This window comes from Streptococcus suis, assembly GCF_016775005.1.
GTDB classification, from domain to species: domain Bacteria; phylum Bacillota; class Bacilli; order Lactobacillales; family Streptococcaceae; genus Streptococcus; species Streptococcus suivaginalis.
The window spans coordinates 172049-287391 of record NZ_JAEUXI010000003.1 but is presented as its reverse complement, the minus strand read 5'-3'; the positions used below and the strand labels follow the sequence as shown (position 1 = coordinate 287391).

Genomic DNA, 115343 nt, shown 5'->3' with positions numbered 1-115343 from the left:
CCCCTTCACTCGCTCATGGTAGATTTCAGTCGCTTCAAAGGGTTTCAGTTCGATAACTTCCAACTCGACCACATAGCCTGGAGCCAATTCCTTGCGGAAAACAGTCCCGACTTGAAGCGATGGTGCCATCACATTACCACCTACTGCTTGGTTGCGCACTCGCCCAGTATTGAAAATCGTTGTTGGATCCGAGAAGTCAATCCAGGTAATCTGGTCAAGCAGTTTGTCCTTGTTTCGGTTGAGGAAGTTTTTGTAATGCTCTGTCCCTGTATAGACCGTCACATCTTCACCCTGAGTGGTGTTTGTCGTCGCACGGAAACCTGTACCTTCTTGAGGAGCAGTCTGTTCCTCCTCCTTCACCACCAAGAAACGGTAAACTGCTGTAGTCTCCTCAGTTAAAGTCTGAACCTGGTGGTTGGCTTGACCATCCACCAGTCTATAACCTGCAGGTGGTTGAGCGGTCATAGAAAAATCAACTTCCGCACGCTCCTGTGTCGTCTCCACATAGAGGGCATGCGGTGTTCTTGACACTCGTTTACCAGTATCAGCATTGACATACTCAATACTGTAAACAAGGTGAGCCTTCCGTTTTTCAGGTTCTGGCTCTGCTTCAGGCACTTCTTCTGCAGCGACCTCTATAGACTCGTCTGCCTTAGCCTCTGTTTCTTCAGCAGGAACAAGCGCTACAGTTTCTTCTATCTTTCCATCACTTGTTGCAGGAGACTCCGTTTCCGTTGCAGCTCGAGACAGATCTAGACTTGGTAGTACAAGGGTCTCTTCTGATTCTGTACTTTCTGTACTTGCTTCAGAAGTGATATCGATAGGCGTAAGACTCTCTACAGCCTCCGGGGTTGGGCTGACAGTCTCAGTTGGAAGAGCTGATGCCACTTTTTCTGCCTCTAAAGGCACCGCAGTCTCGATGACTTCAGCAGTCCCAGCACTTTCAACTTCTACCGTCACAGCTCCTTCTTGAGGCTGAACCTCATCTGCCTTGGCCAAGGAACCTGTTGCCAAACTCGCCAAGGTAACACCTAGCAAGACACTAGCTGCACCAAAATGGTATTTGCGAATCGAAAAACGCTGTCGTCTACTGAACCAATCAAAACGTTTTTTTGAATGTTTCGTCGAACTAGACATTTCCATTCTCCTCTCTTATATATTAATATATTAGGCTCTACACCAGTTTCCATTAAATCATAAAAAATACACAAATTCAAGTGGTTTGTCCAGTTATTAATATGTAAAAAATAGATGAAAAACATACATTCCTTACAAATAGACTTATATTTATTAATGCATCTTTAAAGTTAGAAAGATATAAGAAAAATCTGGCAATATATACTTATATTTATAAGAAGAAATGAATAAAATTACAGAAAACGTTTTCTTAAAAATCTTGTCAAAAAAGACAAAAAAAATAAGGCTAGATAGCCTTATTTTGTCATATCAATTGTCTCAATACACCAGCCCACCAGTTCATCCAGGCGTTCCATCTGCTCGGTCATGTGCAAATAGCCCAAAACCGCCTCAAAACCTGTGGACATCCGATAGGTGACTACGTCCGCATTCTTAGCCTTGGTGTGACTGTTGGTGTTGCGACCCCGTTTATAGATTTCTTCCTCTTTTTCTGTCAATAGCTGAGCTTCTAAGAGGGCAGAAATCAGGCTTGCCTGAGCCTTGGCCGAGACGTATTTGTTAGCCTCACCGTGCAATTGATTGGGCTTGGTCAGCCCCTTGAAAATCAAGTGCCTTCTGATATACATGGAATAGACAGCATCCCCTTCAAAAGCCAGGGCAATTCCATTGATGAGATTGACATCTACTGCCTTAGTCACGTGTCCACCTCACACCATCCTTGGTATCCAAGAGCTTGATGCCCTGGGCTGCCAATTCATCACGAATGCGGTCTGCCGTCGCAAAGTCTCGATTGGCACGCGCCGCTTGACGTTCTGCTATTAAGGCTTCAATCTCGCTGTCCAAGACTTCTTCTTCAAAGACGATGCCAAAGACGGCGAGCATTCTGCCAAAAGCTTCTTTTACAGTTTCATCGTAGTTGCCTGAGTTGATCCATTTGGCAAAGTCAAAGATAGCCGTAATCCCATTTGCCGCATTGAAATCATCATCCATTGCCGCTTCAAAGGCCGCCAAGTGTAATTCAAGACCTGACTTATCCACAGAGTTTTGCACAGGTTGTGTATAAGTATTTTTTAGATATTTAAGATTGATTTCCGCATCTGAAATAGCCTTCTCAGTGTAGTTGAGTGGACGGCGGTAGTGCTGGGTAGATAGGAAGAATCGCAAGACCTGACCGTCAATTTGTTCCAACATATCATGGGCTGTCAGGAAATTACCCAAGGACTTGGACATCTTCTCATCATTGATATTGAGCATGGCATTGTGCATCCAGTAGTTGGCAAAGGTTTGACCTGTTTTGCACTCAGACTGGGCGATTTCATTGGTATGGTGGGGGAACTCCAAGTCCGCACCACCACCGTGAATATCAATGGTATCTCCCAAAATCTCTGTCGCCATAACCGAACACTCGATATGCCAACCTGGACGACCTGCTCCCCAAGGACTTTCCCAAGACACTTCACCTGGCTTGGCAGTTTTCCACAGGGCAAAGTCGAAGGGGTGTTCTTTGAGTTGACCTTCTCCCTCCACCCGACCAGATGCACCAGCCTCTAAGTCTGACAGGGTTTTATTGGCCAAGCGAGCATAATTCTCAGCCTTTTCCACTCGGAAATAAACATCGCCAGCCGCTTCATAGGCGTACCCCTTGTCAATCAAGACCTGCACAAAATCAATGATTTCATCCATGTAGTCAATAACCCGAGGATTTTTGGTAGCTGGTTTGACACCTAACTTTGCCACATCTTCCTTGAAAGCTGTGATAAACTTATCAGACAGTTCTTTGGTTGTCATGCCAGCTTCATTAGCAGCTTTGATAATCTTGTCATCCACATCCGTAAAATTGGAGATATAGGTCACATCAAAACCACGGTATTCAAAATAGCGGCGGATGGTATCAAAAGCCACGACGCTACGGGCATTTCCGATATGGATATAGTTGTAAACCGTCGGACCGCAAACATACATCTTGACCTTGCCCTCTTCCAAGGGCACAAAGTCACGCAAACTGCGGGTCATGGTATCGTAAATTTTTATCATGCTTTCTCCTACTTTTTCTTCCGCTGGATCCAAAGCAAGACCAGTCGGATCACCCAAAAGATTGCCAAGGCAGCCCAGATATGACCGAGCCCATAGGACCCCTGGCTATAATTTAAAACAGCCAACACAATGGCCAAAACCAAATTGACTGGATAGAGCCAGTCGCTTCCTTTAAATGCTTTCATTTGTTACTCCTTTTGCACCCTTGGTTCAATCCTACAAATGCGACGAATGGTGGCTGGCTTCTCTCAGCTCTGCCAGTTTGGTGGTGTAGTGTTCACGGCCATCTTCCATGTCATGAATGACCTTCTCATCTTTTTGACCGTGTACACGGACAATTTTAGCTGGCATACCGACCACTGTCACATCTGCTGGAACATCGGCTAGGACAACGGCAGCTGCACCCACTTTAGCATTTTCCCCAATCTCAATGGGGCCAATCACTTGAGCATGGGCAGAGACAAGGGCACCTTTTCGAACGGTTGGATGACGTTTGCCCGTATCCTTTCCTGTTCCACCAAGCGTTACGCCGTGGTAAAGCATGACACCTGATTCGATAATAGCGGTTTCTCCGATAACCAAACCAGCTCCGTGGTCAATGAAGACCCCCGAAGCAATCTCGGCGCCTGGATGAATCTCAATATTGGTCCAAAAGCGCCAAAATTGGCTGTGCATCCGAGCCAGGAGTTTAAAGCCTTTTTTCCACATCCAATGGGATAGACGGTGGGCAGCCAATGCCTTGACACCTGGGTAGGTCAAAAGAACTTCCAAGGTCGTCCGTGCTGCCGGATCTTTTTCTTTTACAATCTCAATGGTGTCCTTCCACCAACCCATAGTCACTCCTTCTAGCGAGAAGACAAGCCCGCTACCGAACTTGTCTACTCAGCTTATTTCTTTTCAACCTTGTGGAATTTGAATTCACCAAAGTTGTTATCTTTTTTCTCTTTGTTGTCTTTGTGACGGCGTGGTCTGTCAGAACGCTCACGTTTTTCTGGCTCCACATAACCTTCTGGTTTTGGAAGAAGAGCCTTCATAGAAGCATCGACACGGCCCTTGTCGTCAATCTTGATAACCTTGACATCGACAATGTCGCCGATTTCAACTAGGTCTTCTGGTTTATTGACACGGGTCCAAGCCATTTCAGAAACGTGGACCAGGGCGTCTGTCTTGTCAAAGAGGTTGACAAAGGCACCGAATTTCTCCAAACGAACCACTTTTGCTTGGAAGACTTCGTCCACTTTTGCTTCACGAACAAGACCTGCAATGATTTCCTTGGTCCGTTCAATCGCATCGCGATCTGGTGAGAAGATCGCCACAAGACCGTCTTCGTCAATATCGATTTTCACGCCAGTTTCTGCAATAATCTTATCGATGGTTTCGCCACCCTTACCGATGACAATCTTGATCTTATCTACATCAATCTTGATAGTGTCAATCTTCGGTGCAGTTGGTGCCAAGTCAGGACGAACTTCTGGGATTGTCGCTTCGATGACATCAAGGATTTCAAAACGTGCCTTTTTAGCTTGTGCCAAGGCTTCTTCCAAGATTTGCGGTGTGATACCGTCGATCTTGATGTCCATTTGAAGAGCTGTGATACCGTCACGGGTACCCGCAACCTTGAAGTCCATGTCGCCAAAGTGGTCCTCAAGACCTTGAATATCGGTCAAGACGGTGTAGTTGGTGCCGTCTGAAATCAGACCCATGGCAATACCTGCAACTGGAGCCTTGATTGGCACACCACCTGCCATAAGGGCAAGGGTACCAGCTGTGATAGAAGCCTGCGATGAAGAACCGTTTGATTCCAAGACTTCTGCTACCAAGCGGATAGCGTAAGGGAAGTCCTCCAAGCTAGGCAAGACTTGCTCGAGAGCACGCTCACCAAGGGCACCGTGACCAATCTCACGACGGCCTGGTGCACCGTAGCGACCAGTTGAGCCCACTGAATATTGTGGGAAATTGTAGTGGTGCAAGAAGCGTTTCTTGTACTCGTCGTCCAATCCGTCGATGATTTGGGTTTCACCCATTGGAGCCAAGGTCAAGACAGAAAGAGCTTGCGTTTGACCACGAGTAAAGAGGCCTGAGCCATGAACGTTTGGCAAGAAGTCCACTTCTGCATCCAGCGGACGAATCTCATCGACACGGCGACCGTCTGGGCGGACCTTGTCTTCTGTAATCAAACGACGAACTTCTGCGTGCTCCATGAGTTCCAAGATTTCATGGACATCACGCATGATGCGGTCGAATTCTTCGTGCTCAGCGTATTTTTCTTCGTAGGCTGCGATGACCGTTTCACGCACTGCATTGGTCGCATCTTCACGGGCCAATTTTTCTTCTACCTGCACCGCTTTTTTCAAATCGTCATTGTAAGCTGCGACAATCTCAGCCTGCAATTCTGGGTCCACTTGAAGAAGTTCCACATCTGCCTTTTCCTTGCCAACTGCTGCCACGATTTGATTTTGGAAATCAAGGAGTTCTTGAATAGCCGCATGACCTTTCAAGAGGGCTTCCAACATGATGTCTTCTGACAATTCTTTGGCACCAGACTCTACCATGTTAATGGCATCCTTGTTACCAGCTACTGTCAAGTCAAGGAGAGACTCTTCCATTTGAGCCTTGTCAGGGTTGATGATGAGTTCACCATTGACATAGCCGACCTGGACACCTGCGATTGGACCGTTGAATGGGATGTCTGAGATTGCCAATGCCAATGAAGAACCAAACATGGCTGCCATTGGAGCAGAGGCATCCGGATCGTAAGAAAGCACTGTGTTGATGACTTGAACTTCGTTACGGAATCCTTCCGCAAACATTGGACGGATTGGGCGGTCAATCAAACGAGCTGTCAAGGTTGCATCGGTTGACGGACGGCCTTCACGCTTCATCCAGCCACCTGGGAACTTCCCTGCGGCGTACATTTTCTCTTCATAGTTGACTTGGAGCGGGAAGAAATCACCCGTCGCCATTTTCTTGGACATAACTGCCGCTGTAAGGACTGTGGAGTCGCCATAGCGAACAACAACCGCACCATTGGCTTGTTTGGCAACCTGACCAGTTTCAACGACCAATTTCTTGCCAGCAAAAACCGTTTCAAATACTTGTTTTGACATGAATGTTCTCCTAATTGTTAATTTACGTGTTTTCTACAAAGTTCAACCCAATAGAATTACTGGATTCAGCTTTGCACAAAACCACGTATCCAGATTATTTTACCATAATTTTACCTTTTTTTCCCATAGAAATCCCTCTTCTAACGAAAAAATAAAGAAGACCAGACTAGGGTCTGATCTTCTTTTTCATTGGGAAGAGATTTGGGGCTGTCCCCTTATTCTTCTCTGCGTTTTGCACGCGCAACCAAGCCAAGTGTCGCAAGTACACTGAGCCCTGTAAGGAGATAGGACTGGTCTTGACTGCCTGTTTCTGGCAACTGAGCTTTGGAAACAGCTGCTTTGGTTTCTTGAACGGTAGCTGATTGGCTAGCAGCTTGTGGGGCTAGCGGTTTTCTACCAACTTCTAGGATTTCATCCTGTGCTTCTTCCAGCACCATGGTATGGACAATGCGTTGGGAAAGAACAACTCCATTCTCAGTGACTACCTGAACAAAGACACGCTCTTTACCTACTTTACCTACCTGTACCAGGCGAGTCACTCCGACTTGCAAGTCAGGATTGTCAAGCCCTTGACGACCATAGCCCCGTTCTCTTTCGAGAATATCCAGGCGTGGTTTTTCATGAGTCAGAGACAGGAGGCCACTTTCTGGCTTCACAGTCCATACCCACTCATCTGAACCTGACTGACTCGTCTCACCACCTGGCGTTGGCTGGTCTGGCTGGCTGGTCTCGCCGCCTGTCGATGGTTGGTCTGGCTGGCTGGTCTCGCCGCCTGTTGATGGTTGGTCTGGCTGGCTGGTCTCGCCACCTGTTGTTGGTTGATCTGGCTGGCTGGTCTCACCGCCTGTTGTTGGTTGATCTTCAATTGGAGTTTCTTGATCAATTTCCGCATGATAAGTAGATAACTCATAGAGCTCTGGACGTCCACCAGTCCATGACAGGTCAAGATCCAGCAAGTGAGCTACATCTTGTCCCAGGACAAAAGTTTGAAGACTATTGGTTACTGACCCCAACTCAACCCATTCAGGGCCAGCATCTTGGCCTTGGCGAATCACACGAGCTCGTAGCTGAACACTAGCCCCTGTTGGAAGACTAGAAATCAGTTTCACATGGTTGACCTCTGTTTTTTCAGACAGATGGTAAACAAGATGTCCCTGATCCTTAGCCGGTTTGTAGGAACTGAGTACCTTGCGGTCCACTAAGTTGGTGTAGAGGTTCTTGGCAGCTTCACCACCGTCTCCTGTTACAGTTGGATCATTGATGGTTTTGACAAATTCACCATCATTGATGACCATTTCTGTGAAGCCTACGAAGCGGTAATCGTAGTTGGCGGTGAAATAAATGCGGAGATACTTGGCATTGACAGGTGTTTCCAGGCTACCTTCGATATAACGGTTGCCTGGCAGATTCGAATCATGTGTCCAACCGTCTCCCAGAGAATCATCCCTCGAAGCATTGGCCTGACCATCTCCGACTGTCACAATATCTACCCAATCCTGGCCGTTTTGGCTGACCTGAATCTTGCCATCACGGAGGTAGTTCTTGGTGCCATCTTGGATATAGGCACGAATCTTACGGATTGGTCGCTGCACACCCAGTTCTAGGACAATTTCGCCCCCCTGGCGTGGAACATCTGCAAATTCGACAAAGTTATTGTAGACTCCATCAAAGAGTTGATCTAGGTTCTTGATCCGACGAACATCATTGTTGCCATAGACTTGGTTAATGCCTAAGGTCGTTGATTTCAACTTATCTGGATGGATTTCCTTAGTTTCAACCAACAATTCTGAACTACCAAGGCCCTGACTAGTCTGTCCCTTGTTGATGAGTCGGATATAGCGAGCCAAAGGTTGCTCGGACAACTGGTCAAGCTGGTACCATTCAACTGCGTTTGGTGAATAAACCAAATCCAATTGACTACCTGTTGCTTGCAAGGATTCCAATTCGTGGAGGCGGTCTAACTTGATGCCCACAAAGTCGCCTGGCGCTAGCTGAGTAGTTGCAGGCAATGGTAGACGGTAGGAACCAAGTGTCTCAAAGACTGGACTATTTTCCAGACTGGCGATACTTGTTTCAACCATGTCTCTGCGGCCCTCATTGGTCTCTACTGAGAAGTCCTTGATACGCCACCATTTTGGCAGGTTTTCCGTGTTGCGTACACGGATGTATTGGGCTTCAAATTCTTGACTGACTTCTTTCAGCTGCTCGCCAGAAAGGGATGTAAGATTGGTCCAGTCGGTTCCGTTGACAGAGTATTCCAAGACACCTTTGTTAAGTTTGTCCCCTGTTCCCTGCGCCAAACGAACCTTGCTGATTGGTTTCACTTGGCCTAGGTCAAGCTGTACCCAAGCCTCGGCAGGTGTGGTATCCCGTTGAGGGCCAGCTGTGTTGGCATTAGCAAACATTGCTTCTGTCGCATCATTGCCATCTTTGATTTGGGCTTCACTGGTTTGTCCCTTGTAAACCAAATTATTACTGTGGGTAATGGCCACACTTGTCTGGCGACTGGCTTCTAATGGCTTGTTGACAGCAATATCACGAATACCAAACCAAGTATTGGCCTTATCGCTTGTCGCAATCATCCGCACTGCTTTTGCCTTCAGACCCAAGTTAGAGAAGGTTAAGAGGGCTTCACTACCTGTGTAAGTATGACCTGGGATTGGTAGCCATTCTCCGTCTTCTGTCTGGTATTGGATTGCAGCAGCTGAGAAGGTGTCACGCAGGTTGCTGACAGCTCCCATGGCAAAGGTCAAGCTGTCCAAATCGATGGTCTTGTTGAATTCCAAACCAACATAGTCACCTGTCGAAATGGTATTTGGATTCTTGAAGAGGAGTTGAGTCGATAGGTCACCGTCTAGGATATTGGCTACACTTCCTTCTGCTCCTGAGCGATTGGTGATCAATCGGCTATTGATGCGGTCTGGATAGAGCTCTGACTCGACTTGACCTGCAAGGAATTCCAAGAGGTGCAAGATAAATGGTCGGATATGCTGCACGCCCAGCTCTGCTTTTTCATAATGGTTCACATACCAGAAGGTATAGCCTTTTGATTGTTCATAGAGTTTCAATCCTTGGTGGTAATTGTTCCACAATTGATCCGCCTGGTCACTTCCGATAAACTCGGTAGCTGTCAAAAGGGATTCTAGGGCATCCATCTGGTCAATGGTATTATCTAGCCAGTAATGAATCTGATTGCGCATCAGCTCATTGCCAGACTCCTTATAGAGTTGGGCTGCGGCCTTCAACTTAGCAAATTCCGCCCGTAATTGGCGACGGTCTTCTGTCAGATCCTCTCCCGCTTCCAACTTGGTACGGAAGGCAGTCAGTTTCGGTGCCAATTCAAGGGATTCTTCCAATTTCACCACACGGCCATCCATATTTTGGTTGATCATGTGCTTGCCCAGTTCTCTAAAGGCAAGGGAGGTCTCCGAATCGGTAAAGCGGCCTGTTTCAACAAAGTTGAAGGCAATGTCATTGACACGTTTGGCAGCTTCTTCTGACTCCCAGATATTCCATGTGTATTCAGCAGCAGAGAAGAGGGCGATCTTAGATGGCTCTGATTGCTGCATTGGGTTGAGCATGATACCACCAATTAGGCTGGCATCAACATTTGGCTGCAGGAATTTCTCGCCGCCACCAAGAATCAAGTGCTCTTTGGAGTTATCTGTACATGGCCAGTTGATCCAGAGTTGAACAGGACGATAGGTCTTGCCTCCCTGACTCAAATTGGTGCTCAAGGTTGTCAGGAACTGGTTGGACACTTGTCCCCAGATACGGCCACCTGTCACTGTCAGGCTAGCACTTTCAGGAAGATTTTCATTGAGCGAACGCAATTCTGCTTCATCCCCGTCTCCCCAGTATTCATGCGGTACAAAGATCATCTCCTTGCGCAAACCAGAATACTGAGCCTGCTGGCTTTCCAGCCATTGGGTCAGATCCGCCATGAGACGGTTGTAGCTTGCAAATCCGCCTGCTGGATGACGGGCATCGTCTGCCAGGATACCGAATTCTCTCACACCAACGTCCATCAATTGGGTAAATTTCCGCTTGATAACCTCCAGATCTTCTCGATAATGGTTCTCATCTCCAAAACGTACACTATTGTGCATGAATGGATGGAGGGTCCAGACATAGCGGGTCTTATTTTGGTTCCCCACACGTGCCATCTGACGAATTTCTTCTAGCTTGTCTTCTGGATAGAGTTCACGCCAGCGGCTGTTGTGGTATTCATCATCTTTTGGTGCAAAGAAATACTGGGTCAGCTTGAGGTCACCACCGTAGCGCATCAATTCCATGCGGTCAGCTGTACTCCAAGGGTTGCCATAGTAACCTTCGATGAAGCCACGGTTTTTAATGTCTGCGAAGTCTTCTACATCTACTTCACGCAGAACTGGAGCTGGACTGTCATTGAGCATGTGCTTCAAGGTTGTCAAACCAAAGAAGACTGCATCTGTGTCCTTACCAATGACTGAAATAGCATTGTCTTTGACCACCAAACGATAGGCATCAATCTTATCAAAGAGCTGGGCAGTACGTCCTGCATTAGCCTGATGACTTTGGGCCAAACCAGCCTGACCATGAATGCCAATATAGATATTGGTTGCACCTTCCACCGCACTTGTGCTGGTTGCATACGAAATCTGGTGGGCCTGCAAGGTATCTTTGAGACGATTACGAGTATAAATATCCACTCCTTGCCCAATGACCAGGTTGACACGGCCGTTTAGGGCTACCAGTCCGTCACCATAGGTCACCGTTTGAGGGGTAGGAAAGACTTGATAGTTCTTATTGAGATAGTCCTCGCTCGCCAAGGCCGCCGCAATCACTTCTGCACTAGCTGGGCGAGTTGCATCGAACCGATCCGCAGTCTCAACCGTTCCATCAGAGACTGTTTCTGCCTGACCTGCTCGAATGGTAAAGTTAAGGGAGACAATTCCTGTATAGCGGCCCAAACCGGTCACTCTGACACTTGCCTGACTGCTGGTGCCTACTTGTCCGATATTGTCACGATAGTCGAGACGGTAGTCTTGATTTTCAACCAGGGTAACCCCGTTGACTCTAACTGTAGGCTTCGGTGTCAGGGCTTGACCTGTATAGGCATATTCTTGACTTGCTAGGCGGACATGGTCACTTGTCAGAGCAACTGCTTCTACTTGACCCAGGTATTCGCTGACACGAATCTCGCTGACAGACATAAAGCGATTTGGACGACCACCATCTCCTAAGGTGTTGACAGCCTGTAACTTGATATAACGAGCGCTAGTTGGATCAAAACTTACTTCCTGCCAATCACGGTTATTCTCATCAAAGCTACCTGTTTTCACCGATGTCCATGTGCGGTTATCTGTGCTCACTAAAATGTCATAGCTAGTGACCTTACCGTTTGGATTTCCATCCTGACGATGGCGGTAAGCCAAACCATTTAGCTGGCGAACTCTGCCTGTATCAACTGTTAACCAGAGGTTACTGATATCTGTTCCTGACCAGGCAGAGTGCCAGTGGCTGTTCAAGTTAAAGTCTTTGGCATTATCCACCGCTTCGCTAACTCTATTTTCCACAGAACCCGCAGTAAGGGTCATCTCCGACCGCTCAATGTAGTTGCGACCTTCTGTTGTCGGACTATCCGGTACAAAGGTCAAAGTATAGGTTTCTGACTGGCTACCATCTTCAGATGATGTAACGATTTTCACCGTATTGTCAGCTGTTCGCAGAACGGTCACTCCGACATTATTGGTACTGTTACGAGCTGTGATATCCCCACGACCTGATACTGTCATATTGTTGGTGATAGAGGTACCGCAGAGGACTTGGTTGCCGATTTGAATCTCATTGATGCTGGCATCACTCGACTTGACAAATGCCTCAAGGGCCGTCTTCAATTCCAGCTCAACAATACCGACAGACGTTTTGCGACCAGATAGAACCTCGTCAGAATTTTCAACTGTCACCTTAAAGATTTCAGCTGAAACTGGCCGATCCAAGCGATAGGTTACCTTGGTCAAGCCGTTGACTGGTTTTGTCTCTGTCACGCGATGAGCGGCAACTGTCGCTTCTGCGCTAGAGCTTGTCTGATAAGAGAAGGTCACTGACTTAGGCTGACGAAGAGACCAGTTGTCTCGGTGGTAGTAGATGGACACTTCTGCGATGTTTTGCGCAGTATCATATACAAAGCTAAGCGTCGCTGTTTTGCGGTCTGCTTGGGCGGCATCGTAATTGGACCAGATGGTTTCGTTTGCTCCACCATCGTTGTTGGCAGAAGCCTGCAAACCACCGTCAACAATAGCCATCAGGGTATCCGACTGAAGATTTTGCGGGATATCCTGCTCGATACGGGTTGCTTTTGGTGCAACGTTGCCCCCGATAGTGACCGCACGGTTGCCCACACGCACCTTAGCAATTACTGGAAGTTGATCGCCCAAAACATTTGCAACTCCACGCACCTCGATGACCCCTTCTGTTCGCAACTGGTCGTCACTTGGTTGGGTCCAAGTCACTGGGAATTGCGATGAGAGCAAGGTACCATCTGCCAAAAAGGCTTCGACCGTCTGTGGTAAAACCAGTGGTGATCCGATTTCAACCGCGGTGGCTACATTTTTAATTGCCGCAACCTGATCGATAACAGAAATCAGCAAGGATACATCCAAATCCAGGTCTGCAACACGAGCACGAGCTGTCACCGTGTCTTCTGTTGCCAATTTCTCTCGAATAGCAGCCTTATCAAAGCTGACAGCCTTCTCGGCCTCGCTACCATCTTGGAAGCGAACTGTCACGCTGGTTGGCAGATTCACTTCTGCCCCACGTTTAATATAAATATTTTTAGATAATTTGTATTCCTTAGCCTTGTTTGCTGCTTGGTCTGCCTGACCTGTCACTGCAAATTCAACCGTTGAAGCAGTCAACCCATCTGCACTCGCGGTTACAGAAACCGTACCGCTCGCACCCGTCATCTGGACAATAGCCAAGACCTTACCGGCAAATGCCTTGCGGTTATCTGCCTGATAACTTTGATGGTCCATAGCATTTCCGTTATCCATGGCTACCAACTTAGCTGGTCCGCTGACAGAAATGGATACAGGGTTGGCAGCATTGACAACGAGATTGTTATTGGCATCAACAACATCAATCTCGATATAAGCTAGAGAATGGTCTGTCACAGCTTGATCCACCTTAGCAACCTTGGCAAGGAGCTTGCTGGCTGCACCAAAGGTTGAATGCTGACTGCTACCGACAGTCCGTTCAATCACATTTCCCTGAGCATCATAGGCAATGGCCTTGATGGTGCCTGGCTGGTAGTCAACCTGCCAGGTCAGATAGAGATTCTTATGAGGGGTGCTACTCTTGTCTGCACCGTTGTAAATTTTGTACTTGTAACCAGCATCTGTCGTAACTTCTGTGAATTCCTTGGTTCCTAAATCACGCTGCGTTCCATCTGGGGCAATGTGAACCAACTGCACCTTGGCTGCATTGGAATAGACGACGACTTCAACACGGTTGTTGCTATCTTTTTGTAAGACTGCGTCATTCCAAGCAGGAAGGACATGGAGCGTCGTGTCGTCTTGTTTCCATTGGCTCCGGTAGAAATAATAGGAATCTTTAGGGAAGCCCGCCGTATCAACAATGCCAAAATAAGAACTCTTTGGCGCTGGCCAACCATGTTGGGTACCTGGACCAACTCCATTCCACGGAGTTGGTTCTCCAAGGTAGTCAAAACCAGTCCATACAAACTCACCGGCTACAAAATCCCGTGTGATGACATCATACCAGGCCTGACTAGCTGTGTGCCCCCAGTTAACATGGCTCTGGTCATAGGCTGTCCGCTGCTTGTCTGAACGACTGGCATTTCCTTTGATATTGTAGACCCCACGGCTATTGACAGATGAAGCCGTTTCTGAACCATAGATAATCCAGTTAGGATGGTTGGCTTTGCTTTCGTCGTACTTGCTACCATCGGCATAGTTGTAACCGACAATACCACGCACCGTTGCATTGTTTAGGGCATCACCCATACCAACCGCGATCCGATCCCCATGTTTGAGTTTGTTATCACCGATAGTAGCCGGACGGGTTGGGTCAACTTCATTGATCCAGCCAATCAGACGATTGATGACCGATACATAATTGCTAGCACTACCGCTAATCCCTTCAAGCACTTCGTTTCCTGTTGACCACATGATAATGGACGGATCGTTGATACCGCTCTTGACCATCTGTTTCACATGGAATTCCGACCATTGCTGGTCCTGGGCACGGGCACCGACTAGGTTTTCTGCTGTTGTGCCAATTGTACGATTGAAGAATCGAGAATAGTCATTAACGTTGGAGTTTTTCGGCCGTTCCCAAGTATCAAATGCCTCATCAATCAAGAGCATGCCCATTCGATTGGCAATGTCTTTCATGGCACGAGCGGCTGGGTTATGGGTCACCCGAACCGCATTGACACCCATCCCTTTGAGAATTTCAAACTGGCGTTCAATGGCATCATAATAGGCACGAGCTCCTAAACCGCCCTGGTCATGGTGCATGGAAACCCCTTGTAACTTGAGCTTCTCACCATTTAACTTAAAGCCAGAAACATTGTCGAATTCAATATAACGGAAACCTGTCTCCTGATCCCGACTCTGTACTACTGTTGCACCATCAAGAATTTCCGTCCGTACGATATAAAGATGAGGGTTGCTGACAGACCAAAGTTTGAGGTTATTAATATCAAACTCCGTGCGAATCTTGCTACTGGTTTGGCTAGAAATAGTCGTCAAACTGCTAGTTTTCTCAGCTACCTTTGTTCCGACCTTGCCATCTGCCAACCGCTCAAAGAGGCTGGTTCTCACTGTAACAGCCGCAGACTGACTACCAGCATTTTCTAATGCGGTCACAACTTCTACCCGACTAGCTGTACCTTGACCAGTCTTCGACTCCTTGAGGTTGGGACTGGTCACAACCACTCCGTACTCCGCCAAATGAACCTTAGGTGTCATATTGAGATGGACAGAACGGTAGATCCCGCTTCCTGAATACCAACGTGAACTTGGAACAGGGTTAACAACCTTGACAGCAATGATATTTTCTTCATTTGCCCGAACATGGCCTGTCAAATCAAAGGTAAATGGACTGTATCCATTTGGATGCACACCCAAGGAAGTCCCGTTAATGAAGACCTCGGTCTCCATGTAGGCACCATCAAACTGCAATTCAACACGACCTGCCGCAACCTCTTCTGATACGGTAAATGCCTTGCGGTACCAGCCAGTTCCTCCTGGCTTGTAGCCACTCTCAGCCTCACCCGATTGGGTATAGTCCTGAATCAAACTAAAGTCGTGTGGCAAATCCAAAACCTGCCAGCTTGAATCATCAAACTGCTTGGCAGATGCACCAGCAGTCTCCCCCAAGCTAAATTTCCAGGCTTGGTCGAAATTGACCTGTTGGTCCACCTGGTTATAATGGTGGATGGTCGTCCAGCTAGCTGGCGCCACAACCTGATCTTGGGATTGAGCTGTTGCTTCTCGAGTCTCACCACCCTCACTCTCATTCGCTTGAGGAAGGTCCGCTGCAGGTGCCAACATCGGCTCTGCAGCCACTGCTTCAAGCTCTGTCACAGACTCTGAGCCATCATCTTGCCCCACCTCTCCCCCTTCGGAAAGAACTGCAGGTGTTTCTTCCACAGCTTCTTCCTCTGGAATGACCGGCAATTCTTCTGTCTCATCGGTCACCAATTCTAAGGATGGATCACTCGCCTCTACTGTATTGGCCTGAACCATCTGACTGCCGAACAACATACAACCCACAACAACAGAAGCTGTACCAACACTTAGCCTCCGAATTGAGTAGCTGTATCGCTTGTCAAACAAGTCTTTTGAACTACGTTTCATCTAGTCCTCCTTTACTATTTTTCGCTTATGTAAGCGCTTGTAAACTTGTATCAAGCATATTATACCTCTTTTTTTCTTGTATTTCAATATATTAATATTTTCAAAACCAAACATAATAGAAAACAAAAAAAAGAACCTGAAAACAGGTTCTTTCTGAATTGTTAACACGAACTTCGTTCGCTTCATTTCCAACCTCCAACAGTCTATCCCCAGACTGTGCTGAAACGAACTTCGTTCGCTTCATTTCCAACCTCCAACAGTCTATCCCCAGACTGTTGGAGCGAGCTAAAATCCTAGTGCAAAATATAGATTGTCTTGCGACAAGTCGCTGTGACAATCTCCTTTTCGCTTTTGAGTTTCATGGCTCAAACCTTTCACAGTCCACTGGACTGTGAAACTCATACGGATTTTTTGCGTTCTCGTATCTTGAGCAGTCGAACACAGCCTAAAAACTCGGAAAAGAACAGGAAAACAAAAAAAGCCTGAAAACAGGCTCTTTCTGAATTGTTGACACGAACTATGTTCGCTTCATCTCCAACCTCCAACAGTCTATTCCTAGACTGTTGGAGCGAGCTAAAATCCTAGCGAAGAAGAAAAACTGCCAATGTCCGAAGACATGGCAGTTTCCTATTTTTCAGCCGTTTGTGACAGCTTTTGTATCCTATCTTAACGACGGAGTCCGAGTGAGTGAATCAATTCACGGTAACGGTTTACGTCTGTGCGGCGTAGGTATGCCAACAAGTTACGACGGCGACCGATTTTTTTCATCAAACCACGGTAAGTTGCGTGGTCTTTTTTGTGTTGTTTGATGTGGTCGTTAAGGTGGTTGATTTCCCAAGTAAGTACTGCTACTTGTACTTCAACTGAACCTGTGTCACCTTCATGACGAGCATATTGTGCCATGATTTCATTTTTTTTCTCTTTTGAGATTGCCATAATCGTTCTCCTTTATTTTTGAGCCAAATCCGAGTGACAGGTTGGCGACCTGCAACCAAGAAAAGGCTAGATTTGTCCTTTTGGACCTCATTTATTCTATCAAGGAATATCTCTTTTGTCAACTAATTTGAGAAATAGCTGAGCTGCTCTGCAATTTTCAAAAAAAGCCAGCCGGAGCTGACTTTCTGCTTGTATATCACATGTATTCAGTCTTTTCTGCTTTTGGCAAGATAAGATTGAGGATAATACCTACAATGGCTGAGAGGGCTGTACCTGAAAGGGTAATGGCACCGATGTTGAGAACTGCACCACCAAGACCCAATACCAGCATTGAGCTTGCAATAATCAGGTTGCGGACTTGACCGAAATCAACACGGCTTTCAATCAAAACTTTCAAACCGTTTGAGGCGATAACACCGTAAAGTAAGATAGACATACCACCAAGAACGGCACTTGGAATAGTTGAGATAAGAGCTGTAAATTTACCCAAGAATGAGAAAGCAATGGCAATCAGGGCTGCGTTGCGGATAACGGATACTGACGCGATGCGAGTCATACCGATAACTCCTGTATTTTCACCGTAGGTCGTATTGGCAGGTCCACCGATAAAGGCAGATACAGCAGTCGCCACACCATCACCAATCAAGGTACGGCTGAGGCCTGGATCTTTCAAGAACTGGCGGCCACAGATTTGGCTGAGAACGGTGTGGTCACCGATATGCTCAGCTACTGTTACAACAGCAATTGGTAAGATAGCAATCATTTCTGGACCGAAGTAGAAATTGTACGACTTGAAGGCACCTGTTTCAAATGGTAGGTAGAAACCTGGCAATTCAAACCAAGCCGCTTCCAAAACGGGTGTGAAGTCAACCAAACCAAGACAGAGGGCAATTACGTAACCACCGACAATGGCAATCAAGAAGGGAACAATCTTGGCGAAGCCTTTCCCTTTGGTATTGACAAAAGCCGCAATCAAGAAGGTTGCAATCGCCACGACGACGTTTTTCCAGTCGCCGTCTGCGACGAAGCCTGCTGAAGTCACGGCAGAGTTGGCAAGACCCAGACCGATGACGATAATCATTGGACCGATGACAATCGGTGGCAAGAGGCTGTCAATCCACTTAGTACCGATAACTTTGACAAGTGCAGCGATCAACACGTAAATCAAGCCGACGAAGAGAATACCAGTCTGAGCTGCCGACACATCACCACCCATTTCCTTGATAGCAAGGGCCATAGCTGAGATATAGGCAAAGGAAGAACCTAGGTAAACCGGCACCTTAAACTGTGTCGCTACTTGGTAAATCAAGGTCCCGACACCTGATGCGAAGAGGGCAACCGATACGGGCATACCGAGAATCAGCGGCACTAAAATCGTCGCACCGAACATGGCGAACACGTGCTGGAAACTCAGCAAAATCCCTTGAAGCGGTGCTGGTTTCTCATGGACATCAAACAAAAGATTGGCTTTTGTACTCATAAATCTCCCATTCTGGGTACACAAAAAGACCCAGACTTTCTAAATATACATAGTCATAGGCCCTTAATAATTTTTCCTGTTGTCTTTCTCACCTCACGGGATGAGTTTAAAAACCTACGCTTTTGGTATTGTAACATAAGCCCTTACTTTTAGCAAGGAATTTTAAAAAAATTATTTTTTAGGAAAATGGCAGAGCGGGGATAAGAACTCCATTGCTTATTCGAGTTCATCTGCCAGCTCTTTTTCCACCTGCTTCTGACGGTACTTATTCGCCCAAGATAGTATGTTCAGCAATAGCAAACAAAGACAGGTAACAGAGACGAGGAATATCAAAATCACCACCCAAAAATGCCAATCCCAGATGCCACTATAATGCTGTCCATAGGTCTGGTAGTTGGTCCAAGCCATTACAATCGTTGTCCCAGCAATCACCCCTCCTAAGTAAAGGTAAGCCTGCCAAGTAGCTCCTCTTTCCATATCAAGCCCTTTCTTCCAATAGCCATAAAAGAGATAGACTGAAACAACCAACATGGCAATCAGTTCAAAAACATAGGTATCAAACGGCCATTTTAATACCAGACTTTTGATGAGAAATGAGAGAGGCAAAAGAATATTCATTGTCCTGCCCACCCAGGCAAAGACTTGGTTTTCTTCCTGTTGAACACGTTCATCAGTCACAATTTTTTTCATCAGTTGGTTCCTCCCAAAATAATTGATCTAAACTTTTTCCTAAGCAGTGGCAAATCGATAGACAAAGACTTAGACTAGGATTGTATTTCCCTGCCTCAATCAGACCGATGGTCTGGCGGGTCACTCCAATAGCCTCTGCCAGATCCCCTTGGGTCATATCTTTTTCCACACGCGCTAACTTTAACCGAATATTTTTCATGCCATAGCCATCCTCCTGTACATTTTTATAACTTTATTATACACTATATTTTTATTTTTGCAATATATATCTTACATTTTGTTTGATTTTTTTAACAAAAAAGAAGACAAAACTGCCTCCTTAAAATATCTATGCACCTCTCCGCTTATTCCACACTCTTAATCCGTTTCTTAATCTTCTGACCAAACTCCATCATCCTGCGCTTTTCTTCTGGCCAGATTTTAGTCACGCGATCCACGGCTATGATAAAGATGACAATGACTGCATAATCTTTGGCACTATCAATCACACCTAGGTTTTCCAAAATCGTCAAGAGCAGGTAAAAGCTAAACAAGATGGTCCGTTTGGGCAGAGCCATCAGGAATTCAATGCCAGCCTTATAGCCCAGATATATCTGCCGATTAAGCCCCTTGGTACGTTCTAACTGACGATTGAGAAAGGCACGAATGCGACTATAAAACCAGTCAGAAGTAAAAAATAGAGACTGTATAGCTATGGCAATTAGGGATAAATTATTGGCATGCTTCTCCGTCATACCAGACACTCTGGCAATGATGTAGGTCCAATCCCCATTATCAATCCATATCCAAATCGAAAGATAAACAACTGCACCTGCCACCACAATCAAGGGCAGGGCACGAAAAATTTTTTCAATATTTCTCATAATTCCACACCAAAGACTTCTAATTGCTTTAACTCGGCAGCTGTTAATCTACGATATTTTCCAATCGCTAGTTCGGAATCCAACCATAAAGGCCCCATTGATAATCGTTGCAAGTCTGTCACCGTCTTTTCACAGGCCTGCACCATGCGTTTGACTTGGTGAAATTTCCCTTCTCGGATGGTGATATCAACGAGCGAGGTCTGCTTAGCTTCATCTGTAGAGAGGATGGTCAACTGGGCTGGCTGACAGGTAAAGTCTTTCAGCTCCATTCCTGCCGCAAATCGTTCGGCATCCTCTTGGGTCATAATTCCGTCAACCTGTGCACGGTAGAGTTTATCAACATGTTTTTTCGGAGAAAGCATGGCATGAGCCAGCTGACCGTTGTTGGTCAAGAGGAGCAAGCCATGGGTATCGATGTCCAAGCGCCCAACTGGAAAAACTTCCTTCTGGCGAGCTGTATCATCTAGCAGGTCCAAGACAGTCCGATGGCGGTCATCCTCGGTTGCTGAAATAACTCCTTTGGGTTTGTTCAATACATAATAAACAAAGGTTTCATGGCTTAAGACCTGACCTGCTACTGCAATTTGGTCCGTCTTTTCGTCAACCTGTTGCTTTGGGGAGGTTTCTACTTGTCCGTTGACTGTGACTTGCTTGTTTTTCAGGACTTTCTTGACTTCTGTCCGACTGCCAACACCACAATCCACTAAAAATTTATCTAATCGCATACGAGTTTCTTTTCCATTTTGATATAGTCTGCTTGCTGTTCTCTTTCTGTAAATCCAAGAGTATGAAAGAGGGTTTGAGCTGCTTGATGAAAGGTGGCAACTGTCAGTGTAATACTAGCTGGCTGAACATGTTCCACTACATAGTCTTCAATCGTCTGGTAGAAAGCTCTGCCATTTCCCTGACCTGTCAAAGACGGTTTCATGCCCAAACGAATGTCAACTGTCTCGCCATCTTGATCAATACAGAAATAGCCCATGAGGGCGGCATTGCGAATGACTGCAAAAAAGCGGTCCCCACGCGCCTCTGGTGAAATCATCTCAGCATAAGTCTCGGGGTCTGCACTAATCGTATAGGCATCCAAAGGTGGTTGATAGCGCCATTGGTTAGCAATTTCCAATGCCAGATCCTGAGGCAGGGGCATGATGTAAAAATAATCCATTCTTCGGAAATTTTTTGCCAAATTTTTAATCCGACGGTTTTGGGTGGCGTAATGATCTGTCTGATAGACATAATCCGCATAGCCCAACTGATAGGAGGGAATCATATCCTTAAAAATCAACTGAACATCCTCGGGAAAACGAAGTATTAATTCATTTAAGCGGTTGTTTTCTAACATAGGAATATTATACCAAAAGAGGCTGGGCTCAAGCCCAGCGACTACTACTCAGAGTTCGTGTCAACATCTCAGCGCAGTGGTTGATTGGCAGATTTGTTCGTGTATTACACTCCAAATCTGACCATTACGACTGTTGCGAACAAAGTTCGCTTCATCTCCAACCTCAAACTGTCTCCCAGACAGTTTTGTAGCGAACTCTGTTCGCTCTATCTCCAGCCCCCAAAGGTTCCCCGAACCTTTGGAGCTGTGCGGGGGTGGGAGTTCAAAAGGTCTGGGAGACCTTTTGAAGTGGGAGATAAAAGCTGACGATAGCCAGCTCACATAACTCACAGTCTGGGGATAGACTGTTTCAGCTCAACAACTTAAAACAAAAAATTGTTGACGAACTCTTTTTTAGACCAGTCGAGTTCTTTCTCACTCCCACTTCTTCAGTTGTTTATAAATCAAGCCAGCGCTTATCAAGGCACAGCCGATGGCGTAGATACCAAAGGCTCCTGTTGGGGTTGGGTTGAGTTTTTCCAGATAGGTCGGCAAGATGGCAGATGTGGCACCGCCGATATTGCAGCCCATAAGGACGATTGTCATGACCGCATTGAGCAAGGCCTTAGGTGCTCGGTCTGTTACCTGACTAAAGACAATGGTTAGAATGATGCTGTAGAAAAATCCTGACACCATACCACCGAGGCCCAGTACCCAGAGATTATCCGCAAAGGTAATGCCGACAACCGCGAGTCCAAAGACCACGTAGGAAACCGCTAAAAGCCAGCCCTTCAAACGACCAACCAAGCTACTAAAGAGGGTTCCCGCCACAATCCCCATGACCTGCATAAGACTGAGAATGAGACTGGCTTGCTGAGCAGTACCAATGCCCTTGGCTAAAACAATCTGAGGAATGCGAATGGTCAGAAAGGTATTGACATTGATCACAAAGAAGGCTAAGAATGCCAGATAAATTCCCATCATCCACATGGTCTTGTCCAACTTGACCTTGGGTGCGTTCTCCTCAACCTTCACCTCCATGCGAGCCAGCAATTCCTCCTTGGGAACAAAGAGAAGGAAGAGGGCCAAGATGACCAAGGCAAAAAGGTAGACCAAGAAGGCAGGTTGCCAACCAAACTGGGTCAACCAACCGACAAGGAGGGTAAGCCCTGCGCTTCCCAAAACCTCTGCTGAACCACGCAAGCCCATCATCTGCACCCGCTCCTGACCGGTGAAAAAATTACCGATGATGTTAATAGCACGCGCATTGATCAAGCCAATCCCCAAACCAAGCAAGATTCGAGCCAATAAAATCAGAGGATAAGCAGTTAGAAACACGGGCAAAGCTCCGCCGATGGCCATAAGCAAAAGCCCTGCAATGATAATGTTTCGTTCAGACAAGAAACGGACAACTAGACCATTTGCCAATAGAGTAACCATAATAGCAAAGGAGGTCACCGTAATCAAATTTTCCACCTGGGCCGCTGCAATTCCCTGCTGGGCAAAATGCTCAATCATCTGCGGAATAGCTGGCGAGACAGCAAATGTCGAAACCAGCATGGTGGATAAGGCCAGCAAACTGGCTTTCTCTAAAATTCTTTTCATTTTTCTCCCTTTCAACGTTCGTCTTTTACTAGTATAGCAGATTTGAGACAGAATAGATAGGTGACTGAGACTTTTATTCTCTCCCATTTCATGCTATACTTATCTTAACTATATCCAAAGGAGAGAATCATGTCTGTTATTGAACGATTGACAAAACCTGCCCATTTGATTGACATGGATGACATCATCCGTGAAGGGCATCCAACCCTACGCCAAGTCGCTGAAGAAGTTGTATTTCCCCTATCTGACCAGGAAATTATTTTAGGTGAAAAAATGATGCAATTCCTCAAACATTCTCAGGATCCTGTCATGGCTGAAAAAATGAAACTCCGTGGCGGAGTTGGTCTAGCAGCACCTCAGATTGACGTTTCCAAACGCATCATTGCTGTCTTAGTCCCAAATCCAGAAGATGAGGAAGGCAATCCACCTGCCCAAGCCTACTCTCTACAAGAGGTCATGTACAACCCTAAAATCGTGGCACACTCTGTCCAAGAAGCGGCTATGGAAGGGGGCGAAGGCTGCCTATCTGTTGACCGCGAAGTCCAAGGCTACGTAGTCCGCCACGCGCGCGTGACTGTTGATTACATGGATAAAAACGGAGAAAAGCACCGCATTAAACTCAAAGGATTTAATGCCATCGTGGTCCAACACGAAATCGACCACCTCAACGGTGTCATGTTCTACGACCGCATTGACCCAGAACACCCATTTGCTGTTAAAGAAGGCATGCTGGTGATTGAATAAACATAAGAAACTGACTGAATTTATTTTCAGCCAGTTTTTCTTTTTTTATGAAAATAGCAGAGCGAACTGCCTAAAAATTTCCTGCCCATCCAAAATCAGGTCTTGAAAGAGTAGGTAGTCCAGCAGAGCCAGCAAACCAGCTAGCAGGATGAAGACGACCAAGCGATTTGAAAACCGAACTTGTAAGAGATGATTGAGACTGACTAGCACAATTTCCAATACCAGCAAGCCAAGCACCGTCCACAAGAGATAAGGACCATTGGGTAGGAACCAAGCCCAGAGTTCCTGTCCCCTCAAGAGTTCAAGAAAAATCCCCCTCTCCGAATGCGAAAGCAAGACAAGGCCATCTTCCAGATAACCAATTCCTCCGATCAGGCTATTGACCAGGAAAAGACTAACTAGAAAGAGCACTGTAAATCCTAGCGCCTGGCCCAGTCCCAGCAACCACTTGGTGACTAGGACCTTGCGCAAATCCACAGGCTGGGTCTGATAGAGACGCCAGTTTTTCCCTGCAACCTCCACCGCCTTCCCCCTACTGCCAAGCCAAACCGCCAGCAAAAGCACCAACAAATAGGCCGGACCATCAAAGAGAGAGCGCAGACTGCCGATACCTGACAGATCTCTGGAGCGGTCCCAAGAAGGATCGTCTACTGGAAGCAAGGCATCATTGGTATCAAAACGATTTTCCAAGCTAGGCAAAACGACATCCTTGCCCCGCTTGGTCGCAGGTACCCCAGCCTCCATCAGCTGCTGCCAGTAATACTGACTGACCTGATTGCGAGTCTGGTAACGGCGAAGATTATCCACCGTCTGGCTGGCTCCAATATCACCATGGGCAAAAGCCTTCTCCTCTCTAGCCCATAGATAGACCTGCTCTGCCTCTAGCAAAGCAAGGTGACTGGCCGGCAGAGCCTGAGGTTTTTCCTGATATACCTGCCATTGCTTGACATAGAGGTCCTTATAGACACGATATTCTTGTAAGAGACCAAGCCTCAGCTCCAACTCCTCCTGATAGCTCGCGTCCCCTTTGACCAACTGCCTCAGACGGTTGATTTCCGACTGCAAACTCTCCACATAGGCACCATCCTGCTCATAGGACTGGGCAACCAACTCCATCGAAACCCTCTCCTCCTGGGCAACCTCTTGCTTTTCTAGTCCCGTCAGTAGGGAAAATAGCAGAGCTAGGAGCAAGTTTCCTAAGACGAGCCCTTTCCAAGAATTGAGCCGACTAAGGATGAGAATATCAAAAGACCAAACCTTGTCTAAAGGACCTGTGTCTAACTCCTTCTGATGCCCCACGGTCAGGACCAGCCTTTTCCTCTCTGTCAGCAGATAATAAGCCACAAAAAGTCCAATGGTCAGCAGGAGCAAGACATCCACCTCTACCAAGACCTGTGAAAATGCAGCTGTGTCTAAAAAACCAGGAAAGGCAAGCAAGGGCAGAATTTGACCTGACCAACCAGCTACTGCACCTGCCTGATAGGAAAGCCCCAGGGCTAACAGTAACCCAGTCACCACAAAAGTCAGCCGACTGGCTAACAAGTGGTCCAAAAACCCAAAAAGTAGGCGAACAGCTAGAAGCAAGACCAGCCAAAAACCAAGCAAGATAAGTCCGTAAAGCCAAGAACCTATCAACTGACTCTGACCCAAAATCTCAACAGGAGCTTGAAAACTAGATACAGCCAACTGACCTGTCAGCCCATCATAGACCAGGATAAAGAGTAAACCTATCCCCACAGCCAGCAAAAGCGAAAGCAAGGAAGCAACCAAACGCCTGACCCCCTGCAAACTCAGACTATCCCATTGCCGCAACTGCCAAACTTGATGAGCAAGTGTCTTTTCCGACAGCTGATTGGCAAGCAGAAAACCAAGCACCAAAAATACAGGAAGAAAACCAAACAAACTTTCTAAGTAGGCTTGAACAATACGGCCTGTTGACCAGGCTTGATTTTCAGGACCATCTACTAATTGATGTTCAAGCAACCAGTCATTCCATCTGGCCAAACGCTCGACTTCCGTTTGTGTTAAGGAATTCCGAGTTTGAAAAAGCTGCCGATTGCGACTGATAAAATAGTCCAAATCCTGATACATGAGTTTGCGGTAGTTGGGGATAGCTTCAAACTTCCCCTCATCTAAGGCCTGACCGACACTTTCTATATCGGATTTCAAGCCCACCATCCGCGGTGCTTCTTCTGACCCCTCCTCAATTTTTATATCTGCCAAGACACTAGCCAATTCGCTCAGTTCTTCTTTATAGGTTTCCACATAGACCGCTTGGCGGGCTTGCCTTTGTGAAATGGGAAGGTAGGCCAGACCTATAAAACCTAGTAAGAGCAGGCAATAGAGAGGCGACCTGAGAATTTTCTTGATTTCAAAGTTCAGCCTCATGTCCCCTCACCACCTTCCTCTACATAGAGATCTCGATAGAGGGATTCCATATAGTCGCTAGCTTTTGTAAGGCCAGCCACCTGCTGGATTGGAATACAATCCAAACAGTCTAGTAAATCTCGCTCGGGCAAGAAGATTTCCACCAGACCCTGCTCTGCCTTTTTCCACAAGAGTTGCGGATAATCCCGTAAAAATTCCTGAACCTGCTTGGAGTTTTCCACAGCAAGATGGTAATCATAATCCGCCGTCAACTCCACTTCTGTGGCAATCAACTTGCTGGCCTTGAGGAAATAAACCTGATTGGTCAGCTTCTCAATCTCCGACAAATGGTGGGAAGACAGCAAAATGGCAACACCTTCTGCCTGTAAATTCAGAAGAAATTCCCGTTGCTGGATGATATTGGTCGGGTCCAAGCCGATATGGGGTTCATCCAGCAACAAGAGCTTGGGCTTGGGAAGGACAGCCATGGCAAAGAGCAGCTTCTGCTTCATACCCATGGAATAACCAGCCACTCGCTTTTTGACATAGTAGCCCATCCCCAATTCTTCCACCAACGCATCCACTTCCTTTTTCCCCAACTTGTGGGTGGCAGCCACATAGGTCAGATGGTCATAACCCGTCAACTGTGGATAAAGAGCTTGAGCATCCAACATGACAGACATATCCTGAAAAATCGCTCGGTCACTATTGGGCCGACCATTGATGGTTACCGACCCACGGTCAGCGGTATCTGTATTGCTGATGATATTCAACAGAGTGGATTTCCCCACACCATTGGGACCTACTAGGGCCACCAAGTCCCCCGCTTGCAACTCAAAGGACACATAGGACAAGACCTGGTGGGCACCGTATCGCTTACAGACATCGACTACTTTTAGCATAGAAACTCCTTTCTTTGGGCAAATAGCAGAGCAGAGAAGATTATATCAACTAAGTATATTATGGCATTTTTTAATATGTATATCAAGAACTTATACAAAAAGAAAATAGCAAAAAACGATCCTTTGGATCGTTTCCACATCATTCTTTTTAAAAGCCAAGCACAAATGCACAGCAAGCTAGCTACTACGAAAGAATGTATAGACAAAAAATGCCAAACTAAGGCCCCAAAGACAGTAACTTAGCCATTTAAAAGCCCCTCTTTTCTCCAAGCTATACCGCCACATACAAAGCCATCCCAAGAAAAAGCTCCCCAAACTAACAATTGCCATATCCTGCTCCGTATTTCTGTATATTGTTATATTGATTATACCATATTTTCCCCTAGAGAAAAGAAAAACTTGTCCACATGGGGACAAGTTTTAGGAATTTCTTCGACCAAAGAGAGCCACCAACAATACCGCTCCAAAGACTGACGGTACCAGGGCCATACCAGCAAATTGTGGACCCCAATCACCAAAGAGTAACTGTCCAATCCACGAACCAGCAAGCCCAAGGATAATATTCCCCAGACAACCACGACGGTCATCTGACGAAGTAAGAGCACCTGCAATCAAGCCAATAATGGCTCCTGCGATAATACTTGATAACATAGTTTTTCCTTTCTATTGACAAAAAGACTGGTTGCCCAGTCTTATGCATATCATTAGATAGCCCACTCACCGTCGCGGAAGATTGGTACACGGGTTCCATCTTCACGGATACCGTCAATATTCATCTTATTAGAGCCAATCATGAAGTCCACATGGACATCTGAACGGTTAAGACCAGCTTCTTTCAGCTCTTCCTGGCTCATTTCTGTACCACCTTCGATAGAGAAGGCATAGGCTTGACCAATCGCCAAGTGGTTTGAGGCATTTTCATCAAAGAGAGTGTTGAAGAAAGTCACACCTGATTGAGAAATCGGGCTCTTGTCTGGCACAAGGGCAACTTCACCGAGACCGCGTGCACCGGCATTGTCAAAGACCAATTTCTTCATGACTTCATCGCCTTTTTCAGCCGTTACATCCACGATTTCACCATCTTTGAAGGTTACTTTAATGCCTTCGATGATGTTACCATTGTAGCTGAGTGGTTTTGTAGACGTTACATAGCCGTCTGCTACACGGTAGTCAGGTGCTGTGAAGACCTCTTCTGTTGGCATGTTGGCAATAAAGTGCTCACCTTGGGCATTGACCGAACCAGCCGCTTCCCACAAGTGATTCTTCGGCATACCAAGAACGAGGTCAGTTCCTGGTGCTGTGTAGTGCAATTTGACAAACTGCTCGTCGTTAAGGACCTTAGCCTTAGCCACCAAGCGTGCTTCGTGCTCTTCCCAAGCCTTGATTGGATCTTCTTCGTAGATACGGCAAGTCTTGAAGATTTGATCCCAAAGGAGGTCCACTGCCTCTTCGTCAGACGCTGCATTTGGAAAGACTTTTTTAGCCCATTCCAAACCAGAGGCCGCACCAAGTGTCCAACTAACCTTGTTAGCTTGTGTTGCTTGACGCATTGGCTGCAAAGCTTGACTGAGTGCACGAGCGTTGCGAGACAATTTCTCTGGATCAACACCGTCGTAAGCTCCTGGATCTTCAGACAAGACAACCAAACGGCTTGCCTTGCGCTCTAGGAGGTAGTTCATTTCAGTAACACGTTGTGGATGAACTTGTTCCAAGAGCTCCACATCTACATTGACCAAACGTTCACGCGCAATCACATCGTCCAACCAGTTGACCAAGACTTCAGCCGCACCGTGCGCATAAGCTTCCTTCACAATCAAACGAGCCAATTCAGCCTGTTCCACACCGATAGTCAATTGAACCGTGTGACCCGGCTGCACATTGATACCTGTTGAAACCAAAAGTTTAGCATATTTAGCGAGATTTTCTTTAAAATTTGGTAATACCATTTTTTTCTCCTTTGTACTTTGAAATACCCTATTATTGTATCATATTTTGAAGCTGGGCTGACAAAAAAACTTCCCACAGAGCAGGAAGTTTCAGATTCTATCCGACAGTCTTACACTCACCAAGATAAACTGGCAAGGGATATTTTCAACTGCCGACGCAATAAAGCAAACTGTAAGTTTTATGTATTCAATGAAAATTGAAAATAGCCTAGGAAGCGAAGTCGAAGGTAGAACTGAAGTTCACCAAGACAAGCTGACAACGGATATTTTCAATTTTCGAAGAATACTAGTTACCAAAAACCTTTACACGGTCAAAATCCGCCATGTATTCTTTATCTGCTGCTGGAGCTGCAATGCTACCGAATGGCGCTTGGGCACGGAGTTTCCAGTTAGCTGGGATATCGTATTTTTCAGCAACTTGTGCATCAACCAGTGGGTTGTAGTGTTGTACGTTCATGCCGATATTTTTCTCAGCGAAAGCCAACCACACCGCGTACAAGTTGATACCGTGAGCTTGTTCAGACCAGATTGGGAAGTTTTCAGCGTAAAGTGGGAAGCTTTCTTGCAAGCCTTTCACCACATCTTGGTCTTCGAAGAACAAGATAGTACCAGCACCAGCCGCAAAGCCTGCCAAACGACCTTTTGTGCCTTCAAAAGCTTCTGCTGGCGTTACTTTTTCTAATTCGCTGTAGGCAATTTCATTCCAAAAAGCGTCTGATTCAGCACCGAAAAGCACAACGGCACGGCTTGATTGTGAGTTGAAAGCTGATGGAGATTCTTTCATAGCTTTTTCTACAAGCGCTACTACTTCTTCGTTTGATACTGGCAGGTCTTTACCGAGTGCATAGATAGAACGACGAGTTTCTTGAAGTTTTGCAAAGTTTGACATATGTTTTCCTCTTTTCTTAATTATTACTACCTAGTAGTATTTATCACTATGTAGAGATTATATACCTGTACAGGAAAATAGTCAAGAGTCTTGACTTATTTTTTATAAAAAAATCACTGCTTCCAAAAGAAACAGTGATCAGATCTAAAATAATTCATCAAAGAGACTCAGCTGGTTATCCTCTGGCATTTTACCAAGGATGCCCATTTCATCCATTTTTTCGACCAGTGTACCTGACAATCCACCACGCTTACGGAGTTCTGTCTTGGAGAGGAATTCTCCCTCAGCACGCGCCGCCACAACTTGCTTGGCTACGTTTTCTCCTAGACCATCCATAGCGACGAATGGTGGGATAAGTGTGTCTTCTTCAATCAAGAAGTCAGTCGCATGAGACTTGTAAAGATCCAATTTACCGAACTTGAAGCCACGTTCCAGCATCTCGTTGACCAATTCAAGCGTGGTGTAGAGGTCCTGTTCGACGTTTGAGGCTTCATTGTTCTTCTTCTTGAGAGCAATTTCTTCCATCTTGGCCTTGACTTTATCTAAACCACCTGACATGGTCGCCAAATCAAAGGCCTTGGCACGAATAGAGAAATAAGCACAGTAGTAGTAAAGTGGGTGATGAACCTTGAAATAAGCAACCCGCAGGGCCATCATAACATAGGCAGCCGCGTGGGCTTTAGGGAACATGTACTTGATTTTTCCACAGGACTCGATATACCAATCTGGCACATTGTTATCCTTCATAGTTTGGATGTAGTTATTGCGTTCATCCTCTGAAATCTTGAGCCACATGCCCTTCCGCACCCGCTCCATGATATTAAAGGCCATCTTAGGCGGTAAACCTGCGTGCATGAGATAAACCATGATGTCATCCCGACAACCGATAACTGTGGATAGGTCGGCAATTCCTGCCTTAATCAAGTCCTGGGCATTGCCCAACCATACGTCTGTACCATGGGATAGACCAGACAGCTGCAAGAGTTCTGCAAAGGTGGTCGGTTTGGTTTCCTCCACCATCCCCCGTACAAAGTTGGTTCCGAATTCAGGAATACCCAACATACCTGTCGGCGTCCCAATCTGCTCTGGGGTAACTCCCAGAATTTCCGTACCAGAAAAGAGGGCCATCACTCCCTTGTCATCAGCAGGAATGGTCTGCGGATCAATGCCTGACAAATCCTGCAACTTGCGAACCATGGTCGGATCATCGTGACCCAGGACATCGAGTTTCAGGACGTTCTCATCAATATCGTGGAAGTTAAAGTGGGTGGTCTGCCAGTTGGCTGTCACATCATCGGCAGGATACTGAACAGGCGTAAAGTCATAGACATCCATGTAGTCAGGGAATACGATAATTCCCCCTGGGTGCTGACCAGTCGTCCGTTTGACACCAGCAGCACCAGCAGCCAAGCGTTCTACTTCCACATCACGGTAGAATTTGCCATAATCCCGCTCATAGCCTCGGACAAAACCATAGGCAGTCTTAGCAGCTACCGTACCAACCGTTCCTGCACGGAAGGCATTTTCTTCACCAAAAATATCCCGAACATCCAAATGGGCAGAGGGTTGGTCATCTCCTGAGAAGTTCAAATCAATATCGGGAACCTTATCTCCATCGAAACCAAGGAAGGTCTCGAAAGGAATGTCCTGGCCATCTTTTTTATACTTGGTCCCACACTTTTCACAATCCTTATCTGGCAGGTCAAAACCTGAACCATAGGAACCGTCTGTGATAAATTCACTGTGTTGACAATTTGGACAGACATAGTGAGGAGGCATAGGGTTTACTTCGGTAATCCCAATCATTGTCGCAACAAAACTGGATCCGACAGACCCCCGTGAACCAACTAGGTAGCCCCGCTCATTTGACCGTTGCACCAACATCTGTGAAGCCAGGTAAATCACGGCAAATCCATTACCCAAAATGGACGTCAATTCCTTCTCAATCCGCAGATCGATAATATCCGGTAGAGGATTGCCATAAATCTCAAAGGCTTTTTGATAGGTCAATTCTGCGACCGTTTCCTCAGCCTTTTCGATATAAGGCGTGTAGAGGTCGGTCTTAACCACCTGAACATCTTCAAAACGGTCGAGCATGGCATTTGGATTGGTAATGACAATCTCACGAGCCAGACTTTCTCCCAAAAAGGCAAACTCATCTAGCATCTCACTAGTCGTTCTAAAGTGGGCTTTTGGCAAGGGAGCTGGCTGGGCATTTTCGCCACTTCCAATAGTCCAGTTGATGGTCGCTCCCTGTCCCAAGGCCCGCACAATAATTTCACGGTAGATTTCTTCTTCTGGGTCAATGTAGTGGACATTTCCTGTCGCTAGAACAGGCAGACCTGCTTTGCGACCTACTTCAATCAACTGCTTTATGGTTTCTTCAATTTCTGCCATGTTTTTGAACTGCTCACGCGCAATCATTGGTGCATAAAGAGCAGGTGGCATGACCTCGATAAAGTCATAGTAGGCAGCAACCTTTACTGCATCATCCATCCCTTTTGACAAGAGGGTATCAAAGACTTCCCCCTCCTGACAGGCCGTTCCTAGCAAAAGACCTTCTCGGTGTTCATTTAAGAGTGTTCTCGGAATACGTGGCACCCCTTCAAAATACTTGGTATTGGAAAGAGAAACCAGTTTAAAGATATTTTTCAAGCCGACCTGATTGGTGACATAAAGTGTTGCATGCTTTACCCTAGCTTTTTTATAGGAATCTTCCGCAATCAGGCGGCTGTTCAATTCCTGGAGATGGGTCAAACCGTGTTTTTCCTTGGCTTCTTTTAGAAAGATGAAGAGCAGGCGTCCTGTCGCCTCCGCATCATAGTTGGCCATGTGGTGGTGCTCAAGAGCAACCCCAAAGCGCTTGGTCAACGGCCCCAAACCATGTCGCTTGTATTCAGGATAGAGGTTTCGGGCAAATTCCAAGGTATCGATAACTGGCTGGCTAATGGTCGCAAGACCTGCTCGCTCATAGTTGACATCCATGAAACCAACGTCAAAGCTGGCATTGTGGGCAACCAAAATCGCATCTTGGCAAAAATCCTGAAATTCACGCAGAACTTGTTCCAAAGGCTTGGAACCACGCACATGTTCATCTGTAATCCCTGTCAAATCCGTCGTAAATTGGCTTAACGGATGACCTGGGTCAATAAATTCATCAAATTCTGCGATGATATTGCCCTTGTGCATCTTCGATGCCGCAATCTGAATCAAGGAGTTATTGACCGCAGAAAGACCGGTTGTTTCCACGTCAAAGACCACATAGGTCGCATCAGACAGATCCATTTCTTGCTCGTTATAAACAATTGGAACCGAATCCTCTACGATGTTGGCTTCCATACCAAAAAGAGCCTTGATCCCCGCTTTGCGGGCTGCATGGTAACCATGAGGAAAGGATTGAACATTGCCATGGTCAGTAATGGCCACCGCCTTGTGTCCCCAAGCCGCAGCACGTGCCACCAAATCCTCGACCGCAGGAAGAGCATCCATAGTGGACATGTTGGTATGGGCGTGAAACTCGACACGCTTCTCCCCTTCGGGCATCAGATCCTTTCGAATCTCTCGCTTGACCTCTTGAACCTCTTGGACATTCATGGTCAAATCGCGCGTGAAGTTATTCATCTCTACATTTCCACGCACCCGCAACCAGGCTCCTTTTTTGACCATGCTGAACTTTTGCGCTTCCTCCTCATTCTTAGCCCATTTTTGCAGGGTGAAAGAAGACGAATAGTCCGTCATCTTGAAATTAATGATGATCCGCCCAGTCCGCGTCGTCTTCTGCTCAGACTCAAAAACTAGTCCCTCAAAGACGATACGGTTTTCTTCCGTATCCACATCAATCATCTGAGTCACTTCGGCCTTGTCTAGGCTGACCTTGGCAGGACGATTTTTCTTAAACTCTGGGACAAATGGCTGAGCTGCCTCTGGAGGAGGGGCCATTTGTGCCAGTTGCTCCATAGCCGCCAGGTTGTCTTGATTGGCCTGCTGATAGATTTCCTCATTTTGCGCATGAAAATCTGCCACCATACTTGCAGTCATATCCTGACAAACTCGAATATCTACCTTGAGATTAGAAAAGCCAAAACGTGCATATTGCTCCACCAAATTTGGCAGGTGGTTCTTCCGAAAATGAGGAGTGTCTATGGTTTCTGGACCCTTAATCCATAGTACGCCCTCCTGGTATTCCACTTCCAAATCCTGGAAGAGCGAGCGAAAACCTGCACTCTGACACAGCTCTTCCTTAAAAGCCAACTTATAATAGGCTTCAACAAGATCGGCAGGATACTCTGTCGTATCCGTCACAATTGCAAAGCGAGCCCGATTCCCTGTCTTTTCAAACTCTGTCAGCAAACGCGCCTGAAATAGCTGGTAATCAACCGCAGACAGCGGAGCCTGAAAGCGAAAGAGGAAGTCCCAAACCTTGCTGAGTTTGTGGACACGGACAGACTCAATTTTAGCTACCGAAAAAACCGCTGACTGTTTGAGTTCAGCAGGCAAACCAATTTGCTCCATTAAGAGTTGAAATGTATCTGACATAGTTTTTCCTTTGAAGTATAGTACACCTATTTTACCATATTCTGTCTCTTTATTCGAGAACAAAAAGACCCGCAAGGCGGGTCTCACTTTTTATACTTGTAGTAAAATCTGCAAGGTTTCAAGGAGTTGGTCCACATGAACTTCAACAGTATCACCTGTTCCCTTGATTTTCACTTCGACAATGCCATCAGCTGCTTTCTTACCAACAGTCACTCGTACCGGCAAGCCAATCAAGTCACTGTCAGAGAACTTAACGCCGACACGCTCGTTACGGTCGTCAGTTAATACTTCATAGCCTGCACCAACCAAACTTGCTTCGATAGACTGAGTCAATTCCATTGCCGCTTCATCTTTGACATTGACTGGAATCAAATGCACATCAAATGGTGCCAATTCTTTAGGGAAGTTGATTCCCCAAGCGTACCGGTATTCGCCTTTTGGTGTCTTGTTAACAAAGAGGCGAGCGTGTTGCTCAAGAACGGCTGACAAGAGGCGACTAACACCGATTCCGTAGCATCCCATGATAATCGGCATAGAACGACCATTCTCATCTAAGATGTTGGCATTCATGCTGTCTGAATAGCGTGTACCGAGTTTGAAGATGTGACCAATCTCGATACCACGGGCAAAGTTGAGAACCCCGTGTCCATCTGGAGAAGGTTCACCTTCCTTGACTTCACGAATGTCCACATACTCAGTCACTTGGAAATCACGTCCCGCATTGGCACCTGTGTAGTGGAAACCGTCTTCGTTGGCACCGACTACAGCATTTTTCACATCTTGCACCTTGCGGTCTGCAATAATCTTGATGTTTTCTGGCAAGCCGACTGGTCCAAGGGAACCAAAACCTGCACCGAAGATGTTTTCAGCATCCGCTGGGCTAGCAGCATCAAAGAAATCTGCGCCAAGGTGGTTTTTCAATTTGACATCGTTCACTTGGTCATTGCCAACAAGGAGGGCAACAACTGGCTCACCGTCTGCCATAAAGAGCATAGTTTTGATAGTTTGCTCTTCAGCGACATTCAAGAAGGCAGCAACTTCGTCGATGGTTTTGGCATCTGGCGTCGCTACTTTAACCAAGTCTTCTTCGACGACAACTGCTGTACTTGGTTTGTACTCGCTAGTTGCCATTTCTAGGTTGGCAGCGTAGCCTGATTCACTAGAGTAGGCGATGGTATCTTCACCAGACACAGACCAAGCCAAGAGTTCCGCCTTGATTGCTTCAAGAACATCCTCTGGGATTTCTTCAAAAGAAGCAACTGACTTGTCCAAGACAACCCAACGGTCCAGGTCAGTACGGTCTGGTGTAATAGCCATAAACTCCTGGCTATCCTTACCACCCATGGCACCACCGTCACCGATGATAGCTTTGAACTCCAAGCCTGCACGAGTGAAAATAGCCTCATAGGCACGCTTGTAATCATCGTAGGTCTGGTCCAAGCTCTCGTAGCTAGCATGGAAGCTATAGCCATCTTTCATGATGAACTCACGACCACGGAGAAGACCATTACGAGGGCGTTTTTCATCACGGTATTTCGGCTGGATTTGGTAGATGTTGAGCGGCAACTGTTTGTAAGACTGGACCGCATCACGCGCCAAAAGGGTTACTGTTTCTTCGTGGGTTGGACCCAAGATAAAGTCAGAACCTTCGCGGTTTTTGAGCTTGTAGAGGTCGTCTCCATATGTTTCGTAACGACCTGACTCACGCCAAATGTCCGCTGACAAGAGAGCTGGTGCCAAAAATTCAATAGCATCAATCTTATCAAACTCCTCACGCATGATATTTTTTGCTTTTTCAATCACACGGTTAGCCAATGGCAAGTAGCTGTAGATACCAGCAGAAATCTGACGGACATAACCCGCACGCAACATCAAAGCGTGGCTAATTACCGACGCATCCGAAGGCATCTCCCGTAAAGTAGGGATAATCATTTTAGACTGTTTCATGTTGATGATACAGAGAGCGACCAAAAAGCGACCGAATTTTAGGAAACGTCCTGAAATCCTGATTTCAGAAGTCGTTTATCTAAATTCCGAGCTTTTCGCTCGAGTTCAAATCTGAAAACTCTCTGTTCCTTTCTTTTTCGTATTTTTCAGAACATCCTGCGTTTAGCACGCATTCAATTCCTTTCGTAGTTTAACTGGATTAGGAATCACAGAAGTCACTTATCAAAACCCTCGCTGACGCTCGAGTTCAAATCTGAAAACTCTCTGTTTCTTTCCATCTTTTTTATCAGGAAAACACAGGTTGGGCCTGTGTTTACACTTTCATTCGTCTCTAGAAGAAGACGCGCATAATATCATTCCATGTCACGACTAGCATGAGAACGACCATGATGGCAACTCCTGCTAGAGTGATGTAAGATTCCGTCTCTTGTTTGAGCGGTTTTTTGCGAATGGCTTCTAGGATATTCATTACAATTTTACCGCCATCTAGGGCTGGAATAGGAATCAAGTTAAAGATTCCGAGGTTAATGGACAGGGCAGCCATCAATTGCAGGACGTTTGCCCACCCGCTTTCGGCAGCCTGGGCACTAACGCTGTAAATCGCAACTGGTCCACCCAACTGTTTAACATCAAAATTAGCAATCAGGTTCTTCAGGGCTGTCACAATCAGAAGTGCAGTTGCTCCCGCCTCTTGGAAACCTCCGATAATCTTATCAAAAAATCCTGTTTTCAAGGCTGGAGAAACCCCAATACGGTAACTACCATCAACCTCTTGGGCAAGGACCGTCACTATTTTTGTCTGACCATCCTGCTCTACTTCTAACTCCAAACTTGGTGCGGTCGTGGCATCCGAAACAGCTGCATCAATCTGCTCCACAATCGCATAGTAATCAGTAGTCAACTGTCCATTGATCGATACAATTCGATCCCCTGTCTCAATTCCAGCTGCCTGGACAGCCCCACCATCAACAACCGTAATGGCATTACTGGTCGTATCGGCAACCCCACCTTGCATAAACATCAAGAGGATAAAAGTCAAGATACCCAAGATAAAGTTGTTAAGAGGACCTGCAAAGTTGGTCAAGAGGCGCCCCCAAACACTGGCATTTTGATACTGGACATCTAACGGAGCAATCCGCAACTCTGTCCCATCTTCTTCCACAATCGTAGCATCATGCTCGACAGAGTAGGTCTCTTCCTCCCCTGCCACCAAGCCAGTAATAGTCAACTTCTCTTCAAAATCAAAGTGGGTCACATTGATCGGCAAGGCTTGCGGATCAATCGGCTTATCTGACAGATTGATTCGGGTTACGATTCCTGAAGTGTTGCGGCTCAGACTAGCAGGACTACCTGTCTTAATTTCAGTCTTATCTTCGCCCCAACCCGCCATTCGAACATAGCCTCCCAAGGGCAAAATCCGAATCGTATAGAGGGTTCCATCTTGTCCACGATGCGAAAAGATTTTGGGTCCCATTCCGATTGCAAATTCACGAACCAGGATACCTGCCTTTTTGGCAAAGTAAAAATGACCCCATTCGTGGATGACCACAATCACCCCAAAAATAAATAGAAACGCTAGAATTCCCTTCATAAACTCTCCTTAGAACAAACCGAAGAGGTGCATGATTGGGAAGACAAAGATCATCCCATCAAAACGGTCCAAAATACCACCGTGTCCTGGAATGAGTTTCCCAGAATCTTTGACTCCAAAACGACGCTTGATAGCTGATTCGACCAAATCTCCAAATTGGGAGAAAACAGAGAAAATCGCAACCAAAAGCAACATGGTCGGAATTGGGAAGATGCCACGGATGGTCTTGTCAAAAATCAAAAATATTCCCGCCACAAGAACAGCTGATAAGATTCCTCCTACAAAACCTTCAACAGTTTTATTCGGAGACACTCTTGGCACTAATCGTCGGCGACCAAACTGACGACCAATCATATAAGCACCAATATCTGTTGCCCAGACAATCAGCAAGGCATAAAAAACCTTGTTGAGTCCATCCATTCGCGCCAAAATCAGATTATGGAAACCAATACCAACATAGAAACTGGAAGCAATAGGAAAGACAACTTCCGAGTAGTTGTAGGAACCAAAGTTGATAACGATGGAGCCTAGTAAAAGGAAGACAACCAAGGCAAAGGCAGTATAATTACCATCTGTCGGCAAAAAGGACAGGTAATTTTCCAAGGGCAAGGTCAGGACCAAGGTCGCTAGCATAGCCAAGACACCTTCAAGTGAATTAGGAGCTAAACCATGCATCTTGATCAACTCAGCCACTGCAATCATTGCCAAGAGAGCAACAAAAAGCTGAAAGGCAACTCCACCCACCCATAAAAAGGGAACAAAGACCGCAAAGGCCGCCGCTCCAAAAATGACACGTTTTTGCAAATCGTTCTTCATCATATATCCTCGCTACACACCACCAAAACGGCGATGGCGTCTATTGTATTCTTTTATCGCCTCTGTCAAGGCTTCTTGGTCAAAATCTGGCCAAGCGACATCTGTAAAGTAGAGCTCGCTATAAGCAGTCTGCCAAGGTAAAAAATTACTGAGTCGAATTTCTCCACTCGTGCGGATGACCAAATCAGGATCCCGCAAATTCGGATTCAAGAAATGCGTGTAGAGATAATCCGAAATCAAGTTTTCATCAATATCCCCAGGATTCAATTTGGCATCCAGGACATCCTGGGAGATGGCTTTAACCGCATCGGTCAATTCAGCACGTCCACCATAGTTCAAGGCAAAGTTCAAAATCAACCCTGTATTGCGTTTGGTCGTCTCTTCAGCCTTGTAAAGAGCATCCAAGGTTGCCTGTGGCAGGCGACTGTGGTCTCCGATCATCTGAATTTTCACATTGTTGGCGTGCAGCTCTGGGACATATTTGTCATAGAACTCTACCGGCAGGTTCATGATGAAGGAGACTTCTTTTTCTGGTCGAGACCAATTCTCTGTCGAGAAAGCATAGACTGTCAGCACTTTGACGCCTAAATCAGAAGCTGCCTTGGTCACCTTTTGAAGGGCATCCATTCCCGCCTTGTGGCCCATGACCCTCGGCTGCATCCTTTTTTTCGCCCACCGTCCATTTCCATCCATAATGATGGCAATATGTTTGGGGACTTCGATGGCTGTTTCAATGGTTATTTTTTTCTTAAAACCGAAGTTAAACATATCCTTGTTCCTTTGTATATTAAATCAGTCTATTATACCATATTTTCAGGCAAATGAAAAAGAGGGACCTTTAGGATTCCCTCTTTCTAGCTATTTTTTGCAGGAGCAGCTTATTCAGCCTCAGTTGCTGCCGCTTCTGTGCTTGCAACTTCTTCTACTGCTGGGCTCAAATCTTCTGCTGTCACGTTCGCTGCCTCTGCTACGCGTTGGCGGATAGCACCACGTTCAAAGGTCAAATAAACCCCATCTACATCCAAGACAACTTTTTTCTCATCAATTTCATCGACAATACCAAATAGACCACCAATTGTGACGATTTCATCACCTTTTTTGATTTGGTTGAGCGCATCTTGGCGTTGTTTTTGTTGCTTGCGCTGGCTGTACATCATAAAGGCCAACATGGCAACCATAGCTAGTGGTAAAATTAATCCTTCCATTGGAACACCTCGTTCATTTTTTTACTTTGCTGACTATTATAACAAATCTGAAAAAAAGAACAAGCAGAAAACTGCTTGCCTTTTCTGTTTTATTTTGCGCTCCATACACTCTCAAGGATGTTGGTCTGTTCACGACCAGGTCCTACTGAGAAGGTTGAGATACGAACGCCGACCAATTCGCTGATACGACGAACATAGTTACGAGCCGCTTCTGGCAATTCATCCAAGCTACGTACACCTGTGATGTCTTCAGACCAACCTGGCATTTCTTCATAGATTGGTTTGCAACGTTTGAGTTGCTCCAAGCTTGCTGGGTAGTGGTCAATACGCTCACCATCCAAGTCATAAGCCACGCAGATTTTCAATGTTTCAAGACCTGACAAGACGTCAATCGAGTTGAGGGACAAGTTGGTAATACCTGACACACGGCGGCTATGGCGCATGACCACTGAGTCAAACCAACCAACGCGACGTGGACGGCCAGTTGTCGTACCGTACTCCTTACCGATTTCTCGGATACGGTCTCCGATTTCATCGTGCAATTCCGTTGGGAATGGTCCGTCACCAACACGGCTAGTGTAGGCTTTACATACGCCGACAACCTTGTCAATCTTGCTTGGGCCGACACCGCTACCGATGGTCACACCACCCGCAACTGGGTTTGAAGAAGTAACGAACGGGTAAGTACCTTGGTCAATATCCAACATAACCCCTTGGGCACCTTCAAACAAGACACGTTTACCTTGATCGAGGGCATCGTTCAAGATAACAGAGGTATCTGTTACATATTTCTTGATTTCTTGACCGTAAGCGTAGTATTCTTCAAAGATTTCGTCAAACTCAATCGGAGTTGACTCATACATTTTCTCAAACAAACGGTTTTTCTCAGCCAAGTTTGTTCTCAAACGCTCCGCAAAAATCTCCTTGTCCAAAAGGTCTGCAATACGGATACCAACACGAGCTGCCTTATCCATGTAAGCAGGACCGATACCCTTGTTAGTTGTGCCAATCTTGTTCTCACCTTTAGATTCTTCTTGCAACTGGTCCAATTTGATGTGGTAAGGCAAGATGACGTGTGCACGGTCTGAAATCCGCAAATTATCTGTTGTCACACCTGAATCATGGAGATAGTTGATTTCCTTGACCAAAGATTTTGGATTGACAACCACACCATTACCGATGACAGAAATCTTTTCTGGGAAGAAGATTCCTGACGGAATCAAGTGCAACTTGTATTTTGTTCCATCAATGACAATCGTGTGACCTGCATTGTCACCACCTTGGTAACGAGCAATCACTTCTGCATTAGCTGACAAGAAATCGGTAATCTTGCCCTTACCTTCGTCACCCCACTGGGTTCCTACAACAACTACTGATGTCATAAACTTCTCTACTTTTCTGGACTGTCCTCAGCCCAGCCTTTCTTCAACTCCTGGCAGGAATCTCACCTGCAAGTTTGTCTTACACTCTATTTTACAAAAAAACGAACATTTTTTCAAGAATTCTTCCATATTTCAAATAAAGCGAACATTTACATAAATTAGATACATACAAAAACCATTATCCGACCTTTCTCTCAGTTTGTCCCAGTATATTCTAGGATTCGATCGATATTTCCGAAGAGAAGATGATGATTTTTCTTCATTCCAAAGGAAAAACGTAGCAGAAATTTGTATTTGTTCCCCAAACTAGATAAAATTGGAAGTAGATTTTTAGAGAAACAAAAAAGGATTGCTTATGTTACAAAATTTATCCCCAAACAGCCCCATCCTCCAAGCCACCTTTGGTTTGGAACGGGAATCCTTACGCATCAATGCTGACAACCACGTAGCTCAAACACCCCACCCTGAGAGCTTGGGCTCACGCAGTTTTCATCCTTATATCCAGACGGATTACAGCGAGCCACAGCTGGAGTTGATTACACCAGTGGCTCATTCGACCAAGGAAGCCCGCCGTTTCCTCGGAGCTATTACCGATGTAGCTGTGCGGTCCATGGACAAGAGCGAGTACCTTTGGCCCCTGTCTATGCCACCTGTCATCTCAGAAGATGAGATTCAGATTGCCCAGCTGGAGAGCGACTACGAGTACCAATACCGTGTCGGCTTGGCAGACCGCTACGGCAAGCTACTCCAATCCATGTCTGGCATTCACTATAACTTTGAGCTAGGTAAAGACCTGACCCAACAACTCTTTGCAGTCAGTGGGTATGACGACCTTACCAGCTTTAAAAATACCCTCTATCTCAAACTGGCTCAGAATTTCTTACGCTACCGTTGGCTCTTGACCTACCTCTACGGAGCTAGCAGTCTGGCTGAGAAGGGATTTTTAGCAGATGAGATTGGCTGCGTGCGGTCCATTCGCAATTCCAACTACGGCTATGTCAACGCACCCGATGTCCACATCTCCTTCTCTTCCCTGGACCAATACGTGACCGACATCGAGCAGGCCGTGGCTAGCGGTCAACTGTCCGCTGAAAAGGAATTTTACTCCGCTGTCCGCCTCCGTGGAGCTAAGACCAGTCGAGAATTCTTAACCAAAGGCATTACCTATCTGGAATTCCGCAACTTCGACCTCAACCCCTTTAAGCCACTGGCTATTAGCCAAGAAACGCTGGACACCACCCACCTCTTTGCACTAGCTCTGCTCTGGCTCGATGACATAGAGCAGGTCGACAAGGAACTGGCTCAGGCGGCAGACCTCAACAACCGCATCGCCCTCAGCCACCCACACACTCCCCTACCAGCAGAGGCAGACGCCAGCCCTATCCTGACCGCCATGACAGAGATCGTCGCCCACTTTGGACTGGACGACTACTACAGCCAGCTCATCGCTCAAGTGGAGGCAGCCATTCAAGACCCATGTTTGACCCTCTCTGGAAAAATAGCAGAGCAGGTTGAAGACGGGTCGCTGGAACACTTTGGCCAGCAACAAGGACATGCCTTCCATGACTATGCTTGGACAGCCCCTTACGCCCTCAAGGGCTATGAAAACATGGAACTCTCCACCCAGATGATTCTCTTCGACGCCATTCAGCTGGGCTTGAATGTGGAGATTTTGGATGAAGAAGACCAATTTCTCAAACTCTGGCATGGTGACCATATCGAGTACATCAAAAATGGTAATATGACCTCCAAGGACAACTACGTCATCCCTCTCGCCATGGCCAACAAGGTCGTGACCAAGAAGATTTTGGACCAGGCTGGTTTTTCAGTGCCTGCGGGAGCGGAATTTGCTAACAAGGAAGATGCCCTGCGGTATTACGGGCAGGTAGCCAGCTCTGCTATTGTTGTCAAACCAAAATCCACCAACTTCGGCCTCGGCATCTCTATCTTCCAGGAGCCAGCCAGCCTTGCGGACTATGAAAAAGCCCTGGACATCGCCTTTTCGGAAGACAGCCATGTGCTCGTGGAGGAGTTCGTGGCGGGAACCGAGTACCGCTTCTTCATCTTGGACGGCAAGTGCGAGGCTGTCCTGCTCCGCGTCGCAGCCAATGTCGTAGGGGACGGCAGCTCAACCATCCGTGAATTAGTGGACCAAAAAAACCAAGACCCACTGCGAGGGCGTGACCACCGTTCGCCGCTGGAAATCATTAACTTGGGCGACATCGAACTGCTTATGTTGGAGCAACAGGGCTACACGCCTGATACAGTTTTGCCAGAGGGCGTTCAAGCCTTTCTGCGTGGCAATTCTAATATCTCAACAGGTGGCGACTCCATCGATATGACCGACCAGATGGACGAGTCCTACAAGCAACTGGCCGCCGATATGGCGACTGCTATGGGAGCTTGGGCCTGTGGTGTGGACTTGATTATCCCCGACCGCACCAAGCCAGCCAGCAAAGAAGATCCTAACTGTACCTGCATCGAACTCAACTTCAACCCTGCCATGTATCTGCACACCTATACTTACGCAGGACCTGGGCAGAGCATTACACCGAAAATCTTGCGGAAATTGTTTCCAGAACTATAGCTTTCAACCAAGAACCTTAACGGTTTCTTGGTTTTTTCTTTTCGAGGGTAGGCAGAAAGCTTCGTTTTTTGAATAAAAATGTGAAAACGGATTCTTTTTTCGTCCATCCGATTCATTTTTTGTTACAATATATGTATATAGCAACAAAAGCGTTTTAAGCAAGTTCAATGAAAAGGAGTTTAGTATGAAATTGCGAAGCTATTCCCTTCTTACAGGTTTGGGCTCTGCCGCAGTCACCGCCGGTCTCTTAATCAGCCTGTCTGTTGCTCCCTTGTCCATCCACGCTACGGAAGTAGCCATCGAGAACTATCCGACCCTAGCTGTGACCAATGCTGAGGTGACCATTCAAGGCTACCTTGTCGCACCACTTAACAGTAGCGGGACAGCCTTCGAAGCTACGAACAAAACCAACATCGGACTAGGAGCTAGCCCAACGACCGCTGCCGCCGATACCATTCCTGTACAATTACGGGAACCTTTGCGCAGTCAATTCAACCTGGTTGACCATCCTGAGTTGATTGGTAAGTTGGTTCGCATCACCGGAACAAGCGAGCGCTACATGGGCAGGCCCGGTATCAAGTCAACGACCAGTATCCAAGTATTGGACGAGGCAAGCCCATCAGTTGAAACCCCAGCTGAACCGACTGGTTCAACCGAAACTCCCCCAGCTACAGAAAACGCCCAGCTGACCACTACACCCATTTCGACCGTTCGAGCAGGTAACTTAGGCACCAGCTATACCATTTCTGGAAAAATTATCAGCGCGGTAAATGCTTGGGGTGGCCATGGTTTTTACCTTCAGGGATCCGATGGAGCCGGAATTTACATCTATCCAGGAGCAGCCTTAAGCTACCAGACAGGCGATACCGTTCAACTGACAGGAACCCTTGGAGAATACAAGAGCGAACGTCAATTAACTGCAGTCAGCCAGCACCAGCCTGTGACCGAATCAATTGAGACTCCTGTCCTTGAGACCACCATCGCCCAATTGCCCAACCAACAACAGGCAACCATGGTTAGCCTAAAAGGGGTAACCGTTGGACAAATCCAAAGCGACAACTATCAAAATTCGACCTTCTCTGTAACAGATGCCGATGGACAGACCATTGAAGTCCGTCTCGATAGCCGATCCGGCATCAAGACCGCTGATCTGCTTACCCACATCAACCAGGGAGACAAGATCAACCTCACTGCTGTTTTATCTACTTTTAATGGTAAATTGCAATTAAAACCATTTGCCCTGTCGCATTTTGAAGTGGTTGAAAAAGCCAGCACACAACCAAGCCAAACCGAAGAAGTGACGGTCGGGCAAATCCAAGGAGCTAGCCACAGATCTCCTCTGGTTGATAAAAATGTGAGCCTAAAAAATGCCGTAGTGACCTATGTCGTCTCCAACACTACCTTCTATGTCCAAGACCATACACCAGACAGCGATCCAAAAACATCAGACGGCATCCTCATCTACACGGATTCCCTCAAAACAAACGTAAAAGTCGGTGACCAGGTGAGTCTTTCTGGACGAGTTGAAGAATACCTGGGCAGAGGATATGCGGAACGCGAGGACACCGATTTAACCATCACACAAATTCGAGCTACTGAAGTAACTGTGGATGGGACTGCACCTATACCAGCACCTATCGTCCTTGGTCTTGATCGCATCATCCCAGCCGATATTATCGATAACGACGGATTTGCACAATTTGATCCAGAACAAGATGCACTCGATTTCTGGGAATCACTTGAAGGCATGGTTGTCGCCGTTGATGATGCAAAAATCCTCGGCCCACTTAAAAACAAGGAAATCTACGTTACACCAGCTGCTGGCCAGCTGACTCTAAATAAGGTTGGCGGTGTTAACCTTCGACCTGACGGAAATAACACCAACATTATTCCCCTCCTTTTGAAAAACGGTAAACAAATTGTCAAATCAGGGGACTATTTTACCGGTCGTATTGCTGGACCAGTTACCTACTCTTACACCAATTATAAGGTCTATGTAGATGACAGTACCTTACCACCCCTTCATGAGGGAACGACACAACCTGAAACAACTACCATTCTTCCTAGCGAGGACAAGCTGACCATCGCTTCTTATAACATTGAAAACTTCTCTGCTAACAGTAAGTCAACATCAGACGCTAAAGTCCAACGAATTGCTAAATCCTTTGTTGCAGACCTGCATTCTCCAGATATCATCGGATTGATTGAAGTGCAGGACAACAACGGTGCTACAAACGATGGCACAACGGATGCCAGCCAGAGTGCCGCACGCTTGATTGCCGCTATTCAGGCAGCTGGAGGCCCAGCCTATACCTATGTGGATATTGCTCCTGAAAACAACAAAGACGGCGGACAAGAGGGAGGCAATATTCGTGTCGGCTTCCTTTATAACGCCAACCGCGTCAGCCTTTCCGATAAACCAATTGGTACTGCAACACAGGCAGTAGTTTGGGAAAACGGCGAACTCAACCTCAGTCTTGGCCGCATCGACCCAACCAACAGCGCTTGGGCTGCTGTCCGCAAAACACTTGCAGCTGAATTTGTCTTCAAAGGCGAGAAAGTCGTTGTCCTTGCCAACCATCTCAATTCAAAACGCGGCGACAACGGCCTCTACGGAAAAATTCAACCGGTTAGCCTCCAGTCAGAGGCAAAACGCCATGCCCTAGCTCAGATTCTTTCTGACTTTACCAAGACAGGTCTAGCTCAAAATCCGAGTGCCAATGTTGTTATGTTAGGCGACTTCAACGATTTTGAATTTACCCAAACAGTTGGCATATTAGAAGCAGGAGGAATGGCAAACCTGGTCAGCCTTCATGATGCAGCAGACCGCTTCTCCTATTTCTACAACGGCAATAATCAATCACTAGATAACATTTTGGTCTCTACCAATCTCCTTGATCGCTATGCCTTTGACATGGTCCATGTCAATTCAGCCTTTATGGAGGAACATGGCAGAGCTTCTGACCATGATCCACTCTTGGTACAGCTAGATTTGGCAAAATCTGTAACGACTACACCAACCGAACCAAATACAGACCAACCTACCGACACAGCACCTACAAACACTGGTGAAACAAACAAGGGTCAAAACGGAAAAAATCAGACTGAAACCGAAAAAGAAACCAAGGGATCAGCTACTGTTTCTTCAGAAACCAACCCAGCACCAATAAAAACGAGCCGGAAAAAAATCCTACCTCGTACAGGACAGGAAGGGAGCTTTGTTTTGATTTCGCTAGGACTTCTTACCTTGGCACTCAACCTATTCAAAAAACGCAACCGCTCCTAATAGAGTTTAAGCCTGAAAGCCTGACTTTCAGGCTTATTTTCTTCCCCCTCCCTCTCTACTTGTGCTATAATAATCCTTATGGATAAAATTATTAAAACACTATCAAAAAGCGGGCATTTCCGTGCCTTTGTGCTAGATAGCACAGAAACCGTGAAAACAGCCCAAGAAAAACACGACACTATGGCGTCGTCCACCGTTGCTCTAGGCCGCACCCTCATCGCCAATCAGATCTTGGCTGCCAATGAAAAAGGCGATACAAAAATCACCCTTAAAATCTTGGCTAGCGGTGCTGTTGGGGCTATCATCTCCGTTGCCAATACCAAAGGTCAGGTCAAGGGCTACATTCAAAATCCAGACTTAGATTACAAACGGACAGCGACTGGCGAAGTCATCGTTGGGCCTCTTGTGGGCAATGGGCAATTCCTAGTCATCACAGACTACGGAACCGGTCATCCTTACAACTCCATGACGCCATTGATTTCTGGCGAAATCGGTGAAGACTTTGCTTATTTCTTAACAGACAGCCAGCAGACACCTTCTGCAGTGGGACTGAACGTGTTATTAGACGAAAAAGATAAGGTCAAGGTGGCTGGCGGATTCTTGTTGCAAGTTTTACCAGGTGCGACTGAGGCTGAAATTGCCCGTTTCGAGAAACGCATCCAAGAAATGCCTGCCATTTCGAGCTTGCTGGCTTCTGAAAACCACATAGAGGCTCTGCTATCCGCCATTTATGGCGACGACGACTTCAAACGCCTGTCAGAAGAGGAAATCGGCTTTGTCTGCGACTGCTCTAAGGACCGCTTCCTCGATGCTCTAGCCAGCTTGCCAAAAACAGACCTGCAAGAGATGAAAGACGAGGACAAGGGCGTGGACATCACCTGTCAATTCTGCCAGACCCATTACCACTTTGACGAAAACGATTTGGAGGAACTCATCAATGGCTAATCTCAACACCCCTTTCATGATTGGTGATGTGGAAATCCCCAATCGCTGCGTACTGGCCCCAATGGCTGGCGTGACCAACTCGGCCTTCCGCACCATTGCCAAGGAAATGGGCGCAGGCCTGGTCGTTATGGAAATGATTTCTGAAAAAGGCCTTCTCTACAACAACGAGAAGACCCTCCATATGCTCCATATTGACGACAACGAATACCCCATGTCTATCCAGCTTTTCGGTGGCGATGCAGAAGGACTGAAACGAGCTGCCGACTTCATCCAGAAGAACACCAAGGCCAACATCGTGGACATCAACATGGGTTGCCCTGTCAACAAGGTCATCAAGAATGAGGCCGGTGCCAAGTGGCTCAAGGACCCCGACAAGATTTACCACATCATCAAGGAAGTGACCTCGGTACTCGATATTCCCTTGACCGTTAAGATGCGGACCGGTTGGAACAATACCGACCTAGCGGTCGAAAATGCCCTGGCCGCAGAAAGTGGCGGAGTGGCTGCCCTGGCCATGCACGGACGGACCCGTGAGCAGATGTACACAGGAACGGTTGACCTGGAAACCTTGACCAAGGTAGCTGGCAGCCTGACCAAGATTCCCTTCATCGCAAACGGCGACATCCGTAATGTAGAAGATGCCCGTCAACGAATCGAGGAAGTCGGTGCCGATGCCGTCATGGTCGGACGGACTGCCATGGGCAATCCTTACATCTTCAACCAAATCAACCACTATCTTGAAACAGGAGAAGTCCTGCCCGACCTCTCCTTCGATGATAAACTCAATGTCGCCTTCGACCACCTGACCCGATTGACCAATCTCAAAGGTGAGTCCGTTGCCGTCCGCGAATTCCGTGGCCTTGCTCCCCACTATCTCCGTGGCTCAGCAGGTGCTGCCAAGATCCGTGGCGCCGTTGCCAAGGCAGAAACCATTGAGCAGGTCCAAGAACTCTTTGACCAAGCCAGAGAAGCCTATCAAGAACGGATTGCTAAATAATATTAAAAACTCCAGTATCAGCTGGAGTTTTCTTTGTTTTATGAACTTTCTTTCAAACGGTAGGTCTTTCTAGGCTTCCGCTTAGGCAGGCGCTCTTCCCCCACTTCTTCCACAAAATCTCCATATTTGGCAAGGAAATTGTTGTGGAGTATTTTTTTGTCAGGAGAAATCAGATTGACCAAGTCCGTCGCAGCATAGATGGTAAAAGGTTGCTGCAGGAGATTGAGAAAAGTAGGATTCCACTTCATTCGCCCCTGAATCCGCTGGATAGAGGTCATAACAATCTCATAATGGTCAAAGGCAAAATCCTCTGCCATCAAAACCTGGCCCTCATAGAAGCACTGCGCTGTCTTAAAATCTACATCAATCACAATCGGCTCCCGTCCATCTGGACCTGGCTTGACCAAGTCCAAGGCCTGACTAGGCAGGTAAACCAAGTGTGCAATGGTCATCATCCAGCCCCGCGGATCCCGTTCTGGATTGGAAACCGTCAAGAGCTGCTCGATGTGATTCCGCGGCAAATCCAGTCCTGCTTCTTTTTTTATCTCACGCTGGCAGGTCTGGTAGGCATCCTCGCCTCTGGCAATAAAACCACCTACCAAGGAGAGTTTGTGTTGACAAGGATGGGCAGCCCGCCGAATCAAGAGGAGCTTGATTCGACCCTGGACAAAACTATAAACCACCATATCAGCCGTTACACTAGGCTTTTCAAAACGCGGCAAATCCTGTTGTTGGTACCAGTCCAAAAATTCTTCTTCTGTCCCATATTTTTCATAATATTCCTTGTCTGATAGACCTTCTGGCCTAACCATCCTACGCCACCTGCCCCTCTTTTATAGACTTAGACCACTGGTACCAACCGACCGCACTGTTCAGGGCATAAACCCAGTACATGGCTTGCATGTGAAGAGAAGTCCCCCACCAGAGATAGATAGAAAATAGATTAGTCGCAATCCAGAAAATCCACTGTTCACGGTAAAGATAGGTCATCAAAAATTGACCCGTCCAGTTGGTCCCATCTGTGATAGAGTCACGGAATGGACGAGCCGAACCAACCGATTGATAAATCAAGCCAAAACTTGCCCAAACCAGTAAAGTGAAGCCCAGCCATTTGATCCAGCCCTTCAAGTCCAACTTACGGGCCTCAAACTCCGTCTTCTCCTCTTCCGCCACTCCATTAACACGGGCAGTCAACCAAAAATAAAGACCAACTGGCTGCATGACAATGAAAAAGATGGCTGTCATTACTTCTCCATAAAACATATTTTGATAGGAGAGGGCAAAGTAAATCACACTATTCAGAAAACCAAAAAAGTAGTTACTTGCACGACCTTCTGCCACCATAATCACGCAGACAATGCCCGTCCAGGAGGTAAAAAGCCCAACCCAGTCATGATTGGCAGCACCATTGGTAAACTCTAAGACAAAAGGCACACTCGACAGGACCAGTAAGTAAGACCATTGAAAGAGCGTCCGCCCTAAAAACAGGTCTGCAACAACCGCCTGCAAGACCCCAAGTAGCCCCATTTTCCTTGCCCTGCTTGCAATCGCAGCCATATTTTCTGGAACCTGTGTCATAGCTGTCTTCATCCCTTCGATACGCTGAAGCAATTGATTCATATCTTCCTCCTAATATTCCTGATAAATACCATCGATCAACTGAATGGCCTTGGCATAGTTTTCTGCATAATCCCCACCGATATAAGCCAACTGGGTTTGCGGATGGTTTTTGGCAACCAAATCCTTCAAATGCTCGGTGAAGGCATTGCGAATGTCAGCGTCAGCCATGGTCATATCCCGAAAACCATCATCAACATAAGAACCCGTCGGCAAGACAAAGATAATCAAATCCCATTTTTCATTCTTCACCGTATCCGCACAAAGCGAGTGGAAGGAACTAGAAGTTTCACCGATGTAGTAGTCGTAGTAGGCTTCTGTGACAGTCGCGTTGGTATCTGCAATCACCAATCCCCTGTTGGTCTCCGAATCAATCAAATCAGAGGTTTGCCGGTATTGGCCTGTCAGGAGATAGTTGTAGTCCTTTCCTGTCAACTCATCGTCACGGACATTGTAGCGTTGCTGGTAGTAGCGGGCATATTCCAACGAAACGGGACAGGAATAATAGCGGCCTAGATCTCGCACTAGCGTGGTTTTTCCATTTGAAGCTGAGCCGACCACCAAGACATTCTTAGAAAAGTGACGTCGGAAGGGCTTGGCGATGGAATTCCAATACTTGGCAGGATTTTCCCGAATCAGTGTCGCAGAAATCCCAAAATTTCTCTCCGTAAAGGAAGCTAGATAGCCCCGTGACCGCAATTCCTCTGCATACTCTTTTTCTGAAACATAGAAGACCAAATCCTCATCTTCCCGAGGAGAAACCAAGGCCTCCAAGGCTTCTAACCAAGGGGTCCAACCCTCTGGATAAGGCGGCATGCCAGTCTCATCCAACTTAAAAACAGAAACTAAGGCTTCGTCGTTAAAGGTTTCACGGATATAGCGGAAGCGCTTCTGCAAGCCCAAACCAATCTGATGTCCACGGTCCTGATCATAGCCCGAAACGATGACCACCGCTCGGTCATTTTCTCGTTTGGCACGCTGAATCAAGTCAATGTGCCCCTTGTGCATTGGCGCAAAAGTCCCAAAGATAACTGCAACTGTTTTTTTCATAGATAACCTTTTTATATTTTTTTATATTTTCTATCATACCCCTTTTTCCATAACCAGTCAAGACCTATTTATTATTTTTTATAAAAAGGTGTAGTAAAAAGAAACAGGTTTCCCTGTTTCTCTCGAGTCTATTCGTTCACACTCTCAAACTTGAGCTGGTTGGCCTTGACACCCACTTTCAGGGTCATACCTGCACCAACATCTTCGCGCAAGAGCATTTCCGCCATCGGATCTTCCAATTTTGTTTGGAGCAAACGACGGAGTGGACGGGCACCCATTTCTGGATCATAGCCTTCCTTGGCCAGCAATTTAAGAGCTGATGGTTGGAGTTTCAGAAGGATTCCCTTGCTCGCGGCAACCGCAATCAATGGCTTCACCATCACTTTGACAACATCCAACATATCCGACTCTGTCAAACTGTGGAAGACTACTTTTTCATCAATACGGTTGATAAATTCAGGGCGATAAGCCTTTTTCAACTCTTCGAAGATCCGTTTTTCCACTTCCTTGTGGTCCTTGGACAAATCAACTGCTCCAAACCCAACGGTCTTATCATCACGAAGAGCGGTTGCTCCTAAGTTAGAAGTCATAATAATCACCGTGTTGGAGAAATCAACCTTGCGACCCTTGCTATCGGTCAAGACACCATCATCCAAGACCTGCAAAAGCACGTTAAAAATATCTGGATGGGCTTTTTCTACCTCATCAAAGAGCAGAACAGAATAGGGTTTATTACGAACTTTCTCTGTCAGCTCGCCACCTTCTTCATAGCCAACATAACCAGGAGGCGCTCCATTTAGGCGACTAGCCGCAAATTTCTCCATGTACTCACTCATGTCAAAACGAATAAGAGCCGATTCATCATCAAAGAGAACTTCTGCCAAAGCCTTGGCCAACTCTGTCTTACCGACACCAGTTGGACCCAAGAACATGAAGGAGCCAATCGGTCTGCGTCCTGTCCGAATACCTGACTGATTACGGCGAATGGCACGACTGATGGCAGAAATCGCCTCATCCTGTCCAATCACACGCTTGTGCAACTCCTCTTCCAGATGGAGGTATTTCTTGGCGTCCGAACGACTCAATTTAGACACAGGGATCCCTGATAGGACACTCAGAGTAGATAAAATATCTTCTTCCGTCACTTCTAGCTGATACTGGTTGCCCTCCTCCTGAGCAACCTGCGCCTTGACCATCAGTTGGCTGACCTTCTTATATTTTCCAGCCATCAGCGCCTGATCCAGGGCGGTCAGATCACCTTCTGGCGCTTGACCCTTGGCACGATTTTGCACCTTGGCAGAGGCTTCATCTAACAAGTCAATGGCCGAATCTGGCAGGTTTTTACTGGTCAAATACCGCTTGGCATACCGCACCGCTGTTGCCAAAGCCTGATCTGAAATCGAGACCTTGTGATGAGCTTCATAGGAGGATTTCAACCCCTCTAAAATCTTGATACTGTCTTCCACACTCGGCTCTTCAATCAAAACCTTTGCAAAACGACGCACCAAGGCCGCATCTTTTTCAATATGCTTTTGGTACTCATCCTGAGTCGTTGCCCCTACTGTCCGCAAAGTCCCACGAGACAGGGCAGGCTTAAGGATATTGGCCGCATCCAAAGTCGAATCAATCCCTGAACCAGACCCCATAATCGTGTGCAGCTCGTCGATAAACAAAATCACCTGACCATCTTCTTCGATATCATTGATGATATTGTTCATCCGCTCCTCAAAATCCCCACGAAAACGGGTTCCAGCAATCACATTCATCAAATCCAGCTCAAGAACCCGCATATTGACAAGGCTGGCTGGCACTTGACCATCGGCAATTCGCTGGGCCAAGCCCAAAGCTAGCGCAGTTTTTCCGACACCCGCATCCCCAACCAAGACTGGATTGTTCTTGGTTTTTCGTGAGAGAATCTGGACCATACGAGCAATTTCGTCATCTCGACCAATCACAGGTTCCAATTGACCAGAACGAGCCAAGAGCGTCAAATCCCGGGTATAATCTTCCAGTCCACCACTTTGTGGCTGAGGCATGCCCATCATGTTTCCAACATTGGCTTGCTTGGGTTTTCCGCCCTTCAAGATACTCCGGATGGCTTTGAGATGGTCCTTGGTAAAACCTGCCTTACCTTCCAAATTTTTCCGTAAATCAATAAAGCGGGTCTTATCACCACTATCTTCAAAATGAAAACCAACCCTGTCCAAGATTTGCGATGCAATCGAGCGCTTGTCCAAGAGAATGGCCATAAACAGATGCTCTGTCCCTAGTTCCTTTGCCTTGACAATCTCTGCAATTTTTTCCGCTAGAATATTGACCTCGACCATGCGGCTGGAAGACGGCAGAAAATCAAACCTCTCCAACTCTTCTTGATAGACTTTTTCTGTCACCACAAAAGTGGCTTGCTCATAATCAGAGATAGAAGCAGGATATTCTGCCAAAACAGAGCCTGCAATCGTATCTGGATTGATCACAAAAGCCAGCAATAAGTGCCAAGTCTCCAAATACTCGCTCCGGTAACGTTGGGCAATCAACTGAGCATCTTCAAATACTCCTTGTAAACCTTTTGAAATCTTTTTTCCCATTTAATCCTCTTTCCTATCTAAGCGGCGCAATACCTGACGCATCATCCGCGCCCGAATACCGTCTGCATCTCGCCCCAAAACATCATCTGACCCAGTAGCCAAAAAGAGGTTGCCCTCTCGCTCTGTCATCAAACCCTCATCAAACAGCAACTGCAATATATCGGAATAGACCGTCGCAGACAACTGCTCCCCCATATTGTTTAACAAATCATGGACCAGTTCGTGCTTATCCGAAAAGGTAATCCGACCAATGCGAATATAGCCACCGCCACCACGCTTGCTTTCCACAATATAACCACGGCTGGCTGTAAAACGGGTTTTTATCACGTAGTTAATCTGACTTGGCACCACTTCAAACCGACTGGCCAATTCACTCCGGCGCAACTCTGCCACATTGACCTGTTCCAAGATGGCTTTGATATGCTCTTCGATATAATCCGATGTATTTTTCATCGCCATAGTATCGCCTCTTTCTTTGACTATCTTTGACCATTATTATACCCTAAAATAACAAATTTTGAAAGCAAAAGCCCAGCCTCATCCGTAGCAGAATTTTGAAATCTGCTTTGTTTTTTTCTATAATAAAAGAAAAAAATAGAAAGGACTAGGGCTTCCGTATTTGGTTGATCTGAATACGGGCTACGGACTGGGCCAAAAAGATAAACGAGAACTAGTCGTCGTTCTGTTTCCTATTTTGTCTGTGTCCGCTGGACGCCCTTTATATCTTATACCATGAACTTTCAAGACTATATTCAAGACTTTACAAGTGTGACCGTGGAGCAGGCACAGAGTCTCCTAACTGCTCAAGAGGGGGCTGTTCTCTTCATCGGACGAGCAACCTGCCCTTACTGCAACCGCTTTGCGCCAAAACTCCATAAGGTCGCCCAAGACAAGCAAGTGACCGTCCACTTCCTCGACTCCAGCCAAGTCAACCCTCAACTCCAAGCACTTCGCGACCACTACCAAGTTCCTAACGTCCCAGGCCTCTTGGTCGCTAAACCAACTGGGGTTCAAGTCCGCTGCGACTCCAGCATGACCGAAGAAGAAATTGTGGCTTTTATTCAAGACTAATGCATAACAGACAAAAAGCACCGGCCTTGTGGCCGGTGCTTTTTAAGGAGATTATGAAAAATATTTAGGATTGATATTAGTATAACTGAATCAAGCACATCCCACATCCGCCCTAAGACCGATTTTACAAAAAGAACTCCCTTTCGGAAGTTCTGCTATATATGATTATTTACCAAGAGCTGCTGCCATAGTCGCTGCAACTTCTGCTTCAAAGTCGTTTGAAGCTTTCTCGATACCTTCACCCACTTCGAAACGAGCAAATTCTACAACTGAAGCGTTCACTGAGTTCAAGTAAGCTTCAACTGTTTTGCTGTCGTCCATGATGTAAACTTGTGCAAGAAGTGTGTAAGCTTGGTCAACTTGAGTGTTGTCAAGCATGAAGCGGTCCATTTTACCTGGGATGATTTTGTCCCAGATTTTTTCTGGTTTGCCTTCAGCTGCCAATTCAGCTTTGATAGCTTCTTCAGCTGCTGCAATCACTTCGTCAGTCAATTGAGCTTTTGAACCATATTGCAAGAGTGGCAATGCTGGTTTGTCAACCATTGCACGGCTTTCGTTGTCTTGTTCGATTTTGTGGTTGATTTGTGCCAACTCATCTTTAACGAATTGCTCATCCAATTCAGTGTAAGAAAGAACAGTTGGTTTCATCGCAGCGATGTGCATTGAGATTTGTTTTGCAAGAGTCTCATCTCCACCGTCGATAACTGAGATAACACCGATACGGCCGCCATTGTGTTGGTATGCACCGAATGCTTGAGCATCTGTTTTTTCAACCAAAGCAAAGCGACGGAATGAGATTTTCTCACCGATTGTTGCAGTTGCGTTTACGTATGCTTCTTCAAGCGTTTCACCTGAAGGCATAACCAATTTAAGAGCTGCTTCGTTGTCAGCTGGTTTACCTTCTGCAATTACTTTAGCAGTAGTGTTTACCAATTCAACGAATTGAGCGTTTTTCGCAACGAAGTCTGTTTCAGCGTTCACTTCAACAACTGCTGCTACGTTACCATCAACGTAAACACCAGTCAAACCTTCAGCTGCTACACGATCAGCTTTCTTAGCTGCCTTAGCCATACCTTTTTCGCGAAGCAATTCGATCGCTTTTTCGATATCGCCTTCTACTTCAACCAATGCTTTTTTCGCGTCCATAACGCCAGCACCTGATTTTTCACGCAATTCTTTAACGAGAGCTGCTGTAATTTCTGCCATGTCTATTCTCCTTGTTTGTATTTATAAAATAGAGGAGCGGGCTCAGCCCTGCCCCTCTAGGATTGTTTTTTTGATGTTTGGAATTGTACACGAGCTAAAATCCTATAGATTTTAAATCGCCTTCGTTACTTAATTGTACTCGGACTAAAAAGCTAGGATTTAGACAAATCTCCTTGCAGTTCTCAAACTGCTACGTCCATTTTCTAAAATCTAACGCTTTTCTTAACGTCCTCGTTACTTAGATTATTTACCTTCTACAACTTCAACCAATTCTTCGATTGATTCTGTAGATGCTGGCTCAGCTGCCAATTCAGCTTCAACTGCTGCTACGCTGTCTTCACCTTGGTTACCTTCGATGATAGCATCAGCCATTTTAGCTGTGATCAATTTAACAGCGCGGATAGCGTCATCGTTAGCTGGGATGATAACATCGATATCATCTGGATCTGTGTTTGTGTCAACCATCGCTACAACTGGGATTCCCAATTTTTTAGCTTCTTTAACAGCGATTTGCTCTTTGTGTGGGTCAACGACGAACATTACGTCTGGAATGCGTGGCATGTCAGCGATACCGCCCAAGAATTTTTCAAGACGAGCACGTTGTTTGTTCAACAATGCTACTTCTTTCTTAGGAAGCACTTCGAAAGTTCCATCTTCTTCCATGCGGTTGATTTCTTTCAAACGAGCGATACGTTTTTGGATTGTACCCCAGTTTGTAAGAGTTCCACCCAACCAACGGTGGTTGATGAAGTATTGACCAGCGCGGATAGCTTCGTCTTTAACAGCTTCAGCAGCTTGTTTTTTAGTACCTACGAACAAGATAACTGCGTCGTTTGCTGCAGCGTCACGGATGAATTCGTAAGCTTGGTCAGCCAATTTTACAGTTTGTTGCAAGTCGATAACGTGGATACCGTTACGCTCTGTGAAGATGTACTTAGCCATCTTAGGGTTCCAGCGACGAGTTTGGTGACCGAAGTGTACACCAGCCTCAAGAAGTTGTTTCATTGAAATTACTGCCATGAGTATTTCTCCTTTTTGTTTTTTCTCCTCTCCCGAACTTCGACTTGCAGCCCAACCTTTCGGCAACAAGACCACAATTGGTCCGAGATGAGTATTTGTTGCCATAGCAACTCTATTATGATACCAAAAAAAAAGATTTTTGACAAGGAATTCCCCCTTGACTTTCAGCTTTTTTTTCGGTAGAATATTCTTTGTTATGGCGGTATAGCCAAGTGGTAAGGCACGGCTCTGCAAAAGCTTGATCGTCGGTTCAAATCCGTCTACCGCCTCTAAAAACCTGATTTTCAGGATTTAGCCAAATGAAAAGCCCGAGAAATCGGGCTTTTTTTGCTAGTCTAATCGATTCAAGTGCAAAAAACTCCCCAAAGTTCAAAGCTTTGGGGAGTCTTTTCGGTTACAATTCCGCAATTTGGCTCAAGTTGACTTCTGCAACTGTGTCGTTACCAAACATAGAAATGATCATCTTCACTTTGTTGTTATCAATCTCAGTGATTTTACCTGTGTAGTCTGTGAAGGCACCGTCAATGATGCGAACAGTGTCACCAACTTTGACATCAATATCAAACTCTTGAACAGTTTGACCCATTGATACCAAGATTTGACGGATTTCTTCTTCCAAGAGTGGCGTTGGTTTGGAACGGTTACCGTGCGATCCAACGAAACCTGTTACGTTAGGTGTGTTACGGACCACGAACCAAGCTTCGTCCGTCATGACCATCTCAACCAATACATAACCTGGGAAGCGGTTTTCTTCCACTTCTTTTTTCTCGCCGTTTTTCTCCACTTGAACCGTCTGAGTTGGGATTTCCACGCGCAAAATGTTTTCCAACATGTTATAGGTGTGGGCACGTTGGAGAAGGTTTTCCTTCACCTTGTTTTCATAACCTGAGTAGGTTTGGAGTACAAACCAGCCTTTGTCAAAACTATCGTACATAGCTTATTTCCTTTCATAAAAAAAAGCCCGAAGGCTTTCGCTTTTCCTTATTATATCACTAGCTTTTTGAAAAATGCAAGTGGTTTATGAGAAAAGATCAATCAATGACAACAAGCCTCTTGATAAGAGGAGGTCAAAGAGATACACAAGCGCCACAAAAAAGGCTGTGTATTGAAGTACAGATGAGAAATCCAACCAGCTCTGCTTACCGCTTGGCCAAGTGGTTTCTTTTAAAATTCGAAAGGTATCTGCAAAAAATTTCACAACAAACTCCTATCTTGTTTCCTTATGTGGCTGGTATTGCCCACAATGCTTACAATATTTATTTACTTCCAACCGTACTGGTCTTGGATTGCTCGATAATTGAATTGAATAGTTACGAGACCCACAAACTGTACAGGCTAAACTTGCTTTTTTAAGTGCCATAAGCCCTCCATCCAAACTATTGTAACACGTTTAAAAGGTTTTGACAACTACTGGAACCATCCGAGCACCGTATCAATCAAGGTCTTTGCCCGTTCTGGTAGCTTGGCATCCACAATATTCTGCTTGGCTTGTTCCAATAAGTTTTGTGTCTGCTGACTGACCTCAGCAATTTGATCCTGCAAGGCAGTATCTTCTGTCGTCTGACTCACATCTTCAGCGACGGAGACAATGCCATTTTGTACATAGGCATTCTCAACACTAAACTGCGTGCCAGCCGTATTGGGTAGGATCGCTCCTGCAACGGTACGAAAGACCTGAGGGGCCATCCAGGAGTTGCTATCATCAATATAGTGGCTTTCGTCTGTAACCTCAAAGCCAACCCATTGACTAATCACCAAATCTGGCGTGTATCCAATCACCCACTGGTCATTGATTAATCCTCCATCAAAACCAGTCTCTGTTGTTCCAGTTTTTCCGGCGATATTATATCCGTAAACATCCGCATTAACTCCTGTACCATTGGTAAAGGTACCGAGCATCATGGAGGTCATCTTATCGGCAACAGATTTGTCAATCACTCGGGTCGAGGATTCCTTATGTTGGCCCAAGACCTTTCCATTGGCCGACTCAATGCGGGTAATCAGATGGGCATCCTTCATCACACCCCCATTTGCAAAGGTCGCATAGGCTTGCGCCATTTCCAGCGGATTGGTGGACACACCGCTACCGATAGACATGCCGAGAACTTTTTCCACAGAATCCATCTCAAGCCCAAACTTCTTACCATATTCAAATGCCTTGTTCAATCCTAAAGTGTTGACAATCGCAGCGACCGGTAGGTTGTAAGAAAGCGCTAAAGCTTGATACATAGGAACGGTTTCCGAAGTTGTACGATCATAGTTATGGAGTGTATAACCACCATAGGTCTCCGTGTGGTTGTCAATCTCACGATCAATCGCCCACCCCGCTGCAACAGCTGGCGAATAGGCGACCAGTGGCTTAATGGTCGAACCTGGGCTTCGAGTGGACTGGGTCGCAAAGTTAAAACTGCGGAAGGATTGACCTTCGGAAGAATTAACGCGGCCAACCAAGGCACGAACCCCACCCGTTGTAGGATCCAAAGCAACACTTGCCGATTGGGCAGAGCTACCATCGACAGCTGCCGTTGGAAAGAGGCTTTCATCATCATAGATGACCTGCATGCTGGCCTGGGAAGCTTGGTCCATCTCAGTATAGATACGATAACCATTATTGATGATATCTGACTCCGTCAGACCATAGCGTTCAATCGCTTCAGCAATGACAGCATCAAAGTAAGAAGGATAATTATAATTGCTCTGCTTGCCTGCGTAGGTGTCATTGAGCTGACTGGCTAAATCAACCTGAAAACCAGCATCTGCCGTTGCCTGATCAATCGCCCCTGCATCTACCATAGCCTGCAAGATCGTATTACGACGATTGGTCGCATTTTCAAGTGAATAATAAGGGTTGTAAATTTCCGGTCCCTTCAACATCCCTGCCAATAGGGCAGCTTGTTCTAAGGTCAGCTGGCTGGCAGAAATACCAAAATACTTTTGACTGGCGTCTTCTACACCCCAGACCCCATTCCCAAAATAGGCATTGTTGAGGTACATGGTGAGAATTTCTTCCTTGCTGTATTTTTTATTGATTTCCAGGGCTAGGAAGTATTCTCTAGCCTTACGGCTAATTGACTGTTCTTGGGTCAAGAAGGCATTTTTGGCCAACTGCTGGGTAATGGTGGAACCACCGCCAGACCGCCCCAGCGTCAGAACCGCCAAGATAGTCCGCATGTAATTGATTCCTGAGTTTTCGTAAAAAGTCCGGTCCTCTGTGGCTATAACCGCCTCTTCCATGACATCGGAAATGGCGTCCAATTCAACATAAGTCCCTTTTTGTCCCGACAAGGTTCCGGCTTCCACACCGTCCTTGTCATAAATGACCGTCGTAGCTTTCAGGGCAGCCTGCAGGTCCCCAACATTTGCCGTCTTAGCCAAATAAAACAAGTAACTACCAACCGTCAATATCCCCATTCCGACAATAATGAGAAGGATCTTAGTTAGCTGGTAGCGACGCCAGAACTTGCGGATAGGTTCTGGTATGCGCGAAGGCTTCTTTGGTTTGGGATCCTGACCACCACGGCTCTTGCGTCGGCTCAATCCCTCTTGTTCTAGACTGTCTTGTCCAGACTGGTCTGGTTTATCCATTTTTTCTTTTTCATCTAATCCCTTTAACTGGATGGTTTCTTGTAAATCCTGGTCCATCATCTCTTCCTTTCTATGTGAATTTTGTACCATTATACACCATTTCGTAAAAACTAGCAGAAAAAAGCCTGCGATAACTTGTGACAACAGACAGGGAATTTTTTCCAAAAATATGATAAAATAGGGTCATTCTGAACAAAGAAGAGGATTCCCATGACACAAGTATATGACATTACCATCATCGGTGGCGGACCAGTCGGTCTCTTCGCCGCCTTCTACGCCCATCTCCGTCAAGCCAAGGTCAAAATCATTGACTCCCTGCCCCAACTGGGTGGCCAACCTGCCATTCTCTATCCTGAGAAGGCTATTTTAGACATTCCGGCCTTTCCAAGCCTGACAGGACAAGAGTTGACCGACAACCTCCTCGCCCAGCTGGCTCCATTTGACACCACCATCTGCCTCAATGAAACCCTGACTGCTATTGAACCTGGAGAAACCATTACCCTAAGGACCAACAAGGGCAGCCACCAGACCAAGACCTTGATAATCGCTATGGGTGGCGGTGCCTTCAAGCCACGTCCGCTGGAGATTGACGGTGCTGACAGCTTTGACAACGTCCACTACCACGTATCCAATATCCATCAGTATGCCGACAAGGACATCGTCGTCTTGGGTGGCGGTGACTCTGCGGTCGATTGGTCCCTGGCCTTTGAAAAAATCGCCAAGACCACTCACATCGTCCACCGTCGTGACAACTTCCGAGCCCTTGAGCACAGCGTGGAAGAGCTCAAGCAGTCCAGCGTCAACATCCACACACCTTTTGTTCCTAAAGGGCTTTCTGGGGAAAATAGCAGAGCTGCTGAGATTCATTTTGACAAGGTGAAGAGCGAGGAAAAGCTCAGCCTGTCTTTCGACCACCTCTTTGTCAACTACGGTTTCAAATCATCTGTCGGTACGCTGAAAGAATGGGGCTTGGAACTTAATCGACATCGCATCGTGGTCAATAGCAAGCAAGAAACCTCTGTCCCTGGCATCTATGCTATCGGTGACTGTTGCTTCTACGAGGGTAAGGTTGACCTGATTGCGACTGGACTAGGCGAAGCCCCAACCGCCGTCAACAATGCCATGAACTACCTCAATCCAAATGAAAAAGTGCAACCCAAGCACTCGACCAGCCTATAAGATGAAAATTGATATTCGTATTCCCCAAGCCTTTCCACAACTGACTGTCAAGGAAGTCTTGGAAGATTATTTTCTCATTCCCAGAAAAATCCGCCACTTCCTCCGTACCAAGAAACATGTCCGTGTCAACGGAGAGCTGATAAACTGGCAGAGTCCGATTGCCGCAGGCGACCTGCTAGAATTGACCTTTGACCAGGAAGATTATCCTGAAAAAAGCATCCCTCTGGGGCAGGCGGACTCGGTGGAGGAACTCTATCAAGATGAGCATTTGATTATCGTCAACAAGCCCGAAGGCATGAAAACCCACGGCAATGAGCCTACGGAAATCGCCCTGCTCAACCATGTATCTGCCTATGTTGGTCAGACCTGCTATGTGGTCCACAGGCTGGATATGGAAACCAGCGGAGCCATTCTCTTTGCTAAAAATCCCTTTATCCTGCCCATTCTCAATCGGCTTTTGGAAGACAAGGTCATCTACCGTGACTACCTGGCCCTCTGCCAAGGGCAGCTAAGAAAGACAGACTGGACTATCACTGATAAAATCGGACGGGACCGACACGACCGCAGAAAGCGGGTGGTCGACAACCGCAAAGGGCAGACTGCTCTTACCCAGATCCATCTCTTGAAGACCCTTGGCAAAAATAGTCTGGTTTCCTGTCGCCTTCAGACAGGGCGGACCCATCAGATTCGGGTCCACCTAGCCCACCATGGCCATGCCCTAATCGGTGACCCACTTTACAGTCGAGTCGCAGCACCTCGCCTCATGCTCCACGCCCAAAAACTCAGCTTAACCCACCCGCTGACACTTGAAGAAATCAGCGTGGAAGCACAATCGGAGAGTTTTGAGAAGGTTTTGAAACACATGAAATAAATAGCGGTACCCTTAGAGTTCTATATCCCTATTTCACTGGACTAATCCAGTGATTTTTTTATGTTTCCACTAACCAAAAAATCCAGACAAGTTGACCCTGTCTGGACTTAAAACACTATTCTGGCACAACAACCTTCAAACGAATATCTGTCGGCTGTAGTACTTTTTGAACTTGCACAAGGAAAGCAAGACCATTGTCTGATGGGGCATACTGAAAAGTCAGATTGATAACTTTTTCTGTAAAGTCATCCCCGTAGCTGTCCACGTACTGCTTGCTTTCGATAAAGTGAATGTAGTTGTTCAGCTTTTCTTGGAGTTTGAGAAGATGGTCTTGTTCATCTTTTACGAACCAATGATTAGGATCTGCAAGAAGGAATTCTAAAGCTCCGTCAACAACTCCTATCGCATCAATCGTATCGGTAACTAATTGGATGGCGTACTTATCCCAAAGAGGAGAAGGATAGTCTGAATATCCCCATTTTTCTACATCGTATATTGAAGCTCGAATTTCTAACTCCATCTGTTTAATAAATTCAGCCTTAGCTGACTCAAAATTATCAAATACTCCAGGATTACCATCAAGACTACCTCTTTCCCCACTAGTTTGAATGAAGTACTTCCCGTCCTCTTCAAATACGTGAATCGCAAACGGAACACGATTGTTTCTGTCAAAGAGGACCACACGGATTGTTTCCCAACCTTTTTCTTCAATAATTTTTTCTATTTCAGCTTTTTCTTTTGTAATTCTATCTATCACGGCAATATCTCCCTTATTAGACCTAAATCAATATAAAACTGGACCGAACAACCAAATTGAATCTGAGTTCCTTCACCGGCTCCGAATACAGTATCGATACTCCCGATGTAGTTGCTCGCAAGATTGGACAATTCCTTTCTTCTTCTGGCAAGTTGAGTATCAAACTCTATTTTACTAGAATCAGGTAGATTATCATATGCTTTCTGTATATTTTCCATTGTAATATCTGTCGTAATTTCGTATTGATGATATGCTTGATAACTTTCTGGATAGGGCAGTCCTCGGGTGTCATAATCAAGAATATCTCCATCAATCACTGGGCTTGTAAAGGCCCCATGCGGACTACCGTAGCGGTCAATTACATCTCCCGCTCTCAAAGTAGCTTCTGTCTTATCAGCACTACCGTCAGCTCTAAGTACAAATCCATCCTCAGGCGGCCAATTAATGGTTCCGTCTGCTTTCAAATAATCCAACGACCTAACAGGAACGGGGTTCCCGTTAAAGTCTGTTGATTTAGACAGATAGGCAGTTTCCCCATTTCCTAAGGTGATTACCTCAAATTTATTGCCGTTCCCATCTAAGCTATAGTTTAAAGTCTTCTGCGACACGACATCAATCCGTATGCCCTTAGGTATCTCAACACCACCCACAAAGTCGCCCTTGCCTGCTCCGACAATGGTGCCGCCGTACTTGGACAGGTCTTCCAAGAGGTTTTGGCGGCTGATTTTCAGGCCATTCTGGGCAGTTGTGTATTCTTGGATACGGATATTGCCTGCCTCATCAAAGCCAATCGCATCCACTCGGATTTTCTGTTCAACGCCATCAACCGTCATCTTGATCGTGATGTTGTTCTCGACCTTGCTGGCGATTTTACCAAACTCAACCGTTTGTAAATCCACAAAGTCCTGACCCTGACGAGCGTTGAGTTGAACCTGCGGTCATAGCAGAGCTACTCAACTTGTTGCAAAATGGATGCGAGAGATAACAACTCCAACCTCATTCCCACTCCTAGGCTCCGCTTTAGACCAAGTCTAACCTAACTGTTTATGCACACATGAAGAATATTTCTGCCCTTCTATTATACTAAAAATCCAGACAAGATGACCCTGTCTGGACTTAAAACTCTACTCTGACACAACAACCTTCAAACGAATATCTGTCGGCTGTAGTACTTTTTGAACTTGCACAAGGAAAGCAAGACCATTGTCTGATGGGACATACTGAAAAGTCAGATTGATAACTTTTTCTGTAAAGTCATCCCCATATCCTTCCTGACTATCGATCCTATCAATGACCTTCTGACAATGCTCAATGTAGGATTGGAGACCAGATAGGCTACGTTGAGTATGAAGATTATGACTCATAATAGTATTCCTTACGCGTTTATACGTTGCAAGCTTTTCACGACTATTGGTAATACAACTAAGCAAATACTCATCACTCATTACTGTTACCCTCCAATTTTTGCTCGATAATAGACTTCTGTTCCAGACTTGGTAAGGTATCATCGGGAAGGATGGTCTCAACCCGAGTTGCGTAGGCAGAGGCAAAACCGAAAACAACCACAATAATCGCAACCGAATAAACTAGAAAAACCCTTTTTAGAAAGGCACTAGAAACTGAGTAGCCCTTTGTCGAATACTGCTTCAGCTCAGGTTGTTTTTTCTCTAAGATATTTTTGGGTAAAAAATAGGGTCTAAAAGCTGTCATGGCCACAGATAAAAACACTGTAATCCCTAGAGAATTGTATACTTGTGTTCTTGCACCAATCGCTGTAATATAAAGCATACTTGAAAACAAGACAAGCCCAAAAACAATAAACAGAATCAAGGATACCTGAGCATCCTTCTTCAGTTGTAAGAACTCTTCTACTGTCATTTTTTCTTTTTGCATCCTACTCTCCTATTCTATTTCTTTGGTAATTTTCAACTTGACCCTATCTGGGTTTACAAGTTAATAACTTAAGCATCAAAAAAATTATGTAATTTGGGATTTTGGAATCCATTACTTAGCCATAAACCAAAAGTAAATTAAGACGATTTAAACAAAACCTACTCTCCCAAACTTTCTTTATATCGCTTGGACTTTTTACCATACCAGTCTTCAATGCTATATCCTGAGAGAATACGATAGTCTTCCATATATTTATTAATATAAAATCCTTGAATACAACTAAACACTATTGCTACGATAAAGTAGAAAAGTAATATAGGCCCACCAATCCCAAAAATCATGACTAAACTTCTTAGAAAATCATTCTCATAAATCCCTTTACCCTGATTGGGTAAAAAGAGGCGAAGTACAACAAAGGGAAAGACGATTAAGCCACCATATTTCCTCCCTAAGACGACAAACTTCTCTAACACGTCATTCAATGGATTAGAAACAGATTGATTTCCATATAAGCCATTCAAAACCTCTTTCTTAAACCATAGATATCTTTCTGCGATTACAAAGATTATGATAGATAGGTTTAGAATGACTGCAATTAGGGAACCAAAAAACATAGCTGAACCAATCGCACATAGTACAAATACTTGATAATTAAGTAAACTCACCATCAAGAACATATTCCAATTGAAATAGTAATACGACAAAATTCGATTGTGGCGTATCTTTCTAACATCCATTAGGTAATGAACGATTACTAATAAGCCAAGCCATACGGGGATTGAAAATAGGATTTTCGCCTCCACAAATAATATATTTCCAACTTCTTTATCCGAATACGGTCCGATAAATGATATTAGAAATATAAAAAATTCAACTGTCAAAAAACCTATTATTTTCTTTCCATAACCATTTTTCTCTATGTCCTCCATTGAAGTCTGAATGTACTGATCCGTTACCAACCCCATGCTCTCTTCTAAAGAGGCATTCCATATTGATTTTTTCATGTTTTCTCATCCTTATCAGATTATCATACTTGTCTATTACACCGAAAATCCAGACAAGATAATCCTGTCTGGGTTGGTTTATGGCAACATCTGATAGGATGAGCTCTTAGTTATATCTCTTTTTCTTAATTCCTTTCCGTTCACCAGACTTTCCTCGATGGAATTGGCAATTGACTGATCTGCTTGACGAAAGGCTTCTGCCACCATGTTCAAGTAGCCATCCAACTGCTCAACTGTCGAAACAATCTCTTGACTCACTGACTTAAGCCGACTAGTAGTGGAAGCCACCTTTTCTTTCGAAGCATCATCAGAATCGAAAAAGTCTGCGCTATCAGCGATCATCCCAGACATATCCTCATAGCTGGATTTGATGCTCAAAATCTGGTTAGGGTTGATACTCTTTTGACTAGTCATTGTTGTACTCCTCTGGCTTCTTGGCATAGGTCGCGATGTCCTCGAACTTAGTAATCCGGTGGTCTTCACCGTCGAACGTCGAAATCCCATCTAGGTAGGCTTGATCATAGAACTTCAAACCGCTATTCATAAACAACTCTTCTGTCGCTATGATTCCCTCTTGATTGACGATTGTATTATCCACAACCTCATAGAGCGTATAAGCTTCCGCATCTTCCTGGTCAAGAATGACAGCCGCATGGACATCCACATCCCTCAGATTGATCGAGCCATCATAGAGCTCGGTCTTTCTTGACCCATCACCTATAAACAACAACTGAGATTCTCCTTCTACATAAGTACTCAAGTTAAAGTATTCTCGGTTGGTTAGTTGTGGCTTTGTATAGGGTGCTTCGCCCTCGACCAGGCCTGTATCCAGATTAAGTAGAAGCCCCTTTTCTATACCATCCTTCCCAACGGAAATGTAGGTATAGTTGGACTCGCCAATCTGAAAGAGATTGTCAAATCTCCCTGCACCATAGACCTTGTAGTTCTCATCCTGCAGATAGGCCAGACTGACCTCCAAAAGGTCAATCCGCTTTTTCGTTAGACTCGGTGTTCTCAGGTCGTAGACATCCAAATAATGGTATTCCTCTTCCCCCATTTCCTTGATTGTTGGTCCAAAGTTGCGGTCAAGTTTCTTAATGACATTGCGAATCAGGTAGTTTTTATTGGCGGCTGGATCATCGAAACCGTCACTTCCCGCTTGTTCCACCTCATCCTGATTGGTCACCTTCCAGTCAATGACGATGCCATTCCCATCTGCCACAAAACGATAATCTTCCACCTCTAAGACTGGGGTAATATCATAATCTTCAAAGAGTTTATCCTCCTCAGGCTTTACGGCATGTGCTTCTGTACAGGCTGACAGGAGGAAACAAAGAGAAAGTAGCCCTATTACTTTGTGAAAAAACTTGCTTTTTTCCATCAATTACTCCTCCTTTTCATCATCTATTATCTCCATAGTGGTTTTCCATATAGGTATTTAAAGCATCCAAGTTATCTTCTCAATGTCATCAGGTACCACTGAAGCACCGCTCGTATTCAGTAGCATTAAAAATAAAATAAAAACGACAACGATCCCAAGTAGCTCTCCCATTAAAAAATAATATGCGCCAACAAATAGTAATGTGAATAAAAATAAGATTGGAAATACCATCCTTTTTAAATAGTTAAGTCTTGAGGACTTAGAAAAATCTATACGAACAGTCTTCACATCAGCAATATTCACTACTTGTTGCTTACTCCATACCAGTCTCGCTAAAAATAGTAGCAAGCATCCCCCTAGCACAATTGAAATAGCAAAAAACTGGTTTTCAATTGTATGTCCTAAAGGAAAACGTGTAAAAATGATAGCAACTAGCGATGAAACTAGATAAGGAGAAATACTCGGCTGTTTTTTACCAACAAAAGATTTTGGTCCTTGTAATCGATAAGCCCTCATAGGAAACCACCAAACGCTTGCAGGGACAAGCCAAGTCCAGATATGTGTATCTAAATCCAAGAGATAGTACTCATTCCCGATTTGAAGCTGACGATAGCGAAGATTTCCAATTTTTGTAATAATGTAGTTTTGTTCTAATTCCCCCATATAAAATCTCCAATATTTTTAAATGTGTTGCCGATATCAGAAAACGTCCTATCCAAACCTTGTCCAAAATCTTGAGCAACACTTCTCATACCCATAAAATCAGAATTATATAGCCATGATGATATTGCCCCAGCTGCTACACCAATACCAATAGCGGCCCAGCCCCACTAGTGTTGCACTAGCAATCAAACCTATAGAATAAAGACCTAAGGTAATTCCTTGTCCAACCACTACCGATGTAACAGTCGTCATAACTGAACTTGCAATTGCCTGTCCAGGGCTATCTCCTTGCACCATACCGATCACTGAACCAATAGTTGCCCCAAAGACTGTTGATCCTATTGCATCACCGACAGTATTAATTGCACCTGTATAACTAGCGCGAATTGCATCATTAGCCGAACGGGCAATCGGTCCTGCCGCATCATCAAAAATTGTCCCTAGTGAGTAACCTATTTTTGACGCCAATCCATTCTCCTTAGTAAGCAAGTAAGATAATCCACCTAAACTTACATCAGTTACTGCCCCATGAGTCGCATCCTCGATTTTTTCCGCGACTGTCATTTGATTTTCTTTTTGTTTTTCAAACCGAATTATTGCATCTTGCAGATGTTCCGGGATTTTTGCTTGTGGATATTTTTCAAGGTATTTTTCAACCGCTTGAATATCTTCATCTGTTAGACTAAATCCTTTTTGAGCTTTTTCAAAAACCGATTGGAATTTTGCATTAACTAATTCATAATCCGCCTCCCTCTCCTCCAACTTCCTGAAATCCGCAGGACTAGAAGTATCTCTCATCCGCTTCACACGGTCGTTCCACTTCTGATTAACCGCTGAAACCCACATTGGACTTAGACCGCTTGGAAAACTTCCTGAAAAGTTACTCATGTCACTGCCAACTTGGGAAATCCCTTGACTAAGCTGTGTTTCTAGGTCTCCTATACCCGAAAAGAAACCGCTCGACCGCCCATCAAAGGCATACAAGGCTTGAAGTTGGCGTCGAACCTTGTTCTTACGGTCTATAACCTGGTTGAGCTGACGCATCATGGAATGGGCATGCCACTCATAATCGGGATAGTCACGAGCCATCTCCAAAGCTCGATCAATCGACCGATCCAGACGCATGCCAACCGACTCTAAACGAGCTAACTCTGCTTCCAATACATCCGAATCAAGACTTTTCCCTTCCAGGTATTCGGTAGCCCGATAGTCAGAAGGGAGACGCTTCACTGCCTCGCTCAAAGATTCCTCGTAGAGAATCGCTGCTTTAAGCAGAGGCAAAAGAGTGCTCGCCGCATAGTCTTTGGCATTATCATAAGCCTGACCAGATAGACCCTCTGCTCCTATAAAAGAGCCCAGAGCCTGCATCGCCGACTCATACGCTCCCATCCGAGAAGCCGATACTCGACCGTTGGAAGTCGCCTGATTGTCCGAGCTAGGTAGATTCATCTTAACCATTCGGTTTCTCCTTTACTTTTTCTTCACTGACTCTTGATTGACTGTAGTAATTCTGTTTCTCCTTTTTATCGAACCAGTAAATGAAGAATCTTCTTATCCATCAAGGAAGAACAATACTCTTACATTATGCCAAAAATCCAGACAAGGTAATCTTGTCTGGATAGAAATTGCTTTGGAAGACTATATTCTATAACTTTTGATCATATATACTTATTATAACTAATTGTATTTCAAAATTTTCAAATATCAATTTAAGCACAGATGAAATAAAGAATAATACTTGAATCAGTCTAAAATACTATCTAAACTTAATTTTTTATACCCAGACTCTCTAACCAAGTCATAATACTGGTCAGAAAATACTTGTTCGTGTGAATTAACATAACCGAAATAAATAACATTTGCAATATCTTCATGATTAAAGAAAAGATATTCACCATCATTTCCCATTCCTTCCGGATAAGGGACTGCAGCGTAATCAAAATATCCGATTTCTCCATTATCATCATATAGAGATGCGCGGCTGACAATCATTAACGGAAACTCACCCATTTGAGTAAGTACTATTGTACCGATTGGTAAGATATGTTCTGGTTTGTTCATCATTATTCCTCTTTCGTTTTTCTAATAAGTTTTAAATAAATAATATGCTTAATAATAAGATTCCATAGAACGTTAGGTAGCAACGAAACAAAAACACTCGTCACTAAAAGTGTCACAATGGGACCATAATTTGTGTCTGAAAAATTCTCAGGATTTAGGTAAACATAGTAAGATAGAGGGATACATAGTAAGACACTAAAAGAAGCTAAATATGTGGTTACATAGGGAGGGATTTTTCTTCCTGAAATATTTTTCTTTATTGAAAAGTCAAACATTTTTTCAAAGTATTCATGTTGATTCTTTAAACTTGGTTCTACTTGAACAATAGGGTCTCGTCTTCTTATAGCAAGCATCAAAGTTTCAAATGCTAAAAATAAAACAATACCTAAAATTATTGGTGCGTACTTATCTACATCTTTGTATAAAATTTTTGTCCCCTGAAATAGATTTCTGCTAAAGAATAGCAAACCTGCCACCAGTATTGGAGAAAGTATAGAAGATAGTACCAATAGTCTGAATGTCAGCTCTTGTTGTTTACTAATTGAGCCTTCAGCAGCTTTCCGCCATCTAACTTTACCAGTCCACAAATCATATTCAGCGGAGTATCCATCTCCACTCAATCCAGTTCCCATACCATTATCAACAGGGAATAACAAAGTTCTTAAGATCATTACCATGGCCAGCTCCATCCTCTTTTTTTAGGTGACACATTTCTATCCATATTATCATTTACCATACTACCAATCCAACTCCCTGCTATACCACCAAGGATTCCTCCAGCAACTGAACCAATAGCCGCTCCAACTCCCGGAATTGGAATCAACACTTGTCCGATAGCTGCACCTGCTACTCTGCCAGCTACACTACCTACAGCAGATGTGGTACCTTCAATTACTACTTTCCGTGTTGTTAAAGATATGCTTTGCTCGTCGCTATAACCTTCGTTCTTATACTTATCAAATGATTGTTTTGCACTAATAGCCGTTCCCAACCACCCTGCAACCTTTAATCCTTTAGATGCAATATTCAGTGTCTTACCAGTAACTTCCCCTATCTTTCCAAATTGATTCAGACTTTTACTGATATTAGTTTCTCTCATCATATTCAAATCTCTATTTAAGCGACCATGCTCAAACGATGGAAATTTTGATGTGATCTTTTTTAGAGCCTTACTTTTTTTCAAAAATTTCCCCACACCTTTTATATCCTCAATGCGAGCCCCACTTTTAGAAAACGTCCTTGCTTCAAACATTTCACTTGTCCATTTATTTTTATGCTTATTCCAATATCTTACAGATGCAGAAACAAACAGGCCGTTTTTCGCAAATTCGACAGCATTCTCTATTGTATTAATAGCCTCTTTATTTTGATCAGAAAAAATTACATTTGAGACTATTTCATTCTCAGATTTAGACACCTTTTGGTTGGCTAGATACCCCTGTACGTAATCTGGCAACTCTACCCCAGGAAAACGATTCTGATAAGATTCAATTATCTTGAGATCTTCTTCAGTTAATGATGAACCATTTTTCAATTTCTTCTCAACCGCTGAAAATTCAGTAATTACCTCCTCCCTCTTCTCCCACTGACTATTCACAGTCTTAGCCCATGAGAGGTTGGACTTGTTATAACTTGGAAATCCCTGACTTGCGGAAAACCCACTAAAGTTAACACTGACTTGATTCAATCCGCTCATCAAGGCCACTTCAAGACTACCAATATCACTAAAGGTATGAGCAGAGACCGCATTAAATCGATGGAGCCTATCTAACTTCGTTTGAAGTTTGGTGATACGGCGACGAATATTCCCCATTAGTATAGAGTGCTCTGCTGCCATCGGAGACAACTCTCGAAGCAAAATATCGTAGGTCCGTCTTGCAGCTCGATAGCTAGCTTCTAATTGTTGGATCTGTCGTTCTAAATTATCACTATCAAGGCTCTCACCTTTACAAATAGAGCTATACTGACGCTGTAATTGAGAGGTATTCTCACTGACACTCTCTGAATAAAGTATCATAGCCTGAACCAAGGGAATCAAGACTTGACTGGCATAACTCTTGGCACTTGTATAGGCCGCACCTTCCAAGCCCGACTCAACCAAAAACCTCTCTAAAGCGCCGATTGCCCCCTGTAAGGTGGAGATGCGCGCACTAACGATAGAGGAGCTAGAGGAAGCCTGACTTGCCAGACTACCTACTTCAACCTTAACCATGACTAATCTCCTTTCTGCTATCTTCTTCTAGTCGAATTTCTTCACGAATGCAAGCAACTCGTGTTTCATCTAAGTCCGATAAGAGACGATTCTCTTCCTGTTTCAAGAATGAACGCTGTTCATCCATCTCACCATGGAATTTAGAAAGACTAATGCGCACATCATCTATCAATTCGTTAGTTTCCTTACTATCAGTAGGGGAAGAGGCAAGATCCAAGGTTTCCCTCAAATAATACATGACTTCCCCCATTGATTCCGTTACTTCTTCTTCAAATTGTTCCTGTTTTTTTCGCACTTCGTCTAGTTGTTCAATATCCCTCTCCAACTTTTTTTGTCTTTCAAGCAACAGTTGAACTTTCTCTTCTTGTTTTTCCACCATATCCTAGCACCTTAATCCGTCAGTAAGCGACGTCCACCACCTGAATAAGCCCCTTGACCACCACCTGAAGGAACCAACTGATCCAAGGAACGACTAATGGATTGATCAACCGCCTCAAATTCGGCAGCCATGGATTGGACTAAAGAGACAAACTCAACCAACTTATGAGAAACCTGAGTACTATAGTCCTTTTCGCGCGAAATATGAGTCGAAGCATCATTATTACCATTGTAGCTAGAAACTCCATCTTTTGTTGCCATGCCAATACCAGATATATTCGATGCACTTGTGGCTATTCCTGTCGCTACTTGTGAAGCAATTTGGCTATTACTCTGAATCATTCTTCCCCCTCCTTACTAATTTTGAGCTTAATAGAATCTCTTCTATTGTGCAAGTATATTTCATCTATCGCAACTTTTGCTTCCTTACTATTATAAGTTTTTTCCAAGAAGTTTTGATCCATTAAACGCATACCCAATAATACATACTGAGCTTCCGTTCGTATTTTCTTAAGAATAGAATCATTACTTACCCCAAGTACTTGATGTTGTCCGCCAATCAATAAATAAAGTTTTACTTTATGAGAAAGCTCAAACAAGCGATTCCATTCATCAGCCGTCACACCCGTGGAGTGGATAAAGTCTGATATTGATGGAATGAGAATCATCCACGGTCTCAAACTTGATATATCTTCGTTGAGGCGTTCTTCCATTTCGAAAAGAAGTTGCTGGCAATAAGTTTTCAAGGTGATTTCATCACTGATATATTGACTAACTTGTTCTCTGTAAGACACAAAATTCTCACTGGAATCAACCAACATAACTTTGAACTCTTTCATTAACTGCGTCACCGACCTCAAGACATGATGGATGAGTACCACTTGGTTCTCCTCAGTATCAGATACCATCAATACATGTTTCAATTTATTCAGTGGTAAACGTACTGCTTCCACATTCTCAAAGTCTAGTCCGATTGGTAGCTCACCACCTGCGACAGCTTCTTGCACGCTTGCTAGTCCCGCAAACTCTTCAAAGCTCAGACTCTCAGGCATGACTGGTATGCCTTCTGGTAGTGCACCCGTCCAAGAAGCAGCCATGGTTTTTGCCTCATCCTGTACAGCCTGCACCAGACCAAAGGAGTCCTTGGCATAGGTTGGAAGGGCTACTTGGAAGACCTCAACCTCATCCAAATGAACCAAGCCTCGACCAGGAACCTCTTCCATCACATGTTGGTGACGACCGACAATGGTACGAGATTCGACGTCATCCGTCAATTTCAATGCCAAACGTGTTTTCAGACTGGCTTGTAAAGCTGGGCGAAGAGCCCCACTGCGACCAGCTGTGAGGACCAGGTAGATTCCGAGGCTGGCTCCTTCACGTGCCAGAGTTTGTAAGAGAGTTTCCATTTCAGCTCCAAGGCTTGCCTCTTTCAAACCATCAAAATTATCCAAAACCAAGAAGAGAACAGGAAGCTCGTCTCCACTCGCCTGTCGATAGAGGGTGAGATTTGGGACGGCATAGCGACTAAAGGCCGCCTTGCGCTGAGCCAACTCGTCCTTAATCCGACGCATGAACTTGGTCAACTTCTCTGTATCCTCCGCCATCAATAGATCCGCAGTATGAGGCAGATCTCTCAACGGCAAGAGTCCGTTGGTACCGAAGTCCAAGAGATAGAAGTATAGCTCCTCCGGTGTCAGTTGGCGTGCCAAGTCCATCACTAGGGTTTGAACAAAGGTCGATTTCCCCATACCCGGACTAGAGAAAAGGGCGATGTGTCCATCCTTTTCAAAGTCATGTTCCAAGACTTCTTGGCTCTGGCGACTTGGAATATCCACCATCCCCAAGCGTGCAACCAGACCACTTGCCTCTCCCCACAAGTCCTTGAAACCTTTTGGTCGGAGATCTTGCAGGAAGATTTCCTTAGATAGCGGAGGCAACCATGGTTGCAGCAGGGCCTTGATGGACAAGCGCTCTGTCAAGGTTTTCAGCTTACTTACGATAGCCTGAAGCTCACTCGGAACCTCCTTGATGGACTCTGCCTGATCCAAACCTGACAGGTCTTGGTTGAGAATCTCATATTGACCGATGTCATTGATGGCATAGATGGTATGGTCCTCAATCCCCTGCTCATCCTTATCTGGCTGGTAATCAGCCCCAGACCAGGCAGACTGGAAGAGTTCATACACTTCATTGTTTCCGACCTGCAGATAGCCACGACCCACCTGGGTAATCTCAGCCGCATCTGGCGTCTTAAGCATCTCCATGGAGTCACTCCGATCTGCCACCTTGAGCGCCAGCTTGAAGCGGGAGTTGGACCAGATCTGGTCATCCACCACACCAGATGGCTTCTGAGTGGCTAGGATTAGGTGAATACCCAAACTCCGACCGATACGAGCGGTTGAGACCAGCTCCTTCATAAAGTCAGGTTGGTTGGTCTTGAGCTCCGCAAACTCATCGGAGATCAAGAAGAGATGAGGCATGGGCTCACTCACCTCACCCAGCTTGTACTTCTTCTGGTATTGATTGATATGGTTGACATCATTCTCCGCAAAGAGACGTTGACGGCGCTTCAGCTCCGCATTGATGGACACCAAGGCCCGCATAGACTGGGCGCCATCCAAGTTGGTGATGGTCCCAAGTAAGTGAGGCAGGTCCTTGAAGAGGTTGGCCATGCCCCCACCCTTGTAGTCGATGAGAAGGAAGGCCACATCATGCGGATGGAAATTGACCGCAAGGCTTAAGATATAAGACTGGATGACCTCTGACTTACCAGAACCAGTGGTACCTGCCACCAAACCGTGCGGACCGTGAGCCTTTTCATGTAAGTTCAGATAGACAATATCCTCCTTGCCACGCAGACCCAGTGGCACCGCCAAACTCTTATAAGGCGCATGCTTTTCCCAACGACTGACAACACCCAAGTCCTCAAAGGTCTCAGCCCCATACATCTCCATAAAGGTCACCGTTTCAGGGATAGAAGACTTGAGGTTCTGTAGGTGGTTTAGCGGAGCTAAGCGGCGCACCAAGGTCTCCTTATCATAGCCAACTGGAAAGTGGTCCAAGGCAAAGTCAATCTCACGCAACTGACCTTCCTCCATGACCAGCTGACCAGTGTTTCGATCCTTGATGTTAATGATGGTCTTGATATTCTCAGACAGAGAAGACAGCACATCCTGCACAAAGACCAGGCTACAGCCCAATTCCGTCGGATCCTCTGTGAAGAACTCCATGATGACATGGTCCAAAATCAACTTCTCATCCGTCACCAAGACCACATAGTGAGGACTGAAGAGGGTCGACTCCCGATTAGACTTGTCTTCCTTTTGAGCCCTGCGCAGTTTCAAAATCTGATTGAGCGAGTTGAGCACCTGATCATGGGTCCTCTGGTTATAGACGAAGCCACGCACATTCATGTCCTGCAAGGTCGCATGAGGCAAGAACCGCATCCAATCCCACTGCTCCTTCTCCTCCTCTGGCATAATGGTAATAAACTGCACATCATGATAGGAATGGAAAAGTGCTATTTGGTTGACCATGAGCTGGAGTTGCTCAATCACCAAGGCCCGCGGACCAATATAGCCGACAGGACCATGGGACAGATTGGCCACAATGGGCATATCTGAAATGGTCTTGTTTTGTTCATAGAGTTGAAAACCCTCCAATTCCAAGGGATCCCGCTTGCCCGACCGTTCCGTCTGAGCATAGGACAGGTCATAAGACACCGGAACCTCACCCAGACCCAAGCGATAATACAAGAAATCAAAATGAAGAGGCGTCTTCTCATAGATTCGATGGTGGTAGCTATCTGCCAGATCCACCAAGGTCTCAATAGCAGGATAATGGTAGAGCTGACCATCTTTCTGCGACTTGGTCAGACCAGCCAACTCCTTGGCCTTATCAGCCAGATAGTCATGATAGAGCCCCTCTCGGTCTCTCAGCTCTTTCTGATAATCCTTTCTCCCCTTTATATAGCCAGCGATAGACATCCCCAACGTCACAATCGACATGGCGATAGTCGCAAGCACGTAGAGACCACGAGGTTGGAAAATCATGATAACCAATGTAATCCCCACCATCATAAGAGGAGGTAAGATTAGTTTCAACAAACTGTCAGACGGTTTTGATGGTGCATTCGAAGGCGCATTGATAGCCACCCTGTCTTCTGAACTCCGATAGATAATCCGTGGAGAACGATGGTAATCTGGATAATCCTCATAAAAAGCATAGCGCGATGCAGACTTACGAGCCAACTCATCACTAGCCTCTACTGGACCCGCAACCAGGACCTCATCTGCATAAAATTTGAAAAAAGTATCCTCAAAAGCAAGCTCGTCTCCAAGAGCCAGCTCCATTTCCCCTTTCTCCATCAAAAGGTTATTGATATAGATGGAGCCCGCCAAACGATAAAGCATCCATGACTGGTCACTGCGTTTGAGCAAGAGATGACAACATGACCCTGCAAGGACAAAACTATTTCCCGCATGCTGGCCGATCGTTAATTCCTGCTTATCAAGAGGGTCTAGGATCACCTGCTCCGACGGAAGAAGATAGACCACGCCCCCCGCCAAAGACATACCAGATACAAGCTTTCCTTCCACTCCATCATAGTCATAGCAAACTTGTGCTTCATCTAACCAAATCGTCAAGGGAGCATCCAGTGAGGAGACAAAAACCTGCGCCTTTTCTGTGCCTTGAAAAAGAATCTTTTTCCCAGCAGACACATCCGCCACATAGCGAAAACCATCTTTATAAAAAACTACTGTCTCTGCCATTGCTTATTCCCCGCTCGAGCTTGATGGACTCGTTGATGATGGCTCTGTAGAAGAGGTTGAACTAGACATCGAACTTGTACCTGTTTCCACCTGTGACCCATCTTCATTCAAAATCGTAGTTCGTGTATCCCAATACTTTTGATACTCCGCTTTCAACTCATCCAAGGTTGTTTCCCGCTCTTCTCCCGACAAAGTCGTATTTTCACGAACCTGTTCCATTTGCTGGTAAAGAGCATACAAAATCAAATCCGAATCATCCAAACGCTTGGCCAAATCCAAAGCTTCTTGGCTATTACCACGACCAATTTCAATCCAGTAGTCCAAGTATTGCTCATCTGATTTGAGCGTTACATTATTTAAGATAACAGAACGTTGTTCATTACTCAAATCAAACCCTTGGATGTAGGCATAGGCAAGAGTGTATTTTTGAGTGTAGGGAAGATTAGAAACCTCTACCCGCTCCAGCTCACTAATCACCCCAGGATAGTCCACCTTGATGAAGGCCGTATCCGCATCCAGCATTTTTTCCTTGAAAGGATTGTGCATGAAAACTAGATAAATCAGCGGCAAGACCAATAATCCTGCCAGGGCAGAAAGCCAGATAGTCGCATAGCGATAGAGACGGTGCTTAGAGCGAGAAACCCTTGTCAAAGTCGCCTTCTCCTCCTCCAACTTATCCTGAAAATAGCCCTGCAAAAGTCCTTCCAAACTATCCATATCCTCTGCCTTGCGAATGGTATCTAAGAACTCCGGTACAGGAACCACATCCAGCGCACCATTGTAAAGGTCCATAAAATCATGCTCTGTAAATAAGGCAAGGATATAAGATTTTAATTGCTTCAACAAATCCGTAGCATCCAAGGTCTGGGGCACCATCTTCTCCGGGATAGCCCGATAGGCTAGTTTGGCCCGACCATCCTTAGTAATAAAGACAGATGACGGATGCACGAAAAAGGTGATTGGCAATTTCAAAGCCTGCTTCAATTCTAAAACATTGAGAGAAAGTCGTAGTTTTTCAGAGACCTCTTTCTCTTTCATGTCCTCAAAGGTTTGCCCAAATGCATCCAGATGATAGGTGAAATGAACTGTATCTTCATCCACCGTCATTTCCTGTTGTAAAAATTGAGGGTGGTGCAAATCCAACAAGAGCAGGTCAGATAGCTCTTGAGTTGCCACATCAGACCGTTTTACATCAAGGTGCCACTCTTTATCCCCCTTTAAAAAGACAAATTCCTGTCCACCAAAGACAAATGTTTCTTCTTTCACCCTAAACCTCCAAAACCTCTACAATATCTCCCGTTGTCACAGGATAATCGGCTAATACTTTCCCTTCGTCCAAAATGAACCCCTTATTAACAACATGGAGTTGGTATTTTTTTCTAGCATTCTCTTTTTCGAAGATGCCATCCAACTCCTTGATTAATCTCCTAACCTCAATGTGAGTCGGAATCCGTAAGTCCCTGATTCGTCCCCCATCATGTAAGGTAACATTGATATGCGTCTCCATCTCATCTCCTCCAATAGACCACTAGAAGATTATTCCTGGCCTACTTCATCCTTACCCATCAAATAGGTTGCTAAACTTGCAAGCAATAGAATGCCAACTACAATAGAAGCAAAAAACAGGCCAGAGAGAAGCCCTGCTGGAGCTCCCTCTGTCCCACTATCTACCTTGGTTGTCATCACCTTATGGGTCCGAGTATCAAACAAGGTCCCCACTTGCAAAATATCCGTACTTGGTTTCTCACCAGTTTGGAATAGGCTATTTAGCTGATGCTCTAATAAGACTTGATCAGCTTCTTTTTTGGCAGTCAATTCTGCTTGATCTGGTGCCAAAAACAAAGATTGGACCAGTAAATCCTGACTACCTATTTTCTTTTCTTTTTCTACTTCGATGCGTGAACTATCAATTTGAAGACTATTATCTCCAAGTTCGGACGCTTCTATCCCAACCGGAAGAAAGAGAACCAAGCAACTAAGAACAAGTGCTATCTTTTTCATTTAATCCTCTTTTTTATTTAGGAATTTTTCCACATCAACAAAAGCACTCAAGCCAGCAAAACCAAGCCCCAATACGAGCGCCGTAGCAATCACTGTCAGACTGGCAGCTTCACCATCAAAGTATCCAGATAAACTATTTTCTAAAACAGAAAGAGGGTTGATGGCTTTTAACACGGCAGGTAAGCCTGTCAAACTAGCAGTTGTCCCAATGGCATTGGATAGGTAAATAAAGCTGATCACTATGAAGAAACTAATCCCCATGCCAAGTCCTTTGGCATTTTTTATCAATAGATACTGACCTTGTGCTAGTAATAGGCTAAACAAGGTAATCATCAGCACCCAAGTCGGGATCAACTCGCTATCAATCTGCAATTGTTGACTTGATACAACCCCGATCAATCCACCGACCAGAAGAGATAGAACGCTGAGCACAGTCACCGTTACTAAATCTGTATCCTCTAGACGGCTGACTTTAAACTTATCTTTCACAGCTTTAATCACACGATGAGTACCAAAAACATAAGCTGCAAACAGGGCCACCATCTCCAAAAGTAAAATCCAGGTGAAAGGTCTGTAGGTGTTGACTGTTGCTTTTACAGATGAAGACGATTCTGTCAATGGTGCGGACAAGAAATCCAAAATCACTTCATTTGGAACACCATTGTCATAGGTATTGCTTAAGACAGAAGTAAAGGTTTTGACAAAGTCGCCATTTTCAGCCAATTCTGATTCAAATCTCTCCATCAAGGAAGTTGCCTCTGAAGAAAGGCGATTTCCACTTTCTTGCGCTGCTTGCACATCATCTGTAAAGGTTGTAAAAATGGTATTAACATTGGTTGCCTCTTCGACGTTTTGAGTTGATAGTGTCTTGACTTCATCAGTAATCGAAAGTGAGGCATCCAGTTCTGTAGCAAGAGCTGCTAGTTCTGTATCATGTGTTCCTTGAAGTGAGGCCTGCTGCTCTTGCCCTTCTGCAATCGCCTGAGCCCGTGCCTTGATGTCTTCTAAAAATGCTAATTGATTGGCAATCTGTTGTGCTAAATCAGAATTTGTTGTGCTAATATTTTGAAGTTGGTCTGTTAATTCTTGTCTCTGACCCTCTAACTCAGCTAGTTTATCCTTTAGAGCTTGATCTTGCGCACGCGCTTCTGAATAGGACTGCAGATTTGCTATGATAGAGTCCGTAACTAAAGATGTTAATAAAGATTTTGCATCTTGATGAAAGAAGCTAGACGTCAAACTGCTGCGTTCACCAGTAGTAGGATCCGCAGGATAGTAGTGATTGAACAGATTATTAACCTGATTATATTTTGCAATAATTTCACTAACCTTTGCAGCATAGGCTGCTTCTGCCTTGCGGTAATTTTCCTGATTGTTCAAAAAACTTTCCCAATCAAATCCCGCCGTTGTAATCTCCAAATTATTCACACGGACTCCAACAGTCCCCGTTACCACCTCAGTGCTTGTAACTGGCGCATCAGTAGAGGTACTTGTTGATGGAGGGGTCGCTGAATCTGTTGAGCTTGAATCCGTCGTTGAAGAATCGGATACTGGGGCAGTAACTACTGTTGTTGAGACAATTGTCGAACTCTTTTCATATTGCAGGGTGACAAGCACAACATTGTCCTTTTGTAGCTCCACAACTTCGCTTGGATTGGTATAAGTGGATCCATTTAGTTCCCAAGATACCAGGTCAAACCCCGATGGGATATCTAAAGAAAGAGTTGCTTGAGTCGTTGGTGTTGGCACTGTAAAATCTGCAGCTGCTTGAAGATGAGGTTCTAATTCAGACGCTAATCTCTGTAGCTCCGTCAAATCATTAGATGGCGTAAATCCTTCTCCAAATAGGGCTTGCGCGGATGCTGTATCAAATTGAATCTTACCTGTAGCTTGCGAATCTAGCTTGTTTAAGTCAGAAGCCAGGTCTGCAGGGTTCAAACTTGGCAATCCTGCCAATTGATTCAATACCATCTGATCTAAGCTAGCTTTATAGGACGCTAGAGAAACGGGCAGGTCTGTGCTCTTACTCAAAAACGCTTCGAGGTCAATCGTTTCTAAATTCTCACCGTAGTAATTACTGAGGTGTGTCTCAGCAAAACTAGCAATGGCAGCCTCATGTTCTGCTAATTTTGTACTTTCCGCTTCAATGGCGACCTGTAAATCTGCAATAGCCTGATCTAGTTTTGCAACCAGACCTGTATAGCCACTTGCTGAACCGGTTTCATCTGTTGCAGCTGCCCCTAATTGACCCGAAAGTGCTTCTTGAGTCGTCTTGATGGCTGTAAACAGCTGCTCTGTTTCAGCATTGAGCACCGAGCTATTCATCTCTAACAGTGCAGCTGTAAATTCTTCCTGGGATAATTTACCTTGATTTCGTTGCTCAATCAAACCAGCTAAATTATCTTTCAAGCCTGTTTGTGCTGTATTCAGACTATCATAGACTGTTACATTGCCAGAAAGTGCTTCTTTTAAGAGATTGTTAGCTGCCAATGTCGAATCTGCCGTTGTGACCAAATTAGGGAACAGTGTCTGAAAATCAACGGCTGTTTGATAAAGATTACTTCGAAAGACAGCGATATTGTTCACCTTTGTATCTGACAAGGTTTGAACATTTCGTTGCGCTTGGTAAAGGTTGCCAAGAATGCTAGCCATATACATATCAATCAATTGACTTTGCAGGTCAGCGATAATTCCTTTTGCCACCTTAACCGCTTCATTCTCAACTTGCAAGTTACCATTTGCATTGATTTTGTAGGTAATTGTCGCTTTATCCACATTGGTATTGTTGATATCCAAGATTTTTGTTGAAAAATCGCTTGGGATGGTCACCACCAATTGGTAAAGCCCTTCTTTTAATCCCTTATCAGCCGTACCACGACTGACAGTTGACCAGTTATGGGCAGTATTTTTTTCGATGTTTTTTGCATAACTAGCACCAAGATTATATTCCGTACCATTTAGGGTTACAGTATTGTCTTCATTGACTAGGGCAACATCCAGCTTAATCGTTTGTTGCCCTGCTTCTTGCTCTTTCTTGGAAATACTCGTGTTGTTTTGAACGGCAATATTTAATCCAATGATAGATAGAAGCAAAAGTAAGACCAGCAAAGCATTTCTCCCATACTTCAAAATGCGCTGTTTATCCATTTTTCATATCTCCTTCATCTCGATAAAAAATAGGAAGGCTGGCGCCTTCCTAGCATTTGAACTTCGTCAACCCTTAGCCATTGATTTGCGCTGCAATGTCTGCATCTGTTTGCTCGATAATGTCAGCTACTTTATTCAATTGGGCATTGATATCTCGAAGCAACTCAGAAAATTCAACAATTTTTGGCTTAAGCGCTTCAAATTGAGCATCAAAACTGTCAAAAGCTGTACCTTCCCAGTTTTCACGAATAACAGATTGCTCATTTGACAAAGATGACAAAATAGCATCGATATTATCTGAACCTTCTGTATAGCGAATCGCTGAAGTACGGAGTTCGTCTGGTGTTAATTTAATGCGTGACATAGTGTTCCCCTTTTTTCTATTTATAGGTTCATTGTACATCAATCATAGGTGAAACACAATATATATGCTACTTTATTTATCTATTTTTTATGTGTATTTTGTCCGCTTTTTTCGATCTAGGTAGTGAATCTTTTGATTAGCCTCCAAAAAACAAAAAAAGCCGAAAACTCAGCTTTTTCTTTCTGCACGAATAAAGGTAAAGTAGGTCTGACCTACATCTATTTCAAGATCAGATTTGAAAGGTTATTCAAAAATATTTCCCAACTCTACATCAACTCGGTTTTCTTTAACGTTGATGTCTGTCACGGCTAGAAGGGATTTATAATTGGCTACGTTGCGGTCTCCTTTTTGGTTTTCAGCAAATACTGCTACACCGGCAAGGGTTGAGTCAAATTCGGACAGGAGGCTAATCATACCATTGATGGTCCCTCCGTTTTTCAAGAAGTCATCCACAATCAGCACCCGGCTGCCTGCCTTCAGACTACGTTTGGATAAGAACATTTTCTCGATCCGGTCGCTTGAGCCAGATACGTAGTTGACAGAAACGGTTGAACCTTCTGTGATTTTCAAATCACGACGGACAATGACAAAGGGAACATTCAAAACATTGGCAACGGCATTGGCCAAAGGAACACCCTTGGTCGCAACCGTCATAACCGCATCAATTTTCTCATCCTTAAAGGCGTTGGCAATGATACGGCCAACGTTTTTCAAGGTTTGAGGTGTAGACAGCAAGTCAGATGAATAGATATAACCACCTGGAAGGATACGGTTACTTTCAGCCATCTGCTGGCGAAGGTCTTCTGCGATGGCGAGGGACTCTTCTCGTGAAATCGAAGGCGTGAAAATAACCCCACCACTAGCACCTGTAATGGTTTCAATCTGACCGATTGAGCTTTCCTCAAAGGCCTTTTTGATGATGGCAATATCTTCTGAAATAGAAGATTTTGCTGACTCATACTTTTCAGCAAAGGTATTCAAGCTAGTCAATTTGTAAGGATGATTGATTAGATAGTTTGAGATAACAACCATCCGTTCACTGCGTCTCAATTTCATTCGTCCTCTCCTTTTTAGGCTTTTTCCTATTATAACACAAGAAAAATAAAAAGCGAACCATTTTTAGTAAAACAGTTCACTTTTTTCGTTTTTTCTTTTATTTTCAGGCATACCAAGTTGGAACCAAGTGATTAAAGTCCGCATACCATTCTGAGATGGTGGCCGCCTGTTCCTGCATCAAGGGAACTTGATCAGGATCGACTTGCTCTGCCCAAGAAAGAGCGCCTAGACTATTTACTGTTACATAAAGAGCCATGAGTCTCCAAAATTCCTCTGGAATAGCTCCGTCAAAATAGGCATCTACCTGACCACGCGCAAAGGCTGGAGACAAATCTACCGTGAAAATCAAACGGTTGAATTCTTCCCAGGGATCTCCTATGTCGTAGCGATCAAAGTCTAAGATTTTTAGCTTTCCATCTCTTCCCAGTAGAAAATTCCCTGTATGAAAATCACCATGATGGTAGGCAATCGGTCGCCCTTCAAGCAAGTGACGATTGGCCTGAACAAAGTCTATCATGGCTTGACCATTTGGATAGGAATGACTGGCTACCTGGTAGGCCTTGATTTTACTGTCAATCTTAGTCTGATAAAAACTGTTCCAGTCCCGTTGACTTTGGTCGATCGGTAGGGCATGCAAGGTTCGCAAAAACTTCCCTGACTGACAGCCCAAATCATACAAGACAGAATCAGACAGATCGGAAGCCACTTCATTCATGTCCTGACCTTCCACCCATTCATAGAGGGTGTAGACTGACAAGTCATCCGCCCAAAAACTTAGTGGCTCTGCCACAGGCAAGTCTTTCTCAAACAAGCTTTGAACCAATCGAAACTCTAATCGCTTAGCCTCATAGGTTGGCCGCTCTGCTATTCTCAACAGACCAAAGCGGCCATCTTCTAGCTGGACCTTGTACTTTTGGTCCGTGGACCAGCCTTTGGTGAGGGGCTGTCGAGACACTATCCTAACTACCATTAGTCGATATTGGGCTTATAGAAGGCGCGGTTATCCATGGCAAAGATACGGTTGGTCATCTCGCCTGGGCCGACCTTGTCCAAGGCCGATAGCATCATCATCATTTCCGCATCGATGTTGTCAATCATGTGGAGGATTTCCGCCTCCATAATCTGCGGACGGACAGGGCTACCATACTCCAAGAGGCCGTGGTGGCTGAGGATAACATGGCGCAGAACAGTCACTTCTTCCTTGCTATCGTCGATGCCCAATTCCACCAAAACCTTGGTAATCTCTTCATCAATCAAGGAAATGTGCCCAATCAAATTGCCACGGACAGTGTAGCCTGTGTTATCAGGTCCTGTCAGTTCAATCACCTTGGCTAGGTCATGCAGCATGATTCCTGCAAAGAGCAGGCTCTTATTGAGCTGGGGATAGATGTCACCAATTTTATCAGCCAAACGAACCATGGTCGCCGTATGGAAGGACAAACCTGAATAGAAGGCATGGTGATTGGTCTTGGCCGCTGGATAGGAATAAAACTCCTTCTCGTACTTGCTGTAAAGAGCACGGACAATCCGCTGCCATGTGGCATTTTCGATGCGGAAAATCATCTGGCTCAGATAGTCCTTAGTGTCTTTAACATCCACAGGCGGTTTTTCCTTAAAATCAGCGGGATCGCTCGGCTCACCCAGCATAGGCAAACGCAGAACCAGTTGATTGACCTGAGGGGTGTTGTTGTAAACTTCACGGCGTCCCTGCATGTGAACAACTGTTCCAGCAGTAAAATCCTTGATTTTCCCTGGCTGGGCATCCCATACCTTGCCTTCAATCTCACCAGTATCATCCTGGAAGGTCAGAGCTAGGTAGTCTTTTCCAGCCCGTGTTTGTCGGACTTCTGCTGACTTGATTAGATAGAATCCTTCGAAGAATTCATCTTTTTTCATTTGGTTAATTTTCATTGTCTTCCTCATCTAGGGGTGGCAGACCAAGTAAACCCTTGGTTTGGTCATCTTCGTACAAGTCAATGGTACGAAGACTACGCTCGATAGCGTTGGTGCGAGTGGTTAGGAGTTTGTCAATATTGCTGCTAGCCTGATTGAGTTGTTTCTGAGCCTTAAGCAAGAGGTCAGAAAACTTGCCAAATTCCAGCTTGACATTGCCCAAGACCTTAGAAATATCATCGGCTGACCGTTGAATATTGAGGGTCTTAAAGCCGACGGAGAGGGAATTGAGCAGGGCAGAAAGTGTGGTCGGTCCTGCTACCACGATATTTTCCTGTCGGCGTAGGTCATCAAAGAAAATGGGATTGCGGACCACTTCTGAATACAGCCCTTCGGTTGGCAAGAACAACACGCCAAAGTTAGTCGTTTCAGGCGGATTGAGGTACTTGCACTGAATATCCTTGGCAAAACGTTTGATAGCAGCCAAGAGATTTTTCCGATGGAGGTCAATCTGATCCTTGTCCCCACTTTCGTAAGCATCTTCCAAGCGGTAGTAATCCGCCAGCGGAAACTTGGAATCGATTGGCAAGTAGATATAGTCGCCTTCAGTCCGTCCTGGTAGCTTGACCGCATACTCCACGCGCTCATTAGAGCCTGAAACCGTGGCAAACTCTCGCTCATATTGGCTAGGTGTCAAAATATCCTCGATAATCTGTCCCAGCTGCAATTCACCCATGATGCCACGGGTTTTGGTGCCAGACAGCACCTTGTTAAGACTACCCACATCACGCGCCACCGTCTGCATTTCACCCAGACCACGATTGACCGATTCCAATTGCTTGGACACCGTTTCAAAGGAGGCTTGTAGGCGGGTTTGCAGGGTTTTCTCCAGCTTTTCCTCGACCGTCTGCCGCATTTCTTCCAGGCGTTTTTCATTGGACTCCTGAATGGCCTGCAAACGGCGGTCGGTGGCATCTCGTGTTTCCAAGTGGCTCTTATTCAGCTCTTGACGGATGTCGGTTAGCTGTTGGTAAAGCTCCGTGCGGAGTCTTTCCACTTCCTGATGAATAGCCTGTTGCTGTTTGAGAGTTGCATTTTCTAGTTGATAGCTGAGCTGATCAGACAAGTTGTCTGCTGCGTCTTCTGCCTGATCTTGCAAAAGTAGGGCCAAGCTCTGCCATTTTCCATAAAGAAAAACCAAGGCAAGCAAGACCAGTATCAGCAAAATAAGTAATACAATATCCATCTAATTCTTGTCCTTACTGTAGATAAGGACCACGTAGCCCTTATCCAGTTGAATGTCTATATCTCTATCTATAAATTCGTTAGAAGCATAGCATTTTTTAAAAAAATAATTGCTGGCATCCAACGGGTACTTGGCATGACGAATGGTCAGGCGGCTTTGGTCCGAAGGCATAAAGGAAATGTACTTCATACCAGCAATCGGTGACAAACGGTGCTGACCTGCAGGTCGAAAACGGACGATGTTCTGACTGTCCACCAATTCAATCTGCTCCATATAGGTTGCCAAGACAGGCTCTGCAGCCAGAAAGAGATTAGCCATCATGTGGTCCATGCGACCACCCAAGGCTCCATATATGCGAACCTGGGCCTGCGGATAGGCCTTGAAGATTTCCTTTAAAGCCAGCTCCAAATCTGTATCATCTTTTTCAGCAGGAGCTTGCAAAAAACGCTCTGCTTGATCCTTTATCCGCCCCAACTCTTCAGATGTCACCGAATCAAAATCACCCATGGCCCAGTCAAGAGGCAGGGAATGGTCCAGAAGACGAAGAGAGCCAGCATCGACTCCCACGTAAAGATCCGCGGGCTCAGGCAAGAGAGTAAGCGGCCCTCCTGCTACCAAGGTCACCTTAGTCATGAAGGGCAGCTCTCAATTTGGCAACGTTGGCATCCAAGTCTCCTTTGAAGAGGAAGGAACCTGCCACAAAAACATTGGCACCAGCATTTTTGGCTGAATGAATGGTCTTATCGTCAATTCCACCGTCCACTTCGATGTCAAAGTTCAAGCCCTTGGCTTCACGGAGTTTGACCAAGGCCTCAATCTTCTCAGCCACTTCTGGAATGTAGGCTTGTCCACCAAAACCTGGGTTGACCGTCATGAGCAGCACCTGATCCACCAAGTTGAGCACAGGCTCAATGGTTACAAGTGGTGTACCTGGATTGATGACCACCCCCACCTTCATACCAGCAGCACGGATTTTCTGCAAGGTCCCATGCAGGTGAACCGTTGCTTCTGCATGAATGGTTAAAATATCTGCACCCGCACGGGCAAAGGTCTCAATATGATTTTCAGGATTGGACACCATGAGATGGCAATCGAAAACCAGCTTGCTATGAGGACGCATAGCCGCAACCACATCCGCCCCAAAGCTGATATTTGGCACGAAATGACCGTCCATGACATCAATGTGCACATACTCCACACCTGTCTTTTCTAGACGCTTGAGCTCTTTTTCAAAATTTGCATAATCTGCCGCCAAAATAGACGGTGCAATCTTATAATGTGACATACAGAACCAACTTTCTATTTGAATTTCTTACTTACCTTGGTATAGGTTTCGCGCTGATTTTGGATCTCGCTGAGGAATTGGAGATAATTGTCAAAGCGACTTTGGGAAATGGCAGAGCTGGCAACAGCTTCCTTGACCGCACAATCCGGCTCATGGGTGTGGGTACAGGTCCTAAATTTGCAGTTCTGGCTACTTTCCGCAATCTCTGGGAAACAATCTGTCAGAGCCTCCGCCTCCTTGACTTCATAGTCTAGGGATGAAAAACCTGGCGTATCCGCAATTTTCCCACCGAAGACATTGTAGAAACTGACCGCACGAGTGGTATGGCGACCACGCCCCAGACTATCTGAAATAGCCCCTGTTTCCAAGGCTAATTCTGGTGCAATGCGATTGAGAAGGGTTGATTTGCCGACCCCTGTTTGCCCCATAAAGACCGTCACCTTATCCTGCAATAATGGTGTCAATTCCTCCAAACTATAGACAAAGGAATAGCCAATTTTCTCATAGATAGCCTTGAAGGCATCCATTTCCGTCCGATCTTCTACCAAGTCCATCTTAGAGATATAAATAATGGGATCCATATCCTTCTGTTCCAAAAGCACTAGGAAACGATCTAGTAGATTGGCATTAAAATCAGGCTCTTTGGCGGACATGATAACCACCGCCTGATCGATATTGACGATAGGAGGCCGAACCAAACTATTCTTCCGCTCATGAATCTTTAAAATATAGCCTTCTGAGTTTTCCTCCGCAGAAAAGTCCACAAAATCACCCACGTAGGGCGTTTGGCCTTTCTTACGAAAATTTCCTCTGGCTCTGGTTTGATAAACAATTCCATTCGCCTCAACATAGTAAAAACCAGCCAAGGCCTTGATAATTCTTCCTTGCAATGAAGACTCCTTTGTGTGTACTTGCTACTATTATAACAAAAATTTCCTTGAAATTATGATGTCGTGCATGATATCTTGCTCCATCAGAAAAATTCATCTTTCAAAGACCAAAACAACTGTTCCCTCTAGCCAAGTCAAGAAAAAAATAGTATAATAAAAAACAAGCGGAGGTGGTGGAACGGCAGACACGCATGCTTCAGGCGCATGTGCCCATCGGGTGTGAGGGTTCAAATCCCTTCCTCCGCATTATTTATAAAGGATAACCCCAAGTCAAAGTTGATGACTTGGGGTCATTTTTATATCTTCTCACTCAATTTCCCATCACGTATTTCCAAAACCACATCAAACATGTCTAGGATAGTTGGGTCTGATTCATGCAAGATGGTGATGATAAGTTTGTCCTCCAACTGCAAAAGGTGGGTCAAGACCTGTTTGGTCAAGGCAGGGTCTAAATGGGCGGTCGGTTCATCCAAGAGCAAGATGTCCTTGCCGCTCATCAAGGCACGGAGCAGACACAGGGTATTTTTCTCGCCACCACTCAAGAGACTGGGATCGCTTGTTGTACGCAAGGTGTCCTGTAAACTCGTTGGCAAGCTCCTTAACAAGCCAAGCATGACATCTCTTCCCTTCTCATAGGTTCCAAAAACAGACACATTGTTTTCAAAATCGGTATGGTAAAGATGCTCAAACTGGCTAAGATAGAAGGCGGTAGCTGCTTCCATTTCATGTGAAACATCATGTTCCAAATAGGAAACACTTCCCATGTCCAGAGCCAGTTCCCCTGCCAACACTCGTAGAAAAGTCGATTTCCCGCTAGCTGACGGGCCAATGATGGCATACTTTTTCCCCTTGTCAAACCGATAGGAAAAATCTGCTACCGCTAATTCTCCCACACGATAGGCCACATCCCTGACTTCCAAAGCTGTCACCTTGGGATAGCTCGGCACTTGCTCAGACAAGACCTGACCAGCAAGATAATCTTCTAAATTAGCGACCGTTTCCTTGGTCGAATGGATATAATTGACATCCAAAAGGATGTATTTCATGGGATAGATGAAATTTTCAACATAGCTAAAAGTCGCAATGGCAGCACCGATGGTCAACTTTTTTTGTAGCAAGAGGTAGCCGACCAAGCCAAAAGCCGTTAATTGCACCAAAAACATGGAAAATCCATTGACGACATTGGCCAGGGTCTTAAATTGCCCAAAGCGAAAACGGGCCTGTTCACTTTCTACTACTGACCGATGGTGGACACGACTGATGGAGCCGAAAGTTTCGGTATTAACACGATTCTTAGCAGAAAAGAGGTCAGTCACCACCTGAAAATACCCTTCCAAACTCTGTAAAAATGCCCGCTGACGCTGAGAAAGAGGACCAGAAATCCACTTGGGAATGAAGACTGCTAAAGCAGAAGATAGAATAATACCTACCGCAACCAACGGATGAACAAAGAGAAAGAGGGAAACTGCATAGATGAGCATGCTCAAACTAGAGCGGATAATGTCCATGAAAGGACTCAGATAACTCTCCTCAATGGTTTCCAAATCGTTGTCAAAAATGGACAGATAGGCAGAGACATTCTTCTCTGAAAATTTGGATAAAGGCTGTGATAACAAGCGGTTTGCCAGGCCTTTTTTAGCCGTGACATAGAAACCCTGAGACACCTTCCACTCATAAACCTGGGAAATGTACTGAAAAACTGAATTAGCAATAATGGTCAAGGCATAGGCCAACAAGAGCCAGACAAGCCCTGTCCAGCCTATCTGAAAAATATGATCAAAAAGATACTTATTTAACTCAGGCAAGACGACATTGGTCAAACTATATAAGATATGGAAAATCAACTGAATGGCAATCACTGTTCTCAATTGATAGATGATCTTTTTCATAACTCCTCCTCTTATTGTCTGGTTTGTATGGCCAACACTAGTAGATACAAGCATGGACAGGCGACTGGAACTAAATCTCAACTCTAAACATCGTCACCACTTATTTATTTTACCACACTCCCATTATATTTGTTTGATTTTTCACAAAAAACCAAGTCACATCTGACTTGGTTTTTACGTACCCTGCATACTTAGGATTGGCCTTACGGCTGGTTAGGCCTGTCTTTTCCTGGACCAGTTGGTAGCTGGCTTGAACTTCTTCTGGAATGTCGATGGGAGTGAGAAAGAACTCAATTGGTCAAAAAAGAGTTCGTCTTCTCACCCCCGCACAGTTGATTAGGTCAGATTTGGAGTATGAAATACGAACAAATCTGCCAATCAACCACTGCGCTGAGGTGTTGACACGAACTCTGAGAAGTGAGGCTGGACTTGAGCCCAGCCTCCTTGGTCCGTAGCCCTCTTCATCATCTCGCAGGCGGGGAATTTCACCTAAAAGCAGGCTGAGGTAGCGGTCCATGTCCCACATGCCAAAGGGAGCATTATCAAACTGAAGCTGATCCTCTTCCTCCCTGACAGTCACTTGGTAGCTGGCGTAGTTGAGCAAGAGCTTACCCGCTGCGTACTTCTTCATCGTTGCCCACATCCGACGCTGCATGGTGGCATCTTGCATGAGCAGAATGGACTGAAAATCAATGCCCCTCTCAGCCAGCAAGTCCAGTTTATATGTGCAGTCTTTTAGTTTACTTTTAGTACTAGGCAACGAGCCGCAGGCATAACTGAAGTTAGGCAAGGCGAGTTAACGAAGTAATAAAAGTCAACTAAATAACGATAACATTGTTGCCGCAGTTGATGGACTAGGTTTCTAGCAAATCAGCTGACAGGCCATACTTCTGCTCCAAGTAGGCTTGAAAAATCTCTGCCTCGGTCAAGCCAATTGGATCCAGCTGGGGAAAATGGTCCCGCACCTGTTGGCGAAGTCCGTCGGTCGTGTGACCTGCTCCACCTACGATGACGTAGGTTTTAGCAAGCTTATTCCGAATAGCCTCTGCCAGTTGGTCGCCACCTGCTAGAATGGAGCCGACAAAAAAGGCTAGAACATCTACCTGTTCTAGTCCTTGCTCTGCTTGGAGAGCTTGTTTTGTCAAGGAGGACAGATTCCGCGGTCCACAAAACTGGGCTAATCGATTGACTGCCTGCGATAGTTTCATGCTAAACCTGCTTCCTGGAGGCTGTCAGATAAACGTGCGAAGTCAGCCATGGAAAGTGCTTCTCCACGGACACTGGCTTCCAGCTCTGCCATGCCAAGTGCCTGCGTCAGCCTGTCCTTGACCTCTTCGGACTTACCGAAATGGTTGGTCAGGTTGTTCCACAGGGTCTTGCGGCGGTGTACAAAGCTGGCCTTGGACACCCGGAAGAAGAAATCTTCGTCTTTGACGCTCACAAGGGGTTGCTCGCGGCGAACCATTTTGAGAATGGCGGAGTCCACGTTTGGCGCGGGCACAAAGACGGTGCGAGGCACGATGAAAGCCACCTTGGCAGTCATGTAGTACTGGACCGCAATGGACAGGCTGCCGTAGGCCTTGGTGTTTGGCTCGGCAGAAATGCGATCGGCCACCTCCCGCTGCATCATGACCACGAACTCGCTGAAGGGAATCTTGCTCTCAATCAGATGCATGAGGATTGGGGTGGTGATGTAGTAAGGCAGATTGGCCACGACCTTGATAGGTAGGTCAGGATTTTTGAAATTCTGAATCTGGGTCTGCAGGTCGGTTTTCAAGATGTCTTGGTTGACCACGGTCACATTGTCAAAGCGGCCCAAGGTGTCCGCCAAAATCGGAATCAGGCGGTCGTCAATCTCAAAAGCCATGACCTCAGCAGCATTCTCCGCCAAAAACTCGGTCAAGGCCCCGATGCCAGGTCCAATCTCGATGACATTGACATTCTGGTCAATCTCTGCCGTGTCCACAATCTTCTGTAAAATATTGGTATCGGTCAAAAAGTTCTGACCGAAGGATTTCTTAAAGGTAAACCCGTGGCGTTCAAGGACGGCACGAGTAACGTTTTTGTCTGCGATTCTCATGTGTGTTCTTTCTAAATAATTCTGTAGGTAGCCATCAATTCTCTAACTTCGTTCGCCCCAATATCATCATCTGCTTCTTCAAAAGCAGTAATGGATTGCATAAATGCTTGTTCAGCTAAATCAGTTATTCTGTTTGTAGCATAGATTTCCCCCAAGCCTCGATAGGCACAAGCTTGGGCAATGAGGTCGTCTGTCATTAAAGCATTCTCTAAACTTCGTTTCATAAAATGCAAAGCTGAGTCTAGCTCTCCTAATTGCAATCGTAAATAGCCTTGTTCATAGTCATTAACCGACCATTTCAATTTGTCTTCTGAAAATTCAGTTGCTAGCAATGTAGCCTCTTCCTCGATTAACTCCAAAGCCTTCTTAAAGTCTCCTTGACTCCGATAGACCATGGCTAGCTGATGTAGTCCAATATGTTCTTGTTCAGCGTTCTGTTCCTTTCGAGCTAATTGAACATAGCGTTGGCAGGCTAGTAAGGCTTTATCAAAGTTTTCTTTCTCAAGATAAAGGTAGGCAAATAGATTGAGACCAGCATAATCCAAACAAGTTTCAACTCGATACTCTTTCTCAAGTAATTGCTTAGCCTCTAACACCTTGCCTTCAAAAAAGAATTCCCATGCCTTGTCTATAGTATTACTCATATCTTTCCTCACTTATTCTCCACCTTCCACTCGCCGTCTTCAAACCAGTAAAAATTCTCCGTCAGCTGTGGCTGTTCAAAGATTTCCAGCATGGATTCAAAACCGTCTGCCAGCTGAACATTCCTCAGCTCCGCACGGTCAATCCAGAAGACCTCGCCCTCATCTGAAGATTGGATAGAGCCTGAAAAAAGACTGGTTTTGTAGCAAAATACTAGATAGCGATAGTGGTCAGTAGGGTCTGTCCAGTTTTGAATGCCACAGAGTTCGGGATTGGATACCATCAAGCCCGTTTCTTCCTTGATTTCGCGAATGACGGAGGAAATAATACTCTCTCCACATTCGACATGGCCACCTGGAAAAGTCACTCCAGGCCACTTTTCAGACTTCCTATCCTGGACTAATACCTGCTGACCGTCTGTAATCATGCACATATTGGTTAGGATAACGTGTTCCATCCTGCTCATACTCCCTCACTTCAATAATTTATTCGTTATACCTTTCACCTATCCAACTAGGAAACTCTCCTAAAAAAATTGCTTCTCCTTGGAGGAACGTTCCATCATCAGCCTGCAATTCATCTGCAACGATACATTTATCTACCGATGTCAGCCACAGATTTCTTGTATTTATAAGAATAGACTGATCCAGATTTCGATACCATCTTGGATTCTTAAAAAATCGTTCATAGCAATCTTGGTCATAAAACACAATCAACTGCGAACTCCACAACTCTGGTAGGCACAAAATTGATACGACCTTACAAAAGCGGAGCTCTTCTGGTTTGCCAGCTATAAACCGCTCCGTCAACATCTCCCACTCCTGACAAAACTGTCTTTTGATTGCTGGTCTAGTTTTCGTTGATTGTATGAACGGGCTACTTGGCACATGGAAATGATCGTATAGAGCATCTTCCGAGCACATCGACCAAGAAATATGACTCATAGCTTTCAATAGATTCTGAAGCTTACGATATTGACCCCGCTCTTTTTTCAACCGCTTCATTTCTTACTCCCTTCAACGAAAGTCCCCATCGCCTCCTCCACTTCCGCCAGACCAATCCCAAAGAGTTCTAAGCGTTTGAGTAGTTGCTTGCCGTTGCAGTAGCCGATGCGCAAGCGTTCTCCTAGATACTCTCTCCGCTTGCGGCTGTCCCCACCCATAAGCAAGCCTAGGCGCATTAGGTCTGACTTGGTGATGTCAAAGTTATTTTCATCATCGTAGTAACCACGCACGCCTGCGAGGGCTTTTTCCAAGTCCTCAAAGTTGGCGTGCTCAATGCCCAAGGACCGCCCTTTTGTTTTGGACTGGGGCCTGGCCTCGTCCCGCTGTAAAAAGGCGTGTTTGACCGTGGGAATAGCCTGCATAATCATCTTCCGAATCCGCTCCCCATTGTAGTCTGGGTCAGTAAAGACAATGACGCCACGCAGGTCATGGAGTTTCTCGATGCGTTCCAAGTCATCGTCTGATATGGCAGAGCCTCTGGTTTCGTAGGTATCCACCTCATAAAATCGTTTTAGGTTTGCTGTATCATCCTTGCCTTCAACAACGAGGACTTCCTGTATCTTAATTTTCTGAGTCAATTCTGAACAACCTCTTTGCATTCTCGTAGGTCGCTTTCGCCACTTCTTCGACCGACTGGTTGCGAAGCTGGGCCAGCATGTCCACCACATATCTGGTGTAGCCGGTGCGATTTTCCCGACCACGCTTAGGAACTGGGGCCAGGTAGGGCGCATCCGTCTCGACCAGGATTTTTTCTAGGGGCAATGCTTGCGCCGCTTCCTGAAGTTCGACGGCTTTTTTGAAAGTCACTACTCCCGAGAAGGAAATGTGCATGCCCAGGTCCATGAAGGCCTGAGCCTCCTCCAGCGTACCAGAGAAGGAATGCATGATGCCTCCACGCGGACCGACGCCGACTTCCTTGATGATCTGGTAAGTATCTTCCAAAGCATCGCGAGTATGAACCACGAAGGGCAAATCCAACTGCTTGGCCAACTCCATCTGTCGCTTGAAAACACGAGCCTGAGTATCCTTATCCGCCGTCATCCAGTAGTAGTCCAGCCCAATCTCCCCCAGGGCAATGACCTTGGGATGTTTGAGTGCCTCAAGCAAGTAGCTTTCTACTTCCTCATCATAGGTGCCAGCCTCTGTCGGATGCCAGCCCAGTGTCAGATAAATTTCAGGGTGCTGGTCAGCAAGCTCCATAGCCTTGTCAATGGTTGCTCGGTCAAAACCGACCACATTGTGGAGGGTGACCCCCATTTCCTTGGCAAAATCTAATTCCTCTTGAACCCGACCGTCAAACTGCTCTACGTTGAGGTGGGTGTGTGTATCAAAAATTTGTAGTGTCATACCCTTATTGTACCACAAGTCCCATGGAGGACCTAATCTTGTATGCGCCAGACAAGTATGGTACAATGAGCCTACTTAGGAGGTACTTCATGATTCGACTCTTAGCCATTGATTTAGATGGCACCTTACTGACTTCTGAAAAGACGATTCACCCTCAGGACAAGGCTGCTATTCAAGCTGCCAGCCAACTGGGAGTGACCATCTTATTGGCAACGGGCAGACCCATTTCAGGGATCAGGGATTACTTTGAACAACTTGATATCCCCGAGCAGCCTTATGCTATTGGCAACAATGGCTGCTTGACCTTGGCAACCAAAGACTGGTCCATCCTAGACTATCACTCGGTACCTGCCGAGCAACTTTCCTCTCTCTACGCTCTTTTAGAAGACTTTCCAGACCTGAATCTGGTCCTCTTCACCCCTCACGCCAACTATGCCTTGGGCAAGTATCTCAATGCAGCTGCCATCCGAGATGCTCAGGTTGAATCATCTGTCCTCTATCATAGCCGGTTGGATGACTTTCTAGCCCTACAATTACCCGTCCTTGTTCCGATTTTCATGGGCGAAACCGAGCGGCTGACCGCCTTCCAAAAACGCTACGAAGCTAACCTATCTCAGCACTACCATCCCGTACGTAGCTTAGACCATGCTTTTGAAATACTGCCCAAGGGTGTCAATAAGGGAAGTACTGTCTTAGCCCTTGCCCACAAACTTCAGATTGAGCCAGAGCAGATTATGGCCATTGGCGATGGCAACAATGACACTGAACTTCTCACCATGGCAGGGCTTGGAATCGCTATGGGCAACGCAACAGCAGCCATCCAAAGCCTAGCAGATTTTACAACCACCACCAACGACCAGGCAGGCGTTGCCAAGGCCATTGAACGCTTTATCCTTTCCCAATAGCAACAAAAAAACCAACAGACTCGAGTTTCTGTTGGTTTCATTTGTTTCATCTTATGCCACTGCAAGCACTTTGCGTCCTTTACGACGACGAGCTGCTAATACGCGACGGCCGTTTTTAGTTGACATACGGTTACGGAATCCGTGTTTACGAGCACGACGGATTTTACTTGGTTGAAAAGTACGTTTCACGATGAATACCTCCTCTTAGATTCTTGTATTCGTTTAGCCGGCTAGTTTTGATCAGTTACTAAACATACCAGGCTATTTTACCGAAAATCGGTTGCTTTGTCAAGCTATTCTTTCATCAAGTTATGAAATTCAATATGAAAGCGATTCCTAATCGCGTTGACTATCCACATCTACGACAACATAGCGATTTGGTTCGCTACCTTCTGAGTAGCTGGTCAAACCTTCCATTTTCGAAATGATGCGGTGGATAATCTTCCGCTCGCTGCTAGACATTGGGTCTGTGTGGTAGGCTTCGCCTTCCAACAAGACACGCTCTGCTAATTTTTGGGCGTAGCCCTGCAAGACTTCTGCACGGTGCTCAACGTAGTCATTCACGTTGATAGAAATGTAAAAATTGCGCTCGTAACGGTTGAACAAATAGTTCTGCGCCAAGAGTTGCAAGGATTTCAGAACCTTACCATGGTAGCCAATCACACGCCCTGGTTCATTGGTGTCAATCTGCAAATTGATCGAACGACGGTTGTGACTACTGTCGATAGTGGTTTCCACATCCATATCATCCAAAATGGATTGGATGTAGGCTGTCACCTGCTCCACCACTTCTTCAATCTGGTAACTTTCCTGAACTGGAATATCTAAATCAGCAAATTCTTGTTGAACTGCTGCTGGCTCAGTTATTTCCTCTGCTGGCACGGTTTCTGAACTAGTTTGGGCTGCAATCACATCATCTTGAATGATTTCGATACGACCTGTTTCTTCCAAAATCGTCTTCGCATCTTTTTCATTTTTCAAAATCTGAGCCTTGATGCGGTCATCCAGTACCTCACCAGACTTCTCAAATTCTTTCACAGCTGCAACCACCTTCCCAAGGTCAATCGTTGCTTCTGAAACACTTTTTACCGGTTCATTGAGCTCGTTAATCTCTGAAGGGACGCCACGAACCGCTTTTTGATTGGCTTTGACAACCGTTGTTTCATTGATCACATCGATATCAACAACAGCTGGCTTCTTCCCAAAGCCAAAGAAACCCTTTTTCTCGCGAGCGATGACGGTGATATGTGCTTTTTTACGTGGAATATCCAATTCCTGCAAACCATTCTGTATGGCTTCTTCTACACTTGATCCTGTAAATTTCATCTTCTTCTCTCCTAATCTCCTATTTCTTTTTCCCAGCTTTTTTCTTAGCCCGTCGAATCCGCGCCTGCCGTTCTTTTTCTTCATCAATCTTGGCTTGACGCTCTGCGATGATTTTAAATGGATTGTTTAATAACAGGGTTTGGAAGACCTGATAGGCATTTGAAACGGTCCAGTAAAGGGCGACACCACTTGCGGCATTGATAGCAAAGAAAAAAATTACCAAGGGCATGGTGTACATCATCACCGTCAAAGCCCCATTTTTTTCCAGCGCAGCTTTATTGGTAAGCCAACTGCTGGCAAATGTCAGGGCAGCAGCCAGTAGTGGTAGGATAAAATAAGGATCCGTTTCGCCAAGGTTCAACCAGAGAAATTGCCCTACTTTCAATGCTTCAACACTAGTCAAGGCATTGTAAAGAATCATCAAAATCGGCAACTGAATAAAGAGAGGCATCATGGACGATCGCATGCTGACACCGTGTTCCTTGTAAAGTGCTCGTGTCGCTTCTGTCAAGGCCTGACGGCTATCTAAGTCTGTCCCTGGATACTGCTCTTGGAGGGCACGTAGTTGTGGTTGAAGGTCCTGCATTTTCCGATTGGATTCCATTTGGATTTGGAAGAGGGGTAAGAGCAGGGTCCGAATCAAAATGGTAAAGAGGATAATCCCGATACCAATTTGGCCATTGATGGACAAAAATTGAATCATGCTGGCAAACCAGTAAATAAGCTGGTCCCAGATTCCTGTTGACTGGCTGGTCACTTCACCTGTCCCACATGCTGACAAAAATAAAAGGACAAAGGCAGAGAGGCTAGCCCACTTAACTTTCTTTTTCAAGAGTTTCACCTTCCTGGAATAGATTGGCTAGTTTTAAAACATGAAGCAGGTTTTGGTAGACTTCTTGGTAACTCAATTCTTCCACACCCTTTCGTGCAATGATGACAAAGTCTTCTGATTGAAGAAAGGGTTTGAGTTCCTGTAACACATGGCGCAGACGGCGCTTGATTTGATTGCGAGTGACTGCATTTCCAAGTTTTTTGCTAACCGATAGACCGACCCGAAAATGGTCCCGGTCCTGTGGCAGATGATAGACAACAAATTTACGGTTGGCTACATTTTTACCTTTGTTAAAAATCTCCTTGAAATCACGCTCTCGTTTAACACGGTAGGTTTTTCTCAAAACTGAACTCCATCTTTCAAAATTACTTCTATTATACCATAAAATTCAAAAAAGCCAATAAACATCACGTTTAGAGGCTTTTTGGAGCTAGTAATTGCTCTTTTGCTTGTTGAATTTGCCAATGAATCGATTCAAATCCAGTTCCACCTAGCGAATTTCTTCGTGAGACTGCAGTCTTAGACTCTAAGGCTGTATAAATATCCGGTCCAATAATCGATGAAATTTCCTGATAATGTTTCAATGGAACATCCTGAAGATAGTGTCCTGCCTTACTACATTCCAAGACCAGTTTTCCAACAATCTCATGCGCTTGGCGGAAGGGCATTCCCTTGTTTGCTAGATAGTCTGCCAATTCAGTTGCATTTGAAAAATCCTTCTCTGTTGATTGAGCCATCCTTTCCTTATGAACCGTCATCGATTGCAACATCCCTGCCAAAATATCGATAGATACTAAAATCGTTTCTGCCGTGTCAAACATTCCCTCTTTGTCTTCCTGCAAATCCTTATTATAGGTTAAAGGCAGGGATTTCATGACCGTCAATAGGCCAACTAAGTTCCCATAAACTCTACCTGTTTTCCCCCGAATCAGCTCAGCCATATCTGGATTTTTCTTCTGAGGCATGATGGAAGAACCTGTTGAAAAGGTATCGGATAGGGTGACAAATTGGTATTCATGTGAACACCAGTTAATGATCTCTTCACACAAGCGCGACATGTGCATCATGAGGATACTGGCATTCGACAGAAATTCCAGGATAAAATCACGGTCAGACACAGCATCGAGAGAATTACTATAGGGCTTGGCAAATCCCATTAAATCCGACGTCATCTGACGATCAATCGGAAAGGTCGTCCCTGCTAAAGCCGCCGCACCAAGTGGGGATAAATCTGTATGCAACATATTGAATGCAAAGCGCTCACTGTCTCGGCTGAACATGTTGTAATAGGCCAACAAGTGCTGAGCAAAGCTGATAGGCTGGGCATGTTGCAAGTGGGTATAGCCAGGCATGATTGTTTCCACATGCTCCTGTGCAAGGTCTAGTAAAACCTGACGTAGGTTGGTCAATTTATCTACAGCTTGAAAGAGGGTGTCCTTCAGATAGAGGTGCATATCCGTCGCTACCTGATCATTACGAGAACGGGCTGTGTGGAGTTTACCTGCAACTGGACCTATTTTCTCCGTCAATAGACTTTCGATATTCATGTGAATATCTTCGTTTCGAATATCAAACACTAACTTGCCAGCCTCGTAGTCTGCCAACAATTCTTCCAGACCAGTTTGAATAGCCTGGGCTTCTTCAAGCTTGATAATCCCTGTGGCTCCGAGCATCTTGACATGGGCTAAAGAACCCTGAATATCATACTTGGCCAGTTTTTGATCAAAGCGGATGGAAGCCCCGAATTCTTCAACCCATTCTTCTAGACTGGCTTCAAAGCGACCACCCCATAATTTCTTTGCTTCCATAATCTCCTACTTTCTAGCTCTTTTTATGAATTTCCGCATTGACCTTGGTTGGCAAGCCCCAAAGCTTGATGAAACCAACTGCTGCATCTTGGTCAAAAGTATCTGCACTGGTATAGGTTGCCAAATCTTCGTCATAAAGGGAATTTGGAGATTTCCGAGCAACCACTTTGGCTGACCCCTTATACAATTTCACTTTTGCGGTGCCATTAACAACTGCCTGGGTCTGAGCAAGATAGGCCTTCAAGGCATCTGTTGCTGGATTAAACCACAAACCATTGTAAATCAAGTTAGAGAGTTCATTTGAAATAATCGGTTTGAAATGCGATACTTCCCGCACCAGGGTCAAATCTTCAATTTCCTTGTGGGCTGTCAGAAGGGTAATAGCACCTGGACACTCATAAATTTCACGCGACTTGATTCCGACCAAACGATTTTCCACGTGGTCAATCCGACCCACACCATGCTTACCAGCAATGACATTGAGTTTTTGAATGAGATTAGCCAGACTTAACTCTTCACCATTTACAGCAACGGGAACACCTGCTTTAAACTCAATATCGACATACTCAGGAGTATCTGGCGCATTTTCTGGAGAAGTAGTGATGCCAAAAGCATCTTCTGGCGCTTCATTCCATGGATTTTCTAAAACTCCACACTCATTGGCACGACCCCAAAGGTTTTGGTCGACTGAGTAAGGACTGTCCAGGTCAGCTGGGACTGGTACACCATTTTCCTTGGCGAAGATAATTTCCTCTTCACGCGCCCACTTCCACTCACGAACAGGAGCCACAACTTTCAAACTTGGATCCAGGGCTGCAATGGCTACCTCAAACCGCACCTGGTCATTTCCCTTACCAGTACAACCGTGGGCGATGGTGGTTGCTCCTGTCTGATGAGCCATTTCCACCAACTTTTTAGAAATCAAGGGACGACTGAGAGCCGATACCAGCGGATATTTTTGCTCATAGTAGGCATGGGCTTGTAGGGCTGGTAGGACATATTCTTGGGCGAATTCTTCTTTTACATCCAATACATGGGACTCGATAGCACCGATTGACAAGGCCTTATCATGAATAAAGTCAAGGTCCTTGCCCTCTCCAACATCCATACAAACCGCAATGACATCATAGTCTTTTTTCAACCAAGCAATCGCAACTGAAGTATCAAGACCACCTGAATAAGCTAAGATTAATTTTTCTTTTGACATATCTATTCCCTCTTTTTTTCATTCGTTTGATTGAAACGTAGTCATAGTATACTGCATATTTATTCAAATTTCAAGAGAAAATTGTATTTTTATTCTTTTTTATTTAAATAACTAAAAAAGCTGACTCTAGTCAGCTTTTTGATTCAGTAATTCTTGTATGGTCGCAATGTCCAAACGTTTCATGGTCATCACAGCCGCATTGACTGCCTTGACCTTTTCTGGGCTAGCCGTATCGTATGCCTCCATCAAAATACGCGGCACAATTTGCCAGGAAATCCCAAACTGGTCCTTGGCCCAACCGCAAATCTCCGCTTCTGGAACTGCCGAGACCTTCTCATACCAACTTTCTGCTTCTTCCTGACTGTCTACATAGACCATGAGCGAGAAGGCTTCGTTGAAAGAGGCCTCGCCACCGTAACCGTGGTCCATAGCGATCATTTTTTGGTCTCCGATAAACAGCTCCGCATAATTTAACTTGGCAGCAGCCACCGCAGCCTCTTCGCCATAGTAAGACAAGCGACCAAGACGAGCTTGAGGCAGCTTATCCTTGTAGTAGTCCAACATAGGCTCGGCTAAACCGACCTGGTCCTGGAGAAAAGCAGGCAGATATCAAATTGATAGGGCTTGTCCAAGTCCGGTGCATAGGACAATTGCCAAGACAAACCGAAGCGGTCTTCCAACCAGACATAGTAAGGGCTGAAGGGATATTCTGCCAAAGGCATAAGCACACGACCACCGTCTGATAGGGCTTCATAAAGGCGGGTCAGCTCTGCCTTGTCAGCCACCGACACCATGAGGGACATGGACTCATTGAGCTTGAAATAAGGCCCCGCGCTAATCGCCGCCAGGGTCATATCGCCCAGTTGGAATTGGACCAAATCCGCATCACCTGATGGAGTATCCGTAATGGTATAGGTCCAGTCAATCTTGCCACCGAAAAGGTCCACATAAAAGGCCACAGCCTCTTTTGCCTCTGTATCATACCAGAGATGAGGGATAATGGCTTGCATAAAATTCTCCTTTTCTATCGTCACCCTATTATATCACAGATTTGTCCGTACAAGCGCACAAGAAAACTGCCTATGCTATAATAGAAGGATAGAAAAGGAGCAAAACATGGAAATCTGGAACGCCTACACAGCTGACTGCCAACTGACCGACCACACCCTCACGCGCGGTCAAGCCATTCCCAACGGTCTCTACCACCTAGTCGTCGAGTGCATCATCCGCCACCGTGACGGCAGCACCCTCTTTATGCAACGCGACAGCACCAAGCCCTCCTACCCTGACTATTATGAAGCGACAGCAGGAGGATCGGCCTTGTTTGGGGAAATAGCAGAGCAGGCCATTTTACGTGAAGTCCGCGAAGAGACAGGCATTGAACTGACAACTAACCAGCTCCGCCACCATACACACTTTATCGCCCATGATGATCAGTGTATCTTCCACTGCTACTGGGCTGAAACCGACTGGGACAAATCTGCCATCCAACTCCAAGCCGAAGAAACCAGCCACTACATCTGGGTTCCACAAGAAAAACTGAAAGATTTTCTGGAAACAGAGCTAGTCATTCCAAGGCAGAAGGACTATGTGGAGAGGTTATTTTTAGAACAGGAAAAGCCCTAAAGCCAAGACCAGACTGACTGCCAGATGAGAAAGAAAATGGTTAAGATGATTTTCCCCAAAAATCAGGCGACCTCCTAAAACGCGTACCCCGCAAGCTAAAGCCAACCCCAACAGAAAACCCCAACTGGTCTGCCAGCCCAACAAACTGAGCAACACTGGGCAGGCATACAAAGCTAGTAACCACTTGGGCATCTGCTTGCGATAAACCCAAGCAGACACAGGCAACAGCCCCAAATAAAGCACAATCAAGCATTTAACAACAATGACCATATATAACTCCTTTCCCATCAATGTATCATGAGGGGGTAAGGCACTGTCAAGAGGAGATTATGAAAACAGGATAAGTTATGCAACAATTTGGTATCAAACGTGATACGCTTCGTTTCTACATCGAACAAGAACTCTTACAACCTCAGCTGGTTAACGGTAACTACTACTGGAACGAAGAAGAAATCAACAACCTAGAAAATATACTAGGACTTCACCAGTTAGGCCTATCTGTGAAAGCTATTATCCGTATCAAAGAACTTCACGACACCAAATGCGGCAGTCTCGAACAGCTAAAAGAAAACAAACAGGTCATACTGGACGAAATTGTCGACCGTGAAAAACAAATCCTCCTGCTCCAAGAACATAAGGAAAATTTAGAAAACCTACTCCTGCAGATTGAGGAAAAATTACAGAATTTATAACAAAATCCCCGCCGACACAGGACTGCGGGGATTCATTTATTTCAATCCAGCAACTAGACTTTCAATATCAGCTGGTCGGGTTCGGCAACAACCTCCAACCACTTTAGCTCCTAGCTTATGCCAAGCAAGAGTATTGTCCAATAGGGAATGGCTATCATCAGCCTTTTCCTTCCAAGCTTGAGTGGCTCCATCATAAACCTCCCCTGAATTTGGATAGGTGACAAATGGTTTATCCGTTTTTTCTCTCAACTGACTGAGAAAGGCTGGGTAAAGAGACGGTGCTGTACAGTTAAGACCAACTGCTAAAACCTGCTCGCTGCTGTTAATCAGCTCTGCTATTTTCTCAATTGATGTTCCGTCAGAAATCGACTGACTGTCCTGCGAGGTGAAGCTGATATAGGCTTCGACATTTGGGAAATCATCTGCCAGCAACTCTACCAAGGCTTGTGTTTCGAGAAAATTGGGAATGGTCTCCAAGGCCAAGAGCTCTGCCCCCTGTTCTAAGAGGAGCTCTATCCGACGACGGTGGAAAGTCTTCAATTCCGCTAAACTGATGTTGCCATAATCACCTGTGTACTCTGAACCATTGGCTAGATAGGCCGCGTATGGACCAACGTCACCTGAAATAAGGGGATAGGTTCGTTGTCCTTTTTCAACCTCCGACAAGTCAGCCCAAACCTCGTCTCGAGCCTCCTTAGCCAAATCAACTGTCAGACGAATCAACTTTTCAGCCTCAGCCTGTGACAAACCAGCTTCCGCCAAACCTTCAAAAGTCGCTTGATAGGTTGATGTCGTGACCAAATCTGCTCCAGCACGAATATAGTCCTTGTGAATGTCCTTGATTAGCTGGGGATTCTCCAACAGATACTTGGCAGACCAGAGCTTACCTGATACATCATGACCTCGAAATTCCAATTCCGTCCCAAGAGCACCATGTAAAATAACAAACTCTTGATTGTCTAATAATTCCTTAAAACGACTCATTCTAGAACCCCCTACCACTTTTTAAAACGAATATAGTGATAAATATAGCAACCAATCATAAAGGGTACACCAAAGTAGAGGCCGGCACGCTGAGAAGGATCCCAGCCAATTCCGATGATGGAAATAACCAGCAAAACAACTGTAATCCATGGCAAAGTCGGTGAAAATGGTGTCTTGTATTCCAATTCATCTACACTATTGTTTTTCAAAAATTCACGTCGGAAACCGATTTGTGCAAGCGGAATAGCCAACCAAGCAATGACAACTGCAAAACCAGCGATAGAAACCAAGGCCAAGAAAATGGTCTCTTCTGCATAAATTGATGCAATCAAGGCAACGACAACACCAATCATGGACAAAATCATCCCACGCATTGGAACACCATGCTTGTTGATTTTTACCAATTCCTTGCTAATCATGCCTTCATTGGCCAAGGACCAAAGCATACGACTTGAAGCGTAGAGACCTGAAGTGGACGCAGATAAAATAGCCGTCAAAATGATGAAGTTCATAATGTCAGCAGCGTAAGGAAAACCAATTTTGTCTAGGACAAGTACAAATGGTGCTTCTGTCACACCTGCTTCTGACATGGGAAGCAAAGCTGCTAAGACCACGATAGTCAAAACAAAGAAGATAACCAAGAGACCGATGGTCGATTTAATAGCTTGTGGCACAGCTTTCTTAGGATTATCTGTCTCCCCTGCGGCAATTCCAATCATTTCCACACCTGAAAAGGCATAGTTAACAGATAGCATGACCGAAATAAAACCAACCAAACCGTTAGGAAGTAAGCCTTGGGCTGTAATATTATTGAAGAGCGGCGCAGCATTGGTCCCCTCAAAAGGCAAGATGCCAAAAATCGCCAAGGTTCCTAAAATGATGAATGCCATAATGGCATAGACTTTGACAGAGGAAAGTGCGTCTTCTGCTCGAGCAAACCAGCCGACAGACAGCGTGTTCAAACCAAAGACAATGACCGCGAAAATCGTTGCAAAAATCCAAATTGGTACACTAGGAAACCAACGTTGCATAAGCTGAGCTGCTCCTACGAACTGTGATGCCAAAGCAACGACCCAACAAAGCCAATACATCCATGCCACCATAAAACCAGTACCAGGACTGATAAACTTAGTAGCATAGGTATGGAAGGAGCCTGTTACTGGCATGGCTACAGAAAGCTCCCCTAGAGAGAACATGACCAAATAAACCATAACAGCCCCAAAAAGATAAGCAGCAACAGCGCCGAAAGGTCCAGCCTGTGCAATGGTATAGCCTGAACTCAAGAACAAACCTGTACCAATTACCCCACCGATGGACAGCATCTGCAAATGACGGCTGTTCATTTCTCGGTTAAAGGTGCCTTGATTTTCAAAATTATGATTTTCCATAAACTCTCCTAAATAGTAATGATTTATTTATGATAACACAGTTTTTCAGAAAATCGTTATACCGTTTTCAACGCAAGTGTTATAGCTTCAAACTATGATAAATCCCCGCTATCACAGGACAGCGGGGATTATTTATCTTACAAACTCTTCAACATATTATCAATATGCTGGATAGATTTTTCACGGCCGAGCAGGTAAATGGTATTTGGCAACTCTGGTCCGTGCATTTCGCCTGAAACGGCGATACGGATAGGCATGAAGAGGTTTTTGCCCTTGATGCCTGTTTCTTTTTGAACAGCCTTGATTTGTGGGAAGATGTTATCTGGTTGGAAATCTTCGTCCGTCATGGCCTCCAATTTTTCCTTGAGGGCATTGAGGACAGTCGGTACCGTTTCACCTGCCATGACTTCTTTTTCCTCGTCTGTCAATTCTGGGAAATCAGAGAAGAAAAGGTCTGTCAAACCAACGATCTGATCTGCAGATGACATTTGTGGCTTGTAAAGTTCCACCAATTTTTCTGCCTTGTCTGTCAAGCGACCCGCTTCTTCCAAGAAAGGTTTGGCAAGGTTGAAAATAGTTTCTAAATCAGCATTTTTGATGTATTCATTGCTCATCCAGTCCATTTTCTTCTGGTCAAATGCTGCTGGTGACTTGCTGAGACGATTTTCATCGAAGAGTTGGATAAATTGCTCACGGGAGAAGATTTCCTCTTCACCACCAGGGTTCCAACCCAAGAGACCGATAAAGTTGAAAACAGCTTCAGGCATGTACCCTTTACGACGGTAATCTTCGATAAACTGAAGGGTGTTGGTATCACGTTTGGACAGTTTTTTACCAGTCTCAGAGTTGATAATCAAGGTCATGTGACCAAACTCTGGTGCTTCCCAACCAAGTGCTTCGTAGACCATGAGTTGCTTCGGTGTATTGGCAATGTGGTCGTCTCCGCGGATAACGTGCGAGATGTTCATGAGATAATCATCCACCACCACGGCAAAGTTGTAGGTTGGATAGCCATCACGTTTCTGGATAACCCAGTCACCACCGATATTGACACCTTCGAACTCGATTTCGCCCTTAACCATGTCATTCCACTTGTAAATTCCAGTTTCATTGACGGCCAAGCGAACAGTTGGGACAATGCCAGCTGCCTCACGCTCTGCAACGTAGGCTGCTTTTTCATCTTCAGACATACCCAGGTATTCGTTGATGTAGCGAGGTGTTTCGCCCGCAGCTTCTTGACGCTCACGCTCCGCTGCCAATTCTTCTTCTGTCACATAAGACTTGTAGGCCTTGCCTTCTGCCAAGAGCTGATCAACATACTTTTGGTAAATATCCAAACGCTCTGATTGACGGTACTGCTCATGAGTTTCTGGGCTCTCATCCCAGTCAATACCCAACCAACGCAGGTTTTCAAGCTGAGAACGCTCGCCGTCTTCCACATGGCGCTTGCGGTCTGTGTCTTCGATACGAATAAGGAAAGTACCGCCATGATGACGGGCAAAAAGATAGTTAAACAATGCTGTACGAGCATTTCCGATATGCAAAAGTCCCGTTGGACTTGGTGCGTAACGCACACGAATTGGTTTAGTCATGTTTCTCTCCTGTAAAATTTCAATCAAGAACATTATAGCATAGAACACAACAAGAAGATAGAAAAAATCAGCCTAGATAGACTGATTTTGAGGTGTTTTTTGGTTACTAGACAGCCAGTAGAGGACATAGAGGACCAACAAGCCAGTTGCCGCTAGGAAAAGTCCGCTAATCTGATCGACAGCTAAGACTAAGACCAGACCTGATACCAATAGTCGAGTAAAGGCCTGACCTAGCATAAAATAGGTCGATACCGCTCCGCCAATGGTCGCCAACTGTTCCTCTGGCATGGAATTGACAAACTTGGCATTAAACTTGGGACCGCTAGCTCCAGAACTAATTCCCATTGTAGTAAGGAAGAAGAAAATAATTGGCAGTTGATGAAGCAACATTCCCACAAATACTCCTAGTAGAGAGAAGGTGGCTGCTATTTCAAGCGTCACCATGCTGGTCTTTTTGAAAAGGGTAAAGACCAAGGTCGAACCCAAGATGTTGCCGACAAAGAAGATCAGAATTGTCAGGGCAAGGGTGGTCTCAACATTGAGAAAAACAAGGCTTGAGTCTTCGCTAATCAGCAGGACCAGAATAGGATAGAGAATCGCTCCACAGGCGTTGATTATGGGGCTGGTAATCAGGACCAGGCGAAACTCGGGGATCTTGCGCAGCTCCACGATGGCTTGCTTGAAAGAAGCTAGAATGCCCGGACCCTTGGTTGCCTGCTCGGTCTGACTCGGTTGCTCTGCTATTTTTAAAGGCTGCTCCGTCAGGAGTTTACGAAAGGCCGGCGTCAGCAGCTGCATGATGAGGAGAGCAGCCAAAAAGGTGCCAGCGTTGAGAAAGGCCAGGTTTTGGTAGGAGAGGAGGCCGACCAAGAGGGCAGAGAGGGCCTGAAAGGCGATGTTGAGGAGACTGGTAACGGTCTGGCGAAAGGCCGAGTACTGCTCCCGCTCTTCTTTGGGCGCTACGCGTAATCCCAGAGGTGTATAGAGGCCGTTTTCATAGAAGCCAGCGAAGTCTGCAAAGACATTGAAGCTTGCAGCCACCACGACAATCCAGAGGGATGGCACAAAGCCCATGCAGAATCCGAGGATGAGGTAGAGGGCCACACGGAAGAGGAGGGTCAGCTTGATAGTACTGATTTTGTTGACCGTCTTGTCTGCCAGATAGCCTGTAAAGAGGCCCATAAAGCTAGGGAAGATTTCCGAGAAGGTCACAATCGCCAGTGCCAGACGGCTGTTGGGCACCAGTAAAACATAGTTCATCAAGGCCAGATAATAGACAACATCACCAAAATTGGACAGCATATCCGCCGTCAGTACCCATAGGTAGGTAGCATTTTTCAAAATCTTTTTCATGATAATCCCTTTCTTTGTTTTATTTTCAGAATATTCAGATATTTTATCTTACAGAGGAGCCTGGAAAGACTTTCCTCTTCATCCTTTATATAGAATAAATGGTTAAGCTTGAGAAGGCTAGGTCACCAGTTACCAAAAGAATCTTTTCTTTTGGCTCAGATGCATAATTATTAGTGGTTGACAAGGCGCTGTCTACTTGTACAACAGCTTGCCAGTTAGCAGGCAGATACAGATCAACTGACGCGAAGGCCGCATCGATATGAAATTCAGCCGTATCGCCCAGAATAATCGCCTGATCAAAGTAAACCATACTGGAGCCAAAGGCCACCTCCACACTATCGTAGGTAAAATTTTCCTCATGAATATAGCGAGTAGAGGAGCCAAAAGCTATTTCCCTACCCTTGTCGCCAATCACCCCTGTACCAACTCCATGAGTTGGTCTGCGCTTCTTCGGTTTAAAAATCAGTTTCAAACCAAGGCACAGCAGGACAAGTGACAGAACCATATTCCAGGTCCCAAATTCCACCCATTCATAGGCAGAGTTCACTGCTATAAAAGCTAGACCAAAACAAAAGATACTGGCAAGCCAATCCAGCTTCACCAAGCGGTGAAAACCAGTCACAAAAGTTAAAACAAACCAGACAGTGGTCCAAAAGGGCATGGCCAAATGCAAACCTAGTGAATCCCTAAACAGAACCAAGCCTGCCAAGACCAGCAGAGCAATTCCTAAACCATATTTTTTCATCGTCCTACCTCATTTCCTGTAACTTCTCTTTTAATAAATGGTAATAATGCCGCGACACATGGACCTCCTTGTGGGTCTTATAAAAGGAAATCCGGCTAGTCCCTGAAAAGGACTTGTCCAGCGAGTAGATGGCCTTGCTATTGGCAATGGTTGACTTGGAAACCCGGCAAAAATGAGCAGGGAGACAATCTTCCAGTTCATAGAGCTTCATCTTGACTTCATAGGCGTCATCTCTAGTATGCCCCATCAGCTTAGTCCCATCGGTTTCAAAAAAGAGTAGGTCTTCTAGTTTCAAGAAATACTCACTAGTGCCCTTGTAAAAAACCAGGCTAGGACGACTCAGGCGACTCAGTGCTTGCTGGATTTGTTCCAACTCTGGTCCTAACTGATTGCTTCTGATAATCACTTCGACTTGTTCTAAGCTGTCATCTAATTCAATCCGAACTTTCATAAGACCTCCCTTTCATTTGATATACCTATTATATCAGGCTATGGTGTGAAGACAAGGGCTTTTTAGTAAGTGGTAAAAAATGCCTGGTAAGTGGTGACGAAAGATAAGTAAAAAAACCAGCCGAAGCTGGTTCCATCTTAGAAAATCGCATCAAGAAGTGATGTACTTCCACCACCGCCATCGCCACCTGTGACAATATGGCTGCCGATGACTTGGGCAAATGTTTCAATATTCAAGCTTTGCACATAGATTTCCCCATAGCCTGAGAAGGTATTGACAATCCCTTCACCAGTACCAATAGACTGAAGGAAGCCGTTTTCTAGATGAATATCATAATTGAGGTCACGGCTCCATGCAACGACATGAGCATTATCAATGGTAATGCTTCCACCTGTTAGCTCAATTTTCTTGATGGAACCAAAGGCATTGGCCAAAAGAGTACCCTCACCCTCTGTTGTCATGACAAAGAGTCCACCTTGGCCACCAAAGAAGGCACGGCCAACACTTTGACGCTCCATTTTATACTGGGCAGAACCATCCAAAGCCAGGAAGGCTCCGTCATTAAGACGGTACTGTTTGGCACCTAGTTCAAGGGCAATAACTTGACCGGGCACAGATGGAGCCAGAGCGATTTTGCCATCATTCCCATTTGAAATGGCTTGGGTAAGGAACATGGACTCACCCGATACCATGGAACGACCGATGGCTCCCATCAACTTACCAAGTCCTGAACCACCACGGGCGTTGAGCTTAGTATTTAAGGTCACGCTCGGTGTATGGTAAACCATGCTTCCCTGTTGGATGTAAGCAGACTCGCCCGCTTCCAAAGCAATTTCAACCAAAGGAAATTGCATATTGCTATCAATTGTGTATTTCATACGGTTGTCTGACATAAGAGGTCCTCACTTTTTGTATTATTGTTATAACACAATTTTAAACCATCTACCAATCTTTGTCAAGGATTTTTTAGCGAAGTATTTTGCTTCATAAAAAAACTGGTTTTCCCCAGTTTTACTATCGAACTTCTGTCATACGACCCGTATCCACATCATAAACCGCACCAAAAATTTCAACGTCGTCAGGTATGAGCGGAGATTGTTTCAAGAGAGCAATATCCTCCCGCACGCTTTCTTCAATGTCTGTAAAAGGAAGAAAGTCCTGACCAGCCACATCCACTCCCAAATCCCGTTTGAGTTGGATTGCAAAGTCCTCATTGGTAAAGGTCTGGGCACCGCAGTCTGTATGGTGGAGCACCACGATTTCCCTTGTTCCGAGCTGCTGCTGGGAAATGACTAGCGAGCGAATCATGTCCTCCGTCACGCGCCCGCCTGCATTCCGCAAAATGTGGGCATCACCCAGAGCCAAGCCCAAGGCCTGCGCCACGTGAAGCCGTGAGTCCATACAGGTCACGATAGCCACCTTGGTCTTTGGACGAAGAGGCAAATGGTAATCACCATGCAGGTCAACATAGGCCTTGTTGGCCTTCATAAAGTTTTGAAAATAAGACATAGGACCTCCTTGTCTGATGAGAATTTCTGAAATTTTCAGAAATAGGTTAGACCTAGCGTATCACATTCCCGACCATTTGTCGCAAAAAGAGGAGCGACTAGCTGTCACTCCCGAATGATTTCATCAGTTGAACACTTTCTGCAAGACTTCGCCAATGGTAGTCACGCCGATAACCGTGATTTCCTTGGGGACCTTGATACCTGTCAGGGAATTTTTGGGGGCATAGACCTTGGTAAAGCCCAATTTGGCGGCCTCGTTAATCCGTTGTTCAATCCGATTGACGCGGCGGATTTCACCTGTCAGACCGATTTCGCCTATAAAGCACTCTTGTGGGTTGGTTGGCTTATCCTTGTAACTGGAGGCAAGGGCAACTGCGACCGCTAGGTCAATAGCTGGCTCATCCAGTTTGACACCGCCTGCTGACTTAAGGTAGGCATCTTGGTTTTGGAGGAGCAGGCCTGCCCGTTTTTCCAAAACCGCCATAATCAAGCTGGCACGGTTGAAATCCAAGCCTGTAGTGGTCCGCTTGGCATTGCCAAACATGGTCGGCGTCACCAGGGCCTGCACTTCGGCAAGGATAGGGCGGGTGCCCTCCATGGTCACGACAATCGCAGAGCCAGTCGCCCCGTCCAGACGCTCTTCTAGAAAGACCTCGCTCGGATTGAGGACTTCGACCAAACCCTGCGACTGCATCTCAAAAATGCCGATTTCGTTGGTGGAGCCAAAGCGGTTTTTGACCGCCCGCAAGATACGAAAGGTGTGCTGTCGCTCGCCCTCAAAATAGAGAACAGTATCCACCATATGCTCCAAGGTCCGCGGTCCAGCCAGGGTTCCTTCCTTGGTCATGTGGCCGACGATGAATGTTGCGATGTTGTTGGTCTTGGCAATCTGCATGAGTTCATTGGTTACTTCACGGACCTGACTGACAGAGCCTTGCACGCTGGAGATGTCAGGGCTCATAATGGTCTGGATAGAGTCGATAATCAGGAAATCTGGCTGAATCTTCTCAATCTCGGTCCGAATGCTCTGCATATTGGTCTCCGCATAGAGATAGAACTCGCTATCGATGTCGCCCAAACGCTCCGCCCGCAACTTAATCTGCTGGGCAGATTCTTCCCCCGACACATAGAGGACCGTGCCAATAGTAGAAAGCTGGGTAGATACCTGTAAAAGCAGGGTGGATTTGCCAATCCCTGGATCGCCTCCGATCAGGACCAGACTTCCTGGCACCACACCGCCACCGAGGACGCGGTTGAACTCTTCCATGTTGGTCTTAGTACGAGCCACTTGAATGGAGGAAACTTCATTGAGTTTCATGGGACGGGTCTTCTCACCTGTCAGACTGACCCGCTCGTTCTTGACTTCAGCGACTTCCACTTCCTCGATAAAGCTAGACCAGGAGCCACAGTTAGGGCAACGGCCCAGATACTTGGGGGAGTGGTACTCGCAGGATTGACAGACAAAGGTTGTTTTTTTCTTAGCGATGATGATTTCCTCCTATTTCCCCGTCGAGCCAAATCCGCCCGTCCGAACACCGTCAGCCTGGTCGCCGTCAGCCAAGAGGAAGGGTGCGAAAACAGCCTGTACGATCCGCTCG

102 protein-coding genes, 2 tRNA genes and 1 pseudogene (2 of these 105 running past the window's edge) are annotated in these 115343 nt (G+C 45.5%); 13 read left to right on the top strand and 92 right to left on the bottom strand.

The window, feature by feature from the left end; genetic code table 11:
• The 15 genes from JNG37_RS04980 to JNG37_RS04905 all read right to left on the bottom strand — a co-directional run.
• The coding region annotated (locus JNG37_RS04980) for a CshA/CshB family fibrillar adhesin-related protein (RefSeq protein ID WP_202848237.1) crosses the window boundary (this coding region is incomplete at its 3' end): on the bottom strand, positions 1–1137 show 1137 of its 8085 nt. 6948 nt of the annotated region lie to the left of the window's left edge.
• A gap of 296 nt (positions 1138–1433) precedes the next feature.
• Positions 1434–1835, bottom strand: coding sequence for a Mini-ribonuclease 3 (locus tag JNG37_RS04975; RefSeq protein WP_158456528.1), 402 nt, complete (start codon positions 1833–1835; stop codon positions 1434–1436).
• Positions 1828–3171 (bottom strand): cysteine--tRNA ligase, encoded by a 1344-nt coding sequence (gene cysS / locus JNG37_RS04970; protein ID WP_158456526.1) that lies wholly within the window; start codon positions 3169–3171, stop codon positions 1828–1830. Before cysS ends, JNG37_RS04975 begins: the two co-directional genes overlap by 8 nt.
• 8 nt (positions 3172–3179) lie before the next feature.
• A complete protein-coding gene (locus tag JNG37_RS04965; protein ID WP_172044427.1) occupies positions 3180–3356 on the bottom strand; it encodes a hypothetical protein in 177 nt (58 codons plus the stop codon).
• Between the two features lie 31 nt (positions 3357–3387).
• On the bottom strand, positions 3388–4005 hold the full coding sequence (cysE, locus tag JNG37_RS04960; RefSeq protein ID WP_024384138.1) for a serine O-acetyltransferase: 618 nt from the start codon (positions 4003–4005) through the stop codon (positions 3388–3390).
• Between the two features lie 53 nt (positions 4006–4058).
• Positions 4059–6278, bottom strand: a complete 2220-nt coding sequence (gene pnp, locus JNG37_RS04955; RefSeq protein WP_032511700.1) for a polyribonucleotide nucleotidyltransferase — start codon at positions 6276–6278, stop codon at positions 4059–4061.
• A 215-nt stretch (positions 6279–6493) separates the two neighbouring features.
• Complete coding sequence (locus JNG37_RS04950; protein WP_158456524.1) at positions 6494–16144, bottom strand: beta-N-acetylglucosaminidase domain-containing protein; 9651 nt, start codon at positions 16142–16144, stop codon at positions 6494–6496.
• Positions 16145–16810: 666 nt separating this feature from the next.
• Positions 16811–17080 (bottom strand): 30S ribosomal protein S15, encoded by a 270-nt coding sequence (gene rpsO, locus JNG37_RS04945; protein ID WP_002938849.1) that lies wholly within the window; start codon positions 17078–17080, stop codon positions 16811–16813.
• 196 nt (positions 17081–17276) lie between these two features.
• Complete coding sequence (locus tag JNG37_RS04940) at positions 17277–18560, bottom strand: uracil-xanthine permease family protein (RefSeq protein ID WP_158456522.1); 1284 nt, start codon at positions 18558–18560, stop codon at positions 17277–17279.
• Between the two features lie 216 nt (positions 18561–18776).
• Positions 18777–19250 (bottom strand): DUF6773 family protein, encoded by a 474-nt coding sequence (locus JNG37_RS04935; RefSeq protein WP_158456520.1) that lies wholly within the window; start codon positions 19248–19250, stop codon positions 18777–18779.
• Positions 19231–19449 carry a helix-turn-helix transcriptional regulator gene (locus tag JNG37_RS04930; RefSeq protein WP_024418664.1) on the bottom strand — a complete coding sequence of 73 codons (219 nt, stop codon included), beginning with the start codon at positions 19447–19449 and terminating at the stop codon, positions 19231–19233. The genes JNG37_RS04935 and JNG37_RS04930 overlap by 20 nt, the downstream gene beginning before the upstream one ends.
• Positions 19450–19594: 145 nt before the next feature.
• Positions 19595–20104 carry a hypothetical protein gene (locus tag JNG37_RS04925; RefSeq protein ID WP_158456560.1) on the bottom strand — a complete coding sequence of 170 codons (510 nt, stop codon included), beginning with the start codon at positions 20102–20104 and terminating at the stop codon, positions 19595–19597.
• A 5-nt stretch (positions 20105–20109) separates the two neighbouring features.
• Positions 20110–20838 (bottom strand): pseudouridine synthase, encoded by a 729-nt coding sequence (locus tag JNG37_RS04920; RefSeq protein WP_158456518.1) that lies wholly within the window; start codon positions 20836–20838, stop codon positions 20110–20112.
• Positions 20829–21455: a GNAT family N-acetyltransferase gene (locus JNG37_RS04915; RefSeq protein WP_238336260.1), complete on the bottom strand. Its 627-nt coding sequence runs from the start codon at positions 21453–21455 to the stop codon at positions 20829–20831. Before JNG37_RS04915 ends, JNG37_RS04920 begins: the two co-directional genes overlap by 10 nt.
• A gap of 414 nt (positions 21456–21869) precedes the next feature.
• On the bottom strand, positions 21870–23039 hold the full coding sequence (locus JNG37_RS04905) for an MFS transporter (RefSeq protein WP_158456516.1): 1170 nt from the start codon (positions 23037–23039) through the stop codon (positions 21870–21872).
• A 129-nt stretch (positions 23040–23168) separates the two neighbouring features.
• On the opposite strand from JNG37_RS04905, the gene def reads away from it, so the two are divergent.
• Positions 23169–23783: a peptide deformylase gene (def, locus tag JNG37_RS04900; RefSeq protein ID WP_158456514.1), complete on the top strand. Its 615-nt coding sequence runs from the start codon at positions 23169–23171 to the stop codon at positions 23781–23783.
• A gap of 45 nt (positions 23784–23828) precedes the next feature.
• Here def and JNG37_RS04895 read toward each other — a convergent pair whose 3' ends face one another.
• From JNG37_RS04895 to JNG37_RS04840, 12 genes are all read right to left on the bottom strand, one after another.
• The gene (locus tag JNG37_RS04895; protein ID WP_158456512.1) at positions 23829–26171 is read right to left on the bottom strand and encodes a hypothetical protein; all 2343 of its coding nucleotides are present in this window, start codon (positions 26169–26171) and stop codon (positions 23829–23831) included.
• Positions 26168–27052: an ABC transporter ATP-binding protein gene (locus JNG37_RS04890; protein WP_158456510.1), complete on the bottom strand. Its 885-nt coding sequence runs from the start codon at positions 27050–27052 to the stop codon at positions 26168–26170. Before JNG37_RS04890 ends, JNG37_RS04895 begins: the two co-directional genes overlap by 4 nt.
• A 420-nt stretch (positions 27053–27472) precedes the next feature.
• Positions 27473–27703 (bottom strand): GlsB/YeaQ/YmgE family stress response membrane protein, encoded by a 231-nt coding sequence (locus JNG37_RS04885; RefSeq protein ID WP_158456508.1) that lies wholly within the window; start codon positions 27701–27703, stop codon positions 27473–27475.
• Positions 27704–27756: 53 nt separating this feature from the next.
• Positions 27757–28998: an aminopeptidase gene (locus tag JNG37_RS04880; protein ID WP_158456506.1), complete on the bottom strand. Its 1242-nt coding sequence runs from the start codon at positions 28996–28998 to the stop codon at positions 27757–27759.
• Between the two features lie 286 nt (positions 28999–29284).
• A complete protein-coding gene (locus JNG37_RS04875) occupies positions 29285–29887 on the bottom strand; it encodes a nitroreductase family protein (RefSeq protein ID WP_158456504.1) in 603 nt (200 codons plus the stop codon).
• A 144-nt stretch (positions 29888–30031) separates the two neighbouring features.
• Positions 30032–34423, bottom strand: coding sequence for a PolC-type DNA polymerase III (locus JNG37_RS04870; RefSeq protein ID WP_158456502.1), 4392 nt, complete (start codon positions 34421–34423; stop codon positions 30032–30034).
• A gap of 90 nt (positions 34424–34513) precedes the next feature.
• Entirely contained in the window at positions 34514–36370 is a 1857-nt protein-coding gene (locus JNG37_RS04865) for a proline--tRNA ligase (protein ID WP_158456500.1), read from the bottom strand.
• A gap of 331 nt (positions 36371–36701) precedes the next feature.
• Positions 36702–37961, bottom strand: coding sequence for an RIP metalloprotease RseP (gene rseP / locus JNG37_RS04860; RefSeq protein WP_158456498.1), 1260 nt, complete (start codon positions 37959–37961; stop codon positions 36702–36704).
• 9 nt (positions 37962–37970) lie between these two features.
• A complete protein-coding gene (locus JNG37_RS04855) occupies positions 37971–38765 on the bottom strand; it encodes a phosphatidate cytidylyltransferase (protein WP_187321627.1) in 795 nt (264 codons plus the stop codon).
• A gap of 24 nt (positions 38766–38789) precedes the next feature.
• Positions 38790–39545 carry an isoprenyl transferase gene (locus JNG37_RS04850; protein ID WP_158456496.1) on the bottom strand — a complete coding sequence of 252 codons (756 nt, stop codon included), beginning with the start codon at positions 39543–39545 and terminating at the stop codon, positions 38790–38792.
• Positions 39546–39655: 110 nt separating this feature from the next.
• Positions 39656–39982, bottom strand: coding sequence for a preprotein translocase subunit YajC (yajC, locus tag JNG37_RS04845; RefSeq protein ID WP_158456494.1), 327 nt, complete (start codon positions 39980–39982; stop codon positions 39656–39658).
• Positions 39983–40071: 89 nt separating this feature from the next.
• Complete coding sequence (locus JNG37_RS04840; RefSeq protein ID WP_002937782.1) at positions 40072–41364, bottom strand: adenylosuccinate synthase; 1293 nt, start codon at positions 41362–41364, stop codon at positions 40072–40074.
• Between the two features lie 355 nt (positions 41365–41719).
• On the opposite strand from JNG37_RS04840, the gene gshAB reads away from it, so the two are divergent.
• The 4 genes from gshAB (at position 41720) to dusB (ending at position 49179) form a co-directional block, all read left to right on the top strand.
• Entirely contained in the window at positions 41720–43951 is a 2232-nt protein-coding gene (gene gshAB / locus JNG37_RS04835; RefSeq protein WP_158456492.1) for a bifunctional glutamate--cysteine ligase GshA/glutathione synthetase GshB, read from the top strand.
• Positions 43952–44135: 184 nt separating this feature from the next.
• Positions 44136–47237: a DUF6359 domain-containing protein gene (locus tag JNG37_RS04830; RefSeq protein WP_158456490.1), complete on the top strand. Its 3102-nt coding sequence runs from the start codon at positions 44136–44138 to the stop codon at positions 47235–47237.
• A 78-nt stretch (positions 47238–47315) separates the two neighbouring features.
• Complete coding sequence (hslO, locus tag JNG37_RS04825) at positions 47316–48182, top strand: Hsp33 family molecular chaperone HslO (protein ID WP_024414102.1); 867 nt, start codon at positions 47316–47318, stop codon at positions 48180–48182.
• Positions 48175–49179 carry a tRNA dihydrouridine synthase DusB gene (gene dusB, locus JNG37_RS04820; RefSeq protein ID WP_158456488.1) on the top strand — a complete coding sequence of 335 codons (1005 nt, stop codon included), beginning with the start codon at positions 48175–48177 and terminating at the stop codon, positions 49177–49179. Before hslO ends, dusB begins: the two co-directional genes overlap by 8 nt.
• A gap of 38 nt (positions 49180–49217) precedes the next feature.
• On the opposite strand, the gene JNG37_RS04815 is transcribed toward dusB, so the two are convergent.
• The 5 genes from JNG37_RS04815 to JNG37_RS04795 all read right to left on the bottom strand — a co-directional run bounded on the left by JNG37_RS04815 (position 49218) and on the right by JNG37_RS04795 (position 54890).
• Complete coding sequence (locus JNG37_RS04815; RefSeq protein WP_158456486.1) at positions 49218–49991, bottom strand: NUDIX domain-containing protein; 774 nt, start codon at positions 49989–49991, stop codon at positions 49218–49220.
• A gap of 1 nt (position 49992) precedes the next feature.
• Complete coding sequence (pnuC, locus tag JNG37_RS04810; RefSeq protein WP_158456484.1) at positions 49993–50799, bottom strand: nicotinamide riboside transporter PnuC; 807 nt, start codon at positions 50797–50799, stop codon at positions 49993–49995.
• 9 nt (positions 50800–50808) lie between these two features.
• Entirely contained in the window at positions 50809–51846 is a 1038-nt protein-coding gene (locus JNG37_RS04805) for an AAA family ATPase (RefSeq protein WP_158456482.1), read from the bottom strand.
• 128 nt (positions 51847–51974) lie between these two features.
• Positions 51975–54431 (bottom strand): ATP-dependent Clp protease ATP-binding subunit, encoded by a 2457-nt coding sequence (locus JNG37_RS04800; protein WP_158456480.1) that lies wholly within the window; start codon positions 54429–54431, stop codon positions 51975–51977.
• Entirely contained in the window at positions 54432–54890 is a 459-nt protein-coding gene (locus JNG37_RS04795; RefSeq protein WP_158456478.1) for a CtsR family transcriptional regulator, read from the bottom strand. It lies immediately after the preceding gene.
• Positions 54891–55163: 273 nt separating this feature from the next.
• Here JNG37_RS04795 and JNG37_RS04790 point away from each other — a divergent pair, with 273 nt between their 5' ends.
• Positions 55164–55502: a thioredoxin domain-containing protein gene (locus JNG37_RS04790; RefSeq protein WP_158456476.1), complete on the top strand. Its 339-nt coding sequence runs from the start codon at positions 55164–55166 to the stop codon at positions 55500–55502.
• 165 nt (positions 55503–55667) lie between these two features.
• On the opposite strand, the gene tsf is transcribed toward JNG37_RS04790, so the two are convergent.
• The gene (gene tsf, locus JNG37_RS04785) at positions 55668–56708 is read right to left on the bottom strand and encodes a translation elongation factor Ts (protein WP_158456474.1); all 1041 of its coding nucleotides are present in this window, start codon (positions 56706–56708) and stop codon (positions 55668–55670) included.
• A gap of 243 nt (positions 56709–56951) precedes the next feature.
• Positions 56952–57728, bottom strand: coding sequence for a 30S ribosomal protein S2 (gene rpsB, locus JNG37_RS04780; RefSeq protein WP_012775356.1), 777 nt, complete (start codon positions 57726–57728; stop codon positions 56952–56954).
• A gap of 198 nt (positions 57729–57926) precedes the next feature.
• Between rpsB and JNG37_RS04775 the strand changes: the two genes are divergently transcribed.
• Positions 57927–57997 (top strand) — tRNA-Cys (locus tag JNG37_RS04775).
• A 125-nt stretch (positions 57998–58122) separates the two neighbouring features.
• Here JNG37_RS04775 and nusG read toward each other — a convergent pair.
• The 4 genes from nusG to pbp2a form a co-directional block, all read right to left on the bottom strand.
• Positions 58123–58662, bottom strand: coding sequence for a transcription termination/antitermination protein NusG (gene nusG / locus JNG37_RS04770; protein ID WP_158456472.1), 540 nt, complete (start codon positions 58660–58662; stop codon positions 58123–58125).
• 84 nt (positions 58663–58746) lie between these two features.
• Positions 58747–58926 carry a preprotein translocase subunit SecE gene (gene secE / locus JNG37_RS04765; protein ID WP_158456470.1) on the bottom strand — a complete coding sequence of 60 codons (180 nt, stop codon included), beginning with the start codon at positions 58924–58926 and terminating at the stop codon, positions 58747–58749.
• A 9-nt stretch (positions 58927–58935) separates the two neighbouring features.
• The gene (gene rpmG / locus JNG37_RS04760; protein ID WP_158456468.1) at positions 58936–59088 is read right to left on the bottom strand and encodes a 50S ribosomal protein L33; all 153 of its coding nucleotides are present in this window, start codon (positions 59086–59088) and stop codon (positions 58936–58938) included.
• Between the two features lie 47 nt (positions 59089–59135).
• Positions 59136–61370 carry a penicillin-binding protein PBP2A gene (gene pbp2a / locus JNG37_RS04755; protein ID WP_158456554.1) on the bottom strand — a complete coding sequence of 745 codons (2235 nt, stop codon included), beginning with the start codon at positions 61368–61370 and terminating at the stop codon, positions 59136–59138.
• Between the two features lie 153 nt (positions 61371–61523).
• Here pbp2a and JNG37_RS04750 point away from each other — a divergent pair, with 153 nt between their 5' ends.
• Together JNG37_RS04750 and JNG37_RS04745 are read left to right on the top strand one after the other, a co-directional pair.
• A complete protein-coding gene (locus JNG37_RS04750) occupies positions 61524–62492 on the top strand; it encodes an NAD(P)/FAD-dependent oxidoreductase (protein ID WP_158456466.1) in 969 nt (322 codons plus the stop codon).
• Between the two features lies 1 nt (position 62493).
• On the top strand, positions 62494–63363 hold the full coding sequence (locus JNG37_RS04745; protein ID WP_158456552.1) for an RluA family pseudouridine synthase: 870 nt from the start codon (positions 62494–62496) through the stop codon (positions 63361–63363).
• Positions 63364–63478: 115 nt separating this feature from the next.
• Here the strand turns inward: JNG37_RS04745 and JNG37_RS10050 are convergent, their stop codons facing one another.
• The 27 genes from JNG37_RS10050 to rsgA form a co-directional block, all read right to left on the bottom strand.
• A complete protein-coding gene (locus tag JNG37_RS10050; RefSeq protein WP_158456464.1) occupies positions 63479–64120 on the bottom strand; it encodes an Imm59 family immunity protein in 642 nt (213 codons plus the stop codon).
• Complete coding sequence (locus JNG37_RS04735) at positions 64117–65019, bottom strand: TNT domain-containing protein (RefSeq protein WP_261979867.1); 903 nt, start codon at positions 65017–65019, stop codon at positions 64117–64119. Before JNG37_RS04735 ends, JNG37_RS10050 begins: the two co-directional genes overlap by 4 nt.
• Positions 65020–65244: 225 nt before the next feature.
• Positions 65245–65484 (bottom strand): DUF6572 domain-containing protein, encoded by a 240-nt coding sequence (locus JNG37_RS04730; RefSeq protein WP_158456462.1) that lies wholly within the window; start codon positions 65482–65484, stop codon positions 65245–65247.
• Between the two features lie 73 nt (positions 65485–65557).
• A complete protein-coding gene (locus JNG37_RS04725; RefSeq protein ID WP_029179063.1) occupies positions 65558–66013 on the bottom strand; it encodes a hypothetical protein in 456 nt (151 codons plus the stop codon).
• Positions 66014–66171: 158 nt separating this feature from the next.
• Positions 66172–67017 (bottom strand): hypothetical protein, encoded by an 846-nt coding sequence (locus JNG37_RS04720; protein WP_158456460.1) that lies wholly within the window; start codon positions 67015–67017, stop codon positions 66172–66174.
• A 78-nt stretch (positions 67018–67095) separates the two neighbouring features.
• Positions 67096–67431 (bottom strand): hypothetical protein, encoded by a 336-nt coding sequence (locus JNG37_RS04715; RefSeq protein ID WP_024407292.1) that lies wholly within the window; start codon positions 67429–67431, stop codon positions 67096–67098.
• The gene (locus JNG37_RS04710; protein ID WP_158456458.1) at positions 67424–68398 is read right to left on the bottom strand and encodes a hypothetical protein; all 975 of its coding nucleotides are present in this window, start codon (positions 68396–68398) and stop codon (positions 67424–67426) included. The genes JNG37_RS04715 and JNG37_RS04710 overlap by 8 nt, the downstream gene beginning before the upstream one ends.
• A 57-nt stretch (positions 68399–68455) precedes the next feature.
• Positions 68456–69061: a DUF443 family protein gene (locus JNG37_RS04705; protein ID WP_158456456.1), complete on the bottom strand. Its 606-nt coding sequence runs from the start codon at positions 69059–69061 to the stop codon at positions 68456–68458.
• Between the two features lie 105 nt (positions 69062–69166).
• Positions 69167–70519 carry a T7SS effector LXG polymorphic toxin gene (locus JNG37_RS04700; RefSeq protein WP_158456454.1) on the bottom strand — a complete coding sequence of 451 codons (1353 nt, stop codon included), beginning with the start codon at positions 70517–70519 and terminating at the stop codon, positions 69167–69169.
• Between the two features lie 285 nt (positions 70520–70804).
• Entirely contained in the window at positions 70805–71125 is a 321-nt protein-coding gene (locus JNG37_RS04695) for a DUF4176 domain-containing protein (protein ID WP_238336259.1), read from the bottom strand.
• Complete coding sequence (locus JNG37_RS04690; protein WP_158456452.1) at positions 71125–71799, bottom strand: hypothetical protein; 675 nt, start codon at positions 71797–71799, stop codon at positions 71125–71127. Before JNG37_RS04690 ends, JNG37_RS04695 begins: the two co-directional genes overlap by 1 nt.
• A complete protein-coding gene (locus tag JNG37_RS04685) occupies positions 71793–73334 on the bottom strand; it encodes a hypothetical protein (protein WP_158456450.1) in 1542 nt (513 codons plus the stop codon). The genes JNG37_RS04690 and JNG37_RS04685 overlap by 7 nt, the downstream gene beginning before the upstream one ends.
• The gene (locus tag JNG37_RS04680; RefSeq protein WP_158456448.1) at positions 73327–73713 is read right to left on the bottom strand and encodes a hypothetical protein; all 387 of its coding nucleotides are present in this window, start codon (positions 73711–73713) and stop codon (positions 73327–73329) included. Before JNG37_RS04680 ends, JNG37_RS04685 begins: the two co-directional genes overlap by 8 nt.
• Before the next feature lie 11 nt (positions 73714–73724).
• The gene (locus JNG37_RS04675; RefSeq protein WP_158456446.1) at positions 73725–74054 is read right to left on the bottom strand and encodes a TIGR04197 family type VII secretion effector; all 330 of its coding nucleotides are present in this window, start codon (positions 74052–74054) and stop codon (positions 73725–73727) included.
• The gene (essC, locus tag JNG37_RS04670) at positions 74051–78484 is read right to left on the bottom strand and encodes a type VII secretion protein EssC (RefSeq protein WP_158456444.1); all 4434 of its coding nucleotides are present in this window, start codon (positions 78482–78484) and stop codon (positions 74051–74053) included. Before essC ends, JNG37_RS04675 begins: the two co-directional genes overlap by 4 nt.
• A gap of 3 nt (positions 78485–78487) precedes the next feature.
• Positions 78488–79750: a type VII secretion protein EssB gene (gene essB / locus JNG37_RS04665; RefSeq protein ID WP_158456442.1), complete on the bottom strand. Its 1263-nt coding sequence runs from the start codon at positions 79748–79750 to the stop codon at positions 78488–78490.
• 1 nt (position 79751) lies between these two features.
• Complete coding sequence (locus JNG37_RS04660; RefSeq protein WP_014638709.1) at positions 79752–79991, bottom strand: EsaB/YukD family protein; 240 nt, start codon at positions 79989–79991, stop codon at positions 79752–79754.
• A gap of 29 nt (positions 79992–80020) precedes the next feature.
• Positions 80021–80485 (bottom strand): type VII secretion protein EssA, encoded by a 465-nt coding sequence (gene essA / locus JNG37_RS04655; RefSeq protein WP_013730613.1) that lies wholly within the window; start codon positions 80483–80485, stop codon positions 80021–80023.
• Positions 80486–83632: a type VII secretion protein EsaA gene (gene esaA, locus JNG37_RS04650; protein WP_158456440.1), complete on the bottom strand. Its 3147-nt coding sequence runs from the start codon at positions 83630–83632 to the stop codon at positions 80486–80488.
• 73 nt (positions 83633–83705) lie between these two features.
• Positions 83706–83996, bottom strand: a complete 291-nt coding sequence (locus tag JNG37_RS04645) for a WXG100 family type VII secretion target (protein WP_013730614.1) — start codon at positions 83994–83996, stop codon at positions 83706–83708.
• A gap of 243 nt (positions 83997–84239) precedes the next feature.
• Positions 84240–85052, bottom strand: coding sequence for a pur operon repressor (purR, locus tag JNG37_RS04640; protein ID WP_158456438.1), 813 nt, complete (start codon positions 85050–85052; stop codon positions 84240–84242).
• A 103-nt stretch (positions 85053–85155) separates the two neighbouring features.
• Complete coding sequence (locus JNG37_RS04635) at positions 85156–86022, bottom strand: aminoglycoside phosphotransferase family protein (RefSeq protein WP_158456436.1); 867 nt, start codon at positions 86020–86022, stop codon at positions 85156–85158.
• Positions 86022–86963, bottom strand: a complete 942-nt coding sequence (locus JNG37_RS04630; protein WP_158456434.1) for a 3'-5' exoribonuclease YhaM family protein — start codon at positions 86961–86963, stop codon at positions 86022–86024. Before JNG37_RS04630 ends, JNG37_RS04635 begins: the two co-directional genes overlap by 1 nt.
• Positions 86953–88191: a DNA recombination protein RmuC gene (locus JNG37_RS04625; protein WP_158456432.1), complete on the bottom strand. Its 1239-nt coding sequence runs from the start codon at positions 88189–88191 to the stop codon at positions 86953–86955. The genes JNG37_RS04630 and JNG37_RS04625 overlap by 11 nt, the downstream gene beginning before the upstream one ends.
• Complete coding sequence (locus JNG37_RS04620) at positions 88192–88824, bottom strand: thiamine diphosphokinase (RefSeq protein WP_158456430.1); 633 nt, start codon at positions 88822–88824, stop codon at positions 88192–88194. It abuts the gene before it with no gap.
• Positions 88817–89476, bottom strand: coding sequence for a ribulose-phosphate 3-epimerase (gene rpe, locus JNG37_RS04615; RefSeq protein WP_136670559.1), 660 nt, complete (start codon positions 89474–89476; stop codon positions 88817–88819). The genes JNG37_RS04620 and rpe overlap by 8 nt, the downstream gene beginning before the upstream one ends.
• Before the next feature lie 14 nt (positions 89477–89490).
• Positions 89491–90366 (bottom strand): ribosome small subunit-dependent GTPase A, encoded by an 876-nt coding sequence (gene rsgA, locus JNG37_RS04610; protein ID WP_158456428.1) that lies wholly within the window; start codon positions 90364–90366, stop codon positions 89491–89493.
• Between the two features lie 164 nt (positions 90367–90530).
• Between rsgA and JNG37_RS04605 the strand changes: the two genes are divergently transcribed.
• Positions 90531–90612: transfer RNA gene (locus tag JNG37_RS04605), tRNA-Leu, on the top strand.
• Positions 90613–90662: 50 nt separating this feature from the next.
• On the opposite strand, the gene JNG37_RS04600 is transcribed toward JNG37_RS04605, so the two are convergent.
• From JNG37_RS04600 to JNG37_RS04560, 9 genes are all read right to left on the bottom strand, one after another.
• On the bottom strand, positions 90663–92255 hold the full coding sequence (locus JNG37_RS04600; protein ID WP_158456426.1) for an ATP-binding cassette domain-containing protein: 1593 nt from the start codon (positions 92253–92255) through the stop codon (positions 90663–90665).
• A 298-nt stretch (positions 92256–92553) separates the two neighbouring features.
• Positions 92554–92967, bottom strand: coding sequence for a hypothetical protein (locus JNG37_RS04595; protein ID WP_158456424.1), 414 nt, complete (start codon positions 92965–92967; stop codon positions 92554–92556).
• Positions 92968–93109: 142 nt separating this feature from the next.
• On the bottom strand, positions 93110–93463 hold the full coding sequence (locus JNG37_RS04590) for a hypothetical protein (RefSeq protein ID WP_158456422.1): 354 nt from the start codon (positions 93461–93463) through the stop codon (positions 93110–93112).
• Positions 93460–94335, bottom strand: coding sequence for a 16S rRNA (adenine(1518)-N(6)/adenine(1519)-N(6))-dimethyltransferase RsmA (gene rsmA, locus JNG37_RS04585; RefSeq protein WP_158456420.1), 876 nt, complete (start codon positions 94333–94335; stop codon positions 93460–93462). The genes JNG37_RS04590 and rsmA overlap by 4 nt, the downstream gene beginning before the upstream one ends.
• A gap of 11 nt (positions 94336–94346) precedes the next feature.
• Complete coding sequence (locus tag JNG37_RS04580) at positions 94347–94979, bottom strand: tetratricopeptide repeat protein (protein WP_158456418.1); 633 nt, start codon at positions 94977–94979, stop codon at positions 94347–94349.
• An 8-nt stretch (positions 94980–94987) separates the two neighbouring features.
• Positions 94988–95443 (bottom strand): 8-oxo-dGTP diphosphatase, encoded by a 456-nt coding sequence (locus tag JNG37_RS04575; RefSeq protein WP_158456416.1) that lies wholly within the window; start codon positions 95441–95443, stop codon positions 94988–94990.
• A 19-nt stretch (positions 95444–95462) separates the two neighbouring features.
• On the bottom strand, positions 95463–95981 hold the full coding sequence (locus tag JNG37_RS04570; RefSeq protein WP_158456414.1) for a DUF3916 domain-containing protein: 519 nt from the start codon (positions 95979–95981) through the stop codon (positions 95463–95465).
• Positions 95978–96580 (bottom strand): ribonuclease M5, encoded by a 603-nt coding sequence (gene rnmV / locus JNG37_RS04565; RefSeq protein WP_187321621.1) that lies wholly within the window; start codon positions 96578–96580, stop codon positions 95978–95980. The genes JNG37_RS04570 and rnmV overlap by 4 nt, the downstream gene beginning before the upstream one ends.
• Positions 96543–97328 carry a TatD family hydrolase gene (locus JNG37_RS04560; protein ID WP_158456410.1) on the bottom strand — a complete coding sequence of 262 codons (786 nt, stop codon included), beginning with the start codon at positions 97326–97328 and terminating at the stop codon, positions 96543–96545. Before JNG37_RS04560 ends, rnmV begins: the two co-directional genes overlap by 38 nt.
• Positions 97329–97417: 89 nt before the next feature.
• Between JNG37_RS04560 and JNG37_RS04555 the strand changes: the two genes are divergently transcribed.
• Complete coding sequence (locus JNG37_RS04555) at positions 97418–98233, top strand: Cof-type HAD-IIB family hydrolase (protein WP_158456408.1); 816 nt, start codon at positions 97418–97420, stop codon at positions 98231–98233.
• A gap of 51 nt (positions 98234–98284) precedes the next feature.
• On the opposite strand, the gene rpmH is transcribed toward JNG37_RS04555, so the two are convergent.
• The 7 genes and pseudogenes from rpmH to JNG37_RS10070 form a co-directional block, all read right to left on the bottom strand.
• A complete protein-coding gene (gene rpmH / locus JNG37_RS04550; RefSeq protein ID WP_018368178.1) occupies positions 98285–98422 on the bottom strand; it encodes a 50S ribosomal protein L34 in 138 nt (45 codons plus the stop codon).
• A 147-nt stretch (positions 98423–98569) separates the two neighbouring features.
• Complete coding sequence (jag, locus tag JNG37_RS04545; protein ID WP_158456406.1) at positions 98570–99559, bottom strand: RNA-binding cell elongation regulator Jag/EloR; 990 nt, start codon at positions 99557–99559, stop codon at positions 98570–98572.
• A 19-nt stretch (positions 99560–99578) separates the two neighbouring features.
• Positions 99579–100391 (bottom strand): YidC/Oxa1 family membrane protein insertase, encoded by an 813-nt coding sequence (locus JNG37_RS04540; RefSeq protein ID WP_158456404.1) that lies wholly within the window; start codon positions 100389–100391, stop codon positions 99579–99581.
• On the bottom strand, positions 100375–100734 hold the full coding sequence (rnpA, locus tag JNG37_RS04535; protein ID WP_158456402.1) for a ribonuclease P protein component: 360 nt from the start codon (positions 100732–100734) through the stop codon (positions 100375–100377). Before rnpA ends, JNG37_RS04540 begins: the two co-directional genes overlap by 17 nt.
• A 70-nt stretch (positions 100735–100804) precedes the next feature.
• Positions 100805–102199, bottom strand: coding sequence for an argininosuccinate lyase (gene argH / locus JNG37_RS04530; protein ID WP_158456400.1), 1395 nt, complete (start codon positions 102197–102199; stop codon positions 100805–100807).
• A 13-nt stretch (positions 102200–102212) separates the two neighbouring features.
• Entirely contained in the window at positions 102213–103406 is a 1194-nt protein-coding gene (locus tag JNG37_RS04525) for an argininosuccinate synthase (protein ID WP_158456398.1), read from the bottom strand.
• A gap of 126 nt (positions 103407–103532) precedes the next feature.
• Positions 103533–104416, bottom strand: a pseudogene (locus JNG37_RS10070) (VOC family protein).
• Between the two features lie 106 nt (positions 104417–104522).
• Between JNG37_RS10070 and JNG37_RS04515 the strand changes: the two are divergent.
• Complete coding sequence (locus tag JNG37_RS04515; RefSeq protein WP_158456396.1) at positions 104523–105032, top strand: NUDIX hydrolase; 510 nt, start codon at positions 104523–104525, stop codon at positions 105030–105032.
• On the opposite strand, the gene JNG37_RS04510 is transcribed toward JNG37_RS04515, so the two are convergent.
• Positions 105012–105302 carry a hypothetical protein gene (locus JNG37_RS04510; protein WP_158456394.1) on the bottom strand — a complete coding sequence of 97 codons (291 nt, stop codon included), beginning with the start codon at positions 105300–105302 and terminating at the stop codon, positions 105012–105014. The genes JNG37_RS04515 and JNG37_RS04510 overlap by 21 nt on opposite strands.
• Positions 105303–105379: 77 nt before the next feature.
• Between JNG37_RS04510 and JNG37_RS04505 the strand changes: the two genes are divergently transcribed.
• Positions 105380–105724, top strand: a complete 345-nt coding sequence (locus JNG37_RS04505; RefSeq protein ID WP_238336256.1) for a helix-turn-helix domain-containing protein — start codon at positions 105380–105382, stop codon at positions 105722–105724.
• 36 nt (positions 105725–105760) lie between these two features.
• Here the strand turns inward: JNG37_RS04505 and mmuM are convergent, their stop codons facing one another.
• From mmuM to JNG37_RS04455, 10 genes are all read right to left on the bottom strand, one after another.
• Complete coding sequence (gene mmuM / locus JNG37_RS04500) at positions 105761–106708, bottom strand: homocysteine S-methyltransferase (protein WP_158456392.1); 948 nt, start codon at positions 106706–106708, stop codon at positions 105761–105763.
• A gap of 11 nt (positions 106709–106719) precedes the next feature.
• A complete protein-coding gene (locus JNG37_RS04495; protein ID WP_158456390.1) occupies positions 106720–108096 on the bottom strand; it encodes an amino acid permease in 1377 nt (458 codons plus the stop codon).
• Between the two features lie 137 nt (positions 108097–108233).
• Complete coding sequence (gene gltX / locus JNG37_RS04490; RefSeq protein ID WP_158456388.1) at positions 108234–109688, bottom strand: glutamate--tRNA ligase; 1455 nt, start codon at positions 109686–109688, stop codon at positions 108234–108236.
• Positions 109689–109760: 72 nt separating this feature from the next.
• A complete protein-coding gene (locus JNG37_RS04485; RefSeq protein WP_158456386.1) occupies positions 109761–111041 on the bottom strand; it encodes an MFS transporter in 1281 nt (426 codons plus the stop codon).
• A gap of 85 nt (positions 111042–111126) precedes the next feature.
• Positions 111127–111786: a LiaF transmembrane domain-containing protein gene (locus JNG37_RS04480; protein ID WP_158456384.1), complete on the bottom strand. Its 660-nt coding sequence runs from the start codon at positions 111784–111786 to the stop codon at positions 111127–111129.
• A gap of 4 nt (positions 111787–111790) precedes the next feature.
• Positions 111791–112237 carry a LytTR family DNA-binding domain-containing protein gene (locus tag JNG37_RS04475; RefSeq protein WP_105117236.1) on the bottom strand — a complete coding sequence of 149 codons (447 nt, stop codon included), beginning with the start codon at positions 112235–112237 and terminating at the stop codon, positions 111791–111793.
• Between the two features lie 137 nt (positions 112238–112374).
• Entirely contained in the window at positions 112375–113130 is a 756-nt protein-coding gene (locus tag JNG37_RS04470) for a TIGR00266 family protein (RefSeq protein WP_125265875.1), read from the bottom strand.
• A gap of 121 nt (positions 113131–113251) precedes the next feature.
• Positions 113252–113746: a beta-class carbonic anhydrase gene (locus JNG37_RS04465; protein ID WP_158456382.1), complete on the bottom strand. Its 495-nt coding sequence runs from the start codon at positions 113744–113746 to the stop codon at positions 113252–113254.
• A gap of 123 nt (positions 113747–113869) precedes the next feature.
• Positions 113870–115237, bottom strand: coding sequence for a DNA repair protein RadA (gene radA, locus JNG37_RS04460; protein ID WP_158456380.1), 1368 nt, complete (start codon positions 115235–115237; stop codon positions 113870–113872).
• A gap of 6 nt (positions 115238–115243) precedes the next feature.
• A protein-coding gene (locus JNG37_RS04455; protein ID WP_002939955.1) for a dUTP diphosphatase crosses the window boundary here: on the bottom strand, positions 115244–115343 show its end. Its footprint extends 344 nt past the window's final position; only the last 100 of its 444 coding nucleotides appear in the window; its start codon lies off the right edge, out of view — the gene reads right to left on this strand; the stop codon is at positions 115244–115246.

What these genes read in the sequence shown, in the direction of transcription:
- cysS (WP_158456526.1), bottom strand. Translation starts at nt 3,171, where the DNA reads ATGATAAAAATTTACGATACCATGACCCGCAGTTTGCGTGACTTTGTG.
- JNG37_RS04965 (WP_172044427.1), bottom strand. Translation starts at nt 3,356, where the DNA reads ATGAAAGCATTTAAAGGAAGCGACTGGCTCTATCCAGTCAATTTGGTT.
- cysE (WP_024384138.1), bottom strand. Translation starts at nt 4,005, where the DNA reads ATGGGTTGGTGGAAGGACACCATTGAGATTGTAAAAGAAAAAGATCCG.
- pnp (WP_032511700.1), bottom strand. Translation starts at nt 6,278, where the DNA reads ATGTCAAAACAAGTATTTGAAACGGTTTTTGCTGGCAAGAAATTGGTC.
- JNG37_RS04950 (WP_158456524.1), bottom strand. Translation starts at nt 16,144, where the DNA reads ATGAAACGTAGTTCAAAAGACTTGTTTGACAAGCGATACAGCTACTCA.
- rpsO (WP_002938849.1), bottom strand. Translation starts at nt 17,080, where the DNA reads ATGGCAATCTCAAAAGAGAAAAAAAATGAAATCATGGCACAATATGCT.
- JNG37_RS04940 (WP_158456522.1), bottom strand. Translation starts at nt 18,560, where the DNA reads ATGAGTACAAAAGCCAATCTTTTGTTTGATGTCCATGAGAAACCAGCA.
- JNG37_RS04935 (WP_158456520.1), bottom strand. Translation starts at nt 19,250, where the DNA reads ATGAAAAAAATTGTGACTGATGAACGTGTTCAACAGGAAGAAAACCAA.
- JNG37_RS04930 (WP_024418664.1), bottom strand. Translation starts at nt 19,449, where the DNA reads ATGAAAAATATTCGGTTAAAGTTAGCGCGTGTGGAAAAAGATATGACC.
- JNG37_RS04920 (WP_158456518.1), bottom strand. Translation starts at nt 20,838, where the DNA reads ATGCGATTAGATAAATTTTTAGTGGATTGTGGTGTTGGCAGTCGGACA.
- JNG37_RS04915 (WP_238336260.1), bottom strand. Translation starts at nt 21,455, where the DNA reads ATGTTAGAAAACAACCGCTTAAATGAATTAATACTTCGTTTTCCCGAG.
- JNG37_RS04905 (WP_158456516.1), bottom strand. Translation starts at nt 23,039, where the DNA reads ATGAAAAGAATTTTAGAGAAAGCCAGTTTGCTGGCCTTATCCACCATG.
- def (WP_158456514.1), top strand. Translation starts at nt 23,169, where the DNA reads ATGTCTGTTATTGAACGATTGACAAAACCTGCCCATTTGATTGACATG.
- JNG37_RS04895 (WP_158456512.1), bottom strand. Translation starts at nt 26,171, where the DNA reads ATGAGGCTGAACTTTGAAATCAAGAAAATTCTCAGGTCGCCTCTCTAT.
- JNG37_RS04890 (WP_158456510.1), bottom strand. Translation starts at nt 27,052, where the DNA reads ATGCTAAAAGTAGTCGATGTCTGTAAGCGATACGGTGCCCACCAGGTC.
- JNG37_RS04885 (WP_158456508.1), bottom strand. Translation starts at nt 27,703, where the DNA reads ATGTTATCAAGTATTATCGCAGGAGCCATTATTGGCTTGATTGCAGGT.
- JNG37_RS04880 (WP_158456506.1), bottom strand. Translation starts at nt 28,998, where the DNA reads ATGGTATTACCAAATTTTAAAGAAAATCTCGCTAAATATGCTAAACTT.
- JNG37_RS04875 (WP_158456504.1), bottom strand. Translation starts at nt 29,887, where the DNA reads ATGTCAAACTTTGCAAAACTTCAAGAAACTCGTCGTTCTATCTATGCA.
- JNG37_RS04870 (WP_158456502.1), bottom strand. Translation starts at nt 34,423, where the DNA reads ATGTCAGATACATTTCAACTCTTAATGGAGCAAATTGGTTTGCCTGCT.
- JNG37_RS04865 (WP_158456500.1), bottom strand. Translation starts at nt 36,370, where the DNA reads ATGAAACAGTCTAAAATGATTATCCCTACTTTACGGGAGATGCCTTCG.
- rseP (WP_158456498.1), bottom strand. Translation starts at nt 37,961, where the DNA reads ATGAAGGGAATTCTAGCGTTTCTATTTATTTTTGGGGTGATTGTGGTC.
- JNG37_RS04850 (WP_158456496.1), bottom strand. Translation starts at nt 39,545, where the DNA reads ATGTTTAACTTCGGTTTTAAGAAAAAAATAACCATTGAAACAGCCATC.
- yajC (WP_158456494.1), bottom strand. Translation starts at nt 39,982, where the DNA reads ATGGAAGGATTAATTTTACCACTAGCTATGGTTGCCATGTTGGCCTTT.
- JNG37_RS04840 (WP_002937782.1), bottom strand. Translation starts at nt 41,364, where the DNA reads ATGACATCAGTAGTTGTTGTAGGAACCCAGTGGGGTGACGAAGGTAAG.
- gshAB (WP_158456492.1), top strand. Translation starts at nt 41,720, where the DNA reads ATGTTACAAAATTTATCCCCAAACAGCCCCATCCTCCAAGCCACCTTT.
- JNG37_RS04830 (WP_158456490.1), top strand. Translation starts at nt 44,136, where the DNA reads ATGAAATTGCGAAGCTATTCCCTTCTTACAGGTTTGGGCTCTGCCGCA.
- hslO (WP_024414102.1), top strand. Translation starts at nt 47,316, where the DNA reads ATGGATAAAATTATTAAAACACTATCAAAAAGCGGGCATTTCCGTGCC.
- dusB (WP_158456488.1), top strand. Translation starts at nt 48,175, where the DNA reads ATGGCTAATCTCAACACCCCTTTCATGATTGGTGATGTGGAAATCCCC.
- JNG37_RS04815 (WP_158456486.1), bottom strand. Translation starts at nt 49,991, where the DNA reads ATGGTTAGGCCAGAAGGTCTATCAGACAAGGAATATTATGAAAAATAT.
- pnuC (WP_158456484.1), bottom strand. Translation starts at nt 50,799, where the DNA reads ATGAATCAATTGCTTCAGCGTATCGAAGGGATGAAGACAGCTATGACA.
- JNG37_RS04805 (WP_158456482.1), bottom strand. Translation starts at nt 51,846, where the DNA reads ATGAAAAAAACAGTTGCAGTTATCTTTGGGACTTTTGCGCCAATGCAC.
- JNG37_RS04800 (WP_158456480.1), bottom strand. Translation starts at nt 54,431, where the DNA reads ATGGGAAAAAAGATTTCAAAAGGTTTACAAGGAGTATTTGAAGATGCT.
- JNG37_RS04795 (WP_158456478.1), bottom strand. Translation starts at nt 54,890, where the DNA reads ATGGCGATGAAAAATACATCGGATTATATCGAAGAGCATATCAAAGCC.
- JNG37_RS04790 (WP_158456476.1), top strand. Translation starts at nt 55,164, where the DNA reads ATGAACTTTCAAGACTATATTCAAGACTTTACAAGTGTGACCGTGGAG.
- tsf (WP_158456474.1), bottom strand. Translation starts at nt 56,708, where the DNA reads ATGGCAGAAATTACAGCAGCTCTCGTTAAAGAATTGCGTGAAAAATCA.
- rpsB (WP_012775356.1), bottom strand. Translation starts at nt 57,728, where the DNA reads ATGGCAGTAATTTCAATGAAACAACTTCTTGAGGCTGGTGTACACTTC.
- nusG (WP_158456472.1), bottom strand. Translation starts at nt 58,662, where the DNA reads ATGTACGATAGTTTTGACAAAGGCTGGTTTGTACTCCAAACCTACTCA.
- rpmG (WP_158456468.1), bottom strand. Translation starts at nt 59,088, where the DNA reads ATGGCACTTAAAAAAGCAAGTTTAGCCTGTACAGTTTGTGGGTCTCGT.
- pbp2a (WP_158456554.1), bottom strand. Translation starts at nt 61,370, where the DNA reads ATGGACCAGGATTTACAAGAAACCATCCAGTTAAAGGGATTAGATGAA.
- JNG37_RS04750 (WP_158456466.1), top strand. Translation starts at nt 61,524, where the DNA reads ATGACACAAGTATATGACATTACCATCATCGGTGGCGGACCAGTCGGT.
- JNG37_RS04745 (WP_158456552.1), top strand. Translation starts at nt 62,494, where the DNA reads ATGAAAATTGATATTCGTATTCCCCAAGCCTTTCCACAACTGACTGTC.
- JNG37_RS04730 (WP_158456462.1), bottom strand. Translation starts at nt 65,484, where the DNA reads ATGAGTCATAATCTTCATACTCAACGTAGCCTATCTGGTCTCCAATCC.
- JNG37_RS04725 (WP_029179063.1), bottom strand. Translation starts at nt 66,013, where the DNA reads ATGCAAAAAGAAAAAATGACAGTAGAAGAGTTCTTACAACTGAAGAAG.
- JNG37_RS04720 (WP_158456460.1), bottom strand. Translation starts at nt 67,017, where the DNA reads ATGAAAAAATCAATATGGAATGCCTCTTTAGAAGAGAGCATGGGGTTG.
- JNG37_RS04715 (WP_024407292.1), bottom strand. Translation starts at nt 67,431, where the DNA reads ATGACTAGTCAAAAGAGTATCAACCCTAACCAGATTTTGAGCATCAAA.
- JNG37_RS04710 (WP_158456458.1), bottom strand. Translation starts at nt 68,398, where the DNA reads ATGGAAAAAAGCAAGTTTTTTCACAAAGTAATAGGGCTACTTTCTCTT.
- JNG37_RS04705 (WP_158456456.1), bottom strand. Translation starts at nt 69,061, where the DNA reads ATGGGGGAATTAGAACAAAACTACATTATTACAAAAATTGGAAATCTT.
- JNG37_RS04700 (WP_158456454.1), bottom strand. Translation starts at nt 70,519, where the DNA reads ATGGTTAAGATGAATCTACCTAGCTCGGACAATCAGGCGACTTCCAAC.
- JNG37_RS04695 (WP_238336259.1), bottom strand. Translation starts at nt 71,125, where the DNA reads ATGATGAACAAACCAGAACATATCTTACCAATCGGTACAATAGTACTT.
- JNG37_RS04690 (WP_158456452.1), bottom strand. Translation starts at nt 71,799, where the DNA reads ATGGTAATGATCTTAAGAACTTTGTTATTCCCTGTTGATAATGGTATG.
- JNG37_RS04685 (WP_158456450.1), bottom strand. Translation starts at nt 73,334, where the DNA reads ATGGTTAAGGTTGAAGTAGGTAGTCTGGCAAGTCAGGCTTCCTCTAGC.
- JNG37_RS04680 (WP_158456448.1), bottom strand. Translation starts at nt 73,713, where the DNA reads ATGGTGGAAAAACAAGAAGAGAAAGTTCAACTGTTGCTTGAAAGACAA.
- JNG37_RS04675 (WP_158456446.1), bottom strand. Translation starts at nt 74,054, where the DNA reads ATGATTCAGAGTAATAGCCAAATTGCTTCACAAGTAGCGACAGGAATA.
- essC (WP_158456444.1), bottom strand. Translation starts at nt 78,484, where the DNA reads ATGGCAGAGACAGTAGTTTTTTATAAAGATGGTTTTCGCTATGTGGCG.
- JNG37_RS04660 (WP_014638709.1), bottom strand. Translation starts at nt 79,991, where the DNA reads ATGGAGACGCATATCAATGTTACCTTACATGATGGGGGACGAATCAGG.
- essA (WP_013730613.1), bottom strand. Translation starts at nt 80,485, where the DNA reads ATGAAAAAGATAGCACTTGTTCTTAGTTGCTTGGTTCTCTTTCTTCCG.
- esaA (WP_158456440.1), bottom strand. Translation starts at nt 83,632, where the DNA reads ATGGATAAACAGCGCATTTTGAAGTATGGGAGAAATGCTTTGCTGGTC.
- JNG37_RS04645 (WP_013730614.1), bottom strand. Translation starts at nt 83,996, where the DNA reads ATGTCACGCATTAAATTAACACCAGACGAACTCCGTACTTCAGCGATT.
- purR (WP_158456438.1), bottom strand. Translation starts at nt 85,052, where the DNA reads ATGAAATTGAGACGCAGTGAACGGATGGTTGTTATCTCAAACTATCTA.
- JNG37_RS04635 (WP_158456436.1), bottom strand. Translation starts at nt 86,022, where the DNA reads ATGGTAGTTAGGATAGTGTCTCGACAGCCCCTCACCAAAGGCTGGTCC.
- JNG37_RS04630 (WP_158456434.1), bottom strand. Translation starts at nt 86,963, where the DNA reads ATGAAAATTAACCAAATGAAAAAAGATGAATTCTTCGAAGGATTCTAT.
- JNG37_RS04625 (WP_158456432.1), bottom strand. Translation starts at nt 88,191, where the DNA reads ATGGATATTGTATTACTTATTTTGCTGATACTGGTCTTGCTTGCCTTG.
- JNG37_RS04620 (WP_158456430.1), bottom strand. Translation starts at nt 88,824, where the DNA reads ATGACTAAGGTGACCTTGGTAGCAGGAGGGCCGCTTACTCTCTTGCCT.
- rpe (WP_136670559.1), bottom strand. Translation starts at nt 89,476, where the DNA reads ATGTCACATTATAAGATTGCACCGTCTATTTTGGCGGCAGATTATGCA.
- JNG37_RS04600 (WP_158456426.1), bottom strand. Translation starts at nt 92,255, where the DNA reads ATGAAAAAGATCATCTATCAATTGAGAACAGTGATTGCCATTCAGTTG.
- JNG37_RS04590 (WP_158456422.1), bottom strand. Translation starts at nt 93,463, where the DNA reads ATGAAACTATCGCAGGCAGTCAATCGATTAGCCCAGTTTTGTGGACCG.
- rsmA (WP_158456420.1), bottom strand. Translation starts at nt 94,335, where the DNA reads ATGAGAATCGCAGACAAAAACGTTACTCGTGCCGTCCTTGAACGCCAC.
- JNG37_RS04580 (WP_158456418.1), bottom strand. Translation starts at nt 94,979, where the DNA reads ATGAGTAATACTATAGACAAGGCATGGGAATTCTTTTTTGAAGGCAAG.
- JNG37_RS04575 (WP_158456416.1), bottom strand. Translation starts at nt 95,443, where the DNA reads ATGAGCAGGATGGAACACGTTATCCTAACCAATATGTGCATGATTACA.
- JNG37_RS04570 (WP_158456414.1), bottom strand. Translation starts at nt 95,981, where the DNA reads ATGAAGCGGTTGAAAAAAGAGCGGGGTCAATATCGTAAGCTTCAGAAT.
- rnmV (WP_187321621.1), bottom strand. Translation starts at nt 96,580, where the DNA reads ATGCAAAGAGGTTGTTCAGAATTGACTCAGAAAATTAAGATACAGGAA.
- JNG37_RS04560 (WP_158456410.1), bottom strand. Translation starts at nt 97,328, where the DNA reads ATGACACTACAAATTTTTGATACACACACCCACCTCAACGTAGAGCAG.
- JNG37_RS04555 (WP_158456408.1), top strand. Translation starts at nt 97,418, where the DNA reads ATGATTCGACTCTTAGCCATTGATTTAGATGGCACCTTACTGACTTCT.
- jag (WP_158456406.1), bottom strand. Translation starts at nt 99,559, where the DNA reads ATGAAATTTACAGGATCAAGTGTAGAAGAAGCCATACAGAATGGTTTG.
- argH (WP_158456400.1), bottom strand. Translation starts at nt 102,199, where the DNA reads ATGGAAGCAAAGAAATTATGGGGTGGTCGCTTTGAAGCCAGTCTAGAA.
- JNG37_RS04525 (WP_158456398.1), bottom strand. Translation starts at nt 103,406, where the DNA reads ATGTCAAAAGAAAAATTAATCTTAGCTTATTCAGGTGGTCTTGATACT.
- JNG37_RS04515 (WP_158456396.1), top strand. Translation starts at nt 104,523, where the DNA reads ATGGAAATCTGGAACGCCTACACAGCTGACTGCCAACTGACCGACCAC.
- JNG37_RS04510 (WP_158456394.1), bottom strand. Translation starts at nt 105,302, where the DNA reads ATGGTCATTGTTGTTAAATGCTTGATTGTGCTTTATTTGGGGCTGTTG.
- JNG37_RS04505 (WP_238336256.1), top strand. Translation starts at nt 105,380, where the DNA reads ATGCAACAATTTGGTATCAAACGTGATACGCTTCGTTTCTACATCGAA.
- mmuM (WP_158456392.1), bottom strand. Translation starts at nt 106,708, where the DNA reads ATGAGTCGTTTTAAGGAATTATTAGACAATCAAGAGTTTGTTATTTTA.
- JNG37_RS04495 (WP_158456390.1), bottom strand. Translation starts at nt 108,096, where the DNA reads ATGGAAAATCATAATTTTGAAAATCAAGGCACCTTTAACCGAGAAATG.
- gltX (WP_158456388.1), bottom strand. Translation starts at nt 109,688, where the DNA reads ATGACTAAACCAATTCGTGTGCGTTACGCACCAAGTCCAACGGGACTT.
- JNG37_RS04485 (WP_158456386.1), bottom strand. Translation starts at nt 111,041, where the DNA reads ATGAAAAAGATTTTGAAAAATGCTACCTACCTATGGGTACTGACGGCG.
- JNG37_RS04480 (WP_158456384.1), bottom strand. Translation starts at nt 111,786, where the DNA reads ATGAAAAAATATGGTTTAGGAATTGCTCTGCTGGTCTTGGCAGGCTTG.
- JNG37_RS04475 (WP_105117236.1), bottom strand. Translation starts at nt 112,237, where the DNA reads ATGAAAGTTCGGATTGAATTAGATGACAGCTTAGAACAAGTCGAAGTG.
- JNG37_RS04470 (WP_125265875.1), bottom strand. Translation starts at nt 113,130, where the DNA reads ATGTCAGACAACCGTATGAAATACACAATTGATAGCAATATGCAATTT.
- JNG37_RS04465 (WP_158456382.1), bottom strand. Translation starts at nt 113,746, where the DNA reads ATGTCTTATTTTCAAAACTTTATGAAGGCCAACAAGGCCTATGTTGAC.